Here is a 112884-nt window from a genome sequence, read left to right as displayed (position 1 = left end):
GATGTTGATGGCGCCGTCCGGACCGCACACGGCCTTGGAGGCCTCGAGCTCTTCGTCCTTGAGGTAGGCGTCCGAACCGGCGAACTGGGCTGAGCCGTCGATGATGGCCTTGCGGCCGGCGCCGGAGCCGTCCGGGGAGTACTGCACGGTGGCGCCCTGGTTTGCGGAGGCGAAGCCTGCCTTCCACGCGTCCATGGCTGCACCGGTGGAGGATGCGCCGATGCCGGTCAGGGTGCCGGTGACCTTGGGGCCAGAAGAGGCCTGGTTGCCGGTGGGCGAGGTGTTCGTGGCGTTGTCTGAACCGCAGGAGGTAAGCGCGAGAGCGCCGGCTGCGATGACAGCGATAGCCGCGTGGCGGCCGAAGCGGAGTGCCTTCACTAGATGTACCCCTTCCAGGGTTTTTCAGTTGCGGTCAGGGACGGAGAACCCTGCTGCGCGATGCGTACGTTTTGTACCTTCATCGAAGTTAGGGTCCGCAGGTAACGGGATGGGCTGCCCAAGGTTAACGGAGGATTAACGGCGGCGGGATATTGGTTGACATATGCCCGGTCACCATTGCGCAGATCACATGTTCGGCCGTAAGGCGCCGCGCACCGGAAAATAAAACGGGGCCGGCAGCAAATACACTGGACGGCATGGCTCCCGCAGCAGGACTCTCAGCAGGCAGGCGGTTCCTGCGCGGCCGCTTCCGCACAGGCCTGATCCGCAGCCGGAACTCCCTGCTCCCTGCGGTCCAGATGACCGTCTGCGCCGTGGGAGCTTACGCTTTCGCGGAGTACGTGCTGGGGCATTCCGGCCCCCTGTTCGCGGCCACGTCATCCCTGATTGCCCTTGGTTTCTCCCGGGAGCCGAGGCTGCGGCGGGTGGTGGAGGTTGGCCTGGGCTGCACCATCGGCATTGCGGTGGGCGACCTGCTCCTGCACTGGCTGGGTCCCGGGATCTGGCAGGCCGCCGTCGTCCTTCTTTTCTCCATCCTGCTGGCCCGCTTCCTGGACAGCGGCAATATCTTCACCACCCAGCTGGGCCTGCAGTCGCTGCTGGTCGTCCTGCTCCCCGCGCCGGCCGGCGGGCCTTTCACGCGGAGCATCGACGCCGTGGTGGGCGGACTGTTTGCCCTGCTGGTAACCATCCTCGTCCCCAAGGATCCGCGCCGCGAACCCCGCAAGGACGTGAAGAATCTCCTCCACGAGCTTGCCGAGGTGCTGCGCGAATGCGCCAACGCCCTGGACAACAGCGATTCCACCCAGGCCTGGCACGCCCTGATCCGGGGTAGGAACTGCCAGCCGCTGGTGGACGCCATGCGCCAGTCGCTGCGCACCTCCGGTGAGGTGGCCAGGCTGGCCCCCGCCTACCGGAGGCACCGGGAGGAACTGGACCAGTTGAAACAGTCGCTGGACTTCATCGACCTGGCGCTGCGGAACAGCCGCGTCTTCGCGCGCCGGCTTACCAGCGCCATCAACCATGCGGCGCTTTCGGATGAAGCCACGGAAAACATCGCGGAGGTGCTGCAGGAGACCGCTGCCGCCATCGACGAGCTTTCGCTCGGCTTGGCGGAAACGCACGACGGCGTCCGCCGCGCCCACATGCGCACGGCCCGCCGGGACCTCAGCGAGATCGCCCTGCGCCTGCACCCCAAGCTCCTGGAAGTGCAGCGGCTGGAGGGCGAAACGGTGGTGATGCTGTACCGGCCGCTGATGGTGGACCTGCTGGAGGCCACGGGCATGGACGCGAGCGAGGCCCGGGACGTGCTGCCGGCGCTGTAGTGGCCGGTGGCCCTAATTAACCGGTGGGTGGGCCTGGAGGACAGCTTCCTGCAGCCTGAGGGCGGTGCCACAGGGCGGCGGCCTGAATTGTCGGAGCCCGCCGCTAGGGTTGGACGCATGGCTACGAAGACTTCCCGGGCATCCAAGGCGCCCGCCTACAAGTGCGCCGAGTGCGGCTGGACCACAGTCAAATGGGTGGGCCGCTGCGGCGAGTGCCAGGCGTGGGGCACGGTCGAGGAAACCGGCACCGCCGTGGCGCGTACCACGGCGGCCACAACGGTCCTTGAGCCCGCCCGCCGCATTGCCGAGGTGGACGCCACCACCGCCGCATTCCTGCCCACGGGCGTTGATGAACTGGACAGGGTGCTGGGCGGCGGACTGGTCCCGGGCGCCGTCATCCTGCTGGCCGGCGAACCCGGCGTCGGCAAGTCCACGCTGCTGCTGGACGTGGCCGCCAAGTTTGCCCGGACGGCCCAGGACGTGCTGTACGTGACCGGGGAGGAGTCCGCGGCGCAGGTGAAGCTCCGCGCAGAGCGGATCGACGCCGTGGCTGAATCGCTCTATCTCTCCGCGGAAACGGACCTCGGCCAGGCGCTGGGGCAGGTGGAGAAGATCGAGCCGCGGCTCCTGATCGTGGACTCGGTGCAGACCCTCAGCAGCGCCGATGTTGACGGCAGCGCCGGGGGCGTGTCCCAGGTCCGGGAGGTTGCCGCGTCCATCATTGCCGCGGCCAAGCGCCGGAACATGACAACCCTGCTGGTGGGCCACGTGACCAAGGACGGTTCCATCGCCGGGCCGCGGCTGCTGGAGCACCTGGTGGACGTGGTGTGCCAGTTCGAGGGCGAACGCCATTCGCGGCTGCGGATGCTGCGCGCGGTCAAGAACCGTTACGGGCCTACCGACGACGTCGGCTGCTTCGACCTGAACGAGAACGGCATTGAAGGCCTCGCCGATCCCAGCGGGCTTTTTGTCAGCCGCACCAAGGACCCGGTTTCCGGAACCTGCATCACCGTGACCATGGAGGGCCGGCGGCCGCTGCTGGCCGAGGTACAGTCGCTGCTCGCGGAAAGCCCCAACTCGCAGCCGCGGCGGGCCACCAGCGGGCTGGACAGTTCACGGGTCTCCATGCTGCTCGCCGTGCTGCAGCAGCGCGCGGGAACACTCCTGCACAAGGACGACTCGTACGTGGCCACAGTGGGCGGGGTGAAGCTCAGCGAACCCGCCACGGACCTTGCCATTGCCCTGGCTGTGGCCTCGGCCAAGGCCCGCAAACCGCTGCCCATCCGGCTCATTGCCTTTGGAGAAGTGGGCCTGGCCGGCGAGGTACGTCCGGTGCCGGGCATCAACCAGCGCATCCAGGAGGCCCACCGCCTCGGGTTTACCCATGCCGTGGTTCCCGCGAGCCATGCAGGGCCTGGCCCGATACCGGCCGGCTTCTCAGTGCGGGAGGTGGAACACCTGACCGAGGCCCTGAGCCTGCTGATCGGGTAACTAGCCGTGCTGCGGCAAGGAATCGGGGTCGTCCCGGTGAACGTTGAAAAGCCAGCCGGACACGTCACTGCGCAGCACCAGCAGCGGCCCGCCCGTGGCGGTGACGTTTCCGGTGGGTACGTAGTAGCCACGGCCGGAGCCCGGCCCGCCGGCTGCCCGGTCCAGGGCATCCACCAGGTGCCGCGGCAGGTGGCCCTGCGGACCAAGGCTGCGAAGCTCTTCAAGTTCTTCCGGCGTAAGCCGACCCAAAACCTCAGCGATACTGGCCATGACGGGTCCCTTCGAGCAGAGTGCCTGAAGGAATAACCTAAACCAGGGCCGTGAACTGCAGGTTAACGTTGGACGGCATCTTCTGTTCGTTGTTGAATATCCATCTCCCGGAGGACAAATGCCCGTTACGAGTGCAGGAATCCTGCTGTACAGGCAGGCGGCCCCGGGCCTGCTGGAGGTGTGGATTGCCCACATGGGCGGCCCGTTCTGGGCCCGCAAGGACGCGCACGCCTGGTCCGTCCCCAAGGGTGAATACTCCGTGGGCGAGGACCCGCTGGCCGCGGCCCTGCGCGAGTTTGCCGAGGAGATGGGAACCCCCGCACCCGACGCGGACTACCGGCTTCTCGGGGAGTTCAAACAGCCCTCGGGCAAACTCATCACAGTATTTGCAGCCGAGCATGACTTCCAGCCGGAACGGATTGTCAGCAACACCTTTCCGCTGGAGTGGCCCAAAGGTTCAGGCCGCATCCAGCAGTACCCGGAAGCCGACGATGCCCGCTGGTTCCCGGAACCGGAAGCCCGGTCCAAGCTGGTGAAGGGCCAGCTGCCGGTCCTTGATGCCCTGGTGCAACTCGTCCGCGCGGAATCCTAGGGCTTGCCCTGCCTCTCCCGCGCCGCGCTGCGGGCACCCGTCAATGGTCCCTGCACCCCCGCACGCCGGGGTGCGTTGTCCACATGCGGGTGCGATGTACTTCGCGACGGGTGATGGGCCGAGTTGCAGTGGCCTAAGCGCCAGTAATCACCAGGGCCACGCTGTGCCCGCCGAAACCGAAGGCGTTCACCAGGCCGGCCGGCGGAGTACCCGGCTGGAGCCGGCGGACTTCTTCGGTGACCACGTTTAGGTCGACCTCGGGGTCCTGCACCTCAACGTTCAGCGTCCCGGGAAGCATCCCGGTGCGCAGGGCTTCCACCACCACGACGGCGGCCAGCGCCCCCGCGCCGCCGAGCAGGTGCCCGGTGTGCCCCTTGGTGGACGTCACCGGAATCCTGGCGCCGAAGATGGCGTTGATGGCCTGGCCCTCGAGCCTGTCCCCAACAGGGGTGGACGTGGCATGCGCGTGCACGAAGCCGATGTCCCCGGCGGTCATGCCGGCGGACTCAAGCGCCTTCTGCATCACCCGCCGCTGCATGGCAGGATCGGCGGCCACAATGTCGTTCGCGTCGGACGTCACCGCTCCCCCGGCCACTGCCCCCAGAACAGCTGCTCCGCGGGCGCGCGCGTGCTCTTCGCTCTCCAGCACCACCACGCCGGCGCCCTCCGCGAGCACAAAGCCGTCCCGGCCGCCGTCGAACGGGCGCGATGCCCGCTGCGGATCGTCATTGCGGGTAGACAGGGCGCGGATCTGGGAGAAGCCGGTGACCACCAGGTCGTTGACCGAGGCGTCAACGCCGCCGGCAATAACGACGTCGGCAGCGCCGGAGCGGATCATCTCGGCTGCCTGGACAATCGCCTCAGCCCCGGAGGCACATGCGCTGACAGGCGTCCGGGCGCCGCCGCGGGCGCCGAGGTCGATGGACACCCAGGCGGCCGGGCCGTTGACCATAAGCCGGGTGAGGGTGTGCGGCGAAACCTTGCGCGGGCCCGACGCCGCGAGGGTCCGGTCCTGCTCCAGGGTGGAGCCAAGCCCGCCGTACGCCGAGCCGATCACCACGGCGAAGCGCTCGGGATCGACCTCCGGCGCGCCTGCCTGTTTCCAGGCCTCGCGGGCTGCGATCAGCGCCAGCTGCCCGCAGCGGTCCATGCGCTTCATTTCGCGGGTGCTGAGGTGTCCGGAAAGATCAGCAGTGACCTGTCCGGCCATCTTCACCGGAAGCTGCTCGGCCCACGCCTCCTCAAGCGGCGCGATCCCGGATTTTCCGGCCACAAGGCCGGCCCACGTTTCGGGCACGGAGGAGCCGACCGGGTTGATGGTGCCGACGCCGGTGACCAGCGCGCGGGGTTGTGTTGCACCGGCTTTGACTGCGTTCATGGTTCGCTACTTTGCTGGGTTGTGGGTGCCGATGGGCACGAGGGTGAGGTCGGGGTGGTTCTTCTCGATCCGCCGCAGCGCCCAGACGTCGTTGAACAGGGCGAGATATTCGCCGTCGGACCGCAAAAGCACCTCCGCGCCCGGTACGTTGGCAAGCGCAGGCATGGCATCCGCCGTCGAAATCCGAGCCAGTGAGTAGGGCAGGCGTTCCAGGCGCATGGGCGCGTTGAAGTCGTGCGCCATGCGGTCCTCCACCACTTCGAACTGCATGGGGCCGACGGCGGCAAGCACCGGAGCCTGGTCGCCGCGGACGTCGGAGCGGAGCACCTGGATGACGCCCTCGTGTTCGAGCTGCTCGATGCCGCGGCGGAACTGCTTGAACTTGCTGGGGTCCTTGGAGCGCGCCACCTGGAAATGCTCCGGGGCGAACAGCGGGATGGCGGGGTACTCCACCGGGCCCTCGAGGAACAGGCTGTCCCCCACGCGAAGGGAGGAAGCGTTGACCAGGCCGACGACGTCCCCGGGGTATGCCTCGTCGATCACTTCGCGTTCGCGGCCGAATACCTGCTGGGCGTACTTGGTAGCGAAGGACTTGCCGGTGCGGGTCTGGGTGACCACCATGCCGCGCTCGAACACGCCGGAGCAGACGCGGATGAAGGCCACGTGGTCCCGGTGGGCCTTGTTCATGCCGGCCTGGACCTTGAAGACGAAGCCGGAGAACGGGGACTCGACCGGCCTGGGGTTGCCCTCGATGTCCGGGCGGGGAGCTGCCGGCGGGGCGAAGTCCACCAGCGCGTCCAGCAGTTCCTTGACGCCGAAGTTCAGCGCGGCGGAGCTGAACAGGATGGGGGTTGCCTTGCCGGCGTGGAAGCTTTCGACGTCGAACTCCAGGTTCGATTCGATGACCAGGCCGGCCTCGTCCACGGCGTCGGACCAGTTGCTGCCCTGGCTCTCCGCAGCTTCCTCAGGAGTGAAGTACTCGGTGATGGCGATCTGGGCGCCGGCGTTGTTGCGCTGGAACCGGGCGAACCGGTCATTGCGGAGGTCCCAGACGCCACGGAAGTCGCCGGAGATGCCTACTGCCCACGTGAGCGGCATTGGCTGCAAGCCCGTGCGCTCGGTGATTTCATCCATCAGGGCAAGGGCGTCCAGGCCGGGCCGGTCCCACTTGTTGATGACGGTGATGATGGGCAGGTTCCGCTGCTTGCAGACTTCGAACAGCTTCATGGTCTGGGTTTCCAGGCCCTTGGCGGCGTCCACGAGCATGACGGCGCAGTCGACGGCGGCCAGCACGCGGTAGGTGTCCTCGGAGAAGTCCGCGTGGCCCGGGGTGTCCAGGAGGTTGATGACGGTGTCCCGGTAGGAGAACTGCAGCGCCGCGGAGCTGATGGAAATGCCGCGGTCCTTCTCCATCTGCATCCAGTCAGAGACGGTTTCCTTGCGGTTGGCCTTGCCGCTGGAGGCACCGGCGGTGCCAATCACCTTCGCGTGCAGGGCCAGCGCTTCGGTGAGCGTGGACTTGCCGGCGTCGGGGTGCGAAATGACAGCAAAGGTCCGGCGACGGCCCGCCTCTTTGTGGATACCGGAGATCCGGGCGGGGGTCAGGACATCTTGGGACACGGTGCTACTTTCGCTGCGGTTGGGACTGCCCGGGCGCTGCCTCGCAGGGCACTGAGGCGGTGGGGCCGGGGAAACGGGGCTGGCAAACAGCCAAGTTCCAGTTTATCGCAGGGCGGCAAACCGGCGGCGGCGGCGCTTAACGCCCGCGAAACGGCACGTTCAAAGCCGCGAAATGACGCCGGGCTAGCGTGACCGCATGAACACCAACGACACCCCGGCGCACGGATGCCCCCGGCGCCGCATGGTAAGGATCTGAGCGGCTGTGCAGGGTCTCTCCTATTCCGGCAACCTGTTCTTCGATCCCCTGGCCACCGGCCTGGCACCCGCCTTGATGCGGGATCCCGATTCGCTCGGAAATGCGGAGCGCCCGCGCCGGGGAACCCAGACCCCGGCCGAACAGAAAGCCCTCCGGGCGGCGTCCCTTTCGAAGGTCAGCAAGGACCTGGAGCGGATGCTGCGGGAACGGATGCGCTGACCGCGCCACCAGCTGAACATCCGGAACACAGGACGTGCCTGCCTGTAATGCGGCATTGCAGACGCTGTAATGCCGCATTACACTTTTAGTGTCATGTGAGAAAGGAGGAGCACCAAGAGCATGAGCAAGAGCGAGAAGCTCGTGTTGAAGTTTTGCGACTATTACTCGTTTATGTCGTACACGGATTTCAGGGCATGGGTCGAGGCAGACGATGATTCTTCGCCCGCCTTGTCCTACGCCAGGTCCGCAGACATTCGTTAGGGACTTCAGGCTCCCGACGCCCAAGGGCGGGATGGAAATGACTTATGCAGGCAGAAGAACCAGCAATCCCGCTCCTTGGCTACGTGGAGATAGCTGAAGCAACCGGCCAGGACGTCGGCCTGATCAGGGTCTGGAAGAACCGCGGAAAACTTCCCAACCCCGATTTCCAGTTGGGACAGTCACCGGGGTGGCTGGCGGAAACAATCAATCCGTGGATCCAGGAGCACCGGAAGTAAGCCCGGACCCGTTCGCTCGGGCGCTGGCCAGCCGCCAAAGTACCCACTCAAGCACCCGCCGTCGAACGCTTTCCTGAGCCGTTGCGCGGCACCCCCTAATGGGGCACTTTGGGGCTTGGCTGTGCGGAAGAGGGTGTTCCTTACCCCTATCATTGAGCTTGCGGGAAACAGAGCACTTTCTGGTCCTGCCGGCAACCTGCTGAAGCCGGCATTCTTGCGGGCGGCGGCCTGCACCTTTGAAGGGAACACCTATGGCGCGGAGCCCCGAAGAATCACTCAGGGCAACCCTGGGCAGGGTGGCACCCGGCACTCCCCTTCGTGACGGCCTTGAGCGGATCCTGCGGGGACGGACAGGCGCGCTGATCGTCCTGGGCTCGGACCGGACCATCGAGTCCATCTGCTCCGGCGGCTTCGATATCGGCATTGATTTTTCCCCCACGCGGCTCCGCGAACTCGCCAAAATGGACGGCGCCATCATTTGCGACAAGGACGCCGGCAACATCCTGCGCGCCGCCGTCCAGCTGGTCCCGGATTCCAGCATCGAGACCCAGGAGTCCGGCACCCGGCACCGCACAGCCGAACGCGTTGCCATCCAGACCGGCGTGCCCGTCATCTCCGTCAGCCAGTCCATGCAGATCATCGCCCTCTACGTCAACGGCCTGCGCCACGTCCTGGAAGGCTCGGAGAAAGTCCTGGCACGCGCCAACCAGGCGCTGGCCACCCTGGAGCGCTACCGCTCGCGCCTGGACCAGGTCACCAGCTCGCTCTCCGCCCTGGAAATCGAAGCCATGGTCACCGTGCGGGACGTGGCTGTCACCCTCCAGCGGCAGGAAATGGTCCGCCGGATCTCCGAGGAAATCGCCCAGTACGTCCTGGAGCTCGGCGAGGACGGCAGGCTCCTGTCCCTGCAGCTCGATGAACTCACGGTGGGCCGCGGCCCCGGCAGCGACGTGATTATCCGCGACTACGGTTCCCCGGACGCCACTGCCGAAGACATCGAGAAAGCCGTGAGCGCCCTGGTCAACCTCGGTCCAACGGAACTGATCGACCTCGGAAAGATTTCCGGAATCGTGGGGTTTGCGGGCGGCGAAGCCAACCTCGATGCCGTCGTGCAGCCCCGCGGCTACCGGCTGCTGTCAGGGCTGAAGGCAGTTCCCAAGGCTGTTGCGGACCGCCTTGTTGACCACTTCGGCGGGCTGCAGTTCCTGATGGCGGCCACGATTGATGACCTGATGACGGTGGACGGCATCGGCGACCAGCGCGCCCGCACCGTCCGTGAAGGCCTCAGCCGGATGGCGGAAGCTAGCCTGCTGGACCGCTTCCTCTAACAACCGCCATCGAGTGCTCCGCAGTTGTCGTTTTGGAGGCTCAAAAGGACAACTGCGGAGCACTCGATGCTAAAGCAGTTGGAAAACGGCCTTGGGGCTGGCCTTGGAGCCGAGCCTCGCCGTGAAGATGTAGTACGCCCCGCCGCCGCCCGGCTTTGCTTCGACAGGCTGGCAGCCCTCCACGCTCCGGTTGCGGGACCACGGGAAGTTGGCCGTCTCGCTGGCACCGGGCGCGATCACCTTCAGCAGGTCCTCGCTCTTTGCCTGGCAGTCACGGGAGGAAAAAATCCGGTCCGCGCCGCTGGTCACCAGGAACTCCATCTGCGACGTGCCGATGTTGACCTCACAAGGCATGGTGCCGCCGTTGGTCACCTTGAGCGTGAGCATCGGGTTCTCTTCCGGCCCGTAGGCTGCCTTGTCCGTCGAGGCTGACACCGTCACCAGGTTCTGGTTGCATGTTGGAGTGGCCGACGGCGTGGGCGTCGCGGCAGGTTCGGTGGCGGACGCGGAAGGTGACGCCGCGGGACCGGCGGACGCTGCGGCTGCGGGGTCGGTGGAGGAAACCTGCTCCGACTTGCCGCTGAACGCCCCGGCAACCGCGAATCCAGTCACCAGTGCGATGACCAACAGGAGCGCCCCGCCCACAAACAGCCGACGGCGGCGGTAAACCGCCGCGCTTGGCTTGCGGACGGCAGTGGAACCGGATGCCGGCGCCCCGCCACGTGTTGATGAATTGCCTTGCCTGCCCATACTTCTAGGCTAGGGAACTGCCCCGCTTCTGCTACCCACCACGCCGCCGCGCCGCCAACGTTCTGGTCACATCCCGTTTTCGGCCTGCCCGGACGCATCCATTACAGTGTTGGCATCGACACTGCATCCCCCACTGCCGCCTTTTCCGCCGGCTCTGGCCACCCCGCCGGCGGCACGGCAGGACTCAACACGCTGCACGAGCGCATCAACGGCTGGTTCGCCGAAACCGCCCGCGACCTGCCCTGGCGTGAGCCCGGCTGCTCCCCCTGGGGCATCCTGGTCAGCGAGATCATGCTGCAGCAGACGCCGGTGGTGCGGGTGCTCCCTGTCTGGCAGGAGTGGTTGAGGCGCTGGCCCACCCCGTCAGGCCTCGCCGGAGAACCTGCCGGTGAAGCCGTGCGCTCCTGGGGCCGGCTCGGGTATCCGCGCCGCGCGCTTCGGCTGCATGCGGCGGCGGCGGCCATAACCCGGGACCAAAACGGCAAGGTCCCGGACAGCTACACGGAACTCCTGGCCCTTCCGGGGGTGGGCAGCTACACCGCTGCCGCTGTGGCTGCCTTCGCGTACGGGCGGAGGGAAACCGTGGTGGACACCAACATCCGGCGGGTGCATGCCCGGCTGGTCTCCGGCACAGCCCTCCCGGCCCCGGCCCTCACGGCGGCGGAGATGCGCCTTGCCGCTTCGCTCCTGCCGGCCGCGGACCATTCTTCAGTCCGGTGGAACGCGGCCGTCATGGAACTGGGGGCGCTCGTGTGTACGGCGCGGACACCCAAGTGCGCCGCGTGCCCGGTCAACGACCTCTGCGCCTGGCGGGCGGCAGGTGAGCCGCCGCCGTCGTACGTCCCCAAGGGCCAGGCCTGGCACGGGACGGACCGCCAGGTCCGAGGCGCCGTGGTGGCTGTGCTGAGGCTGGCGGAGGCTCCGGTGCCGGCCGAGATGTTCTATCGGGAACCCGCCGACCTGGGTTTCGCGCCGGCGGGCATGGGCGTCCCGCTCGCGGCCTTGCACAGGCTTAATTCCGCTCCGGAGCAGCTGGAGCGGGCGCTGGCAGGGTTGCTCGCGGACGGTCTGGCGGAGATGCACGACGGCGGCTACCGGCTGCCTGCCTGAGCGCACCGCATTCCGGGGCCGGCAGGAACGGCGGCGGAAGGTGCAGAACTCGCCGCGCCTGGTCTCCTTTTGGCAGCCAGCGCCGCCCGGGAATAACAATGCGGGCATCAGTTGGCCCCGGCGCGGGGCGCCGCGGCCCCCCGCGCCTACGCTGGAAGTATGCGCAAGCATGGGCTGCTTTTGGCACTGATGACGACGGCGGGACTCGCCACGGCTTGCGGCCCGGGCCCCGGCGCCGCCCCGTGCCCTGCCATCGCCCAGGCCACTGCCGTTTCGGTAACCGTGCCGGCAAGCTACGCCCCGCAGGTTGCAGCCCTCCACTTGAAGGCCTGCCAGGACGGCACCTGCAAGGAGGATAACGTGGAGCTCCGGCCCGGAAGCGCGTCGATCGACCAGGGCTGCACCGTCGGGGTCTGCTCGGCCACGGCTTCCCCCGACGGGACGAAACTTGCCACGCTGTTCCTGGACACCCTGACCGAATCACCGATGACGGCGACCGCTGCAGGAACGGGCCCGGACGGGGCTGCCCTGCCGGTGCATACGCTGGAATTCCGCCCGCGGGGCGAGTATCCGTTCGGGGAGCATTGCGGCCGGTTCATTACGGCGTCGCTGGTGCTGGATGCCGAAGGGCTGCACCAGAGCGGCTGACTCCCGGACGGCCGATCCTTCGAAAAGGCCCGGGAGAACGGCCGTTAGAACAGTGCCGGCTGGCCGAAGGCGTTGCCGACAGCGGTGGCCGGTGCCGGCTCCTGGGCGGGGCTGCCGTGCCGCCACTCAAACCCCAGGTCGGCCAGCAGCTCCTCGACGGACGTCTGCCCGTCCAGTACTTCGATATCCGCGGAGCTGTCTTCGGGCTGGGGCATTTCCATGGCATCGAGCATATTGCCAGGAGCGGCCATGGTCCTCAAGAACACACCGCCATGCGCTGATTTGGGCCGGCCCGGATTCCGGGTGCGGCCAGCTTCAGGGTTCCCCGAACCCGGCCTGCACCAGCCCGCCAACATAGTTCACGGCCCGCTCCGCGTCGGCACCCCAGGCTTCCACATGCAGCACGGACCCCTTCCCCGCGGCGAGCGTCATCAGTCCTGTCATGGATGCCCCGTCCACCCCGTTCACGGTCACCTCGGCATCCATTGCGGACAGGCCGCCGGCGATCTTCGCCGCCGGGCGCGCGTGCATCCCCGCCAGGTTGACCAGCTCAAAGTCCCCGGTGAAGTCCGGGCCCCCTCCGGTGACGCGTCCTTCCTCAACGCTGCTGAGGGGCGGTTGTTCCTGGTCGCGGACCGGACCACCCGCAGCTTCCGCCGCCCGCTTGACTGCCTGCATATCCGCACCGCCCTGGGCCGCAACGGCTGCTGCCACGAGTCCCTCCACGAGCGGCGCGTCGGCCAGCACCATGTCTTCGGCGTTTTCCGCGAACTCCAGCGCGGACTCGGCAGTCATCACCGCGGACCCCAGGTCGGTGAGGATCACAGTGCCCCCGCTGCCAGCCTTGTCCAGCGCGGCCAGGACCTTTTCGAGGCTGGTGCCGATCCTGCCGTCCGAGGTGCCTCCGGCGGTCAGGACCACGACGTCGGGTGCCATCTGGGCGGCAAGCTCGGCAGCGCCGTCGGCAATCTTCCCGCTGTGGGAGACCACCACAAGGCTCACGGTCATGCAGCTGCCCCCACCGCGGCGCGGAGAATCAGCGCTGAGGAGGCGGCGCCGGGGTCCCGGTGACCGGCGCTGCGCTCCCCAAGGTAACTCGCGCGGCCTTTGCGCGCCACCATGGGATCGGTGGCGACGGCACCGGCTTCGGCGGCCTCGGCTGCTGCAACCAGGACCGCCAGGACATCCGAACCGCCGTTCAGCGCAGCCTTTTGCGCTGCCTCCGCCGCCGGAGTCCAGGCATCCACCATTGTCTTGTCCCCGGATTCGGCCTTCCCGCGGGCCACAATGCCGTCCCGGGCTGCGGCCAGGGCGTTTGCCCACGCGGCCGGATCGATTTCCGCGGAGTCCCCCAGGGACGTGGCCGCCCGGAGGAAGGCCGTGCCGTACAGAGGGCCGGCAGCCCCGCCGACCTTGGACATCAGGGTCATCGCGGTAAGTTTCAAGGCAGCCCCGGGTGTCTCCGGGGGCGCCTCCGCCAGCTTCGACAGGACGGCTTGGAAACCCCGGTCCATGTTTTCCCCGTGGTCCGAATCGCCGATGGCGCGGTCGAGTTCAATCAGGTAGACCCGGTTTTCTGCCATTGCCTGCGCGGACAGCGTCAGCCACTTCACCGCCCAGGTGACGTCCAGGGGCACTGCTACACGCCCCAGCGCAGTGCTGCCGTGTGCACCGGTGCGTCCCACAAGTCCGTTAGCTCGTCATCCAGCCTCAGTACTGAGATGGAGCAGCCCTGCATCTCCAGGGAAGTGATGTAGTTGCCCACCAGTGAACGCTCCACGGCGGCGCCCCGCTCGGCCAGGACCTGCGCAGCCCGCCGGTAGACGATGTACAGCTCACTCAGCGGCGTGCCGCCCATGCCGTTGACGAACAGCAGGACTTTATCCCCCGACGTGATACCCAGATCGGCCAGCACGGGTTCCAGCAGCCGGTCCGTAATGCCGTCGGCATTCTCCATGGGGATGCGGTGGCGCCCGGGCTCTCCGTGGATGCCGATGCCGATTTCAATCTCGTCCTCGGCCAGGTCAAAGCTGGGCGAGCCTGCATGCGGGACGGTGCAGGCGGACAGGGCCACGCCCATGGTGCGGACATTGGCGTTGACCCGTTCGCCGATGGCGGCCACAGCCTCCAGGTCATCGCCCCTTTCGGCGGCGGCACCGGCAATCTTCTCCACCAGCACCGTCCCGCCTACGCCGCGGCGGCCTGCGGTGTACAGGGAGTCCTCGACCGCGACGTCGTCGTTCACCAGGACCGTGCGGATGCTGACGCCCTCGGCTTCCGCCAGTTCGGCTGCCGTCTCAAAGTTCAGGACGTCGCCGGTGTAGTTCTTCACGATATGGACGACGCCGGCCCCCGAGTTGACCGCGAGGGTGGCCGGAAGGATCTGGTCCGGCGTCGGCGAGGTGAACACCGCCCCCGGCACGGCGGCGTCGAGCATTCCCCGCCCCACAAAGCCGGCGTGCAACGGCTCGTGCCCGCTGCCGCCTCCGGAGACCAGGCCCACCTTGCCGTTCACAGGCGCGTCTTTGCGCGTGATGAACGTTGGATCTGAGCTGACGGTAACCAAGTCGGCGTGGGCCAGGCCAAAGCCCTGCACTGATTCATCGACTACGGCCCGGGGATCGTTAATGAGTTTTTTCATGGCGGCGCTCCTGGTTCTACTGCCTGGAGAATGTCACTTTGACCCTACTACCGGCAGGCCGGATGGCGGTAGGGATCCCAGCCCGGCAATCCGGCCCGGCGGCAGACGCAGGAAAGGGACAGCCCCCAAATGACTGTCCCTTTCTGTGGGCCCCCCATCCCGGCCTCAGCCAGTTTATCCATCAAATCGAATAAAACAAGTCCTCACAGATCAGGTGGCTGCTACAGCACTTTGATCATGCGTGTGTTGCCCAGGGTGTTGGGCTTGACCCGCGCGAGGTCCAGGAACTCGGCAACACCCTCATCATGCGAGCGGAGGAGTTCCGAATAAACCACGGGATCAACTGCTGACTGGTCGGCCATGACGTCGAACCCGTGGCGCTTGAAGAAGTCCACCTCGAACGTCAGGCAGAAAACACGGGAGACGCCAAGGGCCCGGGCTTCATCCAGGAGGCTTTCCACCAGCACGTGCCCTACTCCCTTGCCGCGCCAGTCCTGGGAAGCAGCGAGCGTGCGGACTTCGGCTAGGTCTTCCCACATGACGTGCAGCGCGCCGCAGCCAATGACCTCGCCGTCGCTGGATTCAGCGATCCGAAACTCCTGCAGGCTTTCGTAGTAGGCCACCGTCTCCTTGGCCATGAGGATCCGCTGCTCCGCCAGCGGCGCCACCAGCTTCTTGATGGCGGGGACGTCACCGGTTCGGGCAGGGCGAATATGAAAGGAGTCAGTCACAGGGCAATCCTAGTTCGCGGTCACGAAGGCAGCCCCACCGCGACCGTCTTTCCGGGTATTTCCTGTCCGTTTGACAGTGCCGCCGGGTGTTTCCGGGGCCCGCACAAATGCCGCGCAGCCGGGCGCCTGGTGGGTTAGTCACACGGCCGGGAATGCCACCTGGACTGCTTCCCGATGGAATTGCGGGACTCCGCATCTGTCAGCTTGCCGCCCTTTTGTACTTCCTTTCCCTGTGCGGGGCCGGTAATTTTTTGGCTGTACGGCTTTCCATCCGGCCGGAAACTGCCGCCGGCTTTCCTTATCCGGGCCGCCATTTCTTTTCGACGATGAGGGCACAGCCAGCAAAAGGCCTTTGCAAAGCCCCGCCCGCTCCCTTTTTGGGAGCGGGCGGTGCTTTGCCTGAATAGGGGCATTGCCTGAATAGTGGCTTTGCCCGAAAAGGGCGTTCCCTAAACCCTGCCGGAAAGGCTACAGCCCGAGTTCGGCGGGCAGTGGCACGTCCTGGTCTAGGACATTCCTGGCCAGGAATGACTCCACAACCTGATACCAGACCTTTGAATGCTGCGGCTGGAGCACCCAGTGGTTCTCGTCCGGAAAATACAGGAACCGATGCGGCGTCTGCCCGTCCTGGTCCGCGGCGAGCTTTGACTTGGACAGCAGCTCGTACCAAAGCCGCAGCCCCTCGCCGATGGGCACCCGGTAGTCCTTGTCCCCATGGATCACCAGCATGGGCGTGCCGATGTTTTCGACGTGAAGGTGCGGTGAATTGTCCAGCGCCATCTCTTCTGTCATTTCCTTCAGCCAGTACTGCGAGGCGTCCGTGGTGGGGCCGAACTGGTCCAGCGCCCACAGGCTCGCGTGCGTCACGATTGCCCTGAACCGGTCGGTCTGCCCTGCCACCCAGTTGGCCATGTAGCCGCCGAAGGACCCTCCCATGGCGGCGGTGCGGCCGGCGTCGATGTCGGGCCGCTGGACCGCGGCGTCCGTGACCGCCATCAGGTCCGCGTACGGTGCTTTGCCCCAGGCTCCCCACCCGCGCTGGATGTGGGCCTGGCCGTACCCGGTGGAGAGCGCAGGATCGGGCAGGAGGACCGCATAGCCCCTGGCAGTCATCAGCCACGGGTTCCACCGCCAGGTCCAGGCGTTCCAGGACCCCAGCGGTCCACCATGGATCCACAGGAGCATGGGCGCCGGAGACTCCGCTGACGCGCCCTCCGGCAGCGCCAGGTAGGCCGGGACACGGGCCCCGTCCGCCGCCGTCGCAGCGATGCGTTCCAGCCTGCCGGGGCGCACCGGCCGCTCCGCGGGGGCGGGCAGCCGCGTGGCCTCGCCCGTCCGCAGGTCCAGCCGTACCGCTTCAGGCGGGAACTCGTAGGAGCTCCGCAGGGCGTAGGCGCTGCGTCCGTCCGGCGAAACCACGACGTCGGAGTAGGCCGCAGCGTCCTGCGTCACCCGGGCGACACTTACTTCAGCCGCGCCGGCGGGGACGCTGATCCGGAAGACCGGCGACGCGCCGTCGTCGTCCGCGGTGACCAGGAGGGCGGACCCGTCCGGAAGCCAGGCAGCGGGCTTGGGCCACCGGTCCCAGTCGTGAGCCAGCGGCACCAGGCCGCCCGGGGCGTCTCCGCCTTCCCCCGCTACGTCCAGCAGGTGGAGCTTGACCTGCGGGGCCTCCTGCGGCGTGGTGTCGCTTTCGCTGACAACTGCCAGGGTGCTGCCGTCGGGGCTGACGGGACCCGGGAAAAAGCTCATGCCCTCCTCGTCCAGAAGCACCTTGGTGCTGCCGGAGGCCACGTCCACGGCCACCAGGATGGACCTGCTGTCGGCCTTGGCCAGCGGCTTGGTGTAGCTCGTGTAGATGGTTTTGCCATCGGGGCTGACCACGGTTTCCGCCTCCCGCAGCCTGGGTCCGGCATCCGGTGTGAGGTTCCGCAGGACCAGCGGCGCGGTGGCATCGACGGTTGCCGGTTTGCCGCCGTCCTGTGCTTCGCCCGGCTCAACCGCGAAGATCCGGGGCTGGCCCGGTCCCAGGTCCGCGTCCCAGTACCGGACCGGATATTCACTGTGCAGGATGGCGGAGACCTTGCGGTCCTTCCGAGATTTTCGGCGTTCGGCGTCCTCCTCTTCGTCGGCGGAACCGGCCAGGACCTCCGCGGTCACGAAGGCGGCGTCGGCGTTCCGGGCCGTCAGCACGGCGCCCACTCCGCCGGCCCGGTTCAACACCACGCGGGCTTCGCCGCCGTCCGCGGGAAGCAGCCAGAGCGCCTTGACGGGCTCCTCCTCGGGGCTGTCCGGGTCCGGCCGCGCGGAGGTGAAATAGACGTCCCCGTTGGCGGCGAACGCCGCCCCCGCCTCACCCTTGGCGCTGCGGGTAATCCGCCGGGCGTGCTTTTGCCCCGCGGGATCCAGCTCCCACAGGGCGGTACCGAATTCGGTGCCTTTCCCGTTCAGGGTGGTCACGGTAGTGACCAGCCGGGTGCCGTCCGGGCTCAGGGCGAGGCCACTTACCCGCGGGATTGACAAATAATGGTCCAAATCATGAAAAGGGGTCAAAGGTCGCTCATCCGGGATCGCCGGTTCCAAGTTAGCCATGCCCCGATTCAACCCGACCGTGTCCTACATCACAAACCGCTACCTACCCACGGAACGACGCCGGCGCTCAAGTTCAAAGGGGAGGCAGGGCGCCCGGGTCCGCTCCGGCGACGACCATCAGACATTTCCCGGCGCCTGCTCGTTCCTCGCTTTGACGGCGCCTACATAAATGCCTGATGTCCGTCGCCTCGTGCATAGGCGCGCCTCACGCGAAGCGGAGGGGCCGGGGTCATTTGTGTAGCTTGCGTCAACGCGACGGGGGAGCAGCAAGCGGCAAATGACTCCGGTGCCGCAGCGACTTAGCCACGGGTGACCGCCGGATGCCAACACTTTGACGGGACCGGCGGCAAAGCGAAGGCCCCGCCTGCTCGAGGAGCTGGCGGGGCCTTCGGCTTTGGGGCTTAGACGCTCGGGGCGATTTCCGGGATGCGCGGCTTGGCGTTGCCGGCGAAGGTGAACTTCGCGTCGTCGCCTTCGCCTTCCACGTCCACAACGACGATGTCGCCGGGGTGGATCTCGCCGAACAGGATCTTCTCGGAGAGCTGGTCCTCGATCTCGCGCTGGATGGTCCGGCGCAGCGGCCGGGCACCCATGGCGGGATCGTAGCCGCGGGTTGCGAGGAGCACTTTGGCGGCCTTGGTGAGCTCGATGCCCATGTCCTTGTCCTTGAGGCGCTTCTCCAGCCGGGTGACGAACAGGTCCACGATCTCGATGATCTCGTCCTGGGTGAGCTGCGGGAACACCACGACGTCGTCCACACGGTTCAGGAACTCGGGGCGGAAGTGCTGCTTGAGCTCCTCGGTCACACGGGCACGCATGCGGTTGTAGCCGGTCTGCGTGTCGGTGCCGGACTGGAAGCCGGTGGCCACACTCTTGGAGATGTCCCGGGTACCCAGGTTGGTGGTCATGATGATCACGGTGTTCTTGAAGTCCACCACGCGGCCCTGGGAGTCGGTCAGGCGGCCGTCTTCCAGGATCTGCAGCAGCGAGTTGAAGAGGTCCGCGTGGGCCTTTTCAACTTCGTCGAACAGCACCACGGAGAACGGACGGCGGCGGACCTTCTCGGTCAGCTGGCCGCCTTCCTCGTAGCCCACGTAGCCCGGAGGGGCACCAAAGAGCCGCGAGACGGTGTGCTTCTCGGAGTACTCGGACATGTCCAGGGTGATGAGGGCGTCCTCTTCACCGAACAGGAACTCAGCGAGTGCCTTGGCCAGCTCGGTCTTGCCGACGCCGGTGGGGCCGGCGAAGATGAACGAGCCGCCGGGACGCTTGGGGTCCTTGAGCCCTGCGCGGGTACGGCGGATGGCCTGGGAGAGGGCCTTGATGGCCTCGTTCTGGCCCACCACGCGCTTGTGCAGTTCGTCTTCCATCTTCAGCAGGCGCGAGGACTCCTCCTCGGTCAGCTTGAACACGGGGATGCCGGTGGAGTTCGCCAGCACCTCGGCGATGAGATCCTCATCCACCTCGGAGATGTCGTCCATGCCGCCGGACTTCCAGTGGCGCTCCTTCTCCGCGCGCTCGGAAATCATCTTCTGCTCCTTGTCGCGGAGCGCGGCGGCACCTTCGAAGTCCTGCGCGTCAATCGCGGACTCCTTTTCCATCTTCAGCTTGGCGATGCGCTCGTCCATGGCCTTGAGCTCCGGCGGAGCGGTCATGCGGCGGATGCGCAGCCGGGCACCGGCTTCGTCGATCAGGTCGATCGCCTTGTCCGGCAGGAAGCGGTCCGAGATGTAGCGCTCGGCGAGGCTCGCAGCAGAGGCCAGGGCGCCGTCGGTGATGGTGACGCGGTGGTGCGCCTCGTAGCGGTCACGCAGCCCCTTGAGGATCTCGATGGCGTGCGCCACGGAGGGTTCCTTGACCTGGATCGGCTGGAAGCGGCGCTCCAGCGCGGCATCCTTTTCGATGTGCTTGCGGTACTCATCCAGCGTGGTGGCACCGATGGTCTGCAGCTCGCCGCGGGCCAGCATGGGCTTCAGGATGGAAGCGGCGTCGATGGCTCCTTCAGCGGCACCCGCGCCCACAAGGGTGTGGATTTCGTCGATGAAGAGGATGATGTCGCCGCGCGTGCGGATCTCCTTGAGGACCTTCTTCAGGCGCTCTTCGAAGTCACCGCGGTAACGCGAGCCTGCCACCAGGGACCCCAGGTCCAGGGTGTAGAGCTGCTTGTCCTTGATGGTTTCGGGGACGTCGCCGCGGACAATCGCCTGGGCCAGGCCCTCGACGACGGCCGTCTTGCCGACGCCCGGCTCACCAATCAGGACCGGGTTGTTCTTGGTGCGGCGGGAGAGGACCTGCATGACGCGTTCCATCTCCTGCTCGCGCCCGATGACGGGGTCCAGCTTGTTCTCGCGCGCAGCCTGGGTGAGGTTGCGGCCGAACTGGTCCAGGACCACAGACCCTGCGGGCGTGCCCTCGGGCTGCCCGGAGCCGACGCCTGCGCCGGTGGTCTCCTTGCCCTGGTAGCCCGACAGGAGCTGGATGACCTGCTGGCGGACCCGGTTCAGGTCGGCGCCGAGCTTGACCAGCACCTGGGCAGCAACACCCTCACCTTCGCGGATGAGGCCCAGCAGGATGTGCTCCGTGCCGATGTAGTTGTGGCCCAGCTGGAGGGCTTCGCGCAGCGAGAGCTCCAGCACCTTCTTGGCACGGGGCGTGAAGGGGATGTGGCCGGACGGCGCCTGCTGGCCCTGTCCGATGATCTCCTGCACCTGCTCGCGAACGCCGTCGAGCGAAATGCTCAAGGACTCAAGAGCTTTGGCGGCAACACCCTCACCCTCATGGATAAGACCCAAGAGGATGTGTTCGGTACCGATGTAATTGTGGTTCAGCATGCGTGCCTCTTCTTGGGCAAGCACAACTACGCGACGGGCACGGTCCGTAAATCGCTCAAACATTTCGCCACACTCCTAGCTACGACGTACTTTGATGCTACGTGGCTGGCCCCCGGTTGTGGAGCGTGTTCGCCACAGGGGAAACATGGTGCGAATCCGCAGGGAGTGTTCGGGGTGCGGCTACCGTATTGCCCGGAACAGGCTTCCTACTTCCGGAAGTGGAACAGCGCCGTATGAACCGTCCCGTCATTGAACCCGAGCTCCAGCTGGCGGCAGGAACCGGCCCATGCCTTCTCGGTTTTCCAGACGAAAGTGTACGTATCGCTGCCCGCGTTGTAGCTCAGCAGGCTGGTTCCGGCGGCAACAGTCTGCTCGATGTCGTCCGGCGCGGTGCCGCCCGGACACGCGATCGCAGACGACGACGGCGCTCCGCCGGCCAGGATGTCCAGCCCCAGGTTACCGCCCACGCCGAATTTGAGGGGCACCGAAGCCCCGGCGGTCATTGCATTCAGGACACCGCCGGTGTCCACCGGCTGCAGGAATCCGGTGAATGGCCAATGCGGCTGGCCGACGGCAAAAGGTGAGAAGGAATGCGTCACACCGCAGACCCTTCCCGTGCCGCTGCTCACCGTGATGTCCTCCCACGCTCCATCCACGTAGTGGTACAGGCGCTGCCCCGCCGCCTGCGTCTGGGTCATGTCGGCGGTGTCGAAGGTGATGCAGACTTCCACGCCGAGTGCGCCGTCGAAGACCGCACTCGTTTCGATATCGTAGTACAGAGGCGGGTCGGTAAGGGATGAGAAGCTGCCGGCAGGCGGGGCAGCTTCAGAACCGAGACGGGTGACGGTGGTGTTCCCCGCCGTCGTTACTTGTCCGAACTCCAGCGTGGCGGGGGCCTGGCCGGTATTGTCCACAGGCGCAGCGACCACGTCATTTCCTACCGCAGTGAGGCCGGGGTCCACCGGCCCGATGGAGTTGCTGGCCAGGGCCGTGTAGGTGCAGCCGATACCTGCAATGTCGAGCCGCGCAGATACAGATTTCCCCCCGGCGTCGAGGGGAACAACGAAGGTGGGGCCGTATGCATCTTCCACCAGGTCGGTGCCGAGGAACCAGGTGTACCGCTGGAGGCAGGGCTCCCCGAAGGGTCCCGCCTCAACGAAATCCGGAGCGGCGGCGAGGGTTGCCCCCAGGGCCGGCTGGCCGGACAGAGTCAGGACGCGCGCCGCATCAACGGGCACTGAAGGCGGGAAAACGGCATAGGCGAGATTGAAGTGGTTGTTGCCGGTAAGGGTGATAACCTCCGCTTCGGCGCGGTGCGCCGTCTCCGGCCACCAGCGCTCAGTGGTTCCTTCTCCGGGACTTTCCTTGACGAAACGCACTTGGTACGTGCCCGGCGCCACGCCCTCAAAGGTGTAGTAGCCGTTGGCGTCGGTACGCAGCGCCTCCCCAACCAGGCTGGTTGCCGGTGCAGCTGCCGCATCATGCAACTCGACGCGGACACCGCTGAGTAGCGACCCGGCCCCGCCGTCGGATCTGCTGGCGACAGCCCCGGAGATGGAGGATGCGGCCGCATGGAGAACCGCCCACCCGTCATGGGTCCAGCTGGAGTTGGCAGGGGCGAGGGAGTCAACAATAATCACGTCCGCGGTGGCAAAGGTCCTGCTCTCCTGGTACGTAAGCAATTCGGAGATGGAATTTTCCCCGGCCCCTGCGGTAGATGTGTACCAGCTCTCCAGGAACCCGGGAGAGCTGGCCCGGATTTTATAGCGGCCATCCGGCAGATGGAAGGGCACGGTACCGAAAACGCGTTCCGCTTTGGCTGCGGCCACCGGGGTGGATCCATCGTCGTCTGCCGCGAAAACCTCGTAGGTGATCTCAGTTAGCGGTTCAACTCCGGAATCAACGCTGGCGACCAACTCGGTGGAATGCGGCACGGCACCCACCGAAACAGAGGCGTGGTCCGAAAACGCCATAGGACCGAGCGGCGCCGCCAAGAGCACCACAAGGCCACAGAGGACAGCCGCAAACCGCCGGGGCGTAAGTTTTCCAGACATCATCGTCTCCCACTGCACAAAGTTGAAACGGGCAGAATAAGCCAGCGTCCCAGACCGGCATCGCGCCCTCCCCGCCCATTGATTACCCGCAATCGAATCGGCAAGTAGGGCAACGATACGCGCAGCACCCCGGACTTCCAAGCATTTCTCCCGCTGCCCGCTGCTGGCTTAAGCTGAAAACCCTGCCGCCGCCGGATGGCGAAGGCAGGGTTTTCTGCGGAATGGGACGCGAAGCTAGGAATGGGCCTTTTGGTAGGCTTCCTGGATTTCGGCCTGAATTCGGCCGCGGCTGTTAACCGTGTAGCCGTTTTCGCGGGCCCATTGCCTAATCTGTGCAGAGTCGTGGCTGCGTCCCCCCGATGCAGCTTTGGCCCGGGCCGGGCGGCCGCCGGAAGTTTTCCGTGCGGCTGCAACAAAACGTTCCAGCGAAGAACGAAGTTCAGCGGCGTTTGCCGCCGAAAGATCGATCTCGTAGTTCGTCCCGTCAAGGCCAAACTTCACATTCTCGTCTGCGGATCCCCCATCCAGATCATCAACGAGGATGATGTTTACTTTCTGTGCCATTAAAAGACTTCCTTTTGGAAAGGGTTCGGTGTGCAGAAAAGCAGGATGTTTCGTTAAAAGTATGACTCCCTTTATGGCAACGCGTCAAAGCGGCAAATGGTTCCGGGGGATATTGGAGGGAAAAGCCAGGGGTTTATCAATTCGATTCCGGGTCCGGCCGGTCCGCCGGGGATGCCGCCTTAGCTTCGGCTTCTGCCTGGGCCTGTGCTTCCGCCTGGCGCTCTGCTTTGTCCGCATTGAAAATCGACTTCATGGCAAACCAGAAAAGCAGGCCCACCACCACGGACGGAAGAAGGACAGCTACATATTCCACGGTCAGTGCCCTTCCGGCTTGAGCAACGGGAAGAGAATCGTTTCGCGGATTCCGGCGCCCGTGAACAACATGACGAGCCGGTCGATCCCCAGTCCGATTCCGCCCATCGGCGGAGCACCGTACTCAAGGGCACGCAGGAAGTCCTCGTCCAGCTGCATTGCCTCGTCGTCCCCGGCGGCCGCATGGCGTGACTGCTCGGTCAGGCGTTCGCGCTGGATAACGGGGTCGATCAGCTCGGAGAAGGCGGTGCCGCGTTCCATTCCGCCGATGATGAGGTCCCAGGCTTCGATCAGGCGGCCGTCCTCGCGGTGCGGACGGGCCAGCGGCTGGGCGGACGGCGGGTAATCGTAGACGAAGGTGGGGTTCAGCAGCGTGGGCTCCACGATCTCGCCGAACAACTCGACAGCGAGCTTCTCGGCATCCCACTTCGGGTCCACCTTGACCTCGTGCTTTGCGGCGATGTCGCGGAGCACCTCCAGCGGAGTGTCCGGCGTGACTTCCTGGCCAACGGCGTCGGAAAGCCCCGGGTACACGGCAAGCCAGGCCCACTCGCCGTCGAGGTTAATCTCCCCGGCGTCCGTCTGGAGGACACGTCCGGCACCCACGGCGTCGGCGGCGTCGAGGATGATCTCCTTGATGCGCTCGGCCATCACGAACTGGTCAGCCCACGCCTCGTAGCACTCAAGGGTGGTGAACTCCGGGCTGTGGGTGGAGTCCACGCCCTCGTTGCGGAACACGCGGCCCATGTCGTAGACGCGGTCGATCCCGCCCACCACAGCGCGCTTGAGGTAGAGCTCGGTGGCGATGCGCAGGGTCATCTTCTGGTCGAAGGCGTTCATGTGGGTCTCGAACGGACGCGCCAGCGCGCCGCCGTGGACCAGGTTGAGGATGGGGGTCTCCACCTCCACGTAGCTGTGGCGGAAGAGTGTTTCGCGGATGGAGCGGGTGATGGCGGCGCGGGTGTAGACCATTTCGCGGGCTTCGTCGCGGACCATCAGGTCCACGTAGCGCTGGCGGACACGGGTCTCTTCGTTCAGTTCCGCGTGCAGCACCGGCAGCGGGCGGAGCGCCTTGGAGGCCATGGACCAGGACTCTGCCATGACGGACAGTTCGCCGCGGCGGGAGGAGATGACCTCGCCCTTGATAAACACGTGGTCGCCGAGGTCAACCAGGGCCTTCCAGTCCGCGAGCGCCTCTTCGCCCACGTTGGCGAGGCTCAGCATGGCCTGGAGCCGGGTTCCCTTGCCGTCGGTGCCGCCCTCCTGGAGGGTGGCGAAGCACAGCTTGCCGGTGTTGCGGATAAACACCACGCGGCCGGTGACTCCCACGGTGTCCCCCGTGGTGTCGTCCGCCTCAAGATGGGCGTACTTCTCGCGGATTTCGGCGAGGGAGTGCGTCCGCTCCACGCCCACCGGGTACGCCTCGGTGCCGCGCTCGATCAGTTTGGCGCGCTTCTCCATGCGGAACCGCATCTGCTCGCTGGCGTCGAGGGGCTCTGGGGCGTTCTTGGGCGCGGGGGTGTTTTGGGAAGTCACAATCCCCAAGTTTACCGGGAGTTGGACAGCCCGGCTTCGCGGCTGCCCCGCAGGCGCCTGCCTAGGATGGGGTGGTGAAAGAACAGGTACTTCCAACGCACGACGGCGGCCGGCTGGCTTTGTACAGCTACGGCACCGAAGATGCGCCGGGAGACCGCCGGGTGCTGCTGATCGGCGGGGCCTTCCTCACCGCCCTGATCTATCGGCCCTTTTCCGTGGCCCTGGCGAAGGGCCTCGGCGACGGGTGGGCCGTTGACGTGTATGACCGCCGCGGGCGGGGAAGCTCGTCGGAGCAGCCAGCGGACTACTCCATGGCCACCGAGATCGCGGATGTGCGCACGGTCCTGGACGCCACGGGCGCTAGGAACATCTTGGGCCACAGCCTCGGCGGATCCGTGGCCCTCAACGCGGTCCAGGAGTTCACCGGCACCGCGTACGTGCCGGACAAGCTTGCGGTGTACGACGCCGCCGTGAACATCGACGGCAGCATCGACACCGGCTGGCTGGACGGGTTCGAGGACGCCGTGAACAACGGCAAGGTGGGCCATGCCCTGGCCCATATGAAGAAGGCCACCAAACCGGGTTCGGCTTTGGCGAGGATCCCCGAGCCCGTCCTTGCCGGGCTGATGGCCGTGCTGTCCCGGACCAAGGTGAACCGGATGTTCCAGGAAGTCATGCCCAGCGGTGTGGGCGAGCTGCGGGCCGCCTACAAGGAGGCGGACCATGCCAGGGACTTCAGCGTGCTTCCTGCCAACACCCACTTCATGGCGGGCGGCAAGAGTCCCGGCTATTACAAGGCAACGGCCGAGCGGCTGCACGCTGCGGTCCCCGGCAGCACCTACGAGCTCTCCCCCAAGTGCTTCCACGGTTCCATCCCGGCTGCCGTGGGCGAACTGGTCACCGACATTTCCACGTACTTCAAGGGCTAGGCTCCGCGGCTGGACCCTGCCAGCGCGGCGTCCCCGAGGTCCTGCCCCACGCTCTTGCGCCTGGACAGATGGTCCTTGGCGGCCAGCCAGTCGCCGTAGAGCGTGATGTCCTCCCCCTGTGCGGCGGCCACCGCATCGCAGGCGAACCCCACAGCCCGGGAACCGTCGGCCAGTTGGATTGATCCGAGCAGCATGGGTTCTGGCAGGGCAGCCAGGAACTCCCCCAGCCCGGCCGGGGACACGAGCCACCGTTCTCCCACAAGCTCGGCTCCGCCGTCCTCCGCACGGTACACCCCGGGCTTCGGCGGTTCGGTGTCCAGGGACACCATCCGGTAGCGGGCCGCGGTACGGACGGGGCCGTCCCAGGCGGCGCCGAGCTCCTCCAGCTGGCGGGCCAGGGGCTGCCCCTTCCGGTGCGCGCCGACCACCACCAGCGGCACGGCGGTTGCGCCTGCGGCCACCGGCCAGGGAACGGACGACGACGGCTGGGCAGCTTCGCCGGCAGCCGCCGGCGCCGCGCCAGGCTCGTGAAGGGCACGAGCGAAGAGGGCAGGCGCTTCGGGGGTCACTTCAAGGAGCCGGGCGATGTCCGCGGCAACGGCGTCCTCGAACGTCCGTGCCACCACGGTCAGCCCGAACTGCGCGCCGTCCACCGTGCCGGCCGGCACCGCAACAGCGCTGAGGTCAAACAGGTTGCAGAAGTTCGTGTACGTCCCCATCAGCGAGTTCACTCCCACCGGGTCCGCGGCCACGTCGGCAAGGGTGGGGTGGAACGGGGCGGTGGGGATCAGCAGGGCGTCAAACCCTTCCAGCCGCGCCATCGCCTGCTGCTTCAACGCTTCCAGCTTGGCCGTGTCAGCCACGTACCGGTGGGCGGGCACGCTGCCGGCCGCCCGGATGATGCATTCCACGGTGGGGTCGATGCCCGCCTGGCTGCGCGCGCCGCCGTCGTACTTTGCCAGGAAACTGCCGACAGCGGCGTGGCGCTCCGCCACCAGCCCGCCGTCGTACAGCAGCCGGGCGGCCTCGAGGAAGGCATCGAATTCGATCGCCTCCGCCTCCACGCCCAGTCCCTTGAGCCGGTCCACATTGCGGTGGAATTCGGCTGCCCAGGCGTCCGGCAGCGCCGGCAGGGTTGCGGGATAGGCGACCCGCGGCTTTTCCGGTGCCGCCAGCCGGATGTCCGCCGGCCAGGACCGGGCTCCTCCCGCCATCACGCCCATGGCGAGCTCCGCCGTCGAGAGGTGGCGGGCGAAGATGGTGACGGCGTCCCAGGACCGGCATGCGGGCACGACGCCGGCGGTGGACACAACATCCAGCGTCGGCTTGATGCCCACGATCCCCTGCAGCCCGGCGGGCACGCGGCCCGACCCGGCGGTGTCCGTTCCGACGGCGATGTCCGCCAGGCCAAGGGCCACAGCGACTGCCGAGCCGGAGCTGGAGCCGCCGGAGATGTAGTCCGGTCGGCGGGAATCCCGGACCGCCCCGTGCGGGCTGCGGGTGCCCACCAGGCCGGTGGCGAACTGGTCCAGGTTGGTGGCGCCCAGCACCAGGGCGCCGCCGGCACGGAGGCGGGCCACCGCTTCGGCGTCCTTCTCCGGGAGGTAGGCGAAGCCGGGGCATGCGGCCGTCGTGGGGATTCCCGCGACGTCAACGTTGTTCTTGACGGCGAGCAGGAGCCCGGCCAGCGGCAGTCGGGCTCCACCCGACACCGCCGTGTCGATGGCGGCGGCCTCCGCCAGGAGGTCATCCGCACTGCGCAGGGTGATCCAGATTTCCGGACGGTCCCCTGCATCCAGTGCGGCCAGCGCCGCCTTGACCCGCGTGCCGGCCGGGCCGGTGGTTACGGTGCTCATACTGTTGCCTCTTCCAGTTCCTGTGCTTCGGTAACGGACACGGACTCCGCATCCGCGCTGCCGAGGACCACCACTGCCTCTCCCGCCACCACCTGCGAACCGGCGGCCGGCAGGACCCGGAGCACAACGCCGTCACAGGGAGCTTCCAGGACGGTTTCCATTTTCATCGCCTCCAGGGAGATCAGCGCCTGGCCCTGCACCACCCGGTCGCCTTCCGCCACGTCAACCTTCCAGACGCTCGCGGCGAACGGCGCGGCCACGAGGGACCCGCCGTCGGGAACAGTCACCTCATCTGCCACCGGTGAGATGACAGCGGCCAGGGCGTCAGCGCGGTCGAACTCGCCGGCGTCGGCCCATGCCTGCCGTTCCACGGCGAATGCCTCGCCCTGCTTTTCCCGGAACGCCGCGATGGACTCTCGGTTCTCCTCGAGGAACACCTCGTGCTCGGCCAGCGAAAAGGTTCCGTCCTCGATCTCCACTCCGCGGCCGCGGCCGGCGGCCATGTCCGCGCGGAGATCCAGGAGTTCCTCGGGGCTGACCGGGTACCAGGAGATCCGGTCGAAGAAGCGCAGCAGCCACGGCGAACCGGGCTCGAACGGGGCGGACTCCGCGTAGCGCGACCAGACCTGGGTGGTGCGGCCTACGAACTGGTAGCCGCCAGGTCCTTCCATGCCGTAGATGCACATGTACGCGCCGCCGATGCCCACCGCGTTTTCCGGGGTCCAGGTGCGGGCGGGGTTGTACTTGGTGGTGACCAGGCGGTGCCGGGGATCCAGCGGCGTGGCCACCGGGGCGCCAAGGTAGACGTCGCCCAGCCCGAGGACCAGGTACTCGGCGTTGAACACGGTGTCGAAGACGTCATTGACCGAGTCCAGGCCGTTGATCCGCCGGATGAATTCGATGTTCCAGGGGCACCAGGGGGCGTCGTCGCGGACGCCCGCCATGTAGCGTTCGATTGCCTCGCGGGTGGCGGGGTCGTCCCAGGACAGCGGCAGCCGGACGGTGCGGCTGGGAACCACCAGCTCGGAACTCGCCGGCAGTGCCGCCTCGATCTCCCGGACCAGTCCCAGCAGGCGCTTCGTGGACAGGACCGCGGGATCCACCTTGACCTGCAGGGAGCGGATGCCCGGGGTGAGGTCCACGATGCCCGGAACGCGGAGCTGTTCGAGGTGCTGGTGCAGGGCGTGCACCCGGGCGCGGAGGCCGAGGTCCAGGACCATTTCGCCGTACTCCACAAGCAGGTTGTCGTCGCCGGAGCGGCGGTAGGTGACCGCGGGACGGCCGGGACCTTCCGGCACCCGGCCCAGCACGCCGTCGTCGCCATCCCCGCGCGGGGCAGGCAGGCTGGCGGCAGCGGCAGTGGCCTTCGACAGGTCCCCGGACCAGCCGGCGTCGCCGGGCAGCACCAGCTGCCGGCCGGGGCCGAGGTCCCTGGCCGACGGCGCCTGGCTGACGCGGACGGGAACGAACCGGACCTTGTCCCCCGGCCGGAGCTGGCCGAGCTTCCAGCGATCGGCGGTCACCACGGTGACCGGGCAGACGAACCCGCCCAGGCTGGGGCCGTCCGGGCCGAGCAGGATGGGGGTGTCGCCGGTGAAGTCCAGGGCACCCACCGAGTACGCGGTGTCATGGATGTTGGACGGGTGCAGTCCGGCCTCGCCGCCGTCGGTCCTGGCCCAGCGCGGCTTGGGGCCGGTCAGCCGGACGCCGGTGCGGGCGGAGTTGAAGTGGACCTCGTACTCGGATGCATACAGCTCTTCGATGTCTTCGCGCTGGAAGAACTCCGGGGCACCGTGCGGGCCTTCCGTCACGGCGAGTTCCCAAGTGGAGCTAAGGGCGGGACGGCTGTCGAGGGGCACTGCTGCTGCGGGGGCTTCTTCAGGTGCGCCGGCGGACGGGGCAACGGCGCGAAGCACGTCGCCGGCGCGCAGGACCCGTCCGGCGTGCCCGCCGAACTGGCCGAGCGTGAAGGTGGAGGCGCTGCCCAGGTACTGCGGAATGTCCAGGCCGCCCTGGAACAGGATGTAGCCGCGCAGGCCTTTGCCGCCGGCCGTGCCGACGTCGAGCGTTCCTCCCGCGGGGACCGTCACCGGCGTCCAGGCGGGCACCTCCTGCCCGTCAACCGTCACTGCCACCTCCGCGCCGGTGACGCAGACAGTGGTGGCGTGCGTGAAGGCCAGGCTGGGGCCGGTCATGGTGAATTCCAGGCCGGGCGCACCTTCCGGGTTGCCCAGGGCGGTGTTGCCGAGCCGGAAGGACAGGTCGTCCATGGGCCCGCTCGGCGGGACGCCGATCTGCCACAGTCCGGTCCGGCCGGGCCAGTCCTGCACGCTGGTCTGCAGCCCGGGGCGGCCCACGGTGATGCGCGGTTCGGGGTCGCCCACGTTGTCCAGGGTGCTCGTGGAGTGCTCGACGCTGCGGACCACGTCCAGGGCGGTGGCGGCGCGGAGCAGCCCAAAGTTGGTCTCGATGCCGTCGATCCTGGTGCCGGCGAGCGCGGCGGCCAGCCGGTCAAGGGCTTCGGTGCGGTCAGTGCCGGAGGTGATGATCTTGCCCAGGAGGGGGTCGTAGTTGGTGGACACTTCGGTGCCCGTTTCGGCCCAGGCGTCCACCCGGACGTCCGCCGTTGCGGGGTAGGCGGCGTTGGTGACGGTTCCGGCGCTGGGCTGGAAGCCGCGGGCCGGATCCTCGGCATACACGCGCGCTTCCACGGCGTGGCCGGTCACGGGCAGGCTGTCCGGCACTTCTTCAAGGACGGTGGCGGCCTGGCCGCCGCCCTGGGCCAGGCGGAGCATCCATTCCACCAGGTCCACCCCGGTGACGGCTTCGGTGACGGGGTGCTCCACTTGGAGCCGGGCGTTCACTTCCAGGAAGGACGCTTCCTTGCGGGCGGAGTCGTAGACGAACTCGACCGTGCCGGCCGAGCGGTAGTTAAGGGAGGCGCAGAGGGCCCGGGAGCTGCGGTGGAGTTCTTCGCGCAGCTCCTCCGGCAGGTCCGGCGCGGGTGCCTCCTCGAGGACTTTCTGGTGGCGGCGCTGCAGGGAGCAGTCGCGGTCGCCCAGGCTGACCACACGGCCCTCGCCGTCGCCAAAGATCTGCACCTCGACGTGCCGGGCGTTCTCCACGTACCGCTCGGCGAAAACCCCTGCGGTGCCAAAGCTGGCCCCGGCCAGGCGGGCCACGCGGGGGAAGCTGTCCACGAGCTCGGCCTCGTTGCGGCAGACCGTCATGCCGATCCCGCCGCCACCTCCGGTGGCCTTGAGCATCAGCGGGAAGCCAATCGCGGTGCTGGCCGCAACGGCGTCGTCCACGTCCCCAAGCAGCCCTGAACCGGCGATCATCGGCACCCCGGCTGCCCGCGCGGCGTCGCGCGCTGTGTGCTTGGTGCCGAAGATGCGCAGCTGCTCGGCGGTGGGGCCCACGAAGACCAGTCCCGCCGCTTCCACGGCCTCGGCGAAGGCGGCGTCCTCGGAGAGGAAGCCGTAGCCGGGATGGATGGCGCCGGCGCCGGTTTCCTTTGCCGCCGCCAGGATGGCGTCCACCCGGAGGTAGGACTCCTTGGCCGGCGCGGGCCCCAGCAGTACAGCCTCGTCGGCGAGCCGGACGTGCTTGGCGCCGCGGTCCGCCTCGGAGAAGACGGCAACGGTACGCAGTCCCAGCTTCTTCGCGGATTCGATGATGCGGCAGGCGATTTCGCCGCGGTTGGCGATCAGGAGGGTGTCGAACGTGTTCGACGCGTCAATGGAGTTCACAGTGCAGCCTCCGGCCGGGTGACGATCATGCGGACAGGGGTGGGGTTGAAGCCGTTGCAGGGGTTGTTGACCTGCGGGCAGTTGGACACCAGCACCAGGGTGTCCACCTCGGCCCGCAGCGCCACGCGCTTCCCGGGGGCGGACAGCCCGTCCACGATGCCCAGGGCGCCGTCCGGGTCCACCGGGACGTTCATGAACCAGTTGATGTTGGACACCAGGTCCCGTTTGCCCAGGCCCCAGCGCGAGCCCTCGATCAGGAAGTTCTCCACGCAGGCGTGCTGTTCGCGGGTGTGCTGGCCATAGCGGAGGGTGTTCGATTCCTGTGAGCAGGCGCCGCCGATGGTGTCGTGCACGCCCACTTCGTCTGCGACGACTGTCATCAGGGGCGCGCCGGTTTCCGCCCGCAGGACGGAACCCGTGGTCAGGACAATCGACTGCTGCTGCGCAATGGTGACGGCGGCGGAGTACCGCACGGAGGTGTCGTCCGCCGCGTACAGCAGGCAGTCCACGGCCTGGTTGCCTTCCAGGTCCACAATGGTCAGCACGTCGCCGGCGGAGACGACGGCGGACCAGGGGCCGCGCGCCTCGACGAGCTCGTCGAGGACCACGTCGCCGGGAGCCAGGGCAATGTCGCGGGCGCCTGCTGCGGGAGCGGCGAAGGTGGCGGTGTTCATCGGGCGTTCCTCGCGGTCAGATCGTGTTCGGTGTTGTGCAGTGCCTGCAGGTGTTCGGGAGCCAGGGGCCCGGTGAGTGCTCCGGATTCCAGTGCCGCCAGGTCCAGCGGCGCATGCCAGGCCACGATGTCGACGGCAGTCCCGGTGAAGTCAGGGCGCGGGTCCAGGGGGTGGGCGGTGTTGGCCAGTACCAGCACGGTGTCCAGCTGGAGCAGTAGTTCGACGGCGGCGCCCGGCCCGGCGCTCCCGGTGAAGGTGATGCTGCCGGCAGGGTCCACGGTGATGCCCTTGAAGAGGGTCAGCGACGGCGCCACGTCACGCGGGCCAAGCCCGTTCTTGAGCGCTCCGAGGGTAAGCAGCTCGCGGGCGGCAGGGGATCCACTGTGGGCGGTGCCCGCACCGTACCGTGCCGTGTTGCCCGCCAGTGTGGTGGCGCCCGTCAGGGCGTCGTGGCGGGAGGAGGCATCGGCGACGATCGTGGCCATCAGGCGGCCGGCGTCGGAAAGCAGCGGGTGGCCTGTTGAGGGGTAGGCCTGCCAGGGCACCTTGACGGTGTCCGCGATGTTGAGCCGTTCGTGCAGGGCTCCGGCGCGGTAGAGGAGGGCGTGCACGCAGGCGTCGCCGGAGGTGTCCGTGAGCCTGATCCTGGTGCCCCGGGCCAGGGTCATGGTGGTGTAGCGCCCGAAGGCGAGGGATTCGGCCCAGGTGGGCTGGGCGGCGGCGTCCCCGGTGAGGCCGGCGGTCAGGCGGTCGGGCGCGGAGGCGGCGGGCACAAACCGCATCGTGTCAACGGCCCTGCCGTGCTGCTCCCTGGCATGGGCGCGGGCGCCTTCCGTGGTGGCGGTTCCGGCCGATGCCGGGCTTTCGGTTACTTGAGTCATGTCTATCCCGTGTTGTTCTGGAGCGCGGTTCGTTGCGCGTGGTTGTTCCCGGAGCTGTTGTTCCGCAAGCCGGGGTGGAGCTCCGGCGCGTCAGGCCTTCGAAGCCAGGTTCCGGCGTCGGACCCACATCCCCAGGAGCAGGACGACGGCGACCATCAGCGGCGCTGAGTAAAGGAGGAGTCCGTTTTCGCCGGAGGGGTCGTAGACCTCCGGACGCGGCCAGGCAAGGTTGACCACCATGACGGCGCCGTAGAGGACGGCGAGGATGTTCACCGGGAGCCCCCAGCGGCCCAGCGAGAAGAGTCCTTCAGGCAGCGCCTGCCCCACCCGGTTCCAGTCGCCGCGGAGCCTGTTGACGAGCTGCGGCACGGTGACCAGGAGGTAGGCGATGTAGACCATGACGATGCAGACACTGCAGAGGGTGGTGAACAGGGCGGCGTTGCCAACGTTGATGGCAAGGACGCCGACGGCCAGGGCGCCGATGGCGATCGACGGCCACATGGGCGTACCCCGGGTGGGGTGGACTGTCGACAGCAGGGCGGACGCGGGCAGCTTGCCGTCGCGGGCCATGGAGAACACCAGCCGGGAACCGGCGGTCTGGATGGCCAGGGTGCAGACGAAGATGGCGATGGCCACGTCCACCAGCAGGACCTTGCCCCAGAACGTGCCCAGGACGGCGGTGAGGACGTAGGGCAGGCCCTCGGTGGCAAGGCGGCCGTCGTCGAGGCTTGGGGCGGCCATCAGGGCCGTGATGATCATCAGGGCGCCGCCGATGCCCGAGATGAGCAGGGCGGAAAGAATGGTGCGCGGCGCTGTCCGGCGCGGGTCCTTGGTTTCTTCCGAGAGTTCGCCGGCGGAGTTGAAGCCCACCATCACGTAGGCGGCCATCAGGCCGGACACCAGGAAGGCTCCCACGGCGCCGAGCTCGGACGTCTGGAGCACGGTGGTGTCCGCAACAACCTCAGGTCCGCGCTGGGCTGCGCTGATGAGGGCGAGGATGACGGCCACGACGCCGACGATCTCGCAGGTGACGCCCACCGAGTTGACGTGGGCCATCAGCTTGACGCCGAGCGAGTTGATGATGGTGGTGGCCACCAGGAGGACGGCACCGAGGATGACGGCGTTGGCCGCTCCGCTGACGGTGTTGAGCGCGGGGTCACCGCCAACTATTTGGAAGCCGTCCCAGAGCTGGGGCAGCACCACCTGCAGGGCGATCGCGGCGGCGGCGGCTGTCACCACCTGGGCAATGGCCATGAACCAGCCGGCGAACCAGCCCACTCCCTCTCCCCCGACGCGGCGGGCCCACTGGTACACGGCTCCGGACAGCGGGTAGCGGGCGGCGAGTTCCGCGAAGTTGAGGGCAACGAGGAGCTGGCCCACCAGTACCACCGGCCAGGTCCAGAAGAAGGCCGGCCCCGCGAACGAGTAGCCGAAGGCGAACAGCTGGAAGATGGTGGTCAGGATCGAGACGAAGGAAAAGCCGGCGGCAAAGGAAGCGTAGCGGCCGAGTTTCCGGTGGAGGGTGGGTTCGTAGCCAAGGGACGTCAGATCCGCGTCGTCCGCGTGGACGGCGGGAGCAATGGTTGAGGTCATCGAATTCTCCGGGGGCTGGAATGGCGGGGGCCGCGGGTTCTGCAGCACTCGGCCGAAAGCTGCGGAATACCGGTCACTTGATAGTTTTCCAGCGCGATGTCCCCAACGAGTTTCGCCTCTGTAAAAGGCGCATGGACATCTTGTTTCCACGGTATTTCCGCCTCCTCACCTCCGCCCGGGGTGGCGAAGGCGTACCCGCCCGGGTGCAAGAATGATGCCGTGACTTCAGCCGGACCCGGACGCCCCCGCAGCCAACAGCCCTCCAGGCCAGGGGCGACTGCACGGGACGAAATCCTGGATGCGGCGGCCGAGCTTTTCACGACGCACGGCTTCGCCAACACCTCCACCCGGTCCATTGCCGACGCTGTGGGGATCAGGCAGTCGTCCCTGTACCACCACTTCAAAACCAAGGACGACATCCTTGAGGACCTGCTGGAGGGGACCGTGCTGGGCGGGCTGAAGTTTGCCCGCGCGGTAGCCGCCCTTCCCCACGGCGAAGGGACTCCAGGAAGCCGGCTTCACGCCGTCGCCCTTTATGACGGCACGCAACTGTGCAGCTCCCGCTGGAACCTCGGAATCCTGTACCACCTGCCCGAAACCCGCGGCGGCCGGTTCGCGCGGTTCCTGGCGGACCGGCAGGAACTGCGGAACCTGTACGGGGAACTGGGCGCGGCCGTGTCCCCGGCAGGTCCTGCCGCAGCTTCGGGGAACCCCGGCGACCTGGCGTTCCGCCTCGTCGAATCCCTGGTCAACCTGCGGGCAGACGGACTGGCAACATCGGAATCGCCGCTCCAGGCGGCCGACGCGGGGCTCATCCTCTGCGGGCTGGCCGAAGAACTCCCTGCCATCCGGGAGCAGAGCGCAGTGCTCATAGGACAACTGGGCTGACCATCCCGGCGCAGGCTGAGGCGAAAATGTCTCCAGGGGTGCAGCGCGCGTGATGCCTGCCTTCAGGTTGCTCAGCTAGGCTCGGAACATGACGCGTGAGAACATCAGGACCCCCGACGGCGGCACGCTGGAGCTCTTCTCCACGGGCACGGAACTCGCTTCCGCCGGTTCGGGCGTTGTTATTGTCCCGCCTTCCATGGTGACCGCAGCGGACTACACGAAGTTTGCGCAGAAGCTCAGCGCGGCCCTGGGCCGTCCGGTGCACACGTTCAACCGGCGCGGCCGCGGTTCGTCATCGCCCCAGCCGGAGGACTACACGCTGGACGTGGACATCCGCGACCTGGACACGGTCATGAAACACACCGCGAGCACGGACGTCTTCGGCCACAGCTTCGGCGGGGCCGTTGCCCTGCACGCGGCGCGGACCCTGCCGGTGGAGCGGCTGGCCGTGTACGACCCCGCGGTCTCCGTGAACCACAGCGTCAAGGCTGACTGGACGGCCGAGTACGAGCGGGCAGCTGCCGCCGGCGACGATGACCGCGCCCTCGCCGTCCTGCAGCGCGGGCTTGAAGCCGGGGGCTCGTTTTCGTCCCGCATGCCGCTCTCGATGCTGACGCTCGCCAACAAGCTCACGGCCGGCACCACCGAGGGCAGGCAGCAGCGCGAGTTGATGCGCACCGGCGTCCGGGAAATCAAGGCCATCATCGCGGCGGACATGCCGGCCGAGCCGTTCCTGGCGCTGCCGCTGGAAACCCTGATCGTGGTGGGCGAAAAGAGCCCGGCGTACTTCGGCGTGGCCTGCGGCCAGATCCACGACGTCCTCTCCGGCTCCAGCTACACGATCCTCCCGGGCCTGGGCCACGACGGCGTCATCAAGGCCCCGGACAGGCTCATCAAGGTGCTCGCGGACTTCTTCGCCGGCTAGCCCAAGTAGGTAGCGCCAAGTGTCGTTTTGAGCGGTCAAAACGACACTTGGCGCTACTCAGTTGGGCAGGCCGGGGGCGGGTTAGTGGGCGGCGTGACCCGGCCCGGCACCTTCGGTCTTGCGCATCATCGCGGAAAGTACGACGGCGGCAAAGGCTATGACGGTTGCCGTCAGGAACGCGGCGCTCATCCCCGCCACGAGGCCGGACGCTGCCGAGACCACCGCGAAGATCGACACCAGCAGGGCTGTGCCGGCTGCGCCCGCCACCTGCTGCGTGGTGCTCATGATCGCGGACCCGTGCGAGTAGAGGTGCGGCGGCAGCGGGTTCAGGCCGGTGGTGAACGCCGGCGTGAACAGCAGTGCCAGGCCAAAACTCAGCCCCACGTGCAAGGTGACGATCCACGCAACGGACGTGCCGGCGTCGAGCATGGAAAACTGCCACAGGGACAAAACCATCAGGATGGAACCCGTGACGGTCAGCGGCAGCGGCCCCACTTTGTCGAACAGCCGGCCGATGACCGGGCCGAGCAGGCCCATGGCAAGGCCACCGGGCAGCAGGGCCAGTCCTGTCTCAAGGGAGCCGAGGCCGCGGATTTCCTGCAGGTAGAGCGGCAGCAGGATCACGCCGCCGAACAGCGCCATCATGGCCACCACCATCAGCAGGACCGAGACAGTGAACATGCGGAAGTTGAAGGCGCGCAGGTCCAGCAGCGGGGCTTCGGCCTTCTGCAGCCGCACCTGGCGAAGCACGAACACGGCGAGGCTGGCGACGCCGATCACCAGCGCGGCGATGGCGGGCGCTCCCGGACCGGTCTGGCCGCCGTGGCCGCCGCCGATCTGGCTGAGCCCGTAAACCAGCCCGCCGAACGCGGGGACGGTCAGGAGGACCGAGAGGAAGTCGAGCTTGGTCTTCTCCGTCTCCCCCACGTTGGTCAGGTACTTCGCGCCGATGGCGAGCGCCACGAGGGCCACCGGGAGGACGAACACGAACATAAAACGCCAGGTGAAATGCTCAAGGATCAGCCCGGACACCGTGGGGCCCATGGCCGGAGCCACGGAAATGGCGATGCTGACGTTGCCCATCACGGCCCCGCGTCTGGCCAGCGGGACCAAGGTGAGGATGGTGGTCATCAGCAGCGGCAGCATGATGGCCGTGCCGCCCGCCTGGACGATGCGCGCCAGCAGCAGGACCTCAAATCCGGGAGCTGCCGCGGCGAGCGCGGTACCGCCGGCAAAGAGCCCCATGGCGAGCAGGAAGACGGCGCGCGTGGAGAGGCTCTGCAGGATGAACCCCGTGGTGGGGATGACAACGGCCATGGTGAGCATGAAGCCGGTGGAGAGCCACTGGACTGTGGGCGCATCCACCCGGAGGTCCACCATGAGCCGCTGCAGAGCTACGTTCATGATGGTCTCGTTGAGGATCACCACGAAGGTGGCCACCAGCAGCGTGCTGATGATGGTCACCGATTCACGGGACATCTTCTCCGGCGCGGCAGGCCTGGTTCCATCGGTCTGGACTGACTGCCCTTTGGCGTTTGGAGAAACTTCGGTAGACATGGGTGTTCCCTCAGGGAGTGTATGGATGATGCGCGAACATGGCCGCTGCAGGTGCCAACACTCTACCGGGTGGAGTAATTCCTCCGCACCGGAACTTTTTCTGAAGCCTGAGGGAACTGCCGGGGTTGGATCCGGAACTAGGCGGTCTGGCCCGCGTGCCGGCCTTCCGCGATTTCCTCAACCAGTTTGGCGTTGAAGGCGGGCAGGTCGTCCGGCTTGCGGCTGGTCACCAGGCCCTGGTCCACCACCACTTCCTCGTCCGTCCAGTTGGCGCCCGCGTTCTTCAGGTCGGTCTGGAGCGTGTGGTACGAGGTAACGTTCCGTCCGCGGAGCACGCCGGCTTCAATGAGGAGCCAGGGCCCGTGGCAGATGGAGGCCACCGGCTTGTGCTGTTCAAAGAAGCTGCGGGTGAAGCTCTGGGCATCCTTGTCCACGCGGAGGTGGTCGGCGTTGACGACGCCGCCGGGAAGCACCAGGGCGTCAAAGTCACCGGCGTTGGCCTCGGCAACGGTCAGGTCGACGTCGAACGTGTCGCCCTTCTCCGTGCCCTTGAAACCCTGCAGCTTGCCGCTCTTCGGGGCCACCAGGGTGGGCTGGCCGCCGGCGTCCTTGACTGCCTGCCACGGGCTGGTGAGTTCAACCTGCTCGACGCCGTCCGTCAACAGGAATGCGACCTTCTTGCCTGCGATGCTCTGTTCTGACATTGTTCCTCCTCGACTGAGGCCGGTCCGGCGCCTTGAGGGCACCGGACCACGCCCCGGAAGCTATTGCCTGACAGTTTCCAGCCTAGGAACACCGAAAGTGATAAGCAAGCTGAGTATTTTCTCTGCCCCGGCGCAGTGCCCTTAAGCGGACGGGTCACAGCTCCACATGGCAAAACCCGGCCCTGCGCCGGGCAGGGTGACCATTCCATCTGCCGCAGCGTGAAGGTCCGGGGTTCCTGCCAGGCCGCGCAGGCTGGTTCCGACGACCTGGGCGGGAACCCTGATGGCGGCATGGTCGGCCCGGGAGGCGTGGATCAGCACCGTTTCGTTGGCTGATTCACGAAGGAAGGCAAAAGCATCATCTCCGATTGCCAGCCACCGCAGTCCGCCCTGTCGAAGGGCTTCCGACTGTTTCCGCGTTTGGAAAAGAGCACGGGTGGTGGCCAGCCTGCCATGATCCCATTCATCCGGTTTGTCCCAGGGGAAGGGGCGGCGGCCATCTTCACCGTTCACGCCCTCCTGTCCGATCTCATCTCCCGCCCACAGCATGGGGATCCCTGGCATCGTGGCCAACAGTCCAAAGGCCACCGTGACCAGCCGCGGGTCCCCGAGCAGGGTGCTCACCCGGAACGTGTCGTGGGACCCAACAAGGTTGAGGGCGTGCGCGGCCGCGCGCCAGGGTACGGCCGCGGCGAAGTCCCGCATTGAGCCGACCACGTCTTTCCCGGAGAGCCGGGGGATGGACACGAACGGCCCTGGCTCCAGCGGTACGGCGGTTGGCGGCTTCAGCCATTGCCATATCGGGCGCGTGAAACCGGCGTAATTCATCACGCCATGCCAGCCATCCACCTGCAGGTCCTGTGATGCGTCGTGACTGTGTTCGGCCAGCAGCAGCGCCTCCGGATCGGCTTCAGCCATGGTCCGGCGCAGCGTGGTGGACACCATGTGGTTGAGGTCGGTCGTGCCGTGCCGCCCCGTCATGTTGGCGACGTCGATGCGCCAGCCGTCGAATCCGTGCGGTCCCAGCCAGCGGGCCACGACGGAATCCTCGCCCTCGTACAGGCGCCGACGCAATTCCGGATCGCTGTGGTTGAACTTCGGCAGCGATTTATGCCCGAACCAGCACACGTACTCATCAGGGTGGTTGGTGAAGAGGAAGAATCCCGCTTCGACGCTTTGCGGATCTTCAACCGCTGTCCTGAACCATTCGTGGGCGTCCCCGCAGTGGTTGGTCGTCAGGTCACCAAGCAGGCGCATGCCGCGGTCATGCAGGGCCCCGGAGAGGCGGCGCAGAGCTGCATCCCCGCCAAGCAAGGGATCCACCTGGTCGAAACTGGATGCGTCGTACCGGTGGTTTGAACGGGCGGGAAATATCGGTGTCAGATACACGGTGTCGGCCCCCAAGGAGGCAATGTGTTCCAGGCGGGTGGTGATTCCGTCGAGGTCTCCGCCGAAGTATTGGTACGGAGTTTCGGGTCCCCGCCCGATCACTTTGTTTCCCCAGTCCTCGGGGATGGCCCAGTCCGGTGCCGGCCGGTCCACTGATTTTGCAAACCGGTCCGGGAAAATCTGGTAGAGGACGGCACTGTTTGCCCAGGCGGGGGGCGGGGAGTAGGCGGTGATGCGGAAGTCGCAGGCGTCCGTTACGTCGCGGGTGTGCAGGCCAGTCCCGTTGAACCACTGGTACCCGCTCGGGGATCCGTCGAGCAGCCAGCGGTAGTTCACCACCGGGTTCTCCAGCGGGAAATCAGCCTTCAGCCAGAACTCGTCCGCGTTTTGACGATCGATGCTCGTCTCAAGCAGCGCCTGTTCGCCGTCTATGCATACGCGCAGCAGGGCCTTCGTTACGCCGCTGGCGCGGGGAACCCGAAGGAACACCGTGACTGCGTCCCCCAGTTCAGGAGTGGGGTTGGAAACGTACATTGCGGAACCGTCATGGTGTGGATGGTCCCACAGCTGCGTGGCGCTCATCCCTTGACCGCCCCGGCGGTGAGTCCTCCGGTGATGAACTTTTGCAGGAACTGGAAGAGCAGGACCACGGGCAGGCTGGTGAGGAGGGCTCCTGCGGCGAACACGCCGAGGTTCCCGGACCGGTCAGCGTCGATGGTGGCGTACAGTCCGACAGCCAGGGTCTTGACGTCGTTATCGGTGAGGAAGATTGATGCCAGGACAAATTCGCCCAGCACGCCGATGAAGGACAGCAGGCCGGTGACTGCCAGGATCGGGGTTATCAGGGGGAAGATGACGCGGAAGAACACGGTGGCGTGGCCCGCTCCGTCCATGATTGCTGCCTCGTCCAGCTCCTTCGGCACCGAGTCGAAGAATCCCTTGATGAGCCACACCTGCGAGAGTGCGCCACCCATGAGCAGGAGCCCGTAGCCCAGGAGCGTGTTGAGGCCCAGCTGGGGAATGACGTCACCGATGGAAGTGAACATGAGGTACAGCGCCACTACGGCGAGGAACTGGGGGAACATCTGGATGAGGAGAAGGCTGAGCAAGCCAATTCGCCGGCCGCTGAAGCGGAAGCGCGAAAAGGCGTATGCTGCCAGGGCGCTGCACAGAATCTGGCCAAGTGTGACGACAGTACTGATGATCAGCGTGTTGGCAAACCAGCGGAGGTAAGGACGGTTGGGGTCCGTGAAGAGGGCTTCGAAATGCACGAAGCTCACTTCACGGGGAATCAGGCTGGTGGACGCCACCGTGCCCAGCGGGTTCAGCGCGGCCGAGACAATGAACAGCACGGGGAACAGGGCTACGGACACCGCCGCGATTGCCACAAGGTGACGCCATCCAACTTCTGTGAACCATCGGTTTCCCGGGTGCCTGCGGCGGGACTCCGGAGTCTTTTGCGGTTCCTGCTGGGGTACCGGAGCGAGACGTGTCTGGGCAGACGACATCAGTTCACCTCTTCCAGGGTGCGCGTGAAACGGAACTGAATTGCGGCGATGATGCCGGTGATGACGAACAGCAGCACTGACACGGTTGCCGCAAAGCCAAGCTGTGCGCCCTGCCCTCCGAAGGCCAGGCGGTAGGTGTAGCTGATCAGGATGTCAGTTGCTCCCGCCGTCGGGTTGGCGGGATCGAAGGGCCCGCCTTCGGTCAACAGGTAGATGGCGTTGAAGTTGTTGAAATTGAAGGCGAAGGTCGATACCAGCAAGGGGGCGACAGTGACCAGGAGCAGTGGGAACGTGATTTTCCGGAAGCCCAGGAATCCGCTGGCGCCGTCAATACGTGATGCTTCCTTCAGGTCTGCGGGGATCGCCTGGAGGGCTCCGGTGCACACCAGGAACATGTAGGGGAATCCCATCCAGAAGTTGGTCAGGAGGATGGCTGCCTTGGCCAGGAAGGGGTCGCCGAGCCAGTTCAGGTCCAGGCCCAAGGCGTTGTTGATCAGGCCGAAGTCTTTGTTCCAGAAGCTGGACCAGACCAGCAGGGCGATAAACCCCGGGATGGCGTAGGGCAGGATGAGGATGGCCCGGTAGAAGCGCTGGCCTTTGATCCGCGGATCGTTGAGCGCGGCAGCGAGGCCGAGCCCAAGCAGGAAAGTTCCCGCGACCGAGACCGTTGCGAAGATGAAGGTCCATGCGAAGATCTGCAGGAAATCGGAGCTGATTCTTGTGTCTGTGAAGATGCGCTGATAGTTGGCGAACCCCACATCTGCCAGCCAGGACTGGTCGGACAGCCGCTTTCCCTCTCCGTCGACGAAGTACTCCTTGTCGCCCTGCAGGACGGGTGCGTAGTCCACGCCGGTCACCGTGTTTGAGATGACATCGCGGGCTTCGTCGTATTTGAGCGGCGAGGCGCCCTCGAAGGCCTGGCGGATGCCCAGCTGCCGGATGGCGCCACGGTCAGTGGGCACCGCAAGATTTTTCAGCGCGTCGCTGGCGCTGTTGACCTCTTGGGGCGTCAGGAGCTGGTAGCCCTCGGCCGCAGTGACGAACCCGCCGCTGACGGTGACGTCGGCCGGTTCAAGCTCCCGCAGCCCGTCTCCGGGGGTGCCAAGGAACACTGATCCGCTTTTGGGCTCCACAAGCAGAAAAGCGTACGGTCCGGTCGCGGGATTTCCTTCAGTCGCCACGGAGAGGTTGTAGCGCGGCGAATCAGGGCTTTGAACGACTGAAGCGCCGATGATTTGCGAGACGGTTTCTTCCTTTGACGTCCTGGTTCCGTCACCGAAGTTGGTTGTGGACATCTGGAACGTCATCACGATGGGGTACACCAGGAAGACCACCAGGAGGAGCGCGCCGGGCACAAGGTACTTGGCAGGCACACCGCGGCCGGTGATATACGTCAGCAGCAGGATGCCGGCGATGCCCCAGACCGCCGCGAGGAAACCCCACTTTCCTGTAGCGATAAGGGCCGGGGTAAGTGCTGCGGCTGAGCCGGCAACGGTACCCAGTGCAAGGATTTTGGCAAAGAGGGACACCGGTTTGGTCGTGATGTCGCGACGGGTGCCGGGATCGTTTGCTGCAGCCGACGAGGGACGCTGCAGGCGCGTGAGTGTTTTGATCATGGGGGGTTCTCCTGGAGGTCAATCTGGGCAGCAGGGCCCAGGGGGCCGAAGACTTGTGCAACGGCCACCTGGGCCTGTTTGCTACTTGCCGATTGCAGCAGCGATGGTTTCCCGCACGGAGCGCATCGTGCTTTCCGGGTCAGCGCCGCCCACGAGGGCCGCAAAAGCCTGGCCGAGGGGGGCGAAGACGGCAGCCATTTCAGGAATGGCCGGCATGGGCTGGGCGGACTCCGCTGCGGAGGCAAACGTCTCAATGGCGGGGTTTTGGCCTGCGATTTTTTCCCGGACCGTGGTCATGGTCGGCGGCAGCTTTGCGCCTTCGAACATCTGCGTCATGCCCGCTTCGGTGTTCATCGCGTTCTCCACGAACTCGTGGGCGAAGGCTTCGTTCTTTCCTTTCGAAGCGACGTAGAAGCCCTGAACGCCGGCGAAGGGCTGGGCAGCGGTCTGTCCCTCGAAACCGGGAATGGGTGTCACCTCGAAGGGGATTCCCGCTTTTTCAACCTGGTTCAGGGCCCAAGGACCGGCAACAAGGTACGGCGCCTTGCCGTCAGCGAACAAAGAGATCGAATTGTCAACGCTGATGGAGCGCTTCAGGATGCCGCTGCCCGCTTCCCCAAGGGCGTGAATCTTCTTGGCAGCAGCGACAGAGCCTTCAGCACCCACACCCAGGTCAGACGGATCAGGGTCACCCTGTGGTGTCGAACCGAAGAGGTAACCGCCCATTGACGTGTACAACGGCTGCATGTGGTAGGCGTCGCCGCTGTTCCCTTGCGGCAAGCTGAAAGGAACTTCCGCCTTCTTGGCGGCCACAGCCTCCTGTCCCTTGGCGAAGGCATCCTCCAAGGTCAGGGGCGTCTCAGGGACGAGGTCTGTGTTGCGGAACAGGCCGAGGGTTTCGATTCCATACGGCAGTGCGTACACCGACTCGTTATAGGTCACAGCCTTCACTGCCGTCTCGGCGTAGCCCTTGAGCTGGTCCGGGGCAATCTGCAGCGGATCAATGGAGCCGTTCTGGACGAGATTGCCGATCATGTCGTGCGCTCCGGTGAAAACATCGGGGCCATTGCCTGCAGCATTTGCCGTCACAAGGGCGGTCTGGAACTCGCCCGAGATGACCTGGACGGCCACGCTGATGCCGTTGTCAGCCGCAAAATCCTCGGCGAATGCGCGGATCGAATCGGCCTTCAGGTTGTCCGTCCAGATCACCAGGTCGGCATCCGCCCGCTCGGGGGCGGCGGTGGACCCCGCCGCGGCCGGTGCTGATGAGGCTGCCTGCTTTGGTTCGGCACCGTTTCCGCACCCCGTAAGCAGCAGCACCGCGGTAGCGGTGACCGCGAGAGCACCCTGAATCCTACTCATGTTTCTCCTTTGAAAGCGTGCCGTTTCTCCGCGGATGGGAGCCGGCTGGTGATTTGCGTCACCCAACTGTAAGCGCTTCCATTTTTTATTGTCCAGCCCTTCCCGAAAATGGCGTCACATGCACCGTTGCTACACGGTAGGCGGCTAAAGACGTGACACTGTCTCAGGAAGCATCGGTATCAACTTCTTGGAAGCCTTTCCATTCTTGGTGCAATTGCGGCTACGATGGCCCGATGACGAACACACTTCTCCCCGTAGAGCCTGACCTCTCCGCCGCCCGCCTGGTACCCGTCCACCCGGCAGACGAAGGCTCTGAGTGGTGGCGGTCCTCGGTGATTTACCAGATCTACCCGCGCTCGTTCCGGGACCTGAACGGCGATGGACAAGGTGATCTTCCGGGCATCACAGCCGAGCTTCACCAGTTGGCGGAGCTCGACGTCGACGCCGTCTGGCTGTCGCCTTTCTATGTCTCGCCGCAGCGGGACGGCGGCTACGACGTCGCCGATTACTGCGACGTCGACCCCGTGTTCGGCACCCTTGGCGACTTCGACGCCCTGGTTGCCCGGGCGGATTCCCTGGGCATCCGGGTCATCATCGACCTGGTGCCAAACCATTGCTCCTCGGACCACGCGCTGTTCCAGGCCGCATTGGCGGCAGGTCCGGGAAGCCCCGAACGGGACATGTTCGTCTTCCGGGACGGCCGCGGTGACACCGGGGAACTGCCGCCCAACAACTGGCAGTCCCACTTCGGCGGACCGGCCTGGACCCGCATTACGGAGCCTTCCGGCGAGCCGGGCCAGTGGTACGTGCACCTCTTCGATTCCTCCCAGCCCGACTTCAACTGGGACAACCCCGCCGTGCATGCCGAATTTGAGCGCATCCTGCGTTTCTGGCTCAGCCGCGGCGTTGCCGGCTTCCGGGTGGACGTGGCCCACGCCCTGGTCAAGGCGGACGGATTGCCGGACTGGCATGGACGGCCAGACGGCGTCAGCACCGAAGACTTCCCGGGCCACCTGGCGCCGATGTTCGGCCAGCCGGAAATCCACGACATCTACCGGCGGTGGCGCGAGGTCCTTGCCGAGTTCGACGGCGAGCGCATCCTCTGCGCCGAAGCAAGCATCGACCCCCTGTCCCGGCTGACCAACTGGGTCCTGCCGGACCAGATGCACCAGGCCTTCAACTTCGCGTACCTGGGCACGCCGTGGGATCCCGCCAGGCTGCGTGCGGTCATTGAAAGCTCACTGCGGATGTTCGATTCCGTGGGCGCGCCCACCACGTGGGTGCTTTCGAACCACGACGTCGTCCGGCACGCCACGCGCTTCGGCATCGTCGAGCCCCCTGCCCGGCCCGGTGACGGCCTGGGCGCGGAAGACGTCCAGCCGGACGCTGAGCTTGGCCTGCGCCGTGCGGTTGCCGCGTCGATGCTTATGCTCGCGCTGCCCGGCGGCGTCTACCTGTACCAGGGTGAGGAGCTGGGCCTGCCGGACCACACCACCATGGACCACACGTTCCGCCAGGACCCCTCGTTCCGGCGGACCGCCGGAGAACGCATTGGCCGCGACGGCTGCCGGGTACCCCTGCCGTGGCAGGCGGCCGCACCGGCATTCGGCTTCAACAGCACAGGTGAGTCCTGGCTGCCGCAGCCTGAGGGCTGGGCAGCATTGTCCCGGGACGCGCAGCGGCAGGACGGGTCCTCCGCCCTGTCCCTGTACACCCGTGCACTGGGGCTTCGCCGTGGCCTGAAGCTCGGCGCCGGCACCCTGGCCTGGGTTGACGGTTTCACGTCGCCAGACTGCATCATGTTTGCCAACAACGGCGTGCTGGTGATGATGAATATGGGCGCAGAGCCGGTTGACCTGCCACGCTTGGACATCCTGCTTAGCACGGATGGGGACGCTGCTGACCAGCGTAAGCTGGGTCCTGCGCAGTGCATTTGGCTGCGCATGGCGCCAAGCGGAACAGCAGAGGGTCAGTGGCAGGAATTAGGGACGTAGCGCGTCTGGCGGGGGTTTCACAGGCGACGGCGTCGCGTGCGTTGAGCGGCAAGGGCAGTGTTTCAAGCCGGGCCAGGCAGGCCGTGACCGAGGCAGCCAGCGAGCTTGGCTTCGTCATGTCCTACCACGCCTCAAGCCTGGCGAGCGGCCGCAGCCACAACATTGGCGTGGTGCTGCCCTTCGTCAACCGGTGGTACTTCGCCACGCTGCTGGAGGGCGCCAATTCCGCCCTGATGGATGCCGGTTACGATCTCACCCTTTACGACTTCCAGGGCGACCGGTACCGGGAATCGGTGCTGGGGGATTTCCTGCTGCGCAAACGGCTCGACGGCGTCCTGGCAGTCTCGCTGCAGCTCAACGCCCACGAGACCGAACAGATCCTCGCTGCCGGAATCCCGGTGGTGGGCGTGGGCGGCCCGCTTCCGGGGATTCCCACCCTCCGGATCGACGATGTCGAGGTGGGCCGCCGCGCAACAAACCACCTGATCAGCCTTGGACACTCCCGGGTGGCCCACCTCGGCGGCGAGCAGGAGTATGGAAGGAATTTCGAGATCTCCAGCGGCCGCCGCGCCGGATACGAGGAAGCCATGGCCGCGGCAGGACTGCCGGTCCACGAGGCGTGGTCCCTGATCTCCGACTACTCGGCGAACGGCGCGTACAAGGAGACAAAGCACCTGCTGGCGGACGCCGAGGAACGGCCGACCGCGATCTTCTGCGCCTCCGATGAAATGGCCTTCGGCGCAATGCTGGCGGCCCGCGACCTCGGGCTGCGGATCCCCGACGAGCTGTCCGTCATTGGCGTGGACGGCCACGAGATGGGCGAAATCCTCGGCCTGACCACCATCGACCAGTTTCCCCGTGACCAGGGAATGCGGGCGGTGGAGCGCCTGCTGGCGCTGGTGCAGGATGATGCGGAGACTGCCGGGCCGGCCGATGAGCTGATGGAGACCCGGTTAGTGGTGCGGTCCAGCACTTCCGCTCCCCGGACGCCGGAGCTCAGCTTCTAGCCCCTGTGGTGCTGGATCAGCCAGCCGGCCATCTGCTGCGCGCGCTTGGCGGCCTGCATGTCCCCTTCGGTGGCTGAGATGATCGAGCCCTTCATGAGGATGTGCCAGGACCGGGCAAACTCCTCCGGCCGCTGCAGCCCCGCTTCTTCGGCCAGGGCCTGCACGTGCCCGCGGATCTTTGCCAGGTAGTCGATGCTTGCCTGCCCCAGTGGATGGGCCGGGCCCATCTCGAGCAGGATGTTGATGAAGGAGCAGGCTTCAAAGTCCTCCCGGAGGAACCAGTCGCCAAACACGTCGAAGATGGCCAGCAGCTGATCGGCGGGCGTGCTTCCCCGGCGGCGGGCCTCCGAGACGATGGCGCCCACTGTCCATTGCCTGTCCCGCTGCTCCAGGAAGGCCAGGACCAGCGAATCCTTGGAAGGGAAGTGCCGGTAGAAGGTCGCCTTGGCTACCCCAGACCGTTCAATAAGCTCATTGACGCCAACATCCCGCACGCCCCGCTGGGAAAAAAGCTCATAGGCCACCGCCATGATCCGGTCCACGGAATTTGCATTGCCCTCAGTTGACGCCACCGGTGCCGGCACGGGGGTCGGAGGGACTTCTGCCTCTGGACTCATAGGATCTTCAGTCTACTGCGGAGGGAGACAGACCGGTCTTTCCCGTTGTAGTGTTTTTCCAACATGCTTTTTGACGCCGCGGAGGCCCTGACCGGCCCCCTCGGGTTGGTGCAAGGAGGCCCCAATGTCAGCAGAGCGGATGTTCCCAGCCGTGCCCTCGGATCCGGACTCCTGGATGGCCGTTGACACGCCGGATGAGATCCGGCAGTTTGCCATCGAGTCCCTCCGGTGGCAGGCCCAGGAAGTCATCGACGAAGTGCTCTGCGGCAAGTCACCCGGCGAAGAGCTGGCACGGGCCCGGCTCCGCCGCTGCGTCGCACGGCATCCAGGCGAGCCGGAGCAGGCACTGCTGGAGCAGCTCATGTACCGCGGGCACCTGCCACTCTGACTGCCAGGCACCGTTCCGGGCGCAGGCACGATTCGGATTAGCAGACCCGGCTAAAGCGTGAGGCTGCGGTCCACGATCCGGCTGGCGGTCTCGTGGAGTCCTTCATTATGTGCACGGGCGTGGTTCCGGAGCAGCGAGAAGGCCTCGTTCATGTCCACACCGGCCGTGTGGGCGATGACTCCCTTGGCCTGCTCAATCAAGATTCGGCTGTTGAGCGCACGCTGCAGCTGCTCGTTCACCAGGACGGCTTCCCTGATGGTGCGTTCGTGCATGAGGCTGATGGTGGCGACGTCGGCCAGCGCCTGGCCAATGGCGGAATCCTCCGCAGTCAGGGAACCGGGCGCAGAACCGAAGAGGCCCATGGCACCGATAGTCCGGCCGTGTATCCGCATGGGAACGGCGTGTACGGAACGAAACCCCTGGGACAGCGCCGCCGCCTTGAATTGGGGCCACCGGTCAAGGACCTGAATGTCCTCAACGGTCACCGGGTTACCGGTTGCGTAGCACTCTACGCACGGTCCTTCCCCGGCCCGCAACTGGAGCACTTCCACCAACTGGCTCTCCTCGCTGGTTGAGGCCAAAACCTGGAGCTCCCCGCTGGGGTCGGCCAGGACCAGGCCCGCCGCCGCGACGTCGAGGAGCCCCACGGATTCCTCGACCAGGGTGTGGAGCAGGTCAAGGACGTCATAGTCCGCAACCAGCGTGTCCGCGATCTTCACGAACGCCCCACTGACGCGCTCAGCGCGGGTTGTCGTTGCCATGTCGCTATTTTACTGCAGGGGCCGGGCACCCGGACCGCCGCCATGGCCGGGCTCGAACTTCAGGCGGCCTTCGAGCACTGCCTGGGCCGTCTCCCTCAGCGTGAGGTCATGGGCGAACGCGTAGGCGCGCAGCAACAGCAATGAGTCCGCCGCGGTTGCGCCGGACTGGGCAAGGACCATGCCCGTTGCCTGGTGGATTTCACGGCGCGACATCAGGGGTGGATCGAGTGCAGGGTCCGTGTCCGGCGAACCGATCGTCAGGATCTTCCGCAAAAGGTACCAAGACGTCTGGCCGGCAAGTGTGGCCGCCGTTGCCTGGTGGGACCTGTTCAGCGTTCCCGCGGCGGAGTGATAAAGCTCAACAACGCCCAGGTCCGCAGCGCCGATAGTCAGCGGGAAGACAAACAGGGCAGCCGCGTCCGTCCCGTTAATCGCCCTGTGGAACATCGGCCATTCCGGGTGCGGAACACCTTGTGCGTCAGGAACCAGCACAGGCAGCCGGGTCCGGACCGCGCGCCAGCGGGGCCCCTCGCCCAGGCTGAACTGCAGTTCATCAAGCCTTGCAGCCAAAGCGTCACTGGCACAGATCAGGGATTCAGCTGTCGCGCTGCCGAAAAGGGATACGGCGGCGCCGGTAACGGGCAGTTTCTCCAGATAGGGGCCACACAGGTCCTCTTCACCCGCCAGCCCGGGTGCAATGTCCATGGTGAGCCCCTGTTTCCTGATTCATTCCGCTGTCGCCGGGTTGGCTGCTGGCTGAACCGGAACGGTGGTGTGGTCACCTAAGGATACCCACCGTCGCCGGTCAGTTCAGCCGCAAGATCACGGCAGCGTTTCGCCGCCCATCGGGTTCACCAGGCTGGATGTCTCCATCAGGTGGGCGAGCAACGCCAGCTCCGGGTGCCGCGGATAAGCGGCCAGGCAGCGACGGAGCCGGAGCTTTATTTCCGCCAGCCCGGGCGAAGTGTCTTCGAGGATGGACGAGATGATGTCCAGCGACTGCTCTGCAAGGGGGCTTGCGTCAGGTGCTGCGGAATACCGGGTCCGGTCCACGAGCCCGCGGATGGGGGTAGCGAGACTTTTGCCCATTTTTACTTGGTCCTCCTGGATAGCCGTGATGGGCCGATGCCAGGGTCCGGGGCAATAATTTGAGCATATCGGATCAGTTGCCGGCCCAACAGGCCTCCGCTCCCCTATCAACACCCCCTATCAACGCCGGCCTGGCACCGGCGACGGCAGGGGTACCGGCCAGGGCGCCGGGTCAGGAATGTAGCGGCGCGTTGTCGATCAGCCGGACCGGCCCGACCTTGGCCGCAATGAGCGCCAGGGCCTCCCCCCGGAACGGGGTCTCCCGGCAGTTCTCGGCCAGCGGCTCCAGGGTGCCCGGGTCCACAACGTCGAAGTAGTCCAAGGCCACCAGGGGCTGCGACTCCACCATCGCCTGCGCGGACTCCAGGTCCAGCGGTTGACGGGCATGCGCCCGTTCCTCAAGCAGGCGGAGGGCCCTGAAAAGCACCAGCGCCGCCTCCCGCTCCTCGTCCGACAGGAAGCGGTTGCGGCTGGACAGCGCCAGCCCGTCCACGGCGCGCACCGTGGGCACCCCCACAATCTCCACCGGAAAATTGAGGTCAGCCACCATGCGCCTGACCAGCGCCAGCTGTTGGGCGTCCTTCTGGCCGAAGTAGGCACGGTAGGCGGGCAGGCCGGCACGTGCTGCGCCGCCGTCCGGCAGCCCTGCGGCCGGCATCCCGTAGTGGAGCAGTTTGGCCACCACGGTCAGGGCACCGTCGAAATGCCCCGGCCGGGACGCCCCCTCCCACTTTTCCCCGAGCCGGCCGGACGTCACGCGCACCAGCGGTTCGCCGCCGGGGTAGACCTCATCGACTGATGGCGCCAACACCAGGTCCACGCCTTCGGCTTCCAGCAGCGCAAGGTCGGCGTCCAGGGTGCGGGGGTAGCGATCCAGGTCCACGGCGTCACCGAACTGCAGCGGGTTGACGAAGACCGTGGCCACCACCACGTCATTCTGTTCGACGGCGGTACGCGCCAGGGCGGCATGGCCCTGGTGCAGCGCACCCATCGTGGGCACCAGACCCTGCGAGGTGCCGTGCTTGGAGGCAAGGAGCCTGGCCCCCTCAGCGTGAAGGCCTGCCACCGTGGTGACGAGCTTGATGGGCATCTTCAGTCCTCCTTCGGTTCGAGGGCTTGGCGGAGTCCCTCCAGCTGTTCGGCTTTCAGCAGCCCGCGCCCTTCGGCGCGCAGGGCTGTGGCCCGGGCCATCGCAAGGTAGGCCTCGAGCACGTCGCCGTGGCCGCCGCCGTCGAACTCCCGCAGCGCGGCCGCGTGCGCGGAGACAGTTCCCACGTCGCCGCGGGCTACCGGCCCGGTCAGGGCGGACTCCCCTGACGCCAGTGCATTCTCCAGCGTGGCCCGCAGGAGCGGGCCGAGCATGCGTTCCGGCAGCTCCACTCCCACCGAGCGCAGCAGCTCGGATGCCTGGGCCACGAGGGTCACCAGGTGGTTCGAACTGTGGGCCAGGGCCGCGTGGTACAGCGTCCGGTCCGCCTCGGCGATGGCCACCGGTTCCGCACCCATCTCCACTACCAGCGCCTGGGCGATGGGGAGCATGGCGGCATCTGCGGTCACTCCGAACGTGCAGTCCAGCAGCCGGGTCAGGTCCAGGCTCATCCCCGTGAACGTCATGGCCGGATGCAGGGCGAGCGGGACAGCGCCGGCAGCGCGCACCGGGTGCAGGACCCCCACTCCGAACCGGCCGGAGGTGTGGGCAACCAGCTGGCCCGGCTGCCAGGCGCCGAGCTTTGCCAGCCCGTCCACCAGGCCCGGCAGGGCGTCGTCGGGCACGGCCAGGAGGACCAGTTCCGCGCGCTCCACAATGTCCTGGACCTCCAGGACAGGCACGCCGGGAAGCAGCGCCTCCGCCCGTTCACGGCTCGCCTCGGAGACAGCTGAGACCCCGACGACGGCATGTTCGGCAGCGCGCAGGGCGGCACCGAGCACCGCCCCCACTTTGCCGGCACCAATGATTCCGACGCCGAGGCGTCCGGGCTTAGCCATGCTGCCCGCCTTCCTGTTGTTGGGGCGTCCGGGTTTCGGCCGGTTCCACTGCCGGGCCGGGCTCCCCCGCCGGAGCATCCGGGACTACCTGCCGGAGCCACTGTTCCGTAGTCTGCCGCTTCCTGGCCAGCCGGGCGCGTGCGGACTGTTCATCGAACAGTGCCAGCGCCTGGGCAGTGCCGGCCTGCGTGAGCCGGGGCGCAACGGGACCGGGCGTGGTGTGCAGCACCAGGTCTGCCACGCCGAACCGGCGCGCCAGCGGGCCCTGGTGCAGGGCCATGGACTGGGTGCGCTGGTGCGGAACCACCACCAGCTGGCGCCACCAGCGGCCGGAGCGGAGAAGCAGGGCCGTGTCCGTGGCCGTGAACCCGTTCCGCCGCCAGCCCAAGGGGGCAAGCCAGCGTGCGCTGCGCGGAGTGGTGACGAAGCCGCCGTCGGAATCCAGGCCGGTGAGGCCGGCGCCGAAGACTGCAGCGGGGTGCGCGGTGCCGGGGTCCGGCAGCACCAGCGCCAGCATGGCCATCACGTCGCCAAGCCTGCCCACGGGCAGCAGCGTGGTCCGGGCCGAGCCCTCGCCGGCGTTCTCCACGATGCCGTAACCGGCCACGTTGACCTGCATCCGGTACCAGCCGAGCGGCCGCCATAACGGCGGCTGGGTGATTTTCAACGCCTGAATGCGTCCCGGCGGCAGCGTCTGCGCCTGGGTGTCCAGCAGGCCGTAGCGCAGGCGGATGCCGTCCGGTGAGATCGCGGCGCTGAAGTTGTAGCCCTTGTTGAACAGTCCCCAGTAGCTCGCGGCGAGGCCCACGGCGGCCGGAATGAGGTAAAAGTAGAACCCCTGGTGTTCGGTGATGGCCGAGAGCACCACGGAAACGATGCCGCCAAGCACCACGAAGAAGCTCTGCTCGCTGAGCAGCAGGGAACCTACAAGGCGCGACGGCGGCACGGAAAGCACCGGATATTCCGGCGCCTCGGGGGCGGGCTCGCCGGGGCGGTCCGGGCCCGTGATGACACCGGCCGCCCGGGCGAGGATGGTGGCACGCAGCTGCCGGGCGTCGTCGATCTTCAGGTAGGCGAGCCGCACCGCCGACTCTCCGGCGTCCGCCACCTCGAACTTGAGTTCTGCCAGGCCGAAGATCCGGGCCAGCAGCGGCTGAACGATGTCGATGGCCTGGACCCGGTCCAGCCGTGCCTGGCGCTGCTGCCGGAACAGGAACCCGGTATTGACGCGGACGTAGCCGCCGGACACCTGGTACTTGGTGAAGTACCAGGTGAGGATGAACCCCAGCACCGAGGCCAGCAGCACTGCGCCGCCGCCCACCAGCAGCAAGGGGGCACGGCCGGCGAAGTCTTCCTCAACAACTGGCCGGCCCTGCAGCGCGCGTTCAAACACGTCACGGCCAAGGAAGAAGCCAATGGCGGCCAGGGCAACCCAGCCGCGGACAAACGGCGACGCCGGGTGCACGCGCAGCCATTCGCCGTCGGGCGCGGTGCCCGAAAGCGGTTCAGGGGCGTTGTTGCCGGCCGCAGTGGCCGGGGCGCCGGGCCACTGCGGAGGTCCCTCTGCCGTCACAGTCCTGCCAGCCTGGCTTCCCCGCGCGCCGCCAGCTGCTCGCGGAGCCGTGCGCCTTCGGCGGCGGGCAGGCCGGGGATTTGGGCGTTGGTCCCCGGCGCTGCGGTGTGGAGCTTGAGCGTGCACAGTCCAAGAGAGCGCTCCACCGGGCCCACTCCGATGTCCACGTACTGCATCCGGCCGTAGGGGACGGCCATGGTCCGCTGGAAGAAGATGCCGGTCCGGATCAGGAGGTCGTCGTCCCGTTCCGCGTAACCGATGGCGCGGACCTGCCGCGGGATGAGCGCGAGCCGCCAGAGGGCCACCACCAGCATGGCGGCCGGCACGGTGGCGGCAAGCCACAGCGGCGGCCAGGCCCACGCCTCCGCGAGGACGAGGACCAGCGGCAGGGAGAGGACCAGCACGGCGGCCAGGTTTCCAAGGGCCCACTGCACCACCCTCACGGTGACATATTTGGGGGACACCCGCTGCCAGGTGATGCCGGGAGGATCAATCGCCCCGGTATGCATATTCGCCTTCCCCGGACGCCTCGCCAACGGCACGGCCGGGCTTCCCGTCGAGGCCTTTGGTTTCGCCGTCCTCCGGCGGGATCCTGCAGAACCGTTCCACCAGCAGGCCCACCACGATCATCACCAGTCCCCCGCCGGCCATGGCAAGCGCGAGCCAGGTGATGGCCTGGTCGCTGCGCAGGCTCCAGATGCGCAGCTGGTCCAGGAAGATGCCCACGTGCCAGCCCAGCAGCACCGTCCCGGCGTAGGCGCAGGCCTGCGCGAGTACCAGGGTGCGGGCGGCGAGGAGCGGATCCAGCACCGGCCGCTTACGGGCGGCGCCGCCCTTGGCGCCGTTCTTGGCGCCGTTGGCGCTGATGCTGTTGCGCCACCTGAGGACCCTGATCCCGAGGATCAGGGTGATGGCTACGATCACGCCCATGGTTGCCAGTGCCGTGGGCGGCAGGACGGGGGTGGACATGCCGTACCGGCTGGTCACCACGGTCGCGGACCAGCCCGCCACGGCCAGGATGAAGCCGATGAGCAGCAGGCGCAGCGGGTTGATGGGCTTCATAGTTCCTCCACCGCCCCGGCCGTGGGCATTCCGTCGAAGTCGCCAAAGCCGTCAAAGGGGACGAGGTCGTTGAAGTCGCCTGCCTTGGCGGCAAGGGTGCTGATCCGCTCACCGTCCAGGACGGCGGCGGGTTCAATAAGGGACCACGGATAGAGGACGAACGCCCGGCTGGCCGCGAGGGGATGCGGCAGGGTCAGGGCAGGGTCCTCGCTGCGGACGTCACCGTAGGTGATGATGTCGACGTCGAGCGTCCGCGGCCCCCAGCGCACCTCCCGGACGCGGTGGTGCTTGTTTTCCACCGCCTGGCAGTGCTCCAGCAACTGCCGCGGGGTGAGGCTGGTTTCAACCGTGATGACCATGTTCAGGAAGTCGGGCTGCCCGGCCGGCCCGCCTACGGCCTTCGTCTGCACCACCGGCGAGACCGCCAGCAGCCGCACCTCCGGCGGGTCTACGAGGTCCGCGACGGCCGCGGAAAGGGTATCGTTGCGCTCGCCCAGGTTGCTGCCGAGCGCAAGGACCGCCTTGGTATAACCGCTGTTCATGGCCCCTCCCCCTGGGCTTGCCTTTCCGCGCCGTTCCGGGTGCGGTGGACGCTGACTGACACATCGCCGAAGGGAACCTCGATGGGAGCCTGCGGTTTGTGCACGGTAATGTCCACGGCCTGGAGCCGGAATTCGGCCAGCAGGCCCTCCGCGATCCGCACCGCCAGCGCCTCGATCAGGTTCAGCGGCTCGCCCGCGATCCACTCGGTGATACGCTGCGCCACCTCGCCGTAGTGCGCGGTGTCCCGGACGTCGTCCGACTCGGCCGCCTTGGCGAAGTCCAGGTACAAGACGGCGTCCACAACAAAAGGCTGGCCCTCGCGGCGCTCAAAATCAAACACGCCGTGATGGCCGACGGCGGTCACGCCGCTCAGCGTAATCCTGTCCATGGGTGCGCTTAGCTGCCGGCGCGGGGTGCGGCCATGCGCGCGGCCACCTTGACGGCGTCAAGGCTGGGGCCGACGTCGTGCACGCGGACGGCCCAGGCGCCGCGGTAGGCGCTGATGGCTGTGATGGCGGCGGTGGCCCCGTCACGTTCCTCGGGGGCGGCGGACTTGCCGGCCACGGTGAGCAGGGTGCCGAGGAACCGCTTGCGGGACGCACCAACGAGGATCCGGTGGCCCAGGCCTTCCAGCTGGTCCAGGTGCTGCAGGAGCTCCCAGTTCTGTGCGTCGTTCTTGGCAAACCCCAGGCCCGGATCGATGATGATCTGTTCCTGGCTGACGCCTGCGGCGTAGAGCTTGTCCCGCACCCCGGCGAGCTCGGCTGCCACTTCCGCCGCCACGTCCTTGTATTCGGCCAGCGAGTTCATGGTGCGGGCGTCGCCACGGCGGTGCGTAAGGATGTAAGGCGCTTTGGAGGAGGCCGCGAGCTCGGCCATTTCCGGTTCGATGGTGAGCCCGGAGACGTCGTTGATGATGGCGGCGCCGGCCTTCAGGGCGGCGGCGGCCGTGGAGGCATGGGTGGTGTCGATGCTGACCAGGGCGCCGGCCTTCACCAGCGCCTCGATGACGGGAACCACGCGCCGCTGTTCTTCCTCCGGGCTGACGTCCTCGGCGCCGGGCCGGGTGGATTCGCCTCCGACATCGATGATGTCCGCGCCCGCGTAGAACATGCGGAGCCCTGCCGCGATGGCGGTGTCCGCCGTGGGGTGGCTGCCGCCGTCGCTGAAGGAATCCGGAGTGACGTTCAGGATGCCCATCACCAGGGTGCGGCCGGTGGGCAGGTCTTCGAACCGGGCTGCCGGGCGCGGTTTGCGCAGGACGGGCAGTGGCGAGGTTGCGGGGCCGGTTCCCGGCGCTGCAGCTAGTGAATCCATGGTCTGTTGATTACCTTCCGAGGATGAGGCTCATGGCTTCGGCGCGGGTGGCCGGGTCATGAAGCTGCCCGCGGACCGCACTGGTGACGGTCTTCGCTCCGGGCTTGCGGATACCGCGCATGGACATGCACATGTGTTCGCATTCAACAACGACGATGGCGCCGCGCGGCTTGAGGTGGCGGACCATCGCTTCGACGATTTCAGTGGTGAGGCGCTCCTGCACCTGCGGGCGGCGGGCGTAGATGTCCACGAGCCGGGCCAGCTTGCTGAGGCCCGTCACCTTGCCCTCATGCGACGGGATGTAGCCCACATGGGCCACGCCGTGGAACGGCACCAGGTGGTGCTCACACGTGGAATAGAAGGGGATGTCCTTGACGAGGACCAGTTCCTCATGGTCCAGGTCAAAGGTGGTGGACAGGACGTCCGCGGGGTCGTGGTGCAGCCCGGCAAACACCTCGGCGTAGGCCTTGGCCACACGCCTGGGGGTGTCTACGAGGCCGCCGCGGTCCGGGTCCTCTCCAATGGCCAGGAGAATTTCACGGACAGCTGCCTCGATCCGGGGCCGGTCCACTTTGTTGTGCTTTGAGTGGTGGGCGCCGCCCTCCGCCGGGTAGCCGGCGGAGGCGGAAACGTCGTCGTCGTCGAAGTGGGTCACGTAAGAAAGCTTAGCCGCGAAGGGCGTCAGGCCCCGCGTCCGTTACCCCGCCCCGGAACGGTGCATCCTCGGGAACACCCTGCGGGTGCGGCGGCTGCGCGTCCAAAGGCTCGTCCAGGCGCGCCTTCTTGGCCTCTTCCTGGGCCTCGCGCTCCGCCCTTTCCTGGCGGGACTCCACGGGGCCCGCCATCTGGACCGGGCGGCTCTCCTTGGACAGCCACACCTCGCGGAAGTCGCGCTTGCGGATGTCCCTGAAGATATCGGCGATCTCGGCCTGGTTCAGCGTTTCGCGTTCCAGCAGTTCCAGGGCCAGCCGGTCCAGGACGTCCCGGTTCTCGGTGAGGATGGCGTAGGCCTCGTCATGGGCCTGGTCGATGAGGCGGCGCACTTCCTCATCCACCACGTAGGCGATCTGGTCCGAGTAGTTGCGCTCGTGGCCGGCATCGCGGCCCAGGAACGGTTCGCCGCCGCCCTGGCCCAGCCGGACAGCGCCAACCCGCTCGCTCATGCCGTATTCGGTGACCATCTTCCGCGCGGTGCCGGTGGCCTTTTCGATGTCATTGGACGCGCCGGTGGAGGGATCGTGGAACACGATCTCCTCGGCCACGCGGCCGCCCATGGCGTAGGCCATCTGGTCAAGCAGTTCGTTGCGGGTCACGGAGTACTTGTCGTTGTCCGGGACCACCATGGTGTAGCCCAGGGCGCGGCCACGGGGAAGGATGGTGATCTTGGTGACCGGGGCGGAGTTCCGCAGTGCGGCTGCCACGAGGGCGTGCCCGCCTTCGTGGTAAGCGGTGATCTTCCGCTCGTGTTCCTTCATGACGCGGCTGCGCTTCTGCGGGCCGGCCATGACGCGGTCAATGGCTTCATCCAGCGCGCGGTCGTCGATGAGGTTCGCGTTGGAGCGGGCGGTGAGCAGCGCGGCTTCGTTCAGGACGTTGGCCAGGTCCGCGCCGGTGTAGCCGGGGGTCTTTTTGGCCACGGCCTTGAGGTCCACGCCCGGTGCCATCGGCTTGCCTTTGGCATGTACCTGCAGGATCTGGTCGCGGCCGATCATGTCCGGTGCGTCCACGCCGATCTGGCGGTCGAAGCGTCCCGGACGCAGCAGTGCGGGGTCCAGCACGTCGGGCCGGTTGGTGGCGGCGATGAGGATGACGTTGGTCTTGACGTCGAAGCCGTCCATCTCCACCAGCAGCTGGTTGAGGGTCTGCTCGCGTTCGTCGTTGCCCCCGCCGATGCCCGCGCCGCGGTGACGGCCCACGGCGTCGATCTCGTCGACGAAGATGATGGCCGGGGAGTTGGTTTTGGCCTGCTCGAAGAGGTCGCGGACGCGGGAGGCACCCACGCCGACGAACATTTCCACGAAGTCGGAGCCGGAGATGGAGAAGAAGGGGACGCCGGCCTCACCCGCGACGGCGCGGGCCAGGAGGGTCTTGCCGGTACCGGGAGGGCCGTAGAGCAGCACGCCCTTGGGGATCTTGGCGCCAACGGCCTGGAACTTGGCGGGCTCCTGCAGGAATTCCTTGATTTCCTGGAGTTCCTCCACTGCCTCGTCGGATCCTGCGACGTCGGCGAACGTCACCTGCGGCATGTCCTTGCTGACCATCTTGGCCTTGGACTTGCCGAACTGCATGATCTTGGAGCCGCCGCCCTGCATGCGGGTCATGAGGAACCAGAACAGGGCGCCCAGGAGGATGACGGGAATCAGGAGGGAGAGCAGGCCGGAGAACCAGTTGCTCTCGATGGGCTGGTCCGTATAGCCCTGGGCGGGCTTGGCCTCGGTTACCGCCTTGACCACGTCCTGCGCACGGGCGTCCACGAAGAAGAACTGGACGCTCTTGCCCTTGTCCTGCCCGTCAAGCTGCAGGTTGTCCTTCAAAGTCAGGTCCACGCGGTTTTCGCCGTCGAAGATCTTGGCCTGCTCCACCTGGTTTCCGGAGAGCAGTTCCAGGCCCTTGTCAGTGTCGATCCGTGCCGCACCGCCTGGGGCCAGCGTTGCAAAGGCCACCAGGAGCAGACCGACCACGACGACGATCCAGATGCCCGGGCCTTTGAAGAAGTTCTTAGCTTTCATCTGTTCGGGGGCTGGCCCCGTCCCTTCCGGTAGTGCTGCACGGCGAGTAGTCTGCGCGCGTGATGGTGCTGCGTCAGCTTCTAGCTATACACCGTCCGGAGTAGATCACGCATGATGGACGGCAAAAGTTCCCTGTGGGCGTAGTGGCGCCAGGGCGGCGGAGGACCTGCTCCAGGGGGCGTGGTGTCACCGGACTATTTCCGACGGCGGCGTGCCGGGGGCCTACTCGTAGACGTGCGGGGCCAGGGTGCCCACGAAGTCCAGGTTGCGGTACTTCTCCGCGTAGTCCAGGCCGTAGCCCACCACGAACTCGTTGGGGATGTCGTAGCCGACGTACTTGACGTCGATCTCCACCTTCGCGGCAGTGGGCTTGCGGAAAGCGGTGCAGATCTCCACGGATGCGGTGCCGCGGGATTCCAGGTTGGTCTTGAGCCAGGACAGGGTGAGGCCGGAATCGATGATGTCCTCGACGATCAGCACGTCCTTGCCCATCAGGTCCGTGTCCAGGTCCTTCAGGATCCGGACCACTCCGGAGGACTGGGTGCCTGAGCCGTAGGAGGACACCGCCATCCAGTCCATGGAGATGTGGCTGTGCAGCGCCCGGGCCAGGTCCGCCATGACCATCACCGCACCCTTGAGCACGCCCACGATGAGGATTTCGCGGCCCTCATAGTCCTTGTCGATCTGCTCAGCCAGCTCCGTGATGCGCTGCTGGATCTGTTCCTTGGTGTAGAGAACGTGCTTGAGGTCTGCCTGGACGTCGTTTGAATCCACCAATGGCTCCTGTGTAGATGCGGGGTGCGACTATTTTGCGGGCGGTTTTTGAGGCCGGAATACTAGCTTCCCACAGCGGGCCGCTTCGCGGGGAACGGGGTTGGCGTTATCGGTTGCGGCCGGGCCGCTTACGGTTCCCGCCGCCTCCAGCTCCGCGAGGGACAGGCGGTAGGCGCTCACCCCGCCGGGCAGCTCCACCGGCCCGGCCGAGCCCTGCCTCCGCAACAGCGCCTCCGCCGCCAAAAGGCGCTGGTAGCCGGGCTGCTGCCCGCCGACGTCGGCCGCCGCCTTGGCGATGACGCGGTACCTGATGGCCGGGGCGAGGGCGCGCAACGCCTCCTCCGGGAGGCTCACTTCGGCGCCGTCCCGTTCAACGAGCGCCGAGAACGTGGTTTCCGCCACGTCCTCAAGGTAGTCGGCGTCCAGCTGGAGGATTGAAGCGGTCCGGGCGAGGGATTCGGCGACGCCGGGGCCCAGTTTTTCCTCAAGGTGAGGGAGCACTTCCACCCGGGTACGGGAACGCGCGAAGGACGGGTCCGAGTTGGTGGGATCGTGCCAGGGCTGCAGCTGCTCCACCTCGCAGATCTCCTCCGTATCCGCCCGGCGGAGCCCCAGGAACGGCCGCAGCAGGAGTCCCCGCTCCGGCCTCATGCCGGCAAGGGAGCGCGTGCCGGAGCCGCGGGCCAGGCCAAGGAGCACCTGTTCCGCCTGGTCGTCCAGCGTGTGGCCCAGCAGGATGGCTCCGGCGCCCTGGCCGGCGGCGGCGGCTTCAAGCGCTTCATGCCGGGCCTCCCGGGCCGCTGCCTCCGGACCCATGCCGGCCGTTGCCACCGTCACGGCACGGATCTCCACGGGCGCCAACCCCAGGTCCCGCAGTGTCCGCGCGGTTTCCGCAGCCACGCCTGCGGACCCTTCCTGCAGCTGGTGGTCCACCACCACCGCTCCCACCGTGACCGGGTGGCCGTCCACGTGCCCGCGCCGGGCAAAGTAGGCGGCGACGGCGGCCAGCGCCAGGGAGTCCGGCCCGCCGCTGCAGGCCACCAGGACATGCCGCGGGTAACCCGCCTGCGCCAAGGCGTCCTGGAGCGCCTTACGCGCCTTGCCGACGACGGGCGCCAGCCTCCCGGGCCGTCGTCGTCCGCTCTGGAAGCCGCTCCTCCCGCCGGTGCTGTCGCCGCCCGGGCCGCCGGATGCTGCGTCAGGTGACTCGCTGCGAGGCAATCAGAGTCCCATCCGGTCAAGCCACAACTTGGCGTCGTGGATCTCCGGCTCGGTGGGCAGGTGGTCTGCGGACTCCCACACCTTGTTAAAGCCTTCCATGCCGGCCACATCCACCACGGCCCCCACAAACCTGGCGCCGTCCGAGTATTGGCGCATTTTGGCGTCCAGGCCAAGGAGGCTGCGGATGAACTTTTCGATCACGCCGCGGTCCTTGCCGCGGTCGTTGAACCGCTGCCGGATGGTCTTTACGGACGGGATGATGCTGGCGTCCACGGCATCCATCACCACGTTCGCGTGGCCTTCGAGGAGGCTCATCACGGCGGTGAGGTGGGAGATGGCCGCCTTTTCCTCCGGGTCCTGGAGGAGGTCCAGGATGGCACCGCGGCCGGGGGTGTTTCCGGAGGCGGTGCGGTCCTTGAGGGAGCGTGCGGCGGCGGTGGCCCGCTCCATCAGGGAGTCGACGTTGCCCAGCAGGTGAACGCTGAGTTCGTCGATCTGCTCAAGCATGTGGTGCCGCAGCCAGGGGGCAGCTGCGAACTGCACGCGGTGGGTCTGCTCGTGCAGGCACACCCAGAGGCGGAAATCCTCAGGCGCGACGTTGAGTTCGCGCTCCACGGCCACGATGTTCGGGGCAACAAGGAGGAGCCTGCCGCCGGCAGGGGCGGTGGAGCCTTCCGCGAGTGCGGCGAAGGGATCGTACTGCCCCAGGACCTTGCTGGCCAGGAATGCCAGGACGGCGCCGAGCTGGCTCCCGGTGATGGCCCCGCTGACGCTGGCGGCGCCGGGGCTCAGCGTGCCGCGCCGGCTTTCCAGCATCTTTTCCATGGCAGGCTTGAGCATCACCGCGAAGCTCTGCGTGTTTGCCTTGGCCCATGACGCCCGGTCCACCACCAGCACGGAGGAGTCCCGGAGGTCGCGTGCCGCCTCCAGCCCGGTGATCTGGTGGACGTGCTCAACGGACACATCCGCCAGGCGGCGCAGGCTGTCCACGGCCTCACCCATGGCGGCCTCGCTGAGCACGGGCCCGGCCGGGGCCAGGCGTGCGGCGGTGGAGGCGGCGAGGTCCCAGTTGATCAAGGACTGTGCCGTGGCGGACAACGTCTGGGTTGACGACTCGCGTGCAGTGGGCTCCATGGTTCCCATCAGAACACAGCATGCTGTGGATAGTCCTTAAGTTCGCTGACCGGCGAACCCTTCGGGGCACCCGGCCGGCCACGGACGCACTTGCACAGGCGATTCACAGGATGCGGAAAGCGCGCCGCGAATCCTACTTGCTGCTACCGGCAGCCGCAGCCTGCGAGCGCGGTGGCGGCGCGGTCCAGGGCTTCCTTGTTGCCCGCAGCCCCGGGGGTGAGCCCGTTGCCGATGAAGGAAAAGACCAGCAGCCTGCCGTCCGCGTCAACCACATAGCCGCTCAATGCGAGCACTGTGTTCAGCGTGCCGGTCTTGGCCCGCACCAGCCCGGCACCGCCGGCAGTGGCATCGCCGCCGTAGCGGGTGTCCAGGGTTCCGGTCAGGCCGGCCACCGGGAATCCGTCCAGCGCGGCCCGCAGCCTGGGGTCCGTGCCCGAGGTGATGGCCCGCACCGCCTCGGTAAACTGCCGGGCCGAGACCTGGTTGCCCATGGCCAGTCCACAGACGTCCACCAGCTTCAGGGCATCCGTGGCGAGGCCGGCTGCGGAGAGCTGCGCACGGACTGCTGCCGTGGCGCCGTCGTTGCTGCCGGGCAGCCCGTCCGCCAGTGCCGTGAGCCGGCCCAATGCTTCCGCCAGGTAGTTGTCAGAGTCCTGCAGCATCACGTCCACCTGTTCGGCCACGGTGGCGGACTGCACCTCCGCCAGCAGCCTCGGTTCACTGGAATCCTCCCCGGGAGCGGCCGTTGCCGCCGCGCGGGCTGCCGCGGCGCCTGCTCCCGCCGGCTGGGGTGAACGTTCGACGGCGGCTGCCACAGTGAGTCCCGCGGCGGCGCCTGCCGTTCGCAGCCGGGCCGCAAACTCCTCGGCGGCAGCCATGGCGGAGTCCTGCGGGCGTGCACCGGTGGTGACAGCGGGATCGTACCGGGCTGAGTTCAGGGCCAGGGGGAACAAGGGTGCCACTTCGCCGGCGGCCACATCCCCGCTGTCCCAGGCCGGGTTCAGCGCGGGTCCGGAGAAAAGGGAGTCGTCCACGAGGACCTTGAGCTCCCCCGCCGCGCCGTCAGCCTTCAGCGCCTCCACCGTGCCGGCAGCCAGGGATGCCAGGCCGGCGCGTCCCATTGCCCGTTCGGGGTTCGACTCGCCAGGCCCCAGGAGCACGTCCCCGCCGCCCACCAGCACCACCTGCCCGGGCACCGGCCCGGCAACAACAGTTGTGCTGAAACGGCGCCCGGGCCCCAGGGACCGCAGGGCGGCGACGGCAGTGAGCAGTTTCATGTTGGACGCCGGAACGCGGCCTTCCGATCCGCCGCGGTCAAACAGGACCTCGCCGGTCAGCGCATCCTGGACCAGCGCGGTGAACGTTCCGCCGCCGTCGGCCTTTAACAGCGGATCCAGCTGCGCCGTGACGGCGGCCCGGGCCGGGACGTCCGCCGAAGGGTCGAGTGTGGCCAGGCCCGGCCGGGCAGAGAGCGTGGCGGGAGCCTGCTGCCATGCGGGCGCGGGCGGAGCGGGGGCAGGGGCCTCGGGACCCAGGAAGCCGGGGGCCACCAGCAGGGCCGCCGGGACGGAAAGGGCAACCAGGAGGGCCGCCAGCAGGACCAGCAGCCAGGACCTCCGCAGCCCGGTGATGCCCCTCAGCGCTGCCTGCCGGACACGGCCGTACTGCCGGTCCGTGCCGATTGTCTTGGTCATGCTGGTGCCGGTCCTCAAGTCCTGAAATTTCCCCACAAGTTCCTGATTCCAGGGCCTCTCGCTATATCCTCAATAATAGTCGGCGGCACCGACAGTGCTTTTTGTTGCCCGTCAGAAGTGCCGCGAACCCCCTGCAATTGCCGAGGAGCATTCCATGAAGCATGACGTGACCATCGAGATCCCCAAGGGATCACGCGTCAAGTATGAAGTTGACCACGAGACCGGCCGCGTCCGCCTGGACCGCGTCCTCTTCACCTCCATGCAGTACCCCACGCACTACGGATACTTCGAGAACACCCTCGGCGAGGATGGCGACCCGTTGGATGCGCTGGTGCTGCTGCAGGACTTCGACCTGCACCCGGGCGTCATCGTTGAGTCCCGCCCCATCGGCGTCTTCAACATGACGGACGACGGCGGCGGAGACGCCAAGATCCTCTGCGTGCCGGTGGACGCCCGCTTCGACCACATCCAGGAGGTCAGCGACGTCAACGACTTCCTGATCAAGGAGATCGAGCACTTCTTCACCCGCTACAAGGACCTGGAGCCGGGCAAGTGGGTCAAGGCCGAGGGCTGGGGCGACCGCGCTGCCGCCGAGGCCGAGCTGGAAGCTTCCATCAAGCGTTACGTGCCCACCAAGCACTGATTTCCTGAAGCAACGCGGGGTCACTCCGCGCCGAATTCTTCGCCAGAATTGGGCCGGAAGTGACCCCGCGTTGTGGTTTAAGGTGAATTGGTGAGCTCAGCGCCAGTCTTCAACCCGCCCTGCGGTCCTGTCACCGGCTGGCGGGACGGGGACGTCGTCCGCGCAACCGGGATCCCTTACGCCACCGCCGGACGTTTCCAGCCTCCCGCCCCGGCGCCTGGCTGGACGGTTCCGTTTGCCGCCACCTCCCCCGCGCCCGCCTGCCCGCAGGGGCCGGTGCCGTTCCTCGATGACGTCCTGGGCACCCGCTACGGGGAGCTGCCGGGGAGCGAGGACTGCCAGAACCTTTCCATCACCATGCCCGCCGGCCTTGCCTCCGGCGAACAGCTCCCCGTGATGGTCTGGATCCACGGCGGCTCCTACACCACCGGCTCGGGCGACCTCGCCATCTTCGACCCCGCGGCGCTGGTGTCCGAGAACCGGGTGGTGGTGGTCTCTGTGACGTACCGCCTGGGGCTGTTCGGCTTCCTGGCGACCCGCACCGGCCGGCCGGGGAACCTGGGCCTCCTGGACCAGCTTGAGGCATTCCGCTGGGTGCAGCGGAACATTGCCGCGTTCGGCGGCGACCCGGGCCGGGTGACGGCCTTCGGCCAGTCGGCCGGAGGTGACGCGATCGCGCACCTCATGGCCACAGCCGAAGCACCGTCCCTCTTCCAGCGGGCCATCATCCAAAGCGCCCCGCTGGGAATCTCCCGCGGCAGGGCGAAAATGAACCATGCCATGGGCATCGTTGCCGAGGCCGTGGACGAGGACACCCCCGCCATGGACATCGTTGAGCGGGAGGACCACGTTGCCCAGGTAGCCCGGAAATTCGGCATGCTGGCCGCCATGCCTTTCGGAACCCAGTATGGCCACGCGCCGCTGCCGGCGGAGCCGGATATTGAAGCCGCCTGGAACCGCGCCGCGCCCGGCGTTGAGGTGCTGATCGGGCATACGTCCGAGGAAGCACGGCTGTTCCTGCCCCGCAGCCCCTACCTCAGCCGGCTGGCGCGCGTCCCGCTGGTGGGGTCTGCCGCCGTCCGCGCCATTGACTGGGTGGTCACCGAGACCGTCTATGCGAAGGCGGCGCGCGGGTTCGCCCGGCGCCATGCCCGGGCTGGCGGCAAGGCCCACCGCTACGTCCTAAGCTGGCATGCCCCGGGAAACATCTTCGGCGCTGCCCACACTGTTGACCTCCCGCTGCTTTTCGGCAACCGGAACACGTGGGACGGCGTGGGCCTGATTGCCGGCGCCAGCTGGGATGAGGTCAACGCGGCAGGACGCGAGCTGCGGGCGCTCTGGGCACGGTTCGCCCGCGGCGATGACCTCGGCAAACACGGCACCATCCCGGGAACGCTGCGCTACCGGGCAGCATGAGGGTTCCGATGCGGACTTTAGGCGTCGACCTGGCCGCCGCCGCCAGGAAAACCGCCGTGGCGGTCCTCGAATGGGGCAAGGACTCCGCCGGCCTGGTGCACCTGGCGCTGGATGTGGGCGACCAGGAGATCGTGGAACTGTTTGGCGGCGCCGCCATGACGGGGATCGACTGCCCGGTGGGGTGGCCTCGGGCCCTGATCCCGTTCCTCACCGGGCACCTTGCCTTCGACGCCGACCCCGTGCTTGCGCATGACGGCATCGAAGGCCGGCGGCTGCTTGCCTACCGTGACACGGACAGGTTCGTCACCCGCCGGACCGGACTGATCCCCCTCAGCGTCTCCGCGGACCGGCTGGCGCACCCGGCCATGCGGTGCGCAGTGATCCAGGCCAGGATCGCAGCGCTCCACGGCCCCCAGCCCCGGGACGGATCAGGACGCCTCGCGGAGGTCTATCCGGCTGCTTCCCTGAAACTGTGGGGACTGGTCGCCCGCGGCTACAAAGGACGGGGGACCCCGGAAACCGAGCGGCTTTCCATGCTCCTCGCGAACCTGCGGCAGCAGGCCCCCTGGCTGGACCTGGCCGGGCAGGAGGACAGGCTTGCAGCCTCGGACGACCTGTTCGACGCCGTCGTCGCATCCCTCACCGCCCGCGCGGCCGCCGTCGGGCTTACCGCGCCCCCTGACGGCGCGCACGCCGCAGCCGCCCTCGACGAGGGGTGGATCCACCTGCCCTCCTGCGGGCTGACGGAACTCGTCAGCTAGCGGGACCCTCGCCGCCAAGGGTCCAGTTGCGGATCTCCTCCGGATCCTCCCCATGCAGCCGGGTGTGTTCCCGGGCCCTCATCCGCCGGTCCTGGAGGTTCTGCCGGAGGAGGGAATGCCTCTCGGCCAGCCCGGGCACGCGGTCGATCGCGTCGATGGCCAGCTGGAACCGGTCGATCCCGTTCAGCATGGCCATGTCGAACGGCGTAGTGGTGGTCCCCTCTTCCTTGTAGCCGCGCACGTGCAGGCCGTCCTGGTTGGAGCGGCGGTAGGCAAGCCGGTGGATCAGCGCGGGGTAGCCGTGGTAGGCGAAGATGATGGGCTTGTCCGCCGTGAAGATCCCGTCGAAATCCCGTGCCGGAAGCCCGTGCGGGTGCTCGCTCACGTCCTGCAGCCGCATCAGGTCCACCACGTTGACCACCCGGACCTTCAGTCCCGGCGCGCCTTCCCGGAGCAGTTCCGCTGCCGCAACGGTCTCCACGGTGGGCACGTCACCCGCGCAGGCCATCACGACGTCGGGCTCCTCGCCGGGCACCTCGGACCCCGCGAACGCCCAGATCCCCAGCCCCCGGCGGCAGTGGTTGGCGGCGTCGGCGGGGCCCAGCCAGGTGGGCGAGGGCTGCTTTCCGCTGACCACGATGTTCACGTAGTCGGTGGAGGCCAGGCATTGGTCCATGACGTACAGCAGGGTGTTGGCGTCCGGCGGCAGGTATACCCGGATGACCTCCGCCTTCTTGTTCACGGCATGGTCAATAAAGCCCGGGTCCTGGTGCGAGAAGCCGTTGTGGTCCTGCTGCCACACGTGGGAGGACAGCAGGTAGTTCAGCGATGCCACCGGCTGGCGCCACGGCAGCTGCCGGTGCACCTTCAGCCACTTGGCATGCTGGTTGAACATGGAGTCGACGATGTGGATGAAGGCCTCGTAACAGTTGAAGACCCCGTGGCGTCCGGTCAGGAGGTAGCCTTCCAGCCAGCCCTGGCACAGGTGTTCGCTGAGCACCTCCATCACCCGGCCGGACCGCGCAAGGTGCTCGTCGGCGTCGTCAATCCTGTACTGCCATACCTTGTCCGTGACCTCGTAGACGTCCTGCAGCCGGTTGGAGGCGGTCTCGTCCGGGCCAAAGAGCCGGAACGTTTCCATGTTCCGCGAGATAACGTCCCGCATCCACGAGCCCAGCGTGACCATCGGGCTGACGCGCTCGGTCCCCGGCTCCGGGACTTCGACGGCGTAGTCCCGGTAGGCAGGCAGCCTTAGCGCCTTCCGCAGCAGTCCGCCGTTGGCGTGCGGCGTTGCGCTCATCCGGAAAGCGCCCGTGGGCGCGGCCTCGGCGACCTCGGGCCGGAGCCTGCCGTCGCCGTCGAACAGCTCCTCGGGGCGGTAGGACTGCAGCCACCCTTCCAGCTGCTTCAGGTGCTCCCCGTTGGTGCGGACTTCGGAGAGCGGGACCTGGTGGCTGCGCCACGTCCCCTCAACCTGCAGCCCGTCCACTACGCGCGGTCCGGTCCAGCCTTTCGGCGAGCGCAGCACGATCATGGGCCAACGGGCAGCGGCATCCGCCCCGTCCTGTCCGGCCCGGGGAGACCGCCGTGAGTCCTGGATGGCGCGGATGCCGGCCATGCAGCGTTCCAGCGCATCCGCGAAGTCGCGGTGCGCCTGCTCCGTGTTGTCCGGGTCTTCCACTGTCACGAAGTAGGGCTCATGCCCGTAACCGCGCAGCAACTGCTCCAGCTGCTCTTCGGGCATCCGGGCCAGGATGGTGGGGTTGGCGATTTTGTACCCGTTCAGGTGCAGGATGGGCAGCACCGCGCCGTCAGTGGCCGGGTCCAGGAAGTTATGGGAGTGCCAGCTGGCGGCCAGCGGGCCGGTTTCCGCTTCGCCGTCACCAATCACGACGGCGGTGACCAGCTGGGGGTTGTCAAGGACCGAGCCGTACGCGTGGGCGAGGGAATACCCGAGTTCGCCGCCCTCGCTGATGGAGCCGGGGCTTTCCGGCGCCGCGTGGCTGGGGATGCCGCCCGGGTAGGAAAACTGGCGGAAGAGTTCGGCCATGCCGTCGCCATCGTTGCCCACGTGGCCGTAGACCTCGGAGTAGGTGCCTTCCAGCCAGGCATTGGCGACGACGGCGGGGCCGCCGTGGCCGGGACCCGCCACAAAAAGCATCTCGGCGGAGTCGCGGCGGATGATGCGGTTGAGGTGGGCATAGACGAAATTCAGCCCGGGGGTGGTGCCCCAGTGGCCCAGCAGCCGGGATTTGGTGTGTTCGGCCTGCAGCGGTTCGCGCAGGAGCGGGTTGGAGCGGAGATAGATCTGCCCGACGGAAAGGTAGTTGGCGGCGCGCCACCAGCGGTCCACAAGTTCAAGTTCGCCCTGCCCCATGCTGCCGGCCATAACCATCCTCACGTCGCGTTCGCCCACCCTTTGATCCGCCAGGTGCAGCCGTTCCCCCATCGCACCAGATGGGCCAGTCCGAGGCAACCCCGCTTGCCTTGGCGCTGCTACCTGCAGGTAGTCTTTGGATTCAGATGTTCACGCTGACAATCAACCAGACCGATAGCCGGCGCGATGGCGACCGGGTGCCGCAGCTGCTCAGGGACCTGCGGCACATTCCTGCGCGCCTTGATTTTGACCGGTCCGTGGAGGACGAGGTCCAGGGCATTGTGGACTGCCCGCACCAGGCGGTGGAGGCGGCCCTGATCGCGCTCCGGGACGGCTCCTGGTACGTGGGCATCGGCGTAGGGCCCGTCAATGAACCGTTGCCCAACCAGATCAAGGACGCTTCGGGCCACGGGCTGGTGTATGCCCGGCGCGCCGTGGACCGCCTGCGGAGCAGCAAGGACCGGGTTCCGGTTGCAGTGGAGGGGCCGCTGGCTGACGTGGCGCACGACGCCGAGGCCGTGCTGCGGCTGCTGGGGCATATCGTGCGCGACCGCTCCGGTGCCGAGTGGCGGGTGCTTGACCTGCTGACGCCCGGCGTGCGGGGCCAGCAGAAGGCTGTGGCCCAGGAACTCGGAATCACCACGCAGGCGGTCAGCAAGGCGGTGGCACGGGCCCAGTGGAACGAGGAGCACGCGGCCCGGCCTGCGGCGGCCCGGCTGCTGGGCTTGATCCTCGCGGTCCGGTAGGGGCTGCGGCCCCCTCAGGCCTGGGTTGCCGCCATCACCGGCTCGCCGTTGAAGTATTCGAGCTGCCAGCCGTCGATCGCGTGGTGGTGCGCCAGGTTCAGCACAGCGTTGTCGATGCTGGCCAAAGCGGTCCCTACGGCCCGGCTGAGGCTCACCCGGAGCAGTGTTCCGTGCGCGACGACGAGAACACGGCTGCCGCTGTACTCCTTGGCCAGTGCCTCCAGGGCGGCGAGACCGCGGTCAGCTGCCTCGTCCTCGCTTTCGGCGCCGCGGAAACCGCCGGGGATGCGGAGTGCCTCCAGTTCCGGACCCGCCTGCATTCCCTCCGCCGGTCCGAAGCTCCGTTCCGTGAGCTCCGGCAGGCGGCGGACCTCGCCCAGCCCGAGTCCGCCGGCTATCACATCTGCGGTTTCGGCAGCGCGGCTCAGCGGCGAGGACACAATGGCGTCCCATTCGTACGCCGACAAAACGTCAACGGCATCACGCGCCTGGGCCCGGCCGACGTCGTTCAGTGGAATGTCCGTGGATCCCTGCAGGCGGCGCTGCGCATTCCAGTCTGTCTGGCCGTGGCGGATGAGGGCGAAGGTGGTGAGGGTCATGCTTTCCATTCTGCCCGACGGCGGGCTTCCGCCGGACGCGGGGACAGTCAGTTGCGCGGTTCAGCCAGCTGCGCAGCCCGGCTGCCGCATAGGCGAAGCCCGCGTAAGGCTGCCAGCTGAACCGGAATCTCGGGAGGTTTGCCGCAGCTACAGCAGGCTGCGCAGCACGTGGGCCGCGCCGTCGTCGAACACTGAGTGGGTGACCTCGTTGGCGACGGCGATGACTTCCTCCGGCGCCTGGCCCATGGCCACTCCGCGTCCTGCCCAGGTGAGCATCTCGATGTCGTTGCGGCCGTCGCCGATGGCCACCGTGAGATGCCGTTCGATGCCGAGCCTGCCGCGGAGGTTTTCCAGCGCGCTGGCTTTGGTCACGCCGGCGGCGGCGATGTCCAGCCACGCGGTCCAGCCCACGGAGTAGGTGACGCCGGCGAGGCCCACGTGTTCAATGGCCTCATTGAACTCTTCCGGGGTGTTTTCGGTGCTGAAGACCACCACGCGCACCGCCGTGGCTTCAAGCATGGTGTGGAAATCCACGCCGATGGCCTCGACGCCGAAGCTCGGGTCCTGGAAACGCTCGGTGGACAGGAAGTTTCCGTCCGCATCCTCCAGCGCATACTTGGCAGAAGGAAGCCGCTCGCGCAGTGCCCGGAGTGCGGGTGCGGGGTCGAACGTGGCCTTGTGGATGACCTCGTAGCCGCCGTCCAGTGCCGGATGGAGCCGCAGCGTCACGCCGCCGTTGCAGCAGACGGCGTAGCCGCGCTCAATCCCGATTTTCTCGATGATGGGCAAGGTGGCGTTGAGCGAACGGCCCGTGGCGATCATCACCTCGTGTCCGGCTGCCACTACGGCCTGCGCCGATTCCCGGACACCCTGGGACATGTGGCCGTCGTGGTCCACCAGCGTGCCGTCCACGTCCAGTGCGACCATCAGCTTGCGGCCGTTGTTGTTGTTGTTGTTATCTCGCCGGTCATCGTTGCCGGCGACTGAGGTTTCAGTCAGCGTTGTCATTCCAATAGTGAACCAGACGCCCCGAAACGCCGCTAGGACGCGCGCCACAGAGTTATTGAACAGTTGGTTAATACCCACAGGTTGTCCCCGGTGTGAGTGTTAACCTCCGTGTTCTGAGGCGTGCACCCTCCCACGGACAAAGCACCCGCGCACGCCCCGGTGCAGGGACCGTTTCCCGGTGCGGCTCGGGTGCCGCCGTTGTCCACATGGGGCAGAACCGTCCTGCCCTTCCCTCGGTGGTGCGGCGACCATGGAGGCATGCAGCTGATTGATGCCGCCGCATTGCACCGCAGTACCGGAGACTCGCGCTCGCTCCGCAGGCGGTATGCCCGCGGCGAACTGGTCCGTGTCCGCAAAGGAGTGTACGCGGCCAAAGATGAGTGGATCTCACTGCCACCATGGGAAAGGTACCGGCAGACAATCCTTGCCGTGAACCTTGAACTGCCTTCGTCAAAGTTCTGCCTCAACACAGCCGCTGTCCTGTGGAACCTGGAGATGCTCGCTGTCCCCGATGATGTCCACCTTGCAGGTGCATCACGGGGCCATAGGGGCCGGAGCCTCCCCACTACGTCCGCTGCTCGAATGCCATCCGGATTGTGCGGACTTGAGGGACTCACCTCCTATGGTGTCGCCCGGCATGCTTCCCGGGGACCAACCATCGCGTTCGGAGGGCTACAGATAACGCCATTGCCCGAGACGGTGGTGGCGGTCATCGCAAGAGAGAACTTTGCGGCCGGAACAGTGCTGGCCGATCATGCTATCGGCATGCGTCGTACTTCAGGCCCCCGGGTGAGCAAGGACGAGTTGCTGGGGCACGCCGCGCGCCTGGAGTCTGGCGCACGCCGGCGATGGGTCACCCAGGTGCTCAATTTCGCCGTTGCCAACTCCGGATCAGCAGGCGAATCACTCAGCCGGGCACAGATGCACCTCCTGGGTTTCCCCGCGCCCCTGTTGCAGGCAAACTTCCGCGCGGGAGGCCATTTCATTGCCCGGACCGACTTCTTCTGGCCGCAGTTCAAACTTATTGGCGAGTTCGACGGCGACGCGAAGTACCTGCGCGATGAGTACTTGGGCGACCAGACGTCCCGCCAAGCCGTCCTGGCCGAAAAGAAGCGCGAAGACAAACTCCGTGCGGCCGGGTTCAGAGTGGTGCGCTGGGACTGGGCGACTGCTTCGGACGCAGCCAGGCTGGGCGCTGTGCTGCGGAATGCGGGGCTGCCTAACAGCGGCACCAGGGCAAAAAGAACCCTCTGACGGACTTTGCACCCGGGAATGCCCTGGTGCAAAGTCCGTCAGAGGGTGCGATGCCCCGGGAGGCAGGCGAAGCTAGAGGACCGGGAGGACCTCGAGGCCGCCCAGGTACTTCTGCAGGGCCTTGGGCACGTTGACCGAGCCGTCCGCGTTCTGGTGGTGCTCCAGCAGCGCCACGATCCAGCGCGTGGTGGCCAGGGTTCCATTCAAGGTGGCTACGGCCCGGGTGCCCTTCGCGACGCCCTCGGCGTTCACCGCGCGTTCGCGGATGTTCAGCCGGCGGGCCTGGAAGGTGGTGCAGTTGGAGGTGGAGGTCAGCTCGCGGTAGGCGCCCTGGGTGGGAACCCACGCTTCGCAGTCGTACTTCCGGGCGGCGGACATGCCGAGGTCGCCGGCCGCGGTGTCAATCACCCGGTACGGCAGCTCGCACTTGGCCAGCATCTCCTCTTCCCACGCCAGCAGCCGCTGGTGCTCGGCGGCGGCCTCTTCAACGGTGGTGTAGATGAACATCTCCACCTTGTTGAACTGGTGGACTCGGATGATGCCGCGGGTGTCCTTGCCGTGCGACCCGGCTTCGCGGCGGTAGCAGGAGCTCTGGCCGGCGTAGCGGATGGGGCCGGCGGCAAAGTCCAGGATTTCGTCCGCGTGGTACCCGGCGAGGGCAACCTCGGAGGTGCCCACCAGGTAGAGGTCGTCTTCGGCGAGACGGTAGATCTCGGCGTCGTGCTTTACGTCAAAGCCGGTGCCCTGCATGGTCTCCGGGCGCACCAGGGTGGGCGTGATCATGGGGACGAAACCGGCCTCGATGGCCTGGTCCATGGCCATCTGCAGCAGCGCCATCTCCAGCCGGGCACCCACCCCGCGCAGGAAGTAGAAGCGGGCGCCGGAAACCTTGGCGCCGCGCTCCATGTCGATCGCGCCGATAAGCTCGCCGATTTCCAGGTGGTCCTTCGGCTCGAAGTCCGGGAATTCGCGGGGCGTGCCGACGGTCTTGACCACCACGTAGTCATCCTCGCCGCCCTCGGGAACGCCGTCCTCAACCAGGTTGGGGATGGTGCGCAGCAGTTCTTCCTGCTTCGTCTGGGCGGCATCGGCCTCGGCGGAGGCGGCCTTGACCGAGTTGGCCAGCTCCTTGACCTCGGCCAGCAGCGCCTTCTTTTCGTCGCCCTTGGCCTGTGCCACCTTCTTGCCGAAAGCGTTCTGCTCGGCGCGGAGGTTCTCGAAGCGGATCAGCGCCGCGCGGCGGGCGGAATCCGCGGAGATGATCGCGTCCACCACTGATTCATCCGCACGGCGGGCACGCTGGCTTGCACGGTATTTATCCGGGTTTTCGCTGAGGTCTTTTACGTCGATCACCACACAAGGGTATCCAATACCGCGCAAGACGGCGGGCGGCAGCGGGCGTGCCGGACCGGAAGGCTTCGCCGGGCTACTGTTGAACCACCATGAGCGACTGGATCCTGTACCTGCTGATTGGGGTGGCCCTCGCGTTTGCCATCTCAAGCTGGTGGGGCGTGCGCAAGCTCAAGGCCCTGCACATCCGCAGCACCGTAGGCGCCGACGCGCACGAACCTGGCCTGGCCCGGCAGCGCGTGGCCGTAGTCCTCAACCCCATCAAAACCCGCGCGGGCGAAGCGAAAGGCATCATCCAGCGGGGATGTCTGGCGGCGGGCTGGGAGAACCCCGTCTTCTTCGAGACGACGGCGGAGGACCCCGGCTATTCGCAGGTCAAGGCGGCCCTGGCGTACAAGCCCGACGTCGTCCTCGTCGGCGGCGGCGACGGCACAGTCCGTGTGGTGGCCGAGTCCCTCGCGCATACGGACGTGGCCATGGGACTCATCCCGCTGGGCACCGGCAACCTGCTGGCACGGAACGTCGACCTGGACGTCAACGACCTTCACGCCAGCGTCAATACTGCGCTTTTCGGCCGGCAACGGTACATCGACACCGCCCGGATGAGCATTGAAAACTCCTGGACCGGGGAATCAACCGAACACTCGTTCCTGGTGATCGCGGGCATCGGCATGGATGCCGAAATCCTGGCCGACACCAATGCCGGACTGAAGAAGGCCGTGGGATGGCTCGCATATACCGAGGCCGGCATGCGGCATCTCCCGGGACCCAGGAAGAAGGTCACGATTTCCCTGGACGGCAGTCCGGGGCAGGTCCGCAGCATCCGCAGCGTTCTGTTCGCCAACTGCGGCCTGATCCCCGGCGGCATCGATTTCATACCCCAGGCCATGATCGACGACGGCATGCTGGACGTAGTGGTGATGAGCCCCCGCAGTGCCGTCGGATGGCTGCTGATGTACGTCAAAATCATGTTCAAGCACACCGGGAAGCTGCCCGACATGACCGTTTACCGCTCCGGGAAAGTGGTCATAAAGTGTCCGGAACCGATGCCCATCCAGCTGGACGGCGACACCTCCGGCGAGGCCACCAAGCTCACGGTCCAGGTGGAGCCGCGGTCTCTCTTGATCCGGGTCAAAGGGGAGGATTAGCGGTCAGTTGCGGCTGCGTTTGTGCTCCTCGGCAGCTTTGGCGGCGGCATGGGCCTCGGACTGCTCGCGGATCATGGCTTGTTCTTCTTCAAAGCGCAGGCGATCGGCACGGTCGGCGTCGTCGCCGTCCCAGTCCTGGTTGTCGGCAGTGGGCCGGGGGTTGACGATCATCCCCTGGCCGTCGTTTTCGGTGCCGCTGGTGGTCATGACGCGCTCCCTTCGCTAGGGGCCATCCCCCATGTGGATCAGGCAAGCATACGCATTGTCAACAGCCCGCGAAAGTACTTCAGGGGGCATTTGCGTACGCTTTGGGCGAAGCGGGCAGGGCCGTTTTCGCCGCCCTGTCATGCAGGCCGGAGAATGCCTTCCACCCACTCCCGCGCTGCGCGAAACGCCTGGTCAGCCGTGTGCGGTTCCACCACTGCACGTTGCATGTCCGCGCGGGGATATGACCCGAGGAAGCGCGTGGCCGGGCTGAGGCGGTGGAGCCCGGCCAGGGCATCGGCCATCCGCTCGTCGCCCACGTGCCCGTCGGCGTCGATGCTGAAGAAGTAGTCCCCCAGGAACTGTCCGGTAGGCCGGGACTCAATACGGCTGAGGTTTACGCCGCGGCTGGCAAACTGGTCCAAGATCTCCATCAGGGCTCCCGGACGGTCCTCCGGAAGCGGCACCACAACGGTGGTTTTGTCCGCTCCGGTGCGCGAGGGCAGCGCGCCCGGGCGGCTGACCAGGATGAAGCGCGTCACGGCCTCCGGGTTGTCACCGATGTCCTCCGCCAGGACGGCCAGGCCGGGCTGTTCCCGGGCTACCAGGGGAGCGCAGATGGCCGCGTCATATTGGCAGGCCTCGTCCAGGAGCCCCATTGCCGAAGCGGCAGTGGATGAACCGGGTACATATTCCGCTGATGGGATATTCCTGTCCATCCACAGCCGGCACTGCGCCCAGGCATGGCCGTGGGTTGACACCCGGCGCACGTCCGCCAGCCCGACCCCCGGCCTGGCCACAAGCACGAAGCTGATGGGCACCAGGACCTCGCGGATTATCCGCAGTTCCTTGCCGCCGGCGATTGCGTCCAAGGTAGCGGTAACGCCGCCCTCCACCGAGTTCTCTATTGGGACCATGGCAGCAAACGCCGAACCGTCACGCACTTTATCCAGGGCAGCATTGACGTTCGACGACGGCACGCGGGTAGCCTGCGCGGCATCCGGCACCTGCATGAGGGCAGCCTCGGTGAAGGTACCCGCGGGCCCGAGGAAGGCATAGGTCACGGAGGACTCGGACATGAATATTCCTCGCCTACAGCACCATCGGTTTCAGCCCGTTGTCCGAGACGAGGGGCTTGCCGGCTTCCAGCCACATGTCCATGCCGCCGGAAACGTTAATGGCGGTGTAGCCCTGGCCCGTGAGCCATTGCGCCACGCGGAAGGACCTGCCGCCGGTGCGGCAAATGACGTAGACGTCCTCGTCAGGGTCGAGTTCCTCCAGACGGCCCGGAAGCTGGTCCATGGGAATGTGGAGGGCGCCCTCTGCATGCCCTGCCACCCATTCGTAATCCTCACGGACGTCCAGGATGACCGCATCATCGGGGATGTCGTTGACGGGAACGTTGTCGAAATCGCTCATGGTGATTCCTGCCTTCGCGGATCGGGGGTCGCTTTAAGCCTAGTGCTTTACCTCCCGGAGGGGCTTGCGCGCAGCCAAGTTAAGCTTCTGTGTGAACCCAAGGAGGAAAGTTGCTTCCTGAACACCGCGTCCTGGCCGCAGCCGGAGGCCGAGGCCGAACTGGCCGCGGCCATCCTGCCCTGGCCGCGGGCTCCCGTGGCTGAACTCCACGAACTGCCCGCAGTGGCCCTCCGGGACCAGCTGCGGCAGGGGAAGGTCTCAGCAGCGGAGGCGGCAGCCCATTTCCTGCAGCGGATAGACCGGCAGAACGTCCCCCTGGGCGCCTTTGTCACCGTGACGGCGGACCAGGCGATGGAGCAGGCCCGCTCCGCCGACTCACTGCGGTCCCGGATTCCGGCCGGGGAGTTGCCCCTCCTGCACGGCATGCCCTTGGCTTACAAGGACCTGACCGACGTGGAAGGCGTGCCAACCACGCACGGCAGCGCCGCGGTGGACCACAGGCCGGCCCTCAGCGACGCGCCACTGGTGGCCCTGCTCCGTAAAGCGGGGGCTATTTCGCTGGGCAAGACCCAAGTGCCCGAGTTCGGGTTGACCGCCTACAGCGAAAACCGGATCGCGCCGCCGTCGCGCAATCCCCATGCCCTGAGCAGGAGCTCGGGGGGATCCTCCGGCGGCAGCGCGGCTGCTGTGGCCGCCGGGCTGATTCCTTTCGCGCCGGGGACCGACGGCGGTGGATCTGTCCGGATTCCCGCTGCTGCCTGCGGACTGGTGGGGCTCAAGCCCGGCCGGGGCCTGGTCCCGGCCGGGGAAAGCCTCGGGGATCCCGCCCGGCTGGTGGTGGCCGGCCCCATCGCAAGGACCTCCGCCGATGCCGCACTTATGATGGACGCCCTGGTGCCCGCCGGGCCCTCCTCCGCAATGTCCACGCCCGCTGCACGCACGCGCGGCATGCCCGGGGATGTTCCCGAAAAGGACGGCGGCTACCTCGCGGCGTTGAAGCAGGAACCAGCGAAGCTCCGAATCGGGATTACGCTGGACAGCCCGTGGTTCGGGACGTTTCCTTTCAGCCCCGAGCAGGAAGCGCTGGATGCCCTCAATGCGGGCATCCGCCTGCTTGAACATGCCGGGCATTCCCTCGGCGAGGCTTCCATCCGCTATGACAACCGCTACCCGGACGCCTTCACAACGGCCTGGACTGCGGCAGTGGGGACGGCCAGGATCAGCCCGCACCGTGAGGCGCTGCTGGCTCCCCTGACCCGCACCTTCCGGCGTCGGGCACAGCAGCGCAGCCCGGCGAAACTCGCTGAATCCCTGGCCTTCCTGCGGCAGTTCCAGCACGATACTGTGGCGCAGTACGCCCGGTGGGACCTGATGCTGATGCCGGCGCTCGCGCAGACACCGCGTCCGGTGGGCTGGTTCACCGGCATGCACGGCGGCGACCGGTGGCCCGTGGCCCAGTGGCCGGGGGACGCCGACGGGGACTACCGCAAGCAGTGCGAGTACGCGCCATGGTCCTCCGTGGTCAATGTCTGTGGCCTGCCGGCCGTCACCCTTCCTGTCCACTGGACCGGAGGAGCACCCGGCCAGGGGTTGCCGATGGGCATCCAACTGGTGGGGCCGGCCGGTTCCGAGGCCCTCCTGCTCCAGGTGGCCAATCAGTTGGGGTACTAAAAGCCGCGTGGAGGGCTTGTTGACCTGGATCTAACACCCGCTTAATGCTCCCGTAACCGTGCGGGACCAGACTGGCAGAGTCTGCCCGGCTTTCGCTTCCCTTATCCGGCTATCACTCAACGAGGAGTTGCCGACCATGAATGCTGAACACTCCCGCGCCGCTGCCAGCGAAACACCCCACGGAGCGAACCCGGCCAGGCCGGACCTGAACAACGCCACCATCCGGGAGGACTTGGCCGAGAGGGGCCGCTGCGGCATGGTCCACCTGCCCACTGGACGGACCTGCCTCCTGCCCCTCCGGCACCATGGCCCGTGCGAGTTCCACCGCCCGCAGGAGGCCGAGGACGTGATCACGGCGGACAACCACCCTTCGGGCATGACTGAACAGTGACGCCGCAGAGGCTTTGCGCAAAAGGTGTCGACTCCCCACGGAAACGGGAGGACGATTAAAGGGCAGTCACTGTAAGGAGGTCTGTGATGTGCTATTCATCCAGCAAGGACTTCGGGTGGGGCGATAGGAAGGAAACCCGCCGCCGGCCTAAAGCCAAGCAGGACACCCCGGAAACCCCGGTAGAGACGCCGGAGAAGACAGTCAAGGCGCAGGACTTCACGTTCTGGGCTTTCCCGGCCTGGTGGAAGACACCGAAGCCCGGCACCACCTCTGCTGAACGGCGCAGAGAGAGGGTATGACGCTGGCGCAAAGTCCGTGGAAAAGTCAACGGAGGGGTCTTCGCTGAAGGCCCTTTCGCTGTCTTCCGGACGCGGTCCCGGCGAAACCCCTGACATTGCGGACGACCTTTGCCGCCGAACCGCGGCGGGAAAGTGCGGTCCGCCGCCGTATTGACAACGCACTGGCCCCGCGGATCGCAGCCCGCCCCGGACGGCACTGTTACCCGGTGGACTCTTGTGGCGGCCGAAGCGGGTGAGCTGACGGCCGTCGAAGAGCGAAAATGGGGCGCCGGAGCGCCGGGGCTCAGCGGGACTGGCGTTGTGCCTGCCGAACCCCGCCCGCTAAGGTGGCATTGTAAGCATGCTTAGCATTTTGGAAGGGGACACGAATGAGTGCTGGACAGTACACGCCGGGGCCTGAGGGGCAGCCGGAGCCGAGTGGTGAAGGAATGCCGCCGGCGGACCGAACCGGCACTGCGGCTGCGCCGAATGCGCGGCCGGCCAGCGGCTCGCCCGTTACCCCCAGTCCTACAACACGTACCCCGGCGGCTGCGGAGCAGCCCCGGGTGACGCGCGCAGGGGTGGTGTGGGCTGCCGTGGTGGCGGCCCTGGTGATCCTGATCCTGCTGATCATCTTCATCCTGCAGAACCAGGACCAGGTGGTGGTCCGCTACTTCGGGCTGGAAGGAATGGTCCCGCTGGGCATGGCCCTGTTCATCGCCAGCGTGACCGGCGGCGTCCTCGTTGCGATGGCGGGCGGCGCCCGCATCCTCCAGCTGCGCAGGAACGCCCACCGCGCGAGGGTCCAGCAGCGGAGGTAGCGCGCGGAGGGGCCAGGTCACCCCGCGCCCAGGCTCCGATACTTCGCGGAGCGCGCGGCAACGAGGCCTGGAACGGGAAGGCCAGCGAGCGCGCCCAGCTCATACTCGATGGCCTTTGCCATGCGCCGGCAGAATTCGCGCGGCTCCAGGGAGGCGTCGTCCCGCTCATCCACGATGTGGTCCACGAGGCCGTTAGCGTACAGCGATGCGACGTTCACGCCCTGCGCCTGGGCCATCGCGGGGGCATGTGCCGTTGTGCGGTGCACGATGGCGCTGGCACCCTCGGGAGGCAGCGGTGAGAGCCAACTGTGCTGCGCCGCAATGGTCCGGTCCGCCGGCAGCAGCGCCAGCGCCCCTCCCCCGGCGCCCTGGCCGAGCAGCACGGAGACCGACGGGGCGGCCAGGCCAATGAGTTCGTGGAGCGAGCGCGCGATCTCCCCTGCCAGCCCGCCTTCCTCCGCATCCTGCGAGAGCGCCGCACCCGCCGTATCGATGACTGTGAGCAGCGGCAGCCGCAGCTCCTCGGCCAGCTTCATGCCGCGGCGCGCTTCCCGCAGGGATCCGGGCCCCATGCCGGCAGCGTCCCTGCGGAGCGGCCGGGCGTGGCCCAGGACGATGCAGGACTGGCCGCCGAAGCGGGCCAGGGCCAGCAGCAGCCCCGGGTCCTTCTCCCCCTGGCCCGTTCCGTTGAGGGGCAGGGCATCCACCGCCCCGTATTTCAGGAGCTGCCGCAGGTCAGGACGCCGAGGACGCCGGGAGATGCCGATCGATGTCCACGCATCCACGGGAGCAGGCCGGACGCCAAGCGTTGCGGGCTTCGCCGGAACGCCGGCCCGCTTCGCGCACAGGATCTCCAGGGCCCTGGCCACCAGGTCGGCGAGGTCGGCAGGCTCCACCACGCCGTCGATCAGTCCCTTGTTGAACAGGTTCTCCGCTGTCTGTACGTTCTCCGGGAAGGCTTCGCCGTGCAGGGCCTCGTAGACCCGGGGGCCGAGGAATCCCAGGAGGGCGCCGGGCTCTGCCACGTTGATGTGGCCTAGGGATCCCCACGAGGCCATGACGCCGCCGGTGGTGGGGTGCCGCAGGTAGACCAGGTAGGGAAGGCCGGCCTGGCGGTGCGCCCGCACGGCCCCGGTAATTTTCACCATGGACAGGAAGGCCAGTGTCCCTTCCTGCATCCGGGTGCCCCCGGACGCAGGGCCGGCCAGCAGCGGCAGCCCCTCAGCCGTGGCCCGCTCGACGGCGGCCACGATCCGCTGGGCCGCCGCGTGGCCGATCGATCCCGCCAGGAAGGAAAACTCACTGACGATCACCGCCACCCGGCGCCCCCGGATGAGCCCGGCGCCCGTGATCACGGACTCGTCCGTACCGCTCCGGTCCCTTGCCTTGGCGAGGTCGCGGAAGTACTCCCCGGACAGCGGCGGCTCCTGCACCGGCTTGTCCCAGGAGACGAAGGAACCCTGGTCCACCACGTTGTCCAGCAGTTCGGCGGCGCCCAGGTGCCGCACTTTTTCCGTCGTCGCCATGCTATTTCGCCCCCGCGGCTACGGCGCCGAGGCCCAGCCACTCGCGGATGGACTGCCCGTCCTCGTCCAGCAAGGGCGGCGCGTCGTGTTCGGTGACGGTGGTTTCCGCAGCGTCACCGGCGGCAAAGAACCTCAGCGGCGGCCCGGGCAGGCTGACCTTGCCGAGCAGCGGGTGGTCGACGTCCACTACCAGGCCCTGGGACGCAACCTGTTCCCACGCATACACCTCGTCAAGCGAGCGCACCTTCCCTGCGGGGATCCCGGCGTCGTTCAGCTTCTGCAGCAGCTCTGCTGCCCCGTAGCCGGCAAAGACGCGTTCGACGGCGGCAATCACGCCGGAGCGGTTCCCCACCCTTTCGGCGTTGCTGGCAAAGCCGGGCGCCACCGCGTCCAGGCCGAAGGCCGCGGCGAACGAGGCCCACAGTTTTTCGCTGCCGACGCTGATCTGCACGCTCCCGTCCCGGCAGGCAAAAAGGCCATAGGGAGCAATGGACGGATGGTGGTTGCCCTGCGCCTGCGGAACTTCCCCTGCCACCGTGGTGCGGGTGCCCTGGAACGCGTGCACCCCGATCAGTGATGCCAGCAGTGAAGTCCGCACTACCTGCCCGCGGCCGGTCCTGTCCCGTTCAACCAGCGCCGCCACCACTCCGAAGGCCCCGTTCATGCCGGAAAGCAGGTCGGCAATGGGAACCCCGACGCGCTGGGGGTCGTCCGGCCCTGACCCCGTGAGGGACATGAGCCCGGCCTCGCCCTGCAGGATCTGGTCGTAGCCGCTGCGCCGGGATTCCGGCCCGTCGTGGCCAAACCCGGTGATGGAGAGGATTACCAGGCGCGGGTTGAGTTCGTGCATGGCGGCCGTGGAGAAGCCCAGCCTGTCCATCACCCCGGGACGGAAGTTCTCGATCACCACGTCGGCGCGCTCCAGCAGCCCCCGCAGCACCGCCTGGCCATCTCCGCTCTTCAGGTCCAGGCTGATGGATTCCTTGTTGCGGTTGCAGGACATGAAGTAGGTGGACTGGGGGTCCTCAGGGGGGCCCACGAAGGGCGGGCCCCAGCCGCGGGTGTCGTCCCCGGTGCCGGGGTTCTCCACTTTGATGACGCGGGCGCCCAGGTCCGCCATCATCATGCCGGCATGCGGTCCGGCCAGGGCCCGGCTCAGATCCACCACGAGGTGGCCGGACAAGGGTCCTTGCGTACTGTCGGTTCTGCTCATGCGCTGGTTCCTTTTCTGGTGGAACGGGAAAGGCGGGTGCTGAGGTTACGTGGCTAGAGCCATCCGGGGACCACCAGGGCGAGCCAGGCAAGGACGGGCCCTGCGACGATGACGATGCCGCTGTAGCCCAGGATCTGCTTGTAGAACCGGTCCTTGTCCACGCCCTCGGGCGCGTTGGCCAGGACCAGCGCACCGTTGGTGGAGAAGGGCGAAACGTCCACGATGGTGGAGGCAACTGCCAGGGCGCAGATCACGCCGACCGCTCCGATTTCGCCGGTGGACAGGAACGGCACCGCAAGCGGGATGAGTGCGGCGAGGATGGCAGTGGACGATGCGAAGGCGGAGACCACGGCACCGATGAAGCAAATGAGCAGGGCCGCCAGCAGCGGCATGCCCAGGCCGGCCACGCCATTGGAGACGAACTCGATGGTTCCGGCTTCCTCCAGCACTCCGACGAACGTCAGCATGCCGCAGATCAGCAGCACGGTGGACCAGCTGATCTTGTTGATGGCGCCCTTCTGGGCAGCGGGCGAGACGAGCGCCACCACGATGGCAATGGTGATGGAGACAAATCCAACGTCCACCTTGAAGCCGAGGGCGATGACGGCCAGGGCGATGAGGCCGGCGATGGTCACCAGCTGCGGGACGCGCTCGGAGCGCTCCTTGGTGGCTGCCACGCCGTCGCCTGCCGGATCCCGGGGTCCGTACATGCCGGAGCCGAAGCCCTTGAAGGGGACGTCGCCGGACTTGGCCCCGACACTGACCGCCATCCGCGCTTCGGCTGCCTGCTCCACGAAGTGGCTCACCTTGGAGGACAGCAGTGCACGGCCGCCCAGGACCACAAAGAGCACCAGGGCGATCACGAGGTTGAAGACGAGGCTGGACAGGAACAAGGCGGTGGGGCTGAAGTCCAGGTCGGTTTTGGCGAGGATGCCGTTCACCGTGACGCCGTATACGGCGATCGGCGAGAACCCGCCTGCCTGCGCTCCGTGGATCACCATCATGCCCATGAGCAGGGGCTTGATCCTGTACTTCCCGGCGAAGCTGAGGGCGATCGGGGCAATGATGGCGACGGCGGCCGGAGACAGGGCGCCGACGGCCGTGATGACGGCGGTGATGGCGAACATGACCCAGGGAATCAGGGCTACGCGGTTGCCCACCAGCCGCACGGCGCCCCTCACCAGGAGGTCGATGGTGCCGTTGTTCTGGGCGATGGCGAAGAGGTATGTGACGCCGACGATGGTCAGGAACAGGCCGCCGGGGAAGTTGGCCAGGATGTCGCTGGTGGACATTCCCAGCACAACGGTACCCAGCAGGAAGGCGCCCACGAACGCAAGGGCGCCCATGTTCAGGGGCAGGACGGTGGCGAGCAGGAACATCGCCGCAAGAATGATGATGGACAAAACAGGAGCGGACATCGTTGGTCCTCCGTTGGACGAAAGTGTGACGTGAGTTACTGGCTCACTGGACTAGCCTCCTAGAGACCGAGTCTATCTGTCAATAGGAGAAGGCTGTATTGTGGAGGGACCGACGACGTAGCGAGGGCTTTGTGGAGAAGGCATCACGGCTGGGACTGGAACGAATCACGCGGCCCCGGCTGTACGAACAGCTCGTGGAGCAGATCCTGTCCTACATCGAGTCTGCCCAGCTGCGGCCCGGCGACCTGCTGCCGGCGGAGCGCGACCTTGCCGAGCGCCTCGGCGTTTCCCGCGCCACGCTAGCCCAGGCCCTCGTTGCCCTTGAGGTGCTCGGGGTTATCGACGTGCAGCACGGTACCGGCGCCGTCCTGGCCCGGCGGCCCAGCGTGGCCTCGGTCATCAAGGGCCTGCGGGAGCACCAGAGCCGGCTGCCGGAAATCGTGGAGGCGCGCAGCACCCTTGAAGTGAAGCTTGCCGCCCTCGCCGCTGTCCGGCGTACCGATGAAGACCTGGCTGCCATCGACGAGGCGCTCGAGGTCATGGCGAAGGAGATCAGCGACGGCGACCGCGGAGCCCGCGGCGACGAGCTGTTCCACCAGGCGATTACGGCGGCAGCGCACTCCTCGGTGCTGGCGCAGCTCATGGCCTTCATCGCAGAAATGATTTTGGAGACCAGGATGGAATCCCTCGGCCAGCCGGGCCGACCCGAACAGTCCCTCGCCTCCCACCGCAAGATCGCCGATGCCGTCAGGGGGCAGGATGCCGACGGCGCCGCCGAAGCCATGCTTGCCCACATCGAGCTGGTCTCGGACGTGGAGCTGCTCCGCTGACGCGCGGGTAGCGCGCGCTTATTGACCCCGCGGTGCGGCGGTTTTACACTCTGGACATCGCCATCCTGCTTCCGGCCAAATTTGCCGGCAGTTCCTCATCACAGGCGCCTGACGCCTTCCATATCTTCCTTATCCCCGGGGGCTTAGCCCCTTAAGCGGAAGACCACCGACGATGTCCACAGTCCATGAGAACACCAGGGAACTGGCGGTACAGCAGGCACTGCACGAGCTGCGCGGGAAGCTGTCCGGATCCCTGATCGAGCCCCATGACCCCCTGTACGAAGAAGCCCGGCGGGTGTGGAACGGCATGGTCGACCTCCGGCCGCGAGCCGTCGTCCGGGCCGGGGCCATGCCGGATATTGACGCCGTTCTGGACGCAGTGCGGCGCACGGGGTTGGCGTTGGCCGTCCGCGGCGGCGGCCACAATGTTGCAGGACACGGCACTGTTGACGGCGGACTGGTCCTGGATCTGGGCCAGCTCAAGCGCGTCCAGGTCTACGCCGGCAGCAAACTGGTGACCGTTGAACCCGGAGCCACCCTTGCCGACGTCGACCGCGAAACTGCCGCCCACAACCTTGCCGTCCCCCTGGGAGTGATTAGCGGAACAGGCGTGGCAGGACTGACGCTCGGCGGGGGCGTGGGCTGGCTGACGCGGTCAAGCGGCCTGAGCCTGGACAACCTGGAATGCGTGGACATCGTCACCGCCACCGGAGAACACCTGCACGCCGCCGCCCACGAGAACCCGGAGCTGTTCTGGGGCCTGCGCGGCGGCGGCGGAAACTTCGGCGTGGTGACGTCCTTTACCTTCCATGCCCGCGCGCTGCCGCCGGCCCCGCTTGGCGGGAACCTGTTCTACCGGCGGGAACACTGGCGGAACGCCCTCCTTGCATTTGCCGACTGGACCCGGAACCTGCCCGATGAAATGAACCCGATCGTCTCGTTCCTGGTCTTCCCTGCGGAATTCGGAATGGGCAGCGAGCCGTGGATGATCATCGGGTTTGCGTGGGTCGCGGAGGACCACGAGGCCGGGCTCGCCCTTGTCGACCGGCTCCGGTCCGGCGCTCCGCCCGACGAAGAGGAAGTCGGCCCCACCTCCTGGCTGGACTGGCAGAGCGCCATGGACAGCGTCTTTCCCAAAGGCTCGCGCGGTTACTGGAAGAACGTCTCCTTTTCCCGCCTCGATGAGGACTCGGTGGATGTCCTGCTGGGTTTCGCCTCCGAGCTTGCGTGGGAAGGCACCGGCATCGATATCCACCATATGGAAGGGGCGTTCGGACGGGTACCTGACGATGCCACGGCGTTCCCGAACCGGTCTGCCCGGTATTGGCTGAATGTCTACGGGTTCTGGCGCGATCCCTCCGAGGACGAGCGGCTGACCGCGTTCGCCCGCAAAGCACACGGGCTCATGCAGCCCTTCGCAGAGCACGGGGAGTACGTCAATTTCCTGGGTGCGGAAGTCGGGCTAAAGGGGCCGGATGCCGCTCGCGCGGCGTACGGACCGGAGAAGTTCCAGCGGCTGTCAGCCCTGAAGGACCGGTACGACCCCCACAACATCTTCCGCCTTAACCACAACATCCCGCCGACGCAGGCTCCGCGAGGCTGAACGCACGGCGGCGTGAACGCAGGGCGTAAAGACACGCTTTAGACGCACGACGGCGGCCCGGGCGCGGGAGCGCCGGACCGCCCCAGCGGCTGGTTCAGGCGGTTGGCCTGGCCCATGACTGGCGTTCAGTACATGTTGCCCGAACCGCTGGTGGTGCCGGCTATGGTGATCCCGATGATGGCCAGCAGCCAGAGCGCACCGTAGCCCAGCAAGCACAGGTAGCCCAGGACCAGGCCGGCGATGGACATGCCCCTGCCCGCCGGTTCCCGCTTGAGCGCCATGTGTCCGGTGATGATCGCGGCGACCTGCGGCAGCAGGAGCCAGCCCATGATGACGGAGGCGATCCCGCACACCATGCTGGCAATGCTCAGCGTTTTCGGCTCCGCCTGCATGCCGTAGTACGCCGGCTGGCCATAGGGGCTGGCAGGCTGGCCGTACGGGCCCGGCTGCTGGGCATAGGGGCTCGGCTGCTGGCCGTACGGCGTCGGGTACTGGCCCGGTTCGCCGTAGGCGTCCTGACCGGAAGCGCCCTGCCCGTACTGCGGCTGCGGCTGCGGTGGTGTCCCGCCGGCGGAGGGCGCGGCGAAACGGGGCGGCTCAAAGCCCGACGGCGCGGCGGACTCGGGCTGTCCGGATTCGGGACGCTGGCTGGGCTGGTCGGACATGGTTTTCCCCCTTGGATTTTGTTCCAGCCTACTCCCGGCCGGCTGGGGGATCTATTGTCCCCAGTAGGGCAGGACGTACACCGCAAAGATCACAAAAGCGGCAAGGAGGGCAAGCCTTCCTGCGCCGCCAGCTCCGTGCTGGCGCGCCGCCGAGCCGGCACCGTGCCGAACCGAATTGTGCCGAGCCGAATTGTGCCGCCGGACCGGGCCAAGTCCGGCCGGCGTGGTCCCGGAGGGGTTGTCCCGGACCACCGGACGGGACGGCGAGGCCGCCCTCGGGGCAACACCTGCTGGCCCTGCTTCATCACTTGCGGACGTTCCGGCGGGCGGAACCGCGGTTCCGGGCCGTATGCTCCGCAGCGCCGTGATGCCGGCCTCCTGTTCGTGGGTCAGCTCCTGGCCGAGGTGTTTGTACAGACCCTCCACGGCCTGCCGGTCCAGGACCGGAGGCAGGGCTTCTATTGCCCCCACGACGCGGCCTGTTCCGGCCACTGCAACATCCGAGTTCGTCACGCCGAAGAGGTCCGGCTGGGCAGCCATGCAGATCAAGGGACGCACCAGCCTCCGGTGCCTCGGGGGAACCACGGACGTCACGGCGGCGCACTGGGCCAGGGCCCCCTCCACGGCCTGGGTCCGGGCGTATCGCCCCTGCCACAGCACGCCGGAGGCAACCCGAACCTCCCCGGTCCAGTCCTTGCAGTCCACCACCACCACGCCGCCCGGTCCCACCAGGACGTGGTCCAGGCTTGCCTTGGGCCGGCCGGGCCAGTGGACATCATGCAGCACGTACCAGCCCCGCGGCACCAGCTCGCCCAGCTTCTCGGCTACTGCCGTCGTGCCCTCGGCGCCTGCCTTCTCGGCGCCCGCGTCCCACGGCTTCGTGGAACGCTCCGCTTCGTCGAGCCGGCGCTTGAGCCTGGCCACCCTCTCCGCGGCCAGCCTGGACTGCTCGGCTGCCCCGTCTCCTGCCCCCATGGCGTCCCTGCTTCCCTGCCGGAAGGACGACGGCGGCCGCCCGCCGTCGTGCCTTGCTTCCATACGTTTTGCCGGATTTTTTCGAAGGTAACAGGGCACGCAGGCGGCGGTATATAAGTACTTTCCGGGGCAGTACTCAGGTTGACTACTCGCTTGATGACGTTATTCCGTCACAGGCCGGACACACCGGCCGCATTCCGGACGGATCGTTTTGACTCCGGCCCCCGTCTGGCATGCTGGTGGCATGGCTAGCCGCGCGGGCACAGTTGCCCAACCCCAGGACCTTGTTGACATCACTGCGCTCCTCGATGCGTACTACGACATCACGCCGGATCTGGGTGATCCAGGCCAGCGCGTGGTGTTCGGAACCTCCGGGCACCGCGGCTCCAGCCTCAAGGCGTCCTTCAACGAGAAACACATTGTTGCCATCACCCAGGCGATCGTGGAATACCGGGCAGGGCAGGGCATCACCGGTCCGCTGTTCCTGGCCAAGGACACGCACGCCCTGAGTGAACCTGCGCAGAACTCCGCACTTGAGGTGCTGGCAGCCAACGGCGTCCAGGTCCTCGTGGATGCCCGGCACGGCTACACCCCGACGCCCGCCCTGAGCCACGCCATCCTCACCTACAACCGGAAGGCCCCGGCCGGCGCCCCCCAGGCGGACGGCATCGTAGTCACCCCCAGCCACAACCCGCCGGCCGACGGCGGCTTCAAGTACAACCCTCCGCACGGCGGCCCGGCCGATTCCGATGCCACCGGGTGGATCGCCAACCGCGCCAACGAACTGCTCGGGAACGACCTGCGCGGGGTGAAGCGAATTCCCGTCGCCGACGCACTTGCCGCGGATACCACCGGCAAGTTCGACTTCCTCAGCAGCTATGTTGACGACCTCCCGTCCGTGCTCAACCTGGACGCCATCCGCGAGGCCGGGGTCAGGATCGGTGCCGACCCCATGGGCGGGGCATCCGTTGACTACTGGGGTGAGATCGGCGAGCGCCACCAGCTGGACCTGACCGTCGTGAACCCCACGGTGGACCCCCAGTGGGCGTTCATGACCCTGGACTGGGACGAAAAGATCCGGATGGACTGCTCCTCGCCGTCCGCGATGGCGTCGCTGATCAAGCGGATGTCCGACGGCGGGTCCGCCTTTGACATCGCCACGGGAAATGACGCCGACGCCGACCGCCACGGCATCGTGACACCGGACGGCGGACTGATGAACCCGAACCATTACCTCGCCGTCGCCATCGACTACCTGTACCGCAACCGCAGCGGCTGGAACCCGGCCTCGGTAGTGGGCAAGACCCTCGTCTCGTCGTCCATCATCGACCGCGTGGCGGAAAGCCTGGGCCGCAAGCTCGTTGAGGTTCCGGTCGGCTTCAAGTGGTTCGTGCCCGGCCTGCTATCCGGCGAAGGCGCGTTCGGCGGCGAGGAATCGGCCGGCGCCTCCTTCAACAAGAAGGACGGCACCGTCTGGACCACGGACAAGGACGGCATCCTGCTGGCCCTGCTCGCCTCGGAGATCACCGCCGTTACGGGCAAGTCGCCCTCGCAGCTGTACAAGGGCCTGACGGACCAGTTCGGCGCGCCCGTCTACGCCCGCATTGACGCAGCAGCCACGCGGGAGCAGAAGTCGGCACTCGGCAAGCTGTCGTCGTCGGACGTCACGGCGACGTCCCTGGCCGGGGAACCCATCCTGGCCAAGCTGACCGAGGCCCCCGGCAATGGCGCGCCCATTGGCGGGCTGAAGGTGGTCACGGAGAACGCCTGGTTTGCCGCCCGCCCCTCGGGCACCGAGGACGTCTACAAGATCTACGCCGAGTCCTTCAAGGGCGAGGAACACCTCAAGCAGGTCCAGGCGGAAGCCAAGGCCTTGGTGGACAGCGTTATCTCCTAGGCGGCTCTTCGGTTTCCGGCAGGGCCCACAGGCGCAGGATGCGCCGGACGGTGCGGTCACCGTCCGGCGCCATGTCCACCAGTGCAATACGGTCAAGCACGACGGCGTCGCCCGGGTTCAGCCGTTTGCCGCCTTGGTGCGAGACATGGGGCCGGTAGCCTGCCATCGTGTGGGCCGGCGTCAGGATTGTGCCGCCCAGGCTGCCGGCCGCAGCGACCAGCTGCTCGTGCAGGGCCTGCAGGTCCGGCTGGGGCTGGATGAGGTTCACGGGCACGGAGCCGTTCCGGCCGAAGCCTGCGTCCTCACCCACGGTCAGCCGGGCGCCCAGGGCGGCCATCGCGGGGCCTTCTGCAAGGCCGGCGATGCGCTCGGCCGCGTCGGCACTGTCCGGGGCGTCGGCGTCGAACCTCACCAGGGTGATGTGCAGCGGCCATTCGCTGCGGGGGAAGACCAGCCCGTCCGCCACCGGCTCGACGAAGGCCACCAGGACGAGGTTCCGCATCGGCATAGCCCCAGTCTGCCACCGCCCCTGCCGACGCTCTCTCACTTATTGCGGCTTAAGCGCCATCGCTCTCTCAGGGGTGAGAGAGCGATGGCAGAAAAGGCGCATTAAGTGAGAGAGCGTCCCGGGGGTCAGACGGTGCGGACGACGTCCTCGTAGGCGAACTTGGGCTTGGCTTCGCCCCAGGCGTCTTCGGCAGGCTGGCCGATGTTGACCACCAGGAAGCTCTTCTGGTCCCCGGCGGGGAAGAACGCTGCGTCGATCGCGCCAAAGTCGGCGCCCGTCATGGGGCCGGCGGCGAACCCGAGGGAGCGGACGGCCAGGATGAAGTAGCCGGCCTGCAGGTGGGCGTTGTTGTTGCCGGTGGCGGCGGCGAGTTCCGGGTTGGCGTCGTACATGGCCTTGGGGGCGTTGTAGCCGGGGAGGAAGGCGTCCCACTGCCCTGCCCAGTCGGTGTCGTAGCTGAGGATTGCCACCAGCGGGGCGGAAGCCGTCTTGGCGCGGTTGCCCGGCATGAGGGCCTCCACCAGCTTGGCGCGGGCCTCATCGGAACGGACGTAGGTCACGCGCAGCGGCTGGGAGTTGAAAGCGGTGGGGCCGAACTTGGTCAGCTCGTAGATTGCCTGCGCCTGATCCTCGGTCACCTCTCCGGTGAAGGAGTTGGCGGTGCGGGCCTGGGCGAAAATGGCGTCGACGGCGGCCGAATCGATAACCGCTTCTTCGTGGGCAATTGTCATGGGCTTACCTTTCGCTGCGCCTCCCCGCTTACCGGGGCGGCCTTGTTGCTTTCCATACTTGCAACTTCAACCAGCCCGTCCCTCTTCCCGTGACGGCGGGTGACGTCCGCCACAGCAGGCCGCAACGCGGCGCTGGCGGTATCCTTGTCCCAGTTAATCTTCGCCCTCCGCGGCACCCCCGAAAGCCCCCGAAAGGCCTCCGCCATGAGCATGCTCGGAATCAAATGGAAGCTGCACGGCACCGGAAAGTCGATTAAGCCGGGCCACGTGGTGGCCCCGGATGAGCGGCTGGCCTGGCCGCTCACCATCGGCGTGGGCATGCAGCACGTGGTGGCCATGTTCGGCGCCACGTTCCTGGTGCCCATCATCACGGGCCTGCCGCCTGCCACCACCCTGTTCTTCTCCGGCATCGGCACACTGCTTTTCCTGGTGATCACTAAGGGCCGGATTCCCAGCTACCTGGGCTCAAGCTTCGCCTTCATTGCCCCCATAATGGCGTCCCAGCAGCAGTTCGGCATTCCCGGGGCACTGGGCGGCGTGGTGCTGGCCGGCGCGGCCCTGGCCCTGGTGGGCGCCATTGTGCAGAAGTTCGGCGCAGGCTGGATCAACCGGCTGATGCCGCCCATCGTCACGGGCGCCATCGTGGCGCTGATCGGCCTCAACCTTGCCCCCGCCGCAAAAAACAACTTCGACGCCGCGCCCGTCACCGCCGTCGTCACGCTGGCCACCATCATCCTGGTCAGCGTCCTGTTCCGCGGGATCCTTGGCCGCCTGAGCATCCTGGTGGGCGTAATAGCGGGCTACCTCGTGGCCATGCTGCGCGGCGAAGTGAGCTACGCCAAGATGGATGCCGCCGCGTGGATCGGCCTCCCGCAGTTCCAGACCCCTGAATTCCACCTGGGCGTCCTGGGCCTCTTCGTGCCGGTGGTGCTGGTACTCGTGGCGGAGAACATCGGCCATGTGAAGTCGGTGGCCGCCATGACAGGGCAGAACCTCGACGACGTTTCCGGCCGCGCGCTGATGGCCGACGGCGCCGCCACCGTCCTGGCAGGCTTCGGCGGCGGCTCCGGCACCACCACCTACGCCGAGAACATCGGCGTCATGGCAGCCACCAAGGTGTATTCGACGGCGGCCTACTGGGTTGCCGGCATCTTCGCCATCCTGCTGAGCTTCTCCCCGAAATTCGGCGAGCTGATTGCCACTGTCCCGCCGGGCGTCCTGGGCGGAGCGGCCACCATGCTCTATGGAATGATCGGCATCCTGGGCGTGAAGATCTGGGTCCAGAACAAGGTCAATTTCTCGAATCCGGTCAACCTGACCACCGCCGCCGTGGCCCTGATCATCGGCATCGCGGACTACACCTGGACCATCGGTGACCTCAAGTTCACGGGCATCGCCCTGGGCTCGGCAGCGGCCCTGGTGATCTACCACGGCATGAAGGCCATAGCGAAGGCCAGGGGCACCGCGGCCGAGCCCGAGACGGAACAGGCAGGCCTTCCACCCGCCGTGAAGGCAGCCGTCAACGCCGCCGCCAAGCGGACACCCAAGAAGCGCTAGGCCTTCTTAAGGGACGGCGGCTCGGCGGGCAGGCCGGCCGGATGGCCGGCCTGGAAATGCCTATGCCCGAACACCGGTCCTGGCTGGGGCCGTTTGGGAGCCAGCGGAGCCGCCGCCGGGTGCCTGACCTGGCGGATGGCCCAGGGAACAAAGTATTCACGGGCCCATGCCAGGTCCTCGGCCCGGGCTGCCTTCCAGCTGCGCGGCGGGAGCGCCTTGGGCCGCATCGGTTCAAGGCTGTGGGGAACGGCCAGGGCCTCCAGTACCCCTATGGCTATGGTGTGGTGGCCCAGCGGCGAGAAATGCAGGCGGTCAGGATCCCACATGCCTGGTCCGGTGAGGTCGCGCAGGCACCACAGGTCAACCATGACGGCGTTGTGCCGGGCGGCCACTATGTACAGGTTCTCGTTGAAGATGGCCACCTTGCCGCGTATCTTGCCGAAGACCGGGGTGGCGCCCCAATCGGGACCGGCAAAAAGGACCACGGTGGCCCCGGAGCGGGCGAGCTGCTCCACGCCGGCGTCGATCTTCTCGGCAAGCTTGTCCGGGTCGCTGCGGCGGAACACAATGTCGTTTCCACCAGCGGAGAGCGTCACCAGGTCAGGTTTTGCGGCCAGTGCCGGGCCCACCTGCTGATCCAGGATCTCCCGCAGCCGCCGGCCCCGGATGGCGAGGTTGGCATAGGCAAAATCCGGCCGTCCAACGCTGAGTTCCTCGGCCACGCGGTCGGCCCAGCCCCGCAGCCCGCCCTGGTTCTCCGGCTCGGGATCGCCCACCCCCTCGGTGAACGAGTCGCCTAGGGCCACAAAGCGGTGCCAGGGATGCTGCATGGCTCCCGACGCCGGCTCCTCGTGCTTCTGCGCGGTCATGCCGTCCTCCCTTCCGCAGGATGAGGTGTGTCCTTGCCCCGTCCGGCCTTCCGGCCGCCCGGTTTTTCCGCCTGCTGGTCCAGCTCGGCGGGAGGCAGCAGGCGGAAGTCCGCCACGCCGTCGGGCGTTCCCTGCCTCAGCCCCGTGGGCTCCCTGCCGGAATCCCCGGCCCTGGGGCTCTCCCGGGCGGAGCCGGGCACAACCACGTTCAGGGCTGCGTCGCGCAGGTCGAGTTCGTGGTGCAGAGCCTGGTTCTGCAGGAATCGAAGGGCCCCCTCGCGGCTTAGCCCGTACTCATCCATGAGGCTGCGCACCGCCAGGTCCACCAGGACCAGGGAGCTTTGCACGACGGCGATCCCCGCCGTTGCCTCGGCGCGCTCCGCCACCCGCACCACTACCCGCAACGCGCGCGCCAGCTGCTGGGCGTAGCTCCTGCTGCGGAGGAGGTCGTCACTTGTGAACGTGTGGGGAAAGGCCGCGTACAGGTTGATGGCGGCGCTCGTTCCGCCCTCGGAGGCGATGGGTATGGAGAGGAGCGACTGCACCCCGTGGCTGGCGGCCGCACTTGCGTACCCGGGCCAACGCCGGTCGCGGCTGACATCGGACAACAGCACAAACTCGCCGCTGCGGATGGCCTCCATGACCGGACCGTCGGCGAACGAGCACTGTTCGCGGTCAGCCTCGCGCGCCTTTTCCGTTCCTGCGGCGACGGTGCGGGCCTGGCCCAGGCGGAAAAGGGTGGCTGCCCAGCTGATGCCGCGCTGTTCGCCCTTGATGTCCGCCATGAAGTCACGGGTGACTTCCCAGAGGTAGGTTTCGACATCCTTGCTGTCGAATACCTGTTCCGGGGGTACTGGAAGGGGTCCCCAGCCGAGCTGCCCTGTTGGTTCAGCGGCCATGATCCACGCCTTGGTTGAAGCGCTCCGGCCTACTGCAAAACCTGTTTTCTAAGACTACTCCCCCGACCGGTCGAAAGGAGGGGGAGCCGTCCCGGAACGCTAACCCGCCGGCAGCGTGGAGCATAGCGCGGCGGCAGAGCGAAGGCTGCGGGGCCAGCCACATTTCGCAGCTGCGGCTGCCGGTTGACTGGTCACTGATGACGACGGCGAACGCGGGCTCGGCCTGCGCGGCAAGGCCCGCGAGGGTTACGGCAAGTTCCGCCGGACGGTTGCATGTGGGCGGCAGGACGTCCCGGCACGCCGGAGGCCTCCGCCCTGCGGTTCCCCGGGGAACCACGGGGTGGAGGCCTCCATGCGAACTAACTTTCCCAACGCTCGCGGGAGGCCGCCGCGGACGGCCCCGGAGCGTGTTTAGCCGGCGCTGAACTCCTCGCCGTCGTCGTCTTTCGGCGACTTCTCCTGGGGCAGGTCATTGCCGCTGCCGTCCGGAATTCCGGCAGCTTCCTGCCCTGGCTCGGACGAGACCGGGGCGGATCCCCGGGAGTCGTCGTTGGACTCGTCGATCTCGGCGGCGCTGGAAGGAAGGTCCATGTCGTGGGGTACAGGATCCCCGCCGGCCTCCGACTGGGGCTCGTTCGTTTCCACGCTGCCCGGGGCGCCTTGGGCTCCGCCCATTTCCTGCTCAGCGGTGGGGGTGCCGTAGCCGCCCGGGTCCGTTTCGGGCTGCGCGTGCTGGTTTTCCTGCGTCATGGTTTCCTCCTGTTGTCTGTTCGGATGAAGCTGGTCTGCTGGGTCGCGTACGGTTTGGGGCCCGGGCTTAGAGCCCCTTGCCCCCGGTTACCGGCAGGACTGCCCCCGAAATGTAGGATCCGTCCTCGGAGGCCAGCAGCACATACGCCGCGGCAAGTTCGGCCGGCTGGCCTGCCCGCCCCAACGGGGTATCCTGGCCGAATTTCGGGAGCTTATCCGGCCACTCCGTTGCCGGGATCAGCGGGGTCCAGATGGGGCCGGGCGCCACAGCGTTGACGCGGATGCCCTGGGGACCAAGTTCCTGCGCGAGCGCTTTGGTGAACGCCACCTGCGCGGCCTTGGTCATGGCGTAATCAATGAGGCCCGGCGACGGGTTGAAGGCCTGGATGGATGCCGTGGTGATGATGGACGCGCCCGGTTTGAGGTGCGGTACCGCGGCCCGCGCGGTCCAGAGCAGCGAGTAGAGGTTGGTCTTGAAGACGCGGTCGAATTCCTCGGTGGCCAGGGACTCCAGGCTCTCGCGGTTCTTCTGGTAGGCCGCGTTGAGCACCACCACGTCCAGCCGCCCAAACCCGGACACGGTTTCCCCGGCAATGCGCGTGCTGAATTCCTCCTCGCGGCCGTCTCCGGCAAACAGGAGGACGCGCTGGCCCGCCTTGCGGATCCAGTCAGCGGTGTCCTGCGCATCTTCCTCCTCTTCCGGGAGGTAGGAAATGGCCACATCGGCACCCTCACGGGCAAAGGCAATGGCGGCGGCCTTGCCGATTCCGGAATCACCGCCCGTGATGAGGGCCGCCTTGCCCTGAAGCTTCCCGTGCCCCTCGTAGCTCAGTTCGCCATGGTCGGGCTTGGGTTCCATCGGCGCCGTGAGGCCGGGCTGCTTCTGTTCCTGCTCCGGGAACGGACCCGAGTGGTAGCCGCCCCGCGGATCCTTTGGCTGGTCTGTCTGCTTGCCTGTGTCGCTCATAGTCCGCCTGCTCACTGTGTCGGTTTTCGAAGAGCTCCGCTGTGCACCGGTCCTTCGAAGCTATCCCGGCCGGAGGAGCAAAGTCCACCGTTCGGTGCGAATATAATCAGTAAACTTACCAAATGTTGGGACGGGTGCAACGCCAGCCTTGCTTCTGGATCGGGGAAGAGTAGAAAGGGAACTAAGAGGCTGGCAGTGAAGGAGAAGCAGTGTCCGAGGTGGAGGATTACACAGGCCGATCGGGCCGGAACGAAACCCGCGAGGAACAACTGGACCGCAACTGGGCAGAACTGCTGCAGGAGTTGCGGGTGCTGCAGATGGGCGTTCAGATCCTTGCCGGCTTCCTGCTGACCCTCCCCTTCCAGCAGCGGTTCGAGGATCTCGACGATTTCCAGGTCAACCTCTACCTGGCCAACGTGGTGATTGCGGCCCTCACCACCGCACTCATCCTCCTGCCGGTGAGCGTGCACCGGCGGCTGTTCCGGAAGCGGCTCAAGGAAACCCTGGTGTCCAGCGGCGATTCGATCGCCAAGATGACCCTTGCCGGAATCGCGCTCCTGAGCGCGGGTACGGCTGCGCTTGTTTTCGATGTGGCCGCCGGCCGCACGGCCGGCCTTACTGCAGGCGGGGCGCTGATGGCGGTGATGGTGGTCCTGCTGGTCTACATCCCCATGCATTTGAACAGGCGCGCCACTGAAGACACGGCGCCCCATGAACAGGCGCGCCACTGAAGACACGGCGCCCCATGGCTTGAAGGGAGGCTAACAATGAGCAGCAAATGGATGAGGGAACACGGGCTGCTCCTGGTGAACGCGGGCCTGTTCCTCGTGTTCTTTGCGGGCATGATCCTGACCGGCGCGGCGAACTACAGCCAGGAGCAGCAGGCGCACGGGGAAGCCGCTGTATCAGTTCTGGCATTCCTGGCCACGGGCGACTTCGTCGAGGCCACCTTTGAGAACTGGGAATCGGAGTTCCTGCAAATGGCCATGTATGTGGCCCTGACTGCCTTTCTGTTCCAGAGGGGCTCTTCCGAGTCCAAGCCTGTAGGCAAGGACGCGCCACAGGACGAGGACCCGCGCCAGGCGGCCATCAAAAAGGCCACCCCCTGGCCGGTGAAGCGCGGCGGCGCAGTCCTCAAGGTCTACGAGCACTCGCTGTCCATCCTCCTGTTCCTGCTGTTCGTTGGCTCGTTCACCGCGCACGCCTTCGGCGGCGCCTCGGCGTACAACGAGGAACAGGAAAGCCACGGGGAGGCGGGCGTCTCGGTCATTCAGTACGTGGGCACCAGCCGCTTTTGGTTTGAATCCTTCCAGAACTGGCAGAGCGAGTTCCTGGCCGTCGCCGTCCTGGTGGGCGCGTCCGTCTATCTGCGGGAAAAGGGATCGCCGGAGTCCAAACCCGTTGCAGAGCCGCATTATGAAACCGGCACCTGAGCCGGGCACAGCCGAAAGGAATCTGCCGGCGAACCATCATGGGAACCGCCCCTGCTGGTGGCGGCGGCGCAGCACCACTACCGTTTAGCCCTTAGGCGCCCTCGAGTACCTGGCTGGTTGCCCGGGCCAGGTATTTGGCGGCGTTTCCCATCGCATCCTGCGGGCTGGGCGCCACGTCCAGCAGCTGTGCGGCAGCCACCACACCATGGTGGGCAAGTTCTTCAGGCGTGACCAGGATCCTGCCGGCCACCACGATCACCGGGATGCCGCGCTCCCGGGCTGCGTCCGCGAGCGCGATGGGCGCTTTTCCGGTCAGTGACTGCGAGTCCATGGATCCTTCGCCGGTGATGACCAGGTCTGCCTCACCCAGCTGTCCGGCCAGCCCGGTCAGCCCGGCAACAAGCGAGAAGCCGCCTTCCAGCGCGGCGTCGGTGAAGGCAAGGAACGACGCCGGGAAGCCACCGGCGGCGCCCGCCCCGGCGACGTTAACGTCCCGGCCCGTGGCTTCGCGCAGCACGGACGCCCAGTTGCGGAGGCCGGCGTCGAGCAGTTCCACTGTGTCCGGGTCCGCGCCTTTCTGCGGTGCGAAGACGTGCGCGGCGCCTTCGGGTCCGTAGAGGGGGTTGCGTACGTCGACGGCGATGCGGAAGGTTGTGGCGGCAAGCCGCGGGTCCAGCCCGCTCGTGTCCAGCGCGGCGACATCGGCGAGTGAACCGCCGCCCAGGGGCACCACGTTCCCCGCGGAGTCCAGCGGCTTCAGTCCCAGGGCACGCAGTGCCCCGCTGCCGCCGTCGGTCATGGCCGAGCCGCCGAGGCCCAGCACGATCTCGTTGGCGCCGGCGTCCAGGGCTGCCGCGATGAGCTGCCCGCACCCGTAGCTGTGGGCCCGGAGGGCGTTGGCCGGGGTGGGGTCCATCTCCGCAAGGCCGGAGGCCTGGGCCGTTTCAATGACGGCGGTGACCCTGCCGTCGCCGGCCTTGCTGATGGCCCAGGCGGCGCCAATTGGCGCAAGGATGGGGCCCACGACGGCGTTGAGGCGCTCCTCGTAGCCCGCCGAAACCGCCGCCTCCAGGGTCCCCTCGCCGCCGTCGGCAATGGGGAACTGCGTGGCGACGGCGTCAGGATAGACCCGCAAAGCACCTTCGGCGATGGCAGCCGCCGCCTCGGCCGCGGTCAGGGAACCCTTGAACTTATCCGGAGCAATAAGAATGCGCATGCGCTCCATCATGCCAGCAGCTGATAGGAAAGCGCTTGCCCGATCCGCAGTCCGGACGGACCCCCAGGCGTCGAGGCTAGCCCTCGCGCCACTCGTGGCTGGTGATGTGCGAGCCGGCCTGCGGCCCCATCTGCAGCATTCCGCCGTCGACCGCCCAGGATGCGCCGTTGACGTAGCTGGAACCTGCCGAGGCAAGGAAGGCGATGACCGCGGCAATTTCCCGGGCGTCACCGGGCCTGCCCAGGGGCACACCCGGCCGGTCCTTGGTGGTGGGGTCCTCGTCTTCCTGCCCTGTCATGGGAGTGGCGATCTCGCCCGGCGCCACGCTGTTGGCCGTGATGCCGTGTTCGGCGAGCTCGAGCGCCAGCGTCTTCATCAGGCCGCCCAGGCCGTGCTTGGACGCGTCATAGGCGGACGAACCCACCCGCGGCTGGAATTCGTGCACGCTGGTGACGGCAATCAGGCGTCCGCCCTTGCCGGCCTGCACCATTCGGCGGGCGGCGGCCTGCAGGCAAACAAAAGCCCCGTTGAGGTTGGTGTCCAGTGTTCGCATCCAGGTGTCGACGTCCAGGTCCAGGAACTTGGTGCCGTCGCCGGTCCCGGCATTGTTGACGAAGACGTCCACTCCGCCCAGTTCGTCCGCCAATTCGTCAATGACGGCCCCGGCGGCGCGAAGTTCAGTGGTGTCAAGCCGGCGCACCACCGCCTTGCGCCCCAGCCGCCGCACCTCCTCGGCCGTGCCTTCAGCGCCGGCTTTGTCTGAGTGCCAGGTGACACCCACGTCCATGCCGGCCCTGGCAAGGGCGACAGCCGTTGCCTTCCCAATGCCGGAGTCCGAGCCGGTAACGATGGCGGCGCTTGGGGCAAATCCTGCGGTGTCCTGCACGGTGGCAGCCTTTCGTTCGGTCAAGCCGGGCGGCGGAGTTCCGGCGCCGAGGGATATTCGCCGTCCTGCGAAGAATCAGGCTCTTCCGGCACGGCCATCAGCGGCACCGCGAAGGTCACTACAGGGCGCCCCTCAGGATCGTCCGCGGACCTGATGGTCAGGCTCCTGGTTCCGGCAGGCACCGTTGGGGTGAACACCTGGAGGTTCCTCGACCCCACGGTGGCGGAATCCCGGAACGAGTACGCCGTTCCGAAGTGGTCCTGGAGGCTGATGCGCGGCTCCGGCGCACCGTCGGAGGCCAAGTGGATGTTGACCACCAATCCCGCGGACCAGATCTCGACGGACAGGACGGTGAACTCCGTGGAGCGGGTGACATGGTTCCCATAGGTGGGCGGGAGCAGCATCCCGCGGAGGGAACCGGAGGGAATGAGTTTGCGCATGGTAGTTCCTGTAAGGTCTGCGTCCACCGTCGGCAAACCGGCGCCGGCTTCATGGGCCGGTGCTGGTGCTGGCGGCAGAACGGTGCGCGGTTTAGGCGTCTTCGCGACCGGGATTCTCCAGCCGGAAGATGTTTGACTGCTGGCCGTCGCTGCGCTGTTGCTGGTAAATGAAGTTCAGTCCCCGGGAGTCGGATTTTTCAAACCATCCCCCCGGCTGATGTGCCGGATCCTGCCCTTTTCGCTCTTCGTCGTGCGTGGCGGCCAGGCTCCGGCCCTCGCGCTCCGGTTCGTCCTCCGTTGAGGTGACCTCCTGTGAATACTTAGGGGATTTGGATGACTCCGCCTGCCCTTCCCCTGCCGGTCGGCAGTAAGTGTACTTGCCATTCAGCATCCCGATCCGCCTGCGTGTCAAGGGTTTGAGTGGCGGCGCGATGCGCCTTCGGAAAGGAGCCAGCCTCCGGGCGGAAGGGGCTGAGCCCCGGCTAATGCCTCGGACGGAGCACAGCAAAATACCCCGGCACCCGGCTCTTCCCGCCGATCCCGGTCATTGGATGTGTTTCGATGGCCACTTCCCCGTCTTCCAGGAGTTCCCAACTCTCCGGCGGAAGTACCCGCGAGCGCTCTTCGGGACCGAAATGGCCGGGCATCGGCAGCCCGCGGATCGCGCGCTCAAGGGGGGCCGGGATGCTTTGGCGGGTTGCACCGAGGTGGGAAACGTACTCAACGGGATTGCCCTGGAAATTCGTTTCGGCGAGGAATATGGTGCCCCGGCTTCCGACCAGCAGCCGCAGGTTTTCCACCAGCGCCGCCTGGTCGGCCTGATCCAGCACGTGGAGCACGCCCCGGATGAAGACGTTTGCGTCAGTGCTGCCGGCCAATCCCCTGCCCGCCCCCGGCGCGGTCATGTCCCGCGCAACGTAGCGCACAGGGCCTGCGCTGCCGGCCGTGGGTGCCTGGGCGCCCGCGTAGGCTATGGCCTGCCCGGAAACATCCACGCCGATGACCTCGGGGAAGACTGCGGCCAACGCGCGGGTAAAACTGCCGTGGCCGCAGCCCACGTCCACCACGGGCAGGTCCGGGTCCAGGTGGCGAAGCAGCACGTCCCTGTAGCCGAGGAATTCATGGTCGGTCCCGGCATCCCAGAGAACCTCGCCTCCGGCCCCCCTGATGCCGGCCCAGTACGCGTCCCATGCCAGCGGCCGGTCCTTGGGGGCAGAGCGGGACAGCCGGATGAGCTTAGGGACCATCAGGTACTTCTGCAGGGTGGACCACAGTGACTTTGCCGGGAGGGACTTCGAGGGGGAGGGCACGGATCAAATATAGGGGCCCGGACAACCCGGCTGCGGGATCTGCCGCCTGCATGACCCCCTTGGCAGCTCCTGTCGGCGCCCGCCAGGGCGGTAAAAGTCCTCCATTTCTTTCCCGGGGAGCCGCCCGCCCGGCGTGACCATACAATGTACTCAACTGGGAGGGAAGGGGACACCGTGGCGGCTGACACGCCGAGTGACTTGCGCGCGCCGCGCACCGCCGTCGTGGCAGACCCTGACGATGCGCGCCTCGCATCATATGCCAAGGCGCTGCGGGATGCGGGCTATTCGGTCCTGTGCGCAAGGGACGCCGCCGGACTTGCTGCTTCCCTGGAAGAAAGCCGCCCTTCAGTCGTCGTGGTTGACACGTCGCTCTCCGCCGTCAAAGCAGACGCGCCGGTACTTGTGGTGGTGGACCTCGACGATCCTGCAGAGCTCGCTGCCATGAAGCCGTCCGGCATCCACGACTGCATCGCCAAGCCGCCCGCCCCCCGGGAACTGGCCTACCGCGCCACTGCCCTGATCGACATGGTGGCCCGCCGCAATGCCGCCCGGCAGGAAACCGAGGCACTGCGCGAACAGCTCCGGCAGGTCTCTGCCGCTGTCCGGGCCACGAACGACCCGGAGGAGATCGCCCGCCATGTGGTGGCCGGCTTTGGCCGGACCTTCAAGGCCGACCACGTCTGGCTGACCACTTTCGAGGACAGCCGGGTTCCCCGCATCAACGCCGCCTGGAGCAGGCCCGGGCTGGCGCCGCTCAACGAACAGGCACTGCCGGACGAGGATGATGCCCGCCGGACAGCGGACCTGCTGTGGGCCGGCGCCGAGACCTCGTCTTCACCCGGCACGGAGGAGCCGACGGCGGGTGAGGCCGCTTCACCGGGCATCGGCGACGCCGTTTCCTCCTTGGCCGTGCCCATGGGCGAGGGCAGCTCTTCGCTGGGCATTATTTGGATTGCGATGATCGACCAGCCGCGGACCTGGTCCGGGACTGAACTGGGGCTCATCCAACATGTGGCGGGCAACGCGGCCCACGGACTGATCCAGAGCCACCTGATCAGCAGCCAGCAGCAGGTGGTGAAGCAGCTGCAGCAGCTGGACAAGGCCAAAACGGACTTCCTTGCCACGGTCAACCATGAGCTGCGGACGCCCCTGACGTCCATCATGGCGTATCTGGACATGATCCAGGAAAGCACCGAGCAGCCCGTCTCTCCCGAAGTCCACCAGATGCTGGACATCGTGGTCCGGAACACGGAGCGGCTCAGGATCCTGATCGAGGACATGCTGAGCGTTTCCCGCAACGGCCTTGATGACAGCCTGATGCACCTCACCCCGGTGCGGCTGGGACAGACCCTGGACCTCGTGGCCGCGGCGCTTCGGCCCCTGGCTACACTGCAAAACGTCACCATCGCCGTGGAGCAGGTTCCGGAGGACCCGGAGATCCTTGCCGACGAGGTGCAGCTGCAGCAGGTGTTCACCAACCTGGTCTCCAATGCCATCAAGTTCACCCCCAGCGGAGGGCGCATCCAGGTGGGGAGCGAGTCGCACGCCGCGGCTGATGGCACCCGGTGGGCCACGGTCAGTGTGGCGGACACCGGCATCGGCATTTCGAGCGACGAGATCGACCACGTCTTCACCCGCTTCTACCGGGCATCAAACGCCATGTCGGGGGCGATTCCCGGGACAGGGCTGGGGCTGGCCATCACCAAGGACATCGTGTCCCGGCACGGTGGCAGGATCGACGTTTCCTCGATCCTGGGCGCAGGGACCACGGTCACGGTCAGCCTCCCCCTTGACGCTGAACGCAGCCAGGAAAACTGAGCGGGATGCAGGACTCCGATGTTTGCGGATAACGACCCGCGGCTCTCCCGGCTCCTGGAAGGCATTGTGCGGCTGGCGTCCGGCGACCTCACCTCACGGATCGAGGTTTCTCCGGCGCGTGACGAGCTCGATGCCATCATCATGGGCACCAACCTGCTCGCCGAGGACCTGCAGATCATCTACGAGGAGCTTGAACAGCGGGTGCAGGTCCGGACCCGGCTCCTGCACGAGGCCCATCTGGAGATGCAGAAGATGGCCATGCAGGACCCGCTCACGGGCCTGGCAAACCGCTCCGCCCTGATCGACGCACTGAACGCCGCCCTTGAGGCCGACACCGAATCGGACGAAAGCCCGGTCCTCCTCATGATGGACCTGAACGCGTTCAAATCCATCAACGACAGCCTGGGCCACTCCGCCGGGGACCACGTCCTGATCACCGTGGGGGAACGAATCCGCGGCGCCGTGCGCGAATCCGACGTCGTTGCCCGCCTCGGCGGCGACGAGTTCGCCATCGTCCTGCCCTCGGCCACCCATGACCAGGCCGGCTTTGTGGGCCACCGCATCCTGGCAGCCGTACGTGAGCCCATTGAGCTGCCGGGACGGAGCCTCCGCTGCGGTGCCAGCATCGGGCTCAGCGCCGGCGAGCCGGGCAAGACGCCGGAGGACATGCTGATGGAGGCCGACGTCGCCATGTACGCGTCCAAGGCGGAAGGCCAGAACAAGCTGCACCGCTTCGAGCCGGGACTCCTGCTTGTCCGCAGGCTCCGCAGCCAGCTGGTGGAGGATTTGCGTACCGCCATCAGCACGGACGGCCTGACGCTCAACTACCAGCCGGTCGTGGAACTGGGCTCAGGCCGGATCGAGGGCGTTGAGGCCCTGGTCCGCTGGAACCATCCGACCCGCGGCCTGATCATGCCGGACGAGTTCATTCCGCTGGCGGAAGAAGCCGGGCTGATCTCCGACCTGGGACTGTGGGTGCTCCGGGCGGCAGTTCACCAGCTCCGCGACTGGGTCAACGCCTCCGTCGTGGACAGCCGGTTCTCAGTCCGGATCAATATCTCCGCCACAGACCTGCAGAGCCTGCAGTTCATCGAGGATGTCAGGAATGTCCTGAAGGAAACCGGCGTTCGGCCGGACCAGGTGGTGCTGGAACTGACGGAACTTGCCATCGTCAAAGGCAACGATCTTGACCGGTACTCGCTGGGCGGGCTGCGGGGCCTGGGCGTGGGGATCGAGATCGACGATTTCGGCACCGGCTACTCGTCCATCAGCTACCTGCGCCGGCTTCCGGTGGACCGGGTCAAGGTGGACCGGTCACTGATCACCGGGCTGGGAACCGATCCCACGCAGCCCGCCCTGGTGGCGGCGGTCCTGCAGCTGGTCCGGGCGTGCGGGCTGGAAGCGGTATGGGAAGGCGTTGAAACAGCAGAGCAGGCTGAGATCCTTCGCGGCCTGGGCTGCCTCAGCGCCCAGGGCTATTTCTTCAGCAGGCCGGTCCCTCCGGAACAAATTCCGGAATTAGTGGCAAAACAGCCGGAACGCGCAAAGCAGCAAGGCTGAAACTACTGCGCATTTGTTTCCTGCGATATACGATCATGATGCGGTGTGTGGGTTTTCGTCGCCGCGAAAATCAGTGTTGAACTGGGCACCGGACTCTAAAGGCGTTTACAAATTGAACATCAAAGGGCCATTGGGTCATTACTTCGTCAACTGGGGGCGTAGCTAATGTCGGTTCGAATACAGGCATGGGGAATTATCGCCGCTGTGCTGGCGGACACGGATCCGGCCGGAGCGGCTGTCCGGCAGCGCCTTAGCAACCGCTTGGACGAAAATCCCGGAGTGCCCGAGCGTGCGCTCCTCGAATACCTTCTTGAGACCCGGCGGAGTGACGCCAACACGGCGGAAACGCTGGAGACTGCCAGGCAGATGCGCCTCACACCCGCCGTCCCGCCCAAAGTGGCGGAACAGATCGATGCAATCCGCAGCATGTCACGCATCAGCGCCCTGCTTGAGAGCCAGATGCTGATGACAGCCTTCCAACCCATTTACGGGCTGGAAGAAAAAATCGTGGTGGGAGTCGAGGCGTTGTCCCGGTTCGTCAGCGACGACGGTGCTGCGGCAGAACTGTGGTTCGCTGAGGCAGCCGCTGTGGGGCTGGGAGCGAACCTCGAATTTTCGGCACTGGGATCTGCTGCCGCCGCAGCTAAGACGCTTCCCGAGAACCTGTTCGTGTCACTCAACATCTCGCCCGATTCATGCCTTGACCCCAGGCTTCCGGAACTGTTCGAGCACATCGAGCTTCCCGTCAGCCGCGTAGTGCTCGAACTGACGGAAACCATCACGGACGAGGAATACCCGCAGTTCATCGCCGCCATCAATCCGTTGCGCGACCAGGGCCTGCGGATCGCCGTGGATGACACCCATTCAGGGGCAGGGGCACTGAGCCGGATGGTGCACCTCCGCCCGGACTTCCTGAAGGTGGGCCGGAACGTCATCGGCGATGTCGACAAAGACGGCCTCCAGCGCGCCCTTGCCGCCTGCCTGGTGGACTTTGCGGACCAGATCGGCACGTCACTCGTGGCAGAGGGCATCGAGACTGTTGGGGAGCTCAAGGTCCTCACCGAACTGGGAATCACAGCCGGGCAGGGCTATCTCCTCGGCCGGCCTTCGGTGCGGCCCAAGGACTGGGCCAGCTGGAACAGCCGGCTGGACCTGGACGGGATCAGCCGCCACGTGGCGGGACCCGATCAGGCCGCCGGCAAACCACACACAAGCTAACCGCACTGGCACAAGGCCTCAGCCGGCGGAAGCCCGCCGGGCCGGTTCAGGCGTGGGCAATCCGGCAGGCCCTCAGCCGGCGGGGCTATTCGCTGTGGCCCTGGTCGCGGCTCATTTGGTCCTCAGCCGGCGGCGTCTCGCCGGGAGGCACTCCCCCACCCGGCTCCAGCCCGGTGACGTTGCCTTCGGCAGGGTCCGGATTCGGTGATGCGGCGGAGTCCCCGCTTCCCTGCTTGCCCGGCTGGTCAGGGTTCGCGGGATCATTTTCCGGATGGTATCTGCTCACGGTGCATGCGTCCTTCCTGCACGGCCGGGGTTCCTTACCCCGGCTCTGGACTAATTGTAAGCATGCTGATAATTCTGGAAGGGTAATGCTTCGGGCATCCGCTGGATTGCCCGGCAGGCAAGGTCGGAAGGAGCAGCCACATGGGTATCGGCGACAGCATCGGCAAGGCAGCAGAAAACGCCATGGAGGATCTGGCAGGGACATCAAAGCCCACGGAGAAAGCACATGTTCCTGATCCCGCGGATCCCAACGATGACGTGGAAGTGCACTCCTCCCTGAGCGAGGGCTCCAACGCGATGGAAGCGGAGAAGGAAGAGGCTCCGGGACTCAAGACCGGCGCAGCCCCCGGGCCCGTATCGGAGAATCCCTTCGGCGGGGATGCGGAGCCTGACGAGCCGGCCGGCAGCAATGGCGGTAGCGGGGGCACCAGCACGGGTCGGGGGTAGTGGCCGGGCGTAGGTGACCTCAGCCGCGCGGCCACTTTCCGCGTTCCAGCAGGACCTCGCGGAGCAGGTCCGCGCGGTCGGTCACCAGACCGTCCACGCCCATGTCAAGGAGCCGGCGCATTTCACCGGGATCGTTGATCGTCCAGGCATGGACCACCAGGCCCAAGGTGTGGGCGCGGCGGACAAACCCGGGCGTCACCACTTCCACCCTGCCGTAACGCACCGGAACCTGCAGGGCGTGGACTCCTCGCAGGTTCAGGCGCATGCTCCACCTGAACACCGGTCCGGGGAGTATCGGGCCCAGCACCGTGAACAAGCCCACCGAAACCACTCCGGCTGACGCTGCCACCGGCTGGCTCAGCAGCTTCAGCACCGCCCGCCGCCTCCGGTCCGAGAAGCTGGTCAGCAGCACCCGGTGGTGCACTTGGTGGTATTCAATTCCAGCGGCGATGCTGCGTACGGAATTCCAGTCCTTGACGTCCACATTCAACCGGACGCCAGGCAGCTCGACGAGCAGTTCATCGAACCGCGGGATGGGCTCGCGTCCGCCGATCCGCGCCTCGGCCACCTTATGGGCGGGAAGCTCGGACACCTTCCCGCTGCCGTCGGTCACCCGGTCCAGCGTCTCGTCATGGAAGAGGAACACCACGCCGTCGGCCGTGGTGTGGACATCGGTTTCGAGGTACCGGTAGCCGAGGTCGACGGCGGCGCGGAACGCGGCCATCGAGTTCTCCAAACCTTCACGCGAAAATCCACGGTGGGCCATCGGGATGGGCAGCGGCGACCCGTCTGCATCAGCATGCTCGAAGAAGGGGAGTGCCACAATGCGAGCGTACCCCAGGCGGCACCGGCCCGGGGCGGGCGGCAGGGCCGCGGCGGTCAGCCCTCCTGAAGGACTATGTCCACTCCGTCGCTGCAGTGCAGCAGCGTACGGCCGCGCCCGCCGTCGAAATCGATCCATACCGCCGCATGGTCGGCGGTGACCGCATCCACGAGGCCGCTGGCTTCGAACCCCGGGGCCAGGAGGACGCGGACGCGGTCGCCCTGCCGCAGCTTCTTCCAGTGCGGAGCAGGCGCGGCCTCGCGGAGCGGCGCCTCAGCATTTCCAAGCTTCGCTTTTCTTCCCATTGCTTCCCCCTGTGCCGGAACGGAGAGGTTGGGCTCTCCGTTTCCCACGTTAGGGAGCAAAGGTAAACGCGAGGTGAGCGCCAGCTGTGTAAACGGCGCCGGCACCTGAGAGTCAGGACAGTTGGACACCCAGCGAGGCCAGCCGCGCCTCCAGGACCTGGGCCACGCCGTCGTCGTCAAAATGCGGGGCCTGCTGCCCTGCCGCGCGGATTGCTTCAGGGTGGCCGCTGGCCATGGCGTAGCCCTGGCCTGCCCAGCGGAGCATTTCGATGTCGTTGGGCATGTCTCCGAAGGCCACCACGTCCGCAGCCCGGATTCCCAGGCTGGCCGCGTATTCGGCCAGGGTGACGGCCTTGTTGACCCCGGGAACCGCGAGCTCGAGCATCGGCACGCCCGGCGATGAGTGCGTGGCGGACGCGAGGTGTTCGACGGCGGGAGCCACCTCCGCGAGGAAGTCATCTGCGGTGCCCTCGCGGACAATGGCCAGGAACTTCACCACCGCGTCGTCCGCCGCCAGCGATTGGGCGAGCGGCGCCGGGGTGAATTCGGCGAGCAACTCGCTGGAGCCGTTTTCGATGAAACCGGGCTCCAGATGGAACCCGCCCAGCGTTTCGGCGGCGAACAGGGCGGCGGGGCGCAGACGCTTGATGATGCGGCGCACCTCCAGCACGGCATCGATGGTCAAGGTGCGGGCCGAGACCAGCTTGTCCGCCTCAAGGTCCCAGACCACGGCGCCGTTGGAGCAGATGACGGTTCCCGCATGGCCGAGCCGGTCCTGCAGCGGGTGCAGCCAGCGCGGCGGCCGGCCGGTGACAAAAACGAGTTCGACGCCGGCCTCCCGGCATGCGTGGAAGGCGCGGACGGTGCGGTCGCTGATTTTTCCGTCGTGGCCGAGGATCGTTCCGTCAATGTCGCTTGCTACCAACCGCATCATGCCAGTCTACGTGGCGGTCCCCGGGGCCAGCGCCGCCGTCGGTGCCTGCTAGAAACTGGAGACCGACAGGCCCAGGCCAAGGAGCCCCCGGCCCGCCTGCTCAAGGATGGGATCGGTGGCCAGGGTTGGATGGTTAAGCAGGACGCCCACATCCCGCTGGATCCGCTGGAGCGGATGCGAAAGCCGGTGGGCGCTTCCGCCGGAGCGGGCCATGATCAGGTTGACGGCCTGGGCAGCGGCCTCGCCGCTGAGGGCAAAGGACAGGCGATACTGCGCCCTCTTCCCCTCCGCCATGGTCCTCGGCGGCCGTCGATGGGACGCATCCACCAGCCGCACCGCCTCCGCCCAGTGCAGCCGTGCGGTGGCAACCAGCCCGTAAGCCTGGGCGAAGCGCGCCTGCGCAACGGCAGAGTCCGCCTGGCGGCTCTCCGCAGTGTTCTTGACCTTGCGCCTGAGCATCTGTTCCCGGAACAGCTCCAGGGCGTGTTCCGCGGCTCCCAGTGCGGCCGAAGGGGCAACAATGTTCAACAGCGTGCCCATGGGCGTGCTGATGATGGGGTCCGGATGAATGCGGCTGCCGGGATTGTCCTCAGCCGTCAGCAGGGTCCAGGCCGCTGCCCGGCGGGCAGGCACAAACAGTTGCTGTGCGTGGATGTCGTTGCTTCCGGTTCCCCTCAGGCCGGCGGTGTGCCAGGTGTCCACTATCTCCACATCGTTGATGGGGACAAGGCACTGCAGGCGCACGCCGTTGTGGTCCACCGCCAGGAGCGCCCACTGGGAGTGCAGCACGCCGGAGGCGAAGCTCCAGCGGCCGGTGATGAGGTAACCGCCGGGCGCCTCCTCGGCAATGCCGACCGGCGCGCCGGTGGCGGCTGCCAGGGGCGCCGGGCCGCCTGCGAACACTTCATCCTGCACCGCTTGCGGCCAGCGTGCGAGCATCCAGACGTGCTCCATCAGGTGCCCGGCGTTCCAGGCCGTGGAGGGGCAGCCCCGGGCCAGCCTCCGCACCACCTCACCATAGGTTTCCACGCCCATGCCATAACCGCCGACACCGATGGGGGCGAGGATCCTGAAGACGCCGGCGTCCTGCAGTTCCAGCAGTGTGATGTCCGGGATGCGCCGCAGGTTCTCCGTTTCCTCCGCCCGCTCCCTCAGCCGGGGAACCAGGGCATCAACCCTGGCCAGCAGTTCCTCATGTGTTGGGATCCCCGAAGACGCGGATCCAGGAACGGTGGACACGCCGGCGGAAACATCGTCGATATAGATTGTCATGCCTGTCCCGCCCGCCTCAGGCCGCAAAGTCCAGGGTGTGGGCGGTGCGGTCCCGCTTGGCGGCCAGGTAGCGGTGGTTTGCCGGAGACAGGTGCACTCCCGTGGGGACCTGTTCGGTGACCTCTATGCCCAGCGCCTTCAGTTGGGCCGTCTTGTCCGGGTTGTTGCTGAGGAGGCGGACTGACGTGGCGCCAAGCGCGGCGAGCATCTGGGCAGCGGCCGTGTAGTCCCGCTCGTCCTCGCCGTGGCCCAGGGCCACGTTCGCTTCGTAGGTGTCCAGGCCTGCGTCCTGCAACGCGTACGCATCGAGCTTTGAGTACAGGCCGATGCCCCTGCCTTCCTGGCGCAGGTACAGCAGGAACCCGCCGGTGGCCGCGATCTCCTCCACCCCTTCGCGCAGTTGGGGGCCGCAGTCGCACCGCTCGCTGCCAAACACATCGCCCGTGAGGCATTCACTGTGGAGCCGGACAAGGGGCGCGGACTGCGCCGATTCCCCGTGGAGCAGCAGGGCCTGTTCCCAGCCGCCGAGTCCAAGCAGGAGGTGCTCCTTGCCGTCGGCAAGCCCGTGGAAGGTGAGGACGTCGGCGGTTGCGGCATAGCCGTCCGGAAAGCGCAGGGGAACGCTGACCCGGCTGCGAACGGTGGCGCTACCGAGCCCGCGGCTGACGTACTGGTTACTGGTCAGGGGCATTTCGGGTCCTCAGGCGTTAGTTGAACTTTCAACCTAACGATACCCGAGCTTACTTGAAGCTACAAGCTTTATTTTCCGCGCTGCCGCTGGCCGGAGACGCGCCCGGCAGCTTCGCGCGGCCTGCCGCCCAGGCGCGCAGTGACCTTGGCAGCAGCTGCCGCGCATGACTCCCCCAAGGCCTGGATGCGCTCCGTGGAGACCCGGAACCGCGGCGCGGGGATAAGGACGGCAGCCACCACCTCACCCCGATGGTCGTAAACGGGGGCCGCCAGTCCCACCTCATCGATGGAGGTTTCCCCGTAGTTGACGGCCCAGCCGCGGCGGAGGTCGTCCTTCAGCCGGACCAGGTAGGCATCCAGGCTGGATTCGTCCAGGCCGGGATAGCTGATCGTCCCGCTGCTGAGCAGGGAGCGGACCCTTTCCTCCGGCTCCTGGGCGAGGAAGACCTGGACTGAGGAGCTGAGGGCGTCGCTGTACCGGGCACCCAGCGGGGTGGTGTGCTTGATCTGGTGGTGGCTGGCGATCTGCTCCACGCAGATGGATTCGTCACCGCTCCACACCATGAGTGCACTGGTTTCACCGGTCTGCTCGGACAGCTCCCGCAGAACCGGGTAGGCGACGCGGCGCTCCTCGAGTTCGGCGAGGAGCGGCCCGGCGACGGCGATCAGGCCCAGGCCGAGCCGGAAGCGGCGCGTCTCGGGGTCCCGCTCCACCAGGTGCTCCTGTTCAAAAGTGGCCAGGATCCTGGAGACGGTGCTTTTGTGCAGCCCCACGCGGTTGGCAATCTCGGTGACGCCGAGCAGTGGCTCGTCCGCCGAGAAAGTCCGGAGGACGGCGATGGCGTTGACGATGACGGAAGCGCCCTTGCTGTCGCCGTTGCCTGTGGTCTCGGATTCTGCTGCACTCATGGTGGTACCCATCATTCCCTAAGGGAGGCCGGAAGCGGGGGGGGGGGGGGGGGGGGGGGGGGGGGGGGGGGGGGGGGGGGGGGGGGGGGGGGGGGGGTGGGGTGGGGGGGGGGGGGGGGGCCGGGGGGGGGGGGCGGG

Annotated in this window: 109 protein-coding genes (1 of these 109 only partly in view); 34 read left to right on the top strand and 75 right to left on the bottom strand. The window is 67.0% G+C overall.

Annotated elements, in window-relative coordinates; genetic code table 11:
- Positions 1-378, bottom strand: partial view of a phosphate ABC transporter substrate-binding protein PstS gene (gene pstS, locus PV768_RS09500; RefSeq protein WP_321215094.1) — the beginning only. 744 nt of this gene lie to the left of the window's left edge; the window shows 378 of its 1122 coding nt (coding positions 1-378); its start codon is at positions 376-378; its stop codon lies beyond the left edge, outside the window.
- A gap of 257 nt (positions 379-635) precedes the next feature.
- On the opposite strand from pstS, the gene PV768_RS09495 reads away from it, so the two are divergent.
- Positions 636-1763, top strand: coding sequence for an FUSC family protein (locus PV768_RS09495; protein WP_157239678.1), 1128 nt, complete (start codon positions 636-638; stop codon positions 1761-1763).
- Between the two features lie 117 nt (positions 1764-1880).
- Positions 1881-3254 carry a DNA repair protein RadA gene (gene radA, locus PV768_RS09490; RefSeq protein ID WP_157239683.1) on the top strand — a complete coding sequence of 458 codons (1374 nt, stop codon included), beginning with the start codon at positions 1881-1883 and terminating at the stop codon, positions 3252-3254.
- On the opposite strand, the gene PV768_RS09485 is transcribed toward radA, so the two are convergent.
- On the bottom strand, positions 3255-3524 hold the full coding sequence (locus tag PV768_RS09485) for a hypothetical protein (RefSeq protein WP_104996487.1): 270 nt from the start codon (positions 3522-3524) through the stop codon (positions 3255-3257). It abuts the gene before it with no gap.
- A gap of 118 nt (positions 3525-3642) precedes the next feature.
- Here PV768_RS09485 and PV768_RS09480 point away from each other — a divergent pair, with 118 nt between their 5' ends.
- Positions 3643-4116, top strand: coding sequence for an NUDIX domain-containing protein (locus tag PV768_RS09480; RefSeq protein ID WP_421092883.1), 474 nt, complete (start codon positions 3643-3645; stop codon positions 4114-4116).
- 133 nt (positions 4117-4249) lie between these two features.
- On the opposite strand, the gene PV768_RS09475 is transcribed toward PV768_RS09480, so the two are convergent.
- Together PV768_RS09475 and PV768_RS09470 are read right to left on the bottom strand one after the other, a co-directional pair.
- Positions 4250-5494 carry a beta-ketoacyl-[acyl-carrier-protein] synthase family protein gene (locus PV768_RS09475; RefSeq protein ID WP_421092882.1) on the bottom strand — a complete coding sequence of 415 codons (1245 nt, stop codon included), beginning with the start codon at positions 5492-5494 and terminating at the stop codon, positions 4250-4252.
- 6 nt (positions 5495-5500) lie between these two features.
- Positions 5501-7114, bottom strand: coding sequence for a peptide chain release factor 3 (locus PV768_RS09470; protein ID WP_323057853.1), 1614 nt, complete (start codon positions 7112-7114; stop codon positions 5501-5503).
- 262 nt (positions 7115-7376) lie between these two features.
- Here PV768_RS09470 and PV768_RS09465 point away from each other — a divergent pair, with 262 nt between their 5' ends.
- The 3 genes from PV768_RS09465 (at position 7377) to disA (ending at position 9414) form a co-directional block, all read left to right on the top strand.
- Entirely contained in the window at positions 7377-7589 is a 213-nt protein-coding gene (locus tag PV768_RS09465; protein WP_231755145.1) for a hypothetical protein, read from the top strand.
- Positions 7590-7894: 305 nt separating this feature from the next.
- On the top strand, positions 7895-8086 hold the full coding sequence (locus PV768_RS09460; RefSeq protein ID WP_157239691.1) for a hypothetical protein: 192 nt from the start codon (positions 7895-7897) through the stop codon (positions 8084-8086).
- 251 nt (positions 8087-8337) lie between these two features.
- A complete protein-coding gene (gene disA, locus PV768_RS09455) occupies positions 8338-9414 on the top strand; it encodes a DNA integrity scanning diadenylate cyclase DisA (RefSeq protein WP_321215090.1) in 1077 nt (358 codons plus the stop codon).
- Positions 9415-9483: 69 nt separating this feature from the next.
- Here the strand turns inward: disA and PV768_RS09450 are convergent, their stop codons facing one another.
- A complete protein-coding gene (locus PV768_RS09450; protein WP_157239694.1) occupies positions 9484-10164 on the bottom strand; it encodes a hypothetical protein in 681 nt (226 codons plus the stop codon).
- A gap of 192 nt (positions 10165-10356) precedes the next feature.
- Here PV768_RS09450 and PV768_RS09445 point away from each other — a divergent pair, with 192 nt between their 5' ends.
- Positions 10357-11274, top strand: a complete 918-nt coding sequence (locus tag PV768_RS09445) for an A/G-specific adenine glycosylase (protein ID WP_421092917.1) — start codon at positions 10357-10359, stop codon at positions 11272-11274.
- 159 nt (positions 11275-11433) lie between these two features.
- On the top strand, positions 11434-11922 hold the full coding sequence (locus PV768_RS09440) for a hypothetical protein (protein ID WP_421092881.1): 489 nt from the start codon (positions 11434-11436) through the stop codon (positions 11920-11922).
- Between the two features lie 44 nt (positions 11923-11966).
- Here the strand turns inward: PV768_RS09440 and PV768_RS09435 are convergent, their stop codons facing one another.
- The 11 genes from PV768_RS09435 to lysS all read right to left on the bottom strand — a co-directional run bounded on the left by PV768_RS09435 (position 11967) and on the right by lysS (position 25183).
- Complete coding sequence (locus tag PV768_RS09435) at positions 11967-12143, bottom strand: hypothetical protein (RefSeq protein ID WP_321215087.1); 177 nt, start codon at positions 12141-12143, stop codon at positions 11967-11969.
- A 94-nt stretch (positions 12144-12237) separates the two neighbouring features.
- Positions 12238-12930 carry a dihydroxyacetone kinase phosphoryl donor subunit DhaM gene (dhaM, locus tag PV768_RS09430; protein WP_157239698.1) on the bottom strand — a complete coding sequence of 231 codons (693 nt, stop codon included), beginning with the start codon at positions 12928-12930 and terminating at the stop codon, positions 12238-12240.
- Positions 12927-13559, bottom strand: coding sequence for a dihydroxyacetone kinase subunit DhaL (gene dhaL, locus PV768_RS09425; protein WP_321215085.1), 633 nt, complete (start codon positions 13557-13559; stop codon positions 12927-12929). Before dhaL ends, dhaM begins: the two co-directional genes overlap by 4 nt.
- 2 nt (positions 13560-13561) lie before the next feature.
- A complete protein-coding gene (gene dhaK, locus PV768_RS09420) occupies positions 13562-14563 on the bottom strand; it encodes a dihydroxyacetone kinase subunit DhaK (RefSeq protein ID WP_157239700.1) in 1002 nt (333 codons plus the stop codon).
- A 221-nt stretch (positions 14564-14784) separates the two neighbouring features.
- Positions 14785-15294: an amino-acid N-acetyltransferase gene (locus PV768_RS09415; RefSeq protein WP_104996474.1), complete on the bottom strand. Its 510-nt coding sequence runs from the start codon at positions 15292-15294 to the stop codon at positions 14785-14787.
- 468 nt (positions 15295-15762) lie between these two features.
- The gene (locus PV768_RS09410; protein ID WP_421092880.1) at positions 15763-17886 is read right to left on the bottom strand and encodes a prolyl oligopeptidase family serine peptidase; all 2124 of its coding nucleotides are present in this window, start codon (positions 17884-17886) and stop codon (positions 15763-15765) included.
- 401 nt (positions 17887-18287) lie between these two features.
- Entirely contained in the window at positions 18288-20780 is a 2493-nt protein-coding gene (locus tag PV768_RS09405) for an ATP-dependent Clp protease ATP-binding subunit (RefSeq protein ID WP_157239703.1), read from the bottom strand.
- A 143-nt stretch (positions 20781-20923) separates the two neighbouring features.
- Entirely contained in the window at positions 20924-22771 is a 1848-nt protein-coding gene (locus tag PV768_RS09400) for a PxKF domain-containing protein (RefSeq protein WP_421092879.1), read from the bottom strand.
- Positions 22772-23005: 234 nt separating this feature from the next.
- A complete protein-coding gene (locus PV768_RS09395; protein ID WP_157239706.1) occupies positions 23006-23335 on the bottom strand; it encodes a histone-like nucleoid-structuring protein Lsr2 in 330 nt (109 codons plus the stop codon).
- 136 nt (positions 23336-23471) lie between these two features.
- A complete protein-coding gene (locus tag PV768_RS09390) occupies positions 23472-23648 on the bottom strand; it encodes a hypothetical protein (protein ID WP_421092878.1) in 177 nt (58 codons plus the stop codon).
- A gap of 2 nt (positions 23649-23650) precedes the next feature.
- Complete coding sequence (gene lysS / locus PV768_RS09385) at positions 23651-25183, bottom strand: lysine--tRNA ligase (protein ID WP_421092877.1); 1533 nt, start codon at positions 25181-25183, stop codon at positions 23651-23653.
- A gap of 74 nt (positions 25184-25257) precedes the next feature.
- Here lysS and PV768_RS09380 point away from each other — a divergent pair, with 74 nt between their 5' ends.
- Positions 25258-26112 (top strand): alpha/beta fold hydrolase, encoded by an 855-nt coding sequence (locus tag PV768_RS09380; protein ID WP_421092876.1) that lies wholly within the window; start codon positions 25258-25260, stop codon positions 26110-26112.
- Here PV768_RS09380 and atzF read toward each other — a convergent pair.
- The 5 genes from atzF to PV768_RS09355 form a co-directional block, all read right to left on the bottom strand.
- Positions 26109-27968 (bottom strand): allophanate hydrolase, encoded by a 1860-nt coding sequence (gene atzF, locus PV768_RS09375; protein ID WP_421092875.1) that lies wholly within the window; start codon positions 27966-27968, stop codon positions 26109-26111. The two genes, PV768_RS09380 and atzF, sit on opposite strands and share 4 nt — an antisense overlap.
- Positions 27965-31720, bottom strand: coding sequence for an urea carboxylase (gene uca, locus PV768_RS09370; protein WP_421092874.1), 3756 nt, complete (start codon positions 31718-31720; stop codon positions 27965-27967). Before uca ends, atzF begins: the two co-directional genes overlap by 4 nt.
- Entirely contained in the window at positions 31717-32394 is a 678-nt protein-coding gene (locus PV768_RS09365; RefSeq protein ID WP_421092873.1) for an urea amidolyase associated protein UAAP2, read from the bottom strand. The genes uca and PV768_RS09365 overlap by 4 nt, the downstream gene beginning before the upstream one ends.
- On the bottom strand, positions 32391-33275 hold the full coding sequence (locus PV768_RS09360; RefSeq protein WP_421092872.1) for an urea amidolyase associated protein UAAP1: 885 nt from the start codon (positions 33273-33275) through the stop codon (positions 32391-32393). Before PV768_RS09360 ends, PV768_RS09365 begins: the two co-directional genes overlap by 4 nt.
- Before the next feature lie 90 nt (positions 33276-33365).
- Positions 33366-34868 carry an amino acid permease gene (locus PV768_RS09355; protein WP_323057843.1) on the bottom strand — a complete coding sequence of 501 codons (1503 nt, stop codon included), beginning with the start codon at positions 34866-34868 and terminating at the stop codon, positions 33366-33368.
- A 219-nt stretch (positions 34869-35087) separates the two neighbouring features.
- Here PV768_RS09355 and PV768_RS09350 point away from each other — a divergent pair, with 219 nt between their 5' ends.
- Together PV768_RS09350 and PV768_RS09345 are read left to right on the top strand one after the other, a co-directional pair.
- On the top strand, positions 35088-35756 hold the full coding sequence (locus tag PV768_RS09350) for a TetR/AcrR family transcriptional regulator (RefSeq protein ID WP_421092871.1): 669 nt from the start codon (positions 35088-35090) through the stop codon (positions 35754-35756).
- An 88-nt stretch (positions 35757-35844) separates the two neighbouring features.
- A complete protein-coding gene (locus PV768_RS09345; protein ID WP_321215072.1) occupies positions 35845-36681 on the top strand; it encodes an alpha/beta hydrolase in 837 nt (278 codons plus the stop codon).
- A gap of 81 nt (positions 36682-36762) precedes the next feature.
- Here PV768_RS09345 and PV768_RS09340 read toward each other — a convergent pair whose 3' ends face one another.
- From PV768_RS09340 to PV768_RS09315, 6 genes are all read right to left on the bottom strand, one after another.
- A complete protein-coding gene (locus PV768_RS09340) occupies positions 36763-38238 on the bottom strand; it encodes a DHA2 family efflux MFS transporter permease subunit (RefSeq protein WP_421092870.1) in 1476 nt (491 codons plus the stop codon).
- Positions 38239-38375: 137 nt separating this feature from the next.
- Positions 38376-38942 (bottom strand): type 1 glutamine amidotransferase domain-containing protein, encoded by a 567-nt coding sequence (locus PV768_RS09335; RefSeq protein ID WP_157239724.1) that lies wholly within the window; start codon positions 38940-38942, stop codon positions 38376-38378.
- Between the two features lie 141 nt (positions 38943-39083).
- Positions 39084-40913 (bottom strand): glycoside hydrolase family 13 protein, encoded by a 1830-nt coding sequence (locus tag PV768_RS09330; protein ID WP_421092869.1) that lies wholly within the window; start codon positions 40911-40913, stop codon positions 39084-39086.
- A complete protein-coding gene (locus tag PV768_RS09325; RefSeq protein ID WP_323057839.1) occupies positions 40910-41719 on the bottom strand; it encodes a sugar ABC transporter permease in 810 nt (269 codons plus the stop codon). The genes PV768_RS09330 and PV768_RS09325 overlap by 4 nt, the downstream gene beginning before the upstream one ends.
- 119 nt (positions 41720-41838) lie before the next feature.
- Complete coding sequence (locus tag PV768_RS09320; protein ID WP_421092868.1) at positions 41839-43455, bottom strand: ABC transporter permease subunit; 1617 nt, start codon at positions 43453-43455, stop codon at positions 41839-41841.
- Between the two features lie 81 nt (positions 43456-43536).
- Positions 43537-44817, bottom strand: a complete 1281-nt coding sequence (locus PV768_RS09315) for a sugar ABC transporter substrate-binding protein (protein ID WP_421092867.1) — start codon at positions 44815-44817, stop codon at positions 43537-43539.
- Positions 44818-45050: 233 nt separating this feature from the next.
- Between PV768_RS09315 and PV768_RS09310 the strand changes: the two genes are divergently transcribed.
- The gene (locus PV768_RS09310; protein ID WP_421092866.1) at positions 45051-46811 is read left to right on the top strand and encodes a glycoside hydrolase family 13 protein; all 1761 of its coding nucleotides are present in this window, start codon (positions 45051-45053) and stop codon (positions 46809-46811) included.
- A complete protein-coding gene (locus PV768_RS09305; protein WP_321215065.1) occupies positions 46790-47818 on the top strand; it encodes a LacI family DNA-binding transcriptional regulator in 1029 nt (342 codons plus the stop codon). Before PV768_RS09310 ends, PV768_RS09305 begins: the two co-directional genes overlap by 22 nt.
- Here the strand turns inward: PV768_RS09305 and PV768_RS09300 are convergent.
- Complete coding sequence (locus tag PV768_RS09300; RefSeq protein WP_157239734.1) at positions 47815-48435, bottom strand: TetR/AcrR family transcriptional regulator; 621 nt, start codon at positions 48433-48435, stop codon at positions 47815-47817. The genes PV768_RS09305 and PV768_RS09300 overlap by 4 nt on opposite strands.
- A 124-nt stretch (positions 48436-48559) precedes the next feature.
- Between PV768_RS09300 and PV768_RS09295 the strand changes: the two genes are divergently transcribed.
- Complete coding sequence (locus PV768_RS09295) at positions 48560-48823, top strand: hypothetical protein (protein WP_157239737.1); 264 nt, start codon at positions 48560-48562, stop codon at positions 48821-48823.
- 50 nt (positions 48824-48873) lie between these two features.
- Here PV768_RS09295 and PV768_RS09290 read toward each other — a convergent pair whose 3' ends face one another.
- From PV768_RS09290 to dacB, 17 genes are all read right to left on the bottom strand, one after another.
- Positions 48874-49584 (bottom strand): GAF domain-containing protein, encoded by a 711-nt coding sequence (locus tag PV768_RS09290; RefSeq protein ID WP_421092865.1) that lies wholly within the window; start codon positions 49582-49584, stop codon positions 48874-48876.
- A gap of 9 nt (positions 49585-49593) precedes the next feature.
- On the bottom strand, positions 49594-50289 hold the full coding sequence (locus tag PV768_RS09285) for a GAF and ANTAR domain-containing protein (RefSeq protein ID WP_421092864.1): 696 nt from the start codon (positions 50287-50289) through the stop codon (positions 49594-49596).
- Between the two features lie 117 nt (positions 50290-50406).
- A complete protein-coding gene (locus tag PV768_RS09280; RefSeq protein ID WP_421092863.1) occupies positions 50407-50673 on the bottom strand; it encodes a hypothetical protein in 267 nt (88 codons plus the stop codon).
- Positions 50674-50845: 172 nt separating this feature from the next.
- Positions 50846-51763: a pantoate--beta-alanine ligase gene (panC, locus tag PV768_RS09275; RefSeq protein ID WP_421092862.1), complete on the bottom strand. Its 918-nt coding sequence runs from the start codon at positions 51761-51763 to the stop codon at positions 50846-50848.
- 2 nt (positions 51764-51765) lie between these two features.
- A complete protein-coding gene (locus tag PV768_RS09270; protein ID WP_321215062.1) occupies positions 51766-52659 on the bottom strand; it encodes a Rossmann-like and DUF2520 domain-containing protein in 894 nt (297 codons plus the stop codon).
- Positions 52652-54232, bottom strand: coding sequence for a PH domain-containing protein (locus PV768_RS09265; RefSeq protein WP_421092861.1), 1581 nt, complete (start codon positions 54230-54232; stop codon positions 52652-52654). Before PV768_RS09265 ends, PV768_RS09270 begins: the two co-directional genes overlap by 8 nt.
- Positions 54229-54741 carry a PH domain-containing protein gene (locus PV768_RS09260; protein ID WP_157239748.1) on the bottom strand — a complete coding sequence of 171 codons (513 nt, stop codon included), beginning with the start codon at positions 54739-54741 and terminating at the stop codon, positions 54229-54231. The genes PV768_RS09265 and PV768_RS09260 overlap by 4 nt, the downstream gene beginning before the upstream one ends.
- The gene (locus PV768_RS09255; RefSeq protein ID WP_157239750.1) at positions 54722-55294 is read right to left on the bottom strand and encodes a DUF3180 domain-containing protein; all 573 of its coding nucleotides are present in this window, start codon (positions 55292-55294) and stop codon (positions 54722-54724) included. The genes PV768_RS09260 and PV768_RS09255 overlap by 20 nt, the downstream gene beginning before the upstream one ends.
- On the bottom strand, positions 55291-55836 hold the full coding sequence (folK, locus tag PV768_RS09250) for a 2-amino-4-hydroxy-6-hydroxymethyldihydropteridine diphosphokinase (protein WP_157239752.1): 546 nt from the start codon (positions 55834-55836) through the stop codon (positions 55291-55293). The genes PV768_RS09255 and folK overlap by 4 nt, the downstream gene beginning before the upstream one ends.
- Complete coding sequence (gene folB / locus PV768_RS09245; protein WP_421092860.1) at positions 55833-56225, bottom strand: dihydroneopterin aldolase; 393 nt, start codon at positions 56223-56225, stop codon at positions 55833-55835. The genes folK and folB overlap by 4 nt, the downstream gene beginning before the upstream one ends.
- Positions 56226-56233: 8 nt before the next feature.
- On the bottom strand, positions 56234-57154 hold the full coding sequence (gene folP / locus PV768_RS09240; RefSeq protein ID WP_323057832.1) for a dihydropteroate synthase: 921 nt from the start codon (positions 57152-57154) through the stop codon (positions 56234-56236).
- A gap of 10 nt (positions 57155-57164) precedes the next feature.
- Positions 57165-57809 (bottom strand): GTP cyclohydrolase I FolE, encoded by a 645-nt coding sequence (gene folE, locus PV768_RS09235; protein WP_321215057.1) that lies wholly within the window; start codon positions 57807-57809, stop codon positions 57165-57167.
- Between the two features lie 10 nt (positions 57810-57819).
- Positions 57820-59883, bottom strand: coding sequence for an ATP-dependent zinc metalloprotease FtsH (ftsH, locus tag PV768_RS09230; RefSeq protein ID WP_323057831.1), 2064 nt, complete (start codon positions 59881-59883; stop codon positions 57820-57822).
- 222 nt (positions 59884-60105) lie between these two features.
- Complete coding sequence (gene hpt / locus PV768_RS09225) at positions 60106-60657, bottom strand: hypoxanthine phosphoribosyltransferase (RefSeq protein ID WP_104996440.1); 552 nt, start codon at positions 60655-60657, stop codon at positions 60106-60108.
- Between the two features lie 30 nt (positions 60658-60687).
- Positions 60688-61776 (bottom strand): tRNA lysidine(34) synthetase TilS, encoded by a 1089-nt coding sequence (tilS, locus tag PV768_RS09220; RefSeq protein ID WP_421092916.1) that lies wholly within the window; start codon positions 61774-61776, stop codon positions 60688-60690.
- A 102-nt stretch (positions 61777-61878) separates the two neighbouring features.
- Positions 61879-63012, bottom strand: a complete 1134-nt coding sequence (locus PV768_RS09215) for a zinc-dependent metalloprotease (RefSeq protein WP_421092859.1) — start codon at positions 63010-63012, stop codon at positions 61879-61881.
- Between the two features lie 143 nt (positions 63013-63155).
- Positions 63156-64706 (bottom strand): D-alanyl-D-alanine carboxypeptidase/D-alanyl-D-alanine endopeptidase, encoded by a 1551-nt coding sequence (gene dacB / locus PV768_RS09210; protein WP_157239763.1) that lies wholly within the window; start codon positions 64704-64706, stop codon positions 63156-63158.
- Positions 64707-64860: 154 nt separating this feature from the next.
- Between dacB and PV768_RS09205 the strand changes: the two genes are divergently transcribed.
- From PV768_RS09205 to PV768_RS09195, 3 genes are all read left to right on the top strand, one after another.
- Positions 64861-65349 (top strand): inorganic diphosphatase, encoded by a 489-nt coding sequence (locus PV768_RS09205; protein ID WP_157239765.1) that lies wholly within the window; start codon positions 64861-64863, stop codon positions 65347-65349.
- Positions 65350-65436: 87 nt separating this feature from the next.
- On the top strand, positions 65437-66765 hold the full coding sequence (locus tag PV768_RS09200) for a carboxylesterase family protein (protein WP_421092858.1): 1329 nt from the start codon (positions 65437-65439) through the stop codon (positions 66763-66765).
- A gap of 8 nt (positions 66766-66773) precedes the next feature.
- Positions 66774-67526 (top strand): DUF429 domain-containing protein, encoded by a 753-nt coding sequence (locus PV768_RS09195; RefSeq protein WP_421092857.1) that lies wholly within the window; start codon positions 66774-66776, stop codon positions 67524-67526.
- Here the strand turns inward: PV768_RS09195 and PV768_RS09190 are convergent.
- Positions 67519-69915, bottom strand: a complete 2397-nt coding sequence (locus tag PV768_RS09190; RefSeq protein WP_421092856.1) for a phosphoketolase — start codon at positions 69913-69915, stop codon at positions 67519-67521. The genes PV768_RS09195 and PV768_RS09190 overlap by 8 nt on opposite strands.
- Before the next feature lie 134 nt (positions 69916-70049).
- On the opposite strand from PV768_RS09190, the gene PV768_RS09185 reads away from it, so the two are divergent.
- The gene (locus PV768_RS09185; RefSeq protein WP_157239772.1) at positions 70050-70649 is read left to right on the top strand and encodes a hypothetical protein; all 600 of its coding nucleotides are present in this window, start codon (positions 70050-70052) and stop codon (positions 70647-70649) included.
- Between the two features lie 14 nt (positions 70650-70663).
- Here the strand turns inward: PV768_RS09185 and PV768_RS09180 are convergent, their stop codons facing one another.
- Together PV768_RS09180 and PV768_RS09175 are read right to left on the bottom strand one after the other, a co-directional pair.
- Entirely contained in the window at positions 70664-71248 is a 585-nt protein-coding gene (locus PV768_RS09180) for a histidine phosphatase family protein (RefSeq protein WP_157239774.1), read from the bottom strand.
- 147 nt (positions 71249-71395) lie between these two features.
- Entirely contained in the window at positions 71396-72256 is an 861-nt protein-coding gene (locus tag PV768_RS09175) for an HAD family hydrolase (RefSeq protein ID WP_421092855.1), read from the bottom strand.
- A 258-nt stretch (positions 72257-72514) separates the two neighbouring features.
- Here PV768_RS09175 and PV768_RS09170 point away from each other — a divergent pair, with 258 nt between their 5' ends.
- Entirely contained in the window at positions 72515-73510 is a 996-nt protein-coding gene (locus PV768_RS09170; protein WP_421092854.1) for a hypothetical protein, read from the top strand.
- Positions 73511-73582: 72 nt separating this feature from the next.
- Here PV768_RS09170 and serS read toward each other — a convergent pair whose 3' ends face one another.
- Positions 73583-74863, bottom strand: coding sequence for a serine--tRNA ligase (gene serS / locus PV768_RS09165; RefSeq protein ID WP_323057824.1), 1281 nt, complete (start codon positions 74861-74863; stop codon positions 73583-73585).
- Positions 74864-74952: 89 nt separating this feature from the next.
- On the opposite strand from serS, the gene PV768_RS09160 reads away from it, so the two are divergent.
- Positions 74953-76008 carry a diacylglycerol/lipid kinase family protein gene (locus PV768_RS09160; protein WP_421092853.1) on the top strand — a complete coding sequence of 352 codons (1056 nt, stop codon included), beginning with the start codon at positions 74953-74955 and terminating at the stop codon, positions 76006-76008.
- Between the two features lie 3 nt (positions 76009-76011).
- Here the strand turns inward: PV768_RS09160 and PV768_RS09155 are convergent, their stop codons facing one another.
- From PV768_RS09155 to PV768_RS09145, 3 genes are all read right to left on the bottom strand, one after another.
- A complete protein-coding gene (locus PV768_RS09155; protein ID WP_157239781.1) occupies positions 76012-76215 on the bottom strand; it encodes a hypothetical protein in 204 nt (67 codons plus the stop codon).
- A gap of 137 nt (positions 76216-76352) precedes the next feature.
- Positions 76353-77291, bottom strand: a complete 939-nt coding sequence (gene pheA / locus PV768_RS09150) for a prephenate dehydratase (RefSeq protein WP_421092852.1) — start codon at positions 77289-77291, stop codon at positions 76353-76355.
- A 13-nt stretch (positions 77292-77304) separates the two neighbouring features.
- Positions 77305-77631, bottom strand: a complete 327-nt coding sequence (locus tag PV768_RS09145) for a rhodanese-like domain-containing protein (protein ID WP_157239784.1) — start codon at positions 77629-77631, stop codon at positions 77305-77307.
- Between the two features lie 195 nt (positions 77632-77826).
- On the opposite strand from PV768_RS09145, the gene PV768_RS09140 reads away from it, so the two are divergent.
- The 4 genes from PV768_RS09140 (at position 77827) to PV768_RS09125 (ending at position 80792) form a co-directional block, all read left to right on the top strand.
- On the top strand, positions 77827-79302 hold the full coding sequence (locus PV768_RS09140) for an amidase (protein ID WP_421092851.1): 1476 nt from the start codon (positions 77827-77829) through the stop codon (positions 79300-79302).
- Between the two features lie 136 nt (positions 79303-79438).
- Positions 79439-79693 (top strand): hypothetical protein, encoded by a 255-nt coding sequence (locus tag PV768_RS09135; RefSeq protein WP_321215045.1) that lies wholly within the window; start codon positions 79439-79441, stop codon positions 79691-79693.
- A gap of 86 nt (positions 79694-79779) precedes the next feature.
- Positions 79780-79992: a hypothetical protein gene (locus tag PV768_RS09130; RefSeq protein ID WP_421092850.1), complete on the top strand. Its 213-nt coding sequence runs from the start codon at positions 79780-79782 to the stop codon at positions 79990-79992.
- Positions 79993-80537: 545 nt separating this feature from the next.
- On the top strand, positions 80538-80792 hold the full coding sequence (locus PV768_RS09125; RefSeq protein ID WP_321215043.1) for a lipopolysaccharide assembly protein LapA domain-containing protein: 255 nt from the start codon (positions 80538-80540) through the stop codon (positions 80790-80792).
- Between the two features lie 17 nt (positions 80793-80809).
- Here the strand turns inward: PV768_RS09125 and PV768_RS09120 are convergent, their stop codons facing one another.
- Genes PV768_RS09120 through PV768_RS09110 form a run of 3 tightly spaced genes read right to left on the bottom strand, consistent with a single transcriptional unit; the run spans position 80810 to position 84949 of the window.
- Positions 80810-82318 (bottom strand): carboxyl transferase domain-containing protein, encoded by a 1509-nt coding sequence (locus tag PV768_RS09120; RefSeq protein ID WP_421092849.1) that lies wholly within the window; start codon positions 82316-82318, stop codon positions 80810-80812.
- Position 82319: 1 nt separating this feature from the next.
- Positions 82320-83531 carry a CaiB/BaiF CoA transferase family protein gene (locus PV768_RS09115; protein WP_421092848.1) on the bottom strand — a complete coding sequence of 404 codons (1212 nt, stop codon included), beginning with the start codon at positions 83529-83531 and terminating at the stop codon, positions 82320-82322.
- A 53-nt stretch (positions 83532-83584) separates the two neighbouring features.
- Positions 83585-84949, bottom strand: coding sequence for an SLC13 family permease (locus PV768_RS09110; protein WP_157239794.1), 1365 nt, complete (start codon positions 84947-84949; stop codon positions 83585-83587).
- Between the two features lie 131 nt (positions 84950-85080).
- On the opposite strand from PV768_RS09110, the gene PV768_RS09105 reads away from it, so the two are divergent.
- Entirely contained in the window at positions 85081-85779 is a 699-nt protein-coding gene (locus tag PV768_RS09105) for a FadR/GntR family transcriptional regulator (protein WP_323057818.1), read from the top strand.
- A gap of 172 nt (positions 85780-85951) precedes the next feature.
- The gene (locus PV768_RS09100) at positions 85952-87382 is read left to right on the top strand and encodes an FAD-binding oxidoreductase (RefSeq protein WP_421092847.1); all 1431 of its coding nucleotides are present in this window, start codon (positions 85952-85954) and stop codon (positions 87380-87382) included.
- 125 nt (positions 87383-87507) lie between these two features.
- Here the strand turns inward: PV768_RS09100 and PV768_RS09095 are convergent, their stop codons facing one another.
- Both PV768_RS09095 and PV768_RS09090 read right to left on the bottom strand, forming a co-directional pair.
- Positions 87508-88047: a DUF4190 domain-containing protein gene (locus tag PV768_RS09095; RefSeq protein ID WP_421092846.1), complete on the bottom strand. Its 540-nt coding sequence runs from the start codon at positions 88045-88047 to the stop codon at positions 87508-87510.
- Positions 88048-88098: 51 nt separating this feature from the next.
- Positions 88099-89085 (bottom strand): NERD domain-containing protein, encoded by a 987-nt coding sequence (locus tag PV768_RS09090; protein WP_421092845.1) that lies wholly within the window; start codon positions 89083-89085, stop codon positions 88099-88101.
- A 181-nt stretch (positions 89086-89266) separates the two neighbouring features.
- On the opposite strand from PV768_RS09090, the gene pgm reads away from it, so the two are divergent.
- Positions 89267-90919: a phosphoglucomutase (alpha-D-glucose-1,6-bisphosphate-dependent) gene (pgm, locus tag PV768_RS09085; protein WP_157239802.1), complete on the top strand. Its 1653-nt coding sequence runs from the start codon at positions 89267-89269 to the stop codon at positions 90917-90919.
- Here the strand turns inward: pgm and PV768_RS09080 are convergent.
- Together PV768_RS09080 and PV768_RS09075 are read right to left on the bottom strand one after the other, a co-directional pair.
- The gene (locus tag PV768_RS09080) at positions 90909-91421 is read right to left on the bottom strand and encodes a 2'-5' RNA ligase family protein (protein ID WP_421092915.1); all 513 of its coding nucleotides are present in this window, start codon (positions 91419-91421) and stop codon (positions 90909-90911) included. The two genes, pgm and PV768_RS09080, sit on opposite strands and share 11 nt — an antisense overlap.
- Before the next feature lie 131 nt (positions 91422-91552).
- Positions 91553-92158: a malonic semialdehyde reductase gene (locus tag PV768_RS09075; RefSeq protein WP_157239805.1), complete on the bottom strand. Its 606-nt coding sequence runs from the start codon at positions 92156-92158 to the stop codon at positions 91553-91555.
- A 204-nt stretch (positions 92159-92362) separates the two neighbouring features.
- On the opposite strand from PV768_RS09075, the gene PV768_RS09070 reads away from it, so the two are divergent.
- Entirely contained in the window at positions 92363-93715 is a 1353-nt protein-coding gene (locus PV768_RS09070) for a uracil-xanthine permease family protein (protein WP_421092844.1), read from the top strand.
- Here the strand turns inward: PV768_RS09070 and PV768_RS09065 are convergent.
- The 4 genes from PV768_RS09065 to PV768_RS09050 form a co-directional block, all read right to left on the bottom strand.
- Positions 93712-94584, bottom strand: a complete 873-nt coding sequence (locus tag PV768_RS09065) for an SGNH/GDSL hydrolase family protein (RefSeq protein ID WP_421092843.1) — start codon at positions 94582-94584, stop codon at positions 93712-93714. The genes PV768_RS09070 and PV768_RS09065 overlap by 4 nt on opposite strands.
- Complete coding sequence (locus PV768_RS09060; protein WP_321215034.1) at positions 94581-95483, bottom strand: GAF domain-containing protein; 903 nt, start codon at positions 95481-95483, stop codon at positions 94581-94583. The genes PV768_RS09065 and PV768_RS09060 overlap by 4 nt, the downstream gene beginning before the upstream one ends.
- 411 nt (positions 95484-95894) lie before the next feature.
- A complete protein-coding gene (locus PV768_RS09055; protein WP_157239812.1) occupies positions 95895-96233 on the bottom strand; it encodes a hypothetical protein in 339 nt (112 codons plus the stop codon).
- 67 nt (positions 96234-96300) lie between these two features.
- A complete protein-coding gene (locus PV768_RS09050) occupies positions 96301-97200 on the bottom strand; it encodes an SDR family oxidoreductase (RefSeq protein WP_321215033.1) in 900 nt (299 codons plus the stop codon).
- 209 nt (positions 97201-97409) lie between these two features.
- On the opposite strand from PV768_RS09050, the gene PV768_RS09045 reads away from it, so the two are divergent.
- Entirely contained in the window at positions 97410-97931 is a 522-nt protein-coding gene (locus PV768_RS09045; RefSeq protein WP_421092842.1) for a DUF6328 family protein, read from the top strand.
- Positions 97932-97967: 36 nt separating this feature from the next.
- A complete protein-coding gene (locus PV768_RS09040) occupies positions 97968-98633 on the top strand; it encodes a DUF6766 family protein (RefSeq protein WP_421092841.1) in 666 nt (221 codons plus the stop codon).
- A 91-nt stretch (positions 98634-98724) separates the two neighbouring features.
- Here PV768_RS09040 and PV768_RS09035 read toward each other — a convergent pair whose 3' ends face one another.
- The 5 genes from PV768_RS09035 to PV768_RS09015 all read right to left on the bottom strand — a co-directional run bounded on the left by PV768_RS09035 (position 98725) and on the right by PV768_RS09015 (position 102422).
- Complete coding sequence (locus PV768_RS09035; RefSeq protein WP_421092840.1) at positions 98725-99849, bottom strand: glycerate kinase; 1125 nt, start codon at positions 99847-99849, stop codon at positions 98725-98727.
- A gap of 76 nt (positions 99850-99925) precedes the next feature.
- Positions 99926-100735, bottom strand: a complete 810-nt coding sequence (locus PV768_RS09030; RefSeq protein ID WP_421092839.1) for an SDR family oxidoreductase — start codon at positions 100733-100735, stop codon at positions 99926-99928.
- Between the two features lie 20 nt (positions 100736-100755).
- Complete coding sequence (locus PV768_RS09025) at positions 100756-101175, bottom strand: hypothetical protein (RefSeq protein WP_157239821.1); 420 nt, start codon at positions 101173-101175, stop codon at positions 100756-100758.
- A 91-nt stretch (positions 101176-101266) separates the two neighbouring features.
- Complete coding sequence (locus tag PV768_RS09020) at positions 101267-101566, bottom strand: hypothetical protein (RefSeq protein ID WP_421092838.1); 300 nt, start codon at positions 101564-101566, stop codon at positions 101267-101269.
- Positions 101567-101657: 91 nt separating this feature from the next.
- Positions 101658-102422 (bottom strand): class I SAM-dependent methyltransferase, encoded by a 765-nt coding sequence (locus PV768_RS09015; RefSeq protein ID WP_421092914.1) that lies wholly within the window; start codon positions 102420-102422, stop codon positions 101658-101660.
- A 237-nt stretch (positions 102423-102659) separates the two neighbouring features.
- Here PV768_RS09015 and PV768_RS09010 point away from each other — a divergent pair, with 237 nt between their 5' ends.
- From PV768_RS09010 to PV768_RS09000, 3 genes are all read left to right on the top strand, one after another.
- The gene (locus tag PV768_RS09010) at positions 102660-104303 is read left to right on the top strand and encodes an ATP-binding protein (protein WP_421092837.1); all 1644 of its coding nucleotides are present in this window, start codon (positions 102660-102662) and stop codon (positions 104301-104303) included.
- 18 nt (positions 104304-104321) lie between these two features.
- The gene (locus PV768_RS09005; protein ID WP_421092836.1) at positions 104322-105863 is read left to right on the top strand and encodes a putative bifunctional diguanylate cyclase/phosphodiesterase; all 1542 of its coding nucleotides are present in this window, start codon (positions 104322-104324) and stop codon (positions 105861-105863) included.
- A gap of 165 nt (positions 105864-106028) precedes the next feature.
- Positions 106029-107081 carry an EAL domain-containing protein gene (locus PV768_RS09000; protein ID WP_321215025.1) on the top strand — a complete coding sequence of 351 codons (1053 nt, stop codon included), beginning with the start codon at positions 106029-106031 and terminating at the stop codon, positions 107079-107081.
- Between the two features lie 85 nt (positions 107082-107166).
- On the opposite strand, the gene PV768_RS08995 is transcribed toward PV768_RS09000, so the two are convergent.
- Positions 107167-107367, bottom strand: coding sequence for a DUF6480 family protein (locus PV768_RS08995; RefSeq protein ID WP_421092835.1), 201 nt, complete (start codon positions 107365-107367; stop codon positions 107167-107169).
- Between the two features lie 140 nt (positions 107368-107507).
- Here PV768_RS08995 and PV768_RS08990 point away from each other — a divergent pair, with 140 nt between their 5' ends.
- Complete coding sequence (locus PV768_RS08990; RefSeq protein WP_421092834.1) at positions 107508-107813, top strand: hypothetical protein; 306 nt, start codon at positions 107508-107510, stop codon at positions 107811-107813.
- 19 nt (positions 107814-107832) lie between these two features.
- Here PV768_RS08990 and PV768_RS08985 read toward each other — a convergent pair whose 3' ends face one another.
- From PV768_RS08985 to PV768_RS08960, 6 genes are all read right to left on the bottom strand, one after another.
- A complete protein-coding gene (locus PV768_RS08985; RefSeq protein WP_323057807.1) occupies positions 107833-108636 on the bottom strand; it encodes a glycerophosphodiester phosphodiesterase in 804 nt (267 codons plus the stop codon).
- Positions 108637-108692: 56 nt separating this feature from the next.
- Positions 108693-108941, bottom strand: coding sequence for a hypothetical protein (locus tag PV768_RS08980; RefSeq protein WP_157239831.1), 249 nt, complete (start codon positions 108939-108941; stop codon positions 108693-108695).
- A 112-nt stretch (positions 108942-109053) separates the two neighbouring features.
- A complete protein-coding gene (locus tag PV768_RS08975; protein ID WP_321215021.1) occupies positions 109054-109872 on the bottom strand; it encodes an HAD family hydrolase in 819 nt (272 codons plus the stop codon).
- A gap of 51 nt (positions 109873-109923) precedes the next feature.
- A complete protein-coding gene (locus PV768_RS08970) occupies positions 109924-111147 on the bottom strand; it encodes an acyl-CoA dehydrogenase family protein (RefSeq protein ID WP_421092833.1) in 1224 nt (407 codons plus the stop codon).
- A 16-nt stretch (positions 111148-111163) separates the two neighbouring features.
- Positions 111164-111838, bottom strand: coding sequence for a GTP cyclohydrolase II (locus PV768_RS08965; RefSeq protein ID WP_157239837.1), 675 nt, complete (start codon positions 111836-111838; stop codon positions 111164-111166).
- 68 nt (positions 111839-111906) lie between these two features.
- Positions 111907-112746 (bottom strand): IclR family transcriptional regulator, encoded by an 840-nt coding sequence (locus PV768_RS08960; protein WP_421092832.1) that lies wholly within the window; start codon positions 112744-112746, stop codon positions 111907-111909.
- Positions 112747-112884 lie beyond the last annotated feature (138 nt).

Origin of the sequence: Pseudarthrobacter sp. CC4 (assembly GCF_048957775.1) — a bacterium.
Taxonomy (GTDB): Bacteria; Actinomycetota; Actinomycetes; order Actinomycetales; family Micrococcaceae; genus Arthrobacter.
This window is presented reverse-complemented; position numbering and strand designations above follow the sequence as displayed.

Excerpts from the sequence above, each read along its gene's own strand:
- PV768_RS09330 (WP_421092869.1), bottom strand. The coding sequence starts at position 40,913 with ATGAGCGCCACGCAGCTGTGGGACCATCCACACCATGACGGTTCCGCA.
- atzF (WP_421092875.1), bottom strand. The coding sequence starts at position 27,968 with ATGAGCACCGTAACCACCGGCCCGGCCGGCACGCGGGTCAAGGCGGCG.
- dacB (WP_157239763.1), bottom strand. The coding sequence starts at position 64,706 with ATGACCAAGACAATCGGCACGGACCGGCAGTACGGCCGTGTCCGGCAG.
- pgm (WP_157239802.1), top strand. The coding sequence starts at position 89,267 with ATGGCTAGCCGCGCGGGCACAGTTGCCCAACCCCAGGACCTTGTTGAC.
- PV768_RS09130 (WP_421092850.1), top strand. The coding sequence starts at position 79,780 with ATGTGCTATTCATCCAGCAAGGACTTCGGGTGGGGCGATAGGAAGGAA.
- PV768_RS09480 (WP_421092883.1), top strand. The coding sequence starts at position 3,643 with ATGCCCGTTACGAGTGCAGGAATCCTGCTGTACAGGCAGGCGGCCCCG.
- radA (WP_157239683.1), top strand. The coding sequence starts at position 1,881 with ATGGCTACGAAGACTTCCCGGGCATCCAAGGCGCCCGCCTACAAGTGC.
- PV768_RS09410 (WP_421092880.1), bottom strand. The coding sequence starts at position 17,886 with ATGGCTAACTTGGAACCGGCGATCCCGGATGAGCGACCTTTGACCCCT.
- PV768_RS09360 (WP_421092872.1), bottom strand. The coding sequence starts at position 33,275 with ATGACTCAAGTAACCGAAAGCCCGGCATCGGCCGGAACCGCCACCACG.
- PV768_RS09320 (WP_421092868.1), bottom strand. The coding sequence starts at position 43,455 with ATGATCAAAACACTCACGCGCCTGCAGCGTCCCTCGTCGGCTGCAGCA.
- pheA (WP_421092852.1), bottom strand. The coding sequence starts at position 77,291 with ATGTCCGAGTCCTCCGTGACCTATGCCTTCCTCGGGCCCGCGGGTACC.
- panC (WP_421092862.1), bottom strand. The coding sequence starts at position 51,763 with ATGCCCATCAAGCTCGTCACCACGGTGGCAGGCCTTCACGCTGAGGGG.
- PV768_RS09495 (WP_157239678.1), top strand. The coding sequence starts at position 636 with ATGGCTCCCGCAGCAGGACTCTCAGCAGGCAGGCGGTTCCTGCGCGGC.
- PV768_RS09080 (WP_421092915.1), bottom strand. The coding sequence starts at position 91,421 with ATGCGGAACCTCGTCCTGGTGGCCTTCGTCGAGCCGGTGGCGGACGGG.
- PV768_RS09335 (WP_157239724.1), bottom strand. The coding sequence starts at position 38,942 with ATGTCAGAACAGAGCATCGCAGGCAAGAAGGTCGCATTCCTGTTGACG.
- dhaM (WP_157239698.1), bottom strand. The coding sequence starts at position 12,930 with ATGACCGTGAGCCTTGTGGTGGTCTCCCACAGCGGGAAGATTGCCGAC.
- PV768_RS09485 (WP_104996487.1), bottom strand. The coding sequence starts at position 3,524 with ATGGCCAGTATCGCTGAGGTTTTGGGTCGGCTTACGCCGGAAGAACTT.
- PV768_RS09100 (WP_421092847.1), top strand. The coding sequence starts at position 85,952 with ATGTCCACAGTCCATGAGAACACCAGGGAACTGGCGGTACAGCAGGCA.
- PV768_RS09145 (WP_157239784.1), bottom strand. The coding sequence starts at position 77,631 with ATGAGCGATTTCGACAACGTTCCCGTCAACGACATCCCCGATGATGCG.
- PV768_RS09190 (WP_421092856.1), bottom strand. The coding sequence starts at position 69,915 with ATGGCCGGCAGCATGGGGCAGGGCGAACTTGAACTTGTGGACCGCTGG.
- PV768_RS09215 (WP_421092859.1), bottom strand. The coding sequence starts at position 63,012 with ATGGAGCCCACTGCACGCGAGTCGTCAACCCAGACGTTGTCCGCCACG.
- PV768_RS08960 (WP_421092832.1), bottom strand. The coding sequence starts at position 112,746 with ATGAGTGCAGCAGAATCCGAGACCACAGGCAACGGCGACAGCAAGGGC.
- PV768_RS09015 (WP_421092914.1), bottom strand. The coding sequence starts at position 102,422 with ATGGTCCCTAAGCTCATCCGGCTGTCCCGCTCTGCCCCCAAGGACCGG.
- PV768_RS09090 (WP_421092845.1), bottom strand. The coding sequence starts at position 89,085 with ATGGAAGCAAGGCACGACGGCGGGCGGCCGCCGTCGTCCTTCCGGCAG.
- PV768_RS09255 (WP_157239750.1), bottom strand. The coding sequence starts at position 55,294 with ATGAAGCCCATCAACCCGCTGCGCCTGCTGCTCATCGGCTTCATCCTG.
- dhaK (WP_157239700.1), bottom strand. The coding sequence starts at position 14,563 with ATGAAAAAACTCATTAACGATCCCCGGGCCGTAGTCGATGAATCAGTG.
- PV768_RS08990 (WP_421092834.1), top strand. The coding sequence starts at position 107,508 with ATGGGTATCGGCGACAGCATCGGCAAGGCAGCAGAAAACGCCATGGAG.
- PV768_RS09135 (WP_321215045.1), top strand. The coding sequence starts at position 79,439 with ATGAATGCTGAACACTCCCGCGCCGCTGCCAGCGAAACACCCCACGGA.
- PV768_RS09260 (WP_157239748.1), bottom strand. The coding sequence starts at position 54,741 with ATGCATACCGGGGCGATTGATCCTCCCGGCATCACCTGGCAGCGGGTG.
- PV768_RS09340 (WP_421092870.1), bottom strand. The coding sequence starts at position 38,238 with ATGTCTACCGAAGTTTCTCCAAACGCCAAAGGGCAGTCAGTCCAGACC.
- PV768_RS09475 (WP_421092882.1), bottom strand. The coding sequence starts at position 5,494 with ATGAACGCAGTCAAAGCCGGTGCAACACAACCCCGCGCGCTGGTCACC.
- PV768_RS09185 (WP_157239772.1), top strand. The coding sequence starts at position 70,050 with ATGTTCACGCTGACAATCAACCAGACCGATAGCCGGCGCGATGGCGAC.
- folP (WP_323057832.1), bottom strand. The coding sequence starts at position 57,154 with ATGGATTCACTAGCTGCAGCGCCGGGAACCGGCCCCGCAACCTCGCCA.
- PV768_RS09205 (WP_157239765.1), top strand. The coding sequence starts at position 64,861 with ATGAAGCATGACGTGACCATCGAGATCCCCAAGGGATCACGCGTCAAG.
- PV768_RS09435 (WP_321215087.1), bottom strand. The coding sequence starts at position 12,143 with ATGGAAATGCCCCAGCCCGAAGACAGCTCCGCGGATATCGAAGTACTG.
- PV768_RS09000 (WP_321215025.1), top strand. The coding sequence starts at position 106,029 with ATGTCGGTTCGAATACAGGCATGGGGAATTATCGCCGCTGTGCTGGCG.
- PV768_RS09300 (WP_157239734.1), bottom strand. The coding sequence starts at position 48,435 with ATGAGTCCAGAGGCAGAAGTCCCTCCGACCCCCGTGCCGGCACCGGTG.
- PV768_RS09195 (WP_421092857.1), top strand. The coding sequence starts at position 66,774 with ATGCGGACTTTAGGCGTCGACCTGGCCGCCGCCGCCAGGAAAACCGCC.
- PV768_RS09060 (WP_321215034.1), bottom strand. The coding sequence starts at position 95,483 with ATGGCCGCTGAACCAACAGGGCAGCTCGGCTGGGGACCCCTTCCAGTA.
- PV768_RS09160 (WP_421092853.1), top strand. The coding sequence starts at position 74,953 with ATGAGCGACTGGATCCTGTACCTGCTGATTGGGGTGGCCCTCGCGTTT.
- PV768_RS09180 (WP_157239774.1), bottom strand. The coding sequence starts at position 71,248 with ATGACCCTCACCACCTTCGCCCTCATCCGCCACGGCCAGACAGACTGG.
- PV768_RS08980 (WP_157239831.1), bottom strand. The coding sequence starts at position 108,941 with ATGGGAAGAAAAGCGAAGCTTGGAAATGCTGAGGCGCCGCTCCGCGAG.
- PV768_RS09120 (WP_421092849.1), bottom strand. The coding sequence starts at position 82,318 with ATGGCGACGACGGAAAAAGTGCGGCACCTGGGCGCCGCCGAACTGCTG.
- PV768_RS09355 (WP_323057843.1), bottom strand. The coding sequence starts at position 34,868 with ATGACCTCAACCATTGCTCCCGCCGTCCACGCGGACGACGCGGATCTG.
- PV768_RS09440 (WP_421092881.1), top strand. The coding sequence starts at position 11,434 with ATGCGCAAGCATGGGCTGCTTTTGGCACTGATGACGACGGCGGGACTC.
- PV768_RS09450 (WP_157239694.1), bottom strand. The coding sequence starts at position 10,164 with ATGGGCAGGCAAGGCAATTCATCAACACGTGGCGGGGCGCCGGCATCC.
- PV768_RS09155 (WP_157239781.1), bottom strand. The coding sequence starts at position 76,215 with ATGACCACCAGCGGCACCGAAAACGACGGCCAGGGGATGATCGTCAAC.
- PV768_RS08970 (WP_421092833.1), bottom strand. The coding sequence starts at position 111,147 with ATGACAATCTATATCGACGATGTTTCCGCCGGCGTGTCCACCGTTCCT.
- PV768_RS09020 (WP_421092838.1), bottom strand. The coding sequence starts at position 101,566 with ATGCTGAATGGCAAGTACACTTACTGCCGACCGGCAGGGGAAGGGCAG.
- PV768_RS09035 (WP_421092840.1), bottom strand. The coding sequence starts at position 99,849 with ATGCGCATTCTTATTGCTCCGGATAAGTTCAAGGGTTCCCTGACCGCG.
- PV768_RS09365 (WP_421092873.1), bottom strand. The coding sequence starts at position 32,394 with ATGAACACCGCCACCTTCGCCGCTCCCGCAGCAGGCGCCCGCGACATT.
- PV768_RS09005 (WP_421092836.1), top strand. The coding sequence starts at position 104,322 with ATGTTTGCGGATAACGACCCGCGGCTCTCCCGGCTCCTGGAAGGCATT.
- ftsH (WP_323057831.1), bottom strand. The coding sequence starts at position 59,883 with ATGAAAGCTAAGAACTTCTTCAAAGGCCCGGGCATCTGGATCGTCGTC.
- PV768_RS08975 (WP_321215021.1), bottom strand. The coding sequence starts at position 109,872 with ATGCGGTTGGTAGCAAGCGACATTGACGGAACGATCCTCGGCCACGAC.
- PV768_RS09405 (WP_157239703.1), bottom strand. The coding sequence starts at position 20,780 with ATGTTTGAGCGATTTACGGACCGTGCCCGTCGCGTAGTTGTGCTTGCC.
- folB (WP_421092860.1), bottom strand. The coding sequence starts at position 56,225 with ATGGACAGGATTACGCTGAGCGGCGTGACCGCCGTCGGCCATCACGGC.
- PV768_RS09115 (WP_421092848.1), bottom strand. The coding sequence starts at position 83,531 with ATGAGCAGAACCGACAGTACGCAAGGACCCTTGTCCGGCCACCTCGTG.
- PV768_RS09345 (WP_321215072.1), top strand. The coding sequence starts at position 35,845 with ATGACGCGTGAGAACATCAGGACCCCCGACGGCGGCACGCTGGAGCTC.
- PV768_RS09075 (WP_157239805.1), bottom strand. The coding sequence starts at position 92,158 with ATGACAATTGCCCACGAAGAAGCGGTTATCGATTCGGCCGCCGTCGAC.
- PV768_RS09270 (WP_321215062.1), bottom strand. The coding sequence starts at position 52,659 with ATGGCTAAGCCCGGACGCCTCGGCGTCGGAATCATTGGTGCCGGCAAA.
- PV768_RS09400 (WP_421092879.1), bottom strand. The coding sequence starts at position 22,771 with ATGTCTGGAAAACTTACGCCCCGGCGGTTTGCGGCTGTCCTCTGTGGC.
- PV768_RS09025 (WP_157239821.1), bottom strand. The coding sequence starts at position 101,175 with ATGCGCAAACTCATTCCCTCCGGTTCCCTCCGCGGGATGCTGCTCCCG.
- PV768_RS09065 (WP_421092843.1), bottom strand. The coding sequence starts at position 94,584 with ATGACCGCGCAGAAGCACGAGGAGCCGGCGTCGGGAGCCATGCAGCAT.
- PV768_RS09050 (WP_321215033.1), bottom strand. The coding sequence starts at position 97,200 with ATGAGCGACACAGGCAAGCAGACAGACCAGCCAAAGGATCCGCGGGGC.
- PV768_RS09295 (WP_157239737.1), top strand. The coding sequence starts at position 48,560 with ATGTCAGCAGAGCGGATGTTCCCAGCCGTGCCCTCGGATCCGGACTCC.
- folK (WP_157239752.1), bottom strand. The coding sequence starts at position 55,836 with ATGAACAGCGGTTATACCAAGGCGGTCCTTGCGCTCGGCAGCAACCTG.
- PV768_RS09395 (WP_157239706.1), bottom strand. The coding sequence starts at position 23,335 with ATGGCACAGAAAGTAAACATCATCCTCGTTGATGATCTGGATGGGGGA.
- PV768_RS08965 (WP_157239837.1), bottom strand. The coding sequence starts at position 111,838 with ATGCCCCTGACCAGTAACCAGTACGTCAGCCGCGGGCTCGGTAGCGCC.
- PV768_RS09280 (WP_421092863.1), bottom strand. The coding sequence starts at position 50,673 with ATGGGCAAAAGTCTCGCTACCCCCATCCGCGGGCTCGTGGACCGGACC.
- PV768_RS09285 (WP_421092864.1), bottom strand. The coding sequence starts at position 50,289 with ATGGACATTGCACCCGGGCTGGCGGGTGAAGAGGACCTGTGTGGCCCC.
- PV768_RS09315 (WP_421092867.1), bottom strand. The coding sequence starts at position 44,817 with ATGAGTAGGATTCAGGGTGCTCTCGCGGTCACCGCTACCGCGGTGCTG.
- PV768_RS09310 (WP_421092866.1), top strand. The coding sequence starts at position 45,051 with ATGACGAACACACTTCTCCCCGTAGAGCCTGACCTCTCCGCCGCCCGC.
- disA (WP_321215090.1), top strand. The coding sequence starts at position 8,338 with ATGGCGCGGAGCCCCGAAGAATCACTCAGGGCAACCCTGGGCAGGGTG.
- PV768_RS09110 (WP_157239794.1), bottom strand. The coding sequence starts at position 84,949 with ATGTCCGCTCCTGTTTTGTCCATCATCATTCTTGCGGCGATGTTCCTG.
- PV768_RS09290 (WP_421092865.1), bottom strand. The coding sequence starts at position 49,584 with ATGGCAACGACAACCCGCGCTGAGCGCGTCAGTGGGGCGTTCGTGAAG.
- PV768_RS09175 (WP_421092855.1), bottom strand. The coding sequence starts at position 72,256 with ATGACAACGCTGACTGAAACCTCAGTCGCCGGCAACGATGACCGGCGA.
- PV768_RS09095 (WP_421092846.1), bottom strand. The coding sequence starts at position 88,047 with ATGTCCGACCAGCCCAGCCAGCGTCCCGAATCCGGACAGCCCGAGTCC.
- PV768_RS09070 (WP_421092844.1), top strand. The coding sequence starts at position 92,363 with ATGAGCATGCTCGGAATCAAATGGAAGCTGCACGGCACCGGAAAGTCG.
- PV768_RS09460 (WP_157239691.1), top strand. The coding sequence starts at position 7,895 with ATGCAGGCAGAAGAACCAGCAATCCCGCTCCTTGGCTACGTGGAGATA.
- PV768_RS09040 (WP_421092841.1), top strand. The coding sequence starts at position 97,968 with ATGAGCAGCAAATGGATGAGGGAACACGGGCTGCTCCTGGTGAACGCG.
- PV768_RS09055 (WP_157239812.1), bottom strand. The coding sequence starts at position 96,233 with ATGACGCAGGAAAACCAGCACGCGCAGCCCGAAACGGACCCGGGCGGC.
- PV768_RS09170 (WP_421092854.1), top strand. The coding sequence starts at position 72,515 with ATGCAGCTGATTGATGCCGCCGCATTGCACCGCAGTACCGGAGACTCG.